The following is a 110,137-nucleotide window of genomic DNA, read 5'->3' on the forward strand; positions in this document are numbered from 1 at the left end:
GCCGCGCGAGGAGCCCATCTGCTCGGCAAACCAGCCCAGGCCCAGGGCCAGCAGCATCAGTGCGCGCGTCCGCCGGTAGCCCAGCAGCCGGGTGGCCGACCAGGCGCAGACCCAGAACATCACGGCGCACGAAACCACCAGGGCCAGGGTGAGGCCGGGGTAGTGCCAGGCGGTCCAGATCAGCAGCAGCGCCGTGCCAGCGGCCGCCGCCTGGAACACGGCGCGGTCAAGAACAGATGGGGCGGAGGAAGTGAGGGCAAAAGAAGGGGCCACAGCCAACGGCTTTCATTGCTTGGACACTCCCCTGGGCCGGCATTGTGACCGCAAGCACGGCGCGATACCCGCGCGGGTTCCCCCGCCCCGCACGCAGGCGCCGTCAGCGTGGCACGAGGAAGGTGGTCTTCTCGTCCAGCCGGATCGCCTCGTCGGTGCTCGACTGCAGCCGGAACACGATGGGGTGCGAGCCGCTCGCGGCGCCCGGGGGCACCTGCACCCGCACGGCCAGCGTGCGCACCTCGGTCGGCAGCACATCCACCACCGGCTCCGAGGCGAGCGCGATGCCCTCCATGCCCTCCACCGCCAGCCGGATCAGCTGCCGCTCCTCGGTGGCGTTCATGATCTGCAGGCGGTAGACGTTCTCGATCCGCCCCTGGTCGACCATGCGGGCGAGCGCGCCACGGTCGCGGATCACGTCCACCTTCATCGGCACGCGCAGGTACAGGCTCACGCCCACCGCCACCGCAATGGCGGCCAGGATGGTCGAGTACACCAGCACGCGCGGGCGCAGCGCGCGGCGGATCGTCTGTGCCTTGTCCCAGCCGCCGGTCATGGCGTTCTGGGTCGAGTACTTGACCAGGCCGCGGGCGTAGCCGAACTTGTCCATCACCTCGTCGCACACGTCGGCGCAGGCGCCGCAGCCGATGCACTCGTACTGCAGGCCCTTGCGGATGTCGATGCCGGTGGGGCAGACCTGCACGCACAGCGTGCAGTCCACACACGAACCCAGGCCCTTTTCCTTCGGATCGACCTTCTTGCCGCGCGAGCCGCGCGGTTCGCCGCGGGCGGCGTCGTAGGTCACGATCAAGGTGTCCTTGTCGAACATCGCGCTCTGGAAGCGGGCATAGGGGCACATGTACTTGCAGACCTGCTCGCGCATGAAGCCCGCGTTGCCGTAGGTGGCGAAGCCGTAGAAGAAGATCCAGAAGGTCTGCCAGGCACCCATGGTGCCCGCCAGCACCTCGGCGGTCTGGGCGCGGATCGGCGTGAAGTAGCCGACGAAGGTGAAACCGGTCCACAGCGCGAACAGCACCCAGGCCAGGTGCTTGGCACCACGGCGCGCGAACTTGGCGCCGCTCATGGGCGCGTCGTCCAGCCGGATGCGGGCCGCGCGGTCGCCCTCGATCTTCTTCTCGATCCACATGAAGATCTCGGTGTAGACCGTCTGCGGGCAGGCGTAGCCGCACCACAGGCGCCCGGCCACCGCGGTGAACAGGAACAGCGACAGCGCCGACATCACCAGCAGGCCGGTGAGGTAGATGAAGTCCTGCGGGTACAGCACCAGACCACCCAGGTAGAAGCGGCGCGAGAGCAGGTCGAACAGCACCGCCTGGCGCCCGTTCCAGTTGAACCAGGGCAGCGCATAGAACAGGATCTGGGTGAACCAGACCGCGGCCCAGCGCAGGTGGGTGAAGGTGCCGCTGACCGAACGTGTCTGGATCTTCCGGCGCGACTCGTACAGGGAGATTTCAACGGCGTCCGGCTCGGGACTGGCCGCCGGTGCGGCGGTGGCTGCAGTGGTGGTGGACATGGTGAGGGTGGGGGAAAGTCTGCCGATGCCTGCCACTTTCCAAGAACCGTGCCAGACAAAAAATTCTTTGAATTCAGGCACTTGCCATCGGCCAAGTCTCTGCGAAACACTGCCACTCCGCCAATGGCTGCCAATATGGCAGATCATCTGGCAGCCTGGAATTTCCGGGGACGCACTTGAAATGGGCAGGACCGGCCCTTATGATTAGCACTCGCTGGAGTTGAGTGCTAACACCCGACTCCCAGTCGATCCGCGGGGCCCAGCCCCATGGCCAGTGGCCCCGCCCATCTGACCCCCAACATTTGATCCATTTCAGGAGATGCAATGAACCTTCGTCCTCTCGCCGATCGCGTGATCGTCAAGCGCATTGACAGCGAAACCAAGACCGCCTCCGGCATCGTCATCCCCGACGCCGCCGCAGAGAAGCCCGATCAGGGCGAAGTCCTGGCCGTCGGTCCCGGCAAGAAAAACGACAAGGGCGAACTGTCCGCCATGAACGTCAAGGTCGGTGACCGCGTTCTGTTCGGCAAGTACAGCGGCCAGACCGTCAAGGTCGATGGCAACGAACTGCTGGTCATGAAGGAAGACGACCTGTTCGCGGTCGTCGAGAAGTAATTCGCCCCTCATCCATCCCCATTTACTGAATCCGGAGAAATCAACATGGCAGCAAAAGACGTCATTTTCGGCGGCGAAGCCCGCGCCCGCATGGTTGAAGGCGTGAACGTCCTGGCCAACGCGGTCAAGACCACCCTGGGCCCCAAGGGTCGCAACGTGGTGCTCGAGCGCTCCTTCGGCGCCCCCACCGTGACCAAGGACGGCGTGTCCGTGGCCAAGGAAATCGAACTCAAGGACAAGCTCCAGAACATGGGCGCCCAGATGGTCAAGGAAGTTGCTTCCAAGACTTCGGACAACGCTGGTGACGGCACCACCACCGCCACCGTGCTGGCCCAGGCCATCGTGCGCGAAGGCATGAAGTACGTGGCCGCCGGCATGAACCCGATGGACCTCAAGCGCGGTATCGACCGTGCCGTCGAGTCCCTGATCGCCGAGCTGAAGAAGGCCTCCAAGCCCACCACCACCAGCAAGGAAATCGCCCAGGTCGGCTCCATCTCCGCCAACAGCGACACCTCCATCGGCGAGATCATCGCCAACGCGATGGACAAGGTCGGCAAGGAAGGCGTGATCACCGTGGAAGACGGCAAGTCCCTGCAGAACGAGCTGGATGTCGTGGAAGGCATGCAGTTCGACCGCGGCTACCTGTCGCCCTACTTCATCAACAACCCCGAGAAGCAGGCCGCCCTGCTGGACAACCCGTTTGTCCTGCTGTTCGACAAGAAGATCAGCAACATCCGTGACCTGCTGCCCACGCTGGAAGCCGTGGCCAAGGCCGGCCGTCCGCTGCTGATCATTGCCGAAGACGTCGAAGGCGAAGCCCTGGCGACCCTGGTGGTCAACACCATCCGCGGCATCCTGAAGGTTGTGGCTGTGAAGGCTCCTGGCTTCGGCGACCGCCGCAAGGCCATGCTGGAAGACATCGCCATCCTGACGGGCGGCAAGGTCATCGCCGAAGAAGTCGGCCTGACCCTCGAGAAGGTGACCCTGGCCGATCTGGGCCAGGCCAAGCGCATCGAAGTGGGCAAGGAAAACACCACCATCATCGACGGCGCCGGCGCTGCCGCTGACATCGAAGCCCGCGTGAAGCAAATCCGCGTGCAGATCGAAGAAGCCACCAGCGACTACGACCGCGAGAAGCTGCAAGAGCGCGTGGCCAAGCTGGCCGGCGGCGTGGCCGTCATCAAGGTCGGTGCCGCCACCGAAGTCGAGATGAAGGAAAAGAAGGCCCGCGTGGAAGACGCCCTGCACGCCACCCGCGCTGCCGTGGAAGAAGGCATCGTCGCCGGTGGTGGCGTGGCCCTGCTGCGCGCCAAGCAAGCCGCTGGCGCCATCAAGGGTGACAACGCCGACCAGGACGCTGGCATCAAGCTGGTCCTCAAGGCCATCGAAGCCCCGCTGCGCGAAATCGTGGCCAACGCCGGTGGCGAGCCCTCCGTCGTGATCAACAAGGTGTTGGAAGGCAAGGGCAACTTCGGTTTCAACGCCGCCAACGACACCTACGGCGACATGATCGAAATGGGTATCCTGGACCCGACCAAGGTGACCCGCACCGCGCTGCAGAACGCCGCCTCCGTGGCGTCCCTGATGCTGACGACCGAGTGCATGGTTGCCGAGTCCCCCAAGGACGACGCACCCGCCATGCCCGGTGGCGGCATGGGCGACATGGGCGGCATGGGCATGGGCATGTAATGCACTGACCCGGCCCGGGGGCTTCGGCCCCCTGCCCAACAAAAGCCCCGCAAGGCGACTTGCGGGGCTTTTTTGTTGGGCCCCGCCGTGGGGTCGGCAGCGTTCAGGCCACCCGCTGCGGACCGGCCAGCGCATCGCGCATCGCCAGTGGCCGGAACAGGCGCCACCACGCCAGGCTGATGCCGATGGTGCCCAGCCCGCCCAGCACCACCGAGCCCACCGGACCGAAGGCCGCGGCCGTCACGCCCGACTCGAACTCGCCGAGCTGGTTGCTGGCGCCGATGAAGAGCGTGTTGACGGCCGCCACGCGGCCCCGCATCTGGTCCGGCGTTTCCAGCTGCACCAGAGTCTGGCGGATGACCACGCTGACCATGTCGGCCGCGCCGGACACCGCCAGCGCCAGCAGCGACAGCCAGAACGAGGTGGACAGACCGAACACCACCATGCACAGGCCGAACACGGCCACCGACACCAGCAGCTTGCGGCCGACGCGCCGTTCCAGCGCGACGTGCGAGAGCACCAGCCCGGCCGCCAGCGCGCCCACCGCCGGCGCCGAACGCAGCAGGCCCAGACCTTCGGGGCCGACGTGCAGGATCTCCTTGGCGAAGATCGGCAGCAGCGCGGTCGCCCCGCCCAGCAGCACCGCGAACAGGTCCAGCGACACCGCCCCGAGCAGCACCGGGTGGCCCCAGACATAGCGCACCCCGGCCAGCAGCGTCTGCGCATTGACCGGCTCGCGCGGCACCGGCTGGCGCTCGTAGCGCACCCACAGGCAGGCCAGCGCCGCGCCGAGGAACAGCACGGTGCAGACGATGTAGACCGCGTTCAGGTTCACCGCAAAGATCAGCCCACCCAGGGCCGGCCCGCCGATGACGGCCGCCTGCGTGCCGGTGGACGTGACCGCAGTGGCACGCGCCAGCAGCGGCGCCGGCACCAGGGACGGCAGCAGCGCCTGCTGGGCCGACATCTGGAACGGGCGGATCGCCCCAAGCAGGGCTGACAGTGCCAGCAGCCACTCGCGCGAGACCGCGTGCGCCAGCGTACCGGCCACCAGCAGCAGCGCAACCATGGCCTGTGCGGACAGGCACAGCGCCACGATGCGGGCGCGGTGGTGGCGGTCGGCGGTATGGCCGGCGGGCAGCGTCATGGCCAGCGCGGGAGCGAACTGGAACAGCCCGACCAGCCCGAGGTCCCAGGCGCTGGCCGTCAGCTCGTACATGTGCCAGCCGATGGTCAGCATCAGCATCTGGGTGCCGGCCACCGCCGCCACACGGGCACACCAGAAGCGGACGAAGGACGGATGGGACAGCAGGTCGGACATGGGGCGCAGGCTAGCACGCCCCCCGAGGCGGCACCGGGGGCCGCAGGCTCAGTCGCGGACCACCGGTTCCCAGCGCCCGCTGCGCTCGGACTGCCACAGCGCGTCGATCACCCGGGCCTGGGCGACCGCCTCGTCGAGACCGGACGCGTCGGGCGGAGTGCCGGCGCGCACGCGGCGCGAAAACGCCTCCACCTCCAGCCGGTACTGCTCGGCCGCGGGCAGGGTCTCCAACGTCACGCCGCTGCCGTCCAGCGCACCGCCCTCGTCCAGCGCCAGCGTCATCTGGCCGCCGCGCGCGGCGTTGAAGGGGATGAAGAGTTCGATGCGGCCATGCGTGCCCACCACCTGCACCCGCTGGAAGGGCACGCTCTGGGTCGACACGGTGAAGCCGACCTGCCGCCCGGCGCCGAAGTCCAGCAGCGCGCTGGTGAGACGGTCGACGCCCATCGCCGGGTCGCGGTCGACCAGCGAGACCGCGCGCAGCGGCTCGGCCTCGAACAGGTAGCGACCGGCCAGCACCGCGTAGCAGCCGATGTCGTACAGCGCGCCACCACCGATGGCCGCCTGGTTGCGGATGTTGGCACCGTCGTCGTTGAAGTAGGAGAAGAACACCTGCACCGCGCGCGGCGTGCCGATGCGACCGGCGCGCACCAGTTCGCGGGCGCGCTGCCACTGCGGGTGGTGGCGCACCATGAAGGCTTCTTCGATGTGCACGGTGGCCGCGGCGGCGCGCACGCTCAGCGCCTCGTCGGCGCTGAGGGCGAACGGTTTCTCGCACAGCACGTGCTTGCCGGCCGCGGCCGCCTGCAGGGTCAGCGGCACGTGCAGGTGGTTGGGCAGCGGGTTGTAGATGGCCTCGATGGCCGGGTCGGCCAGCAGCTCCTCGTAGCTGCCGTAGGCCTGCGGGATGCCCAGCCGCTGCGCCGCCGCCTGCGCGGACGGCAGGCTGCGCGAAGCGATCGCGCGCAGTTCCACCAGCGGGCTGGCGAGCATCTCGGGGATCACCTTCTCGGTGCCGATCTTCGCCGTGCTCAGCACGCCCCACACCACAGGTTTCATGCGCGCTCCCGGTTCAGTTCAATGCTCAGATGTAGCGGTTGAGCAGGTTCTCCAGCAGCTCCTGCCGCCCGGAAACCGGCCGCGTGTCCTGGTTGCGCTCCAGCACCCGTTCGGCCACCTGATCCAGGCCCAGACGACCCGCCATCAGGTCTTGCCCAAAGGGGGTGTTCCAGCCGGCGTAGCGGGCCTCGACGTGCCGCGCCAGCTCGCCGTCGTTGATCATCTGCTCGGCGATCAGCAGCGCGCGCGCCGACACGTCCATGCCGCCGATGTGGCCGTGGAACATGTCCTCGGCGTCGATGGACTGGCGGCGCACCTTGGCGTCGAAGTTCAGGCCGCCGGTGGTGAAGCCGCCGCCCTGCAGGATCAGGTACATCGCCAGCGCGGTCTCGGGGATGTTGTTGGGGAACTGGTCGGTGTCCCAGCCGCACTGCATGTCGCCGCGGTTCATGTCGATGGAGCCGAAGATGCCCAGATCAATGGCGGTGGCGATCTCGTGCTCGAAGCTGTGGCCCGAGAGCGTGGCGTGGTTGGCCTCGATGTTGACCTTGATCTCCTTCTCCAGCCCGTGGCGCTGCAGGAAGCCGTAGACCGTGGCGGTGTCGAAGTCGTACTGGTGCTTGGACGGCTCGCGCGGCTTGGGCTCGATCAGGATCGTGCCCTTGAAGCCGATCTTGTGCTTGTAGTCCACCACCATGTTCAGGAAGCGGCCCATCTGGTCCAGCTCCTGGCCGACGCGGGTGTTCAGCAGGGTCTCGTAGCCTTCGCGGCCGCCCCAGAGCACGTAGTTCTCGCCGCCGAGTTTCAGCGTGGCGTCCATCGCCTCCTTCACCTGCAACGCGGCCAGCGCGAAGATCTCGGGGTCGGGGTTGGTGGACGCACCCGACATGAAGCGCCGGTGGCTGAACAGGTTGGCCGTGCCCCAGAGCAGCTTCATGCCGGTCTGCGCCTGCTTGGCCTGCAGCACCTCGACCATTTCGTGCAGGTGGTTCACGCTCTCGCGCGGCGTGCTGCCCTCGGGCGCCACGTCGCGGTCGTGGAAGCAGTAGTAGGGTGCGCCCAGGCGCGAGAAGAAATCGAACGCAGCGTCGGCCTTCATGCGCGCCGCCGCCATCGGGTCGGCCACGCGCTGCCAGGGGCGCTCGAAGGTGCCGTCGTAGCCGAAGGGGTCGAAGCCGTTCCAGCAGAAGCTGTGCCAGTAGCAGACGGCAAAACGCAGGTGGTCCTCCATGCGCTTGCCCAGCACCAGGCGGTCCTTGTCGTACCACTTGAAGGCCAGCGGGTTGGTCGATTGCGGGCCTTCGTAGGCGATGGCGGGAATGTCGGAGAAGTAGGTGCTCATGGTGGTCTCGGTCTCGGGTGAAGTCGTTCGTTGGAAGTCGTCAGGGCCTGCGGTACAGGCTGCGGAACAGGTCGTGGCGCGGCGCCAGCAGCGCGCGCTCGGCGGGGTCGGGGCGGTAGACGGTGTCGACCGGCGGCGGCAGGCAGACCGAGGCCATCGGCGCGCCCACGGCGAGCGCACCCAGGCGGGCCGCCCCCAGCGCACCGCCAACGGCCGAGCCGCCGTGGGTGACGATGTCGACGTCCAGCGCGCTGGCCAGCATCTGGGCCCAGAAGCCGCTGCGCGCGCCCCCGCCGACCAGCGACAGGCGCGAGACGGTGCTGCCGGCGGCGTGCAGCGCGGCCAGACCGTCCAGCAGGCCAAAGCTCACGCCTTCCATCACCGCGTAGCCCAGGCGCGCGGCGTTGGTGTCGAAGTCCAGGCCGTGGAAGCTGCCACGCACTTTCGCGTCGTTGTGCGGCGTGCGCTCGCCGCTCAGGTAGGGCAGGAACAGCGGGGACGCGGCGCGGTCGCTGGCGCTCAGGGCGGCGGCGCGCGTGGCCACCTCGCCCGCGTTGGCGGCGCCCAGCAGGTGGGACACCCACTGCAGCGCGCTGGCAGCCGAGAGCATCACGCTCATCTGGTGCCAGCGGCCCGGCACCGCGTGGCAGAAGGCGTGCGTGGCGCTGGCCGCGTTGGGCTGGTAGTCGGGCGTCACCACGAACAGCACGCCGCTGGTGCCCAGCGAGAGAAAGCCCTGGCCGGCCTCGACCGCGCCCATGCCCACGGCGCTGGCCGCGTTGTCGCCCGCGCCGCCGGCCACCACCGTGTCCGGCCGCAGGCCCAGCGCCTGCGCCACATCGGCCTTGAGCCGGCCGCCGGCCTGGCTGCCTTCGACCAGGCGCGGCATGTGGGCGCGCGTCAGCCCCGTGAGGGCCAGCAGCTCGTCGGACCAGTCGCGCCGCCGCACGTCCAGCCAGAGCGTGCCGCTGGCGTCCGACAGGTCGCTCACGTGTTCGCCGGTCAGCATCAGGCGCACATGGTCCTTGGGCAGCAGCACCTTGCTCACTTGCCGGAACACCTCGGGCTCGTGGCGCGCCACCCAGCGCAGCTTGGGCGCGGTGAAGCCGGGCATGGCCAGGCTGCCGCCCAGGTCGCTGAGCGCCGGCAGATCGGCCATCATCTCGGCGCACTCGGTCCCGCTGCGGGTGTCGTTCCAGAGGATGGCCGGGCGCAGCACGCGGTCCTGCGCGCCCAGCAGCACCGCGCCGTGCATCTGGCCGGACAGGCCGATGGCCTCGGTCGCGGCGTATTCGGCCGGGTGCGCAGCCCGCAGCGCGGCCAGCGCGGCCTGGGTGGCGGTCCACCAGTCGGCCGGGTCCTGTTCGCTGTGGCCCGGGTGGGGCCGCGACACGCTGAGCGCAGAACCGGCCGAGCCGATGACGCGCTGGTCTGGGCCCAGCAGCAGGGCCTTCACCTCGGAGGTGCCGATGTCGATGCCGATGTACATGTGTGTGAAGCTCAGTGAATGAGGGAGGGGGCGTGCATGGGTCGCAGCTCGTGGTGCAGCACCAGGGCGGCGGCGCCGACGGCCGAGGCCAGCAGACCGTAGCGCGCCGGCCGCACCGGCGGCGGTGCCACGCCCGCGCTGGTGGCGTAGGCGTCGAGCGTGTCGCGCGCGGTGCGCACGATGTCCGGGTGCCGTTCGCAGGACGGTCCGCCGACCACCAGGGCCCCCGGGTTGAAGGTGGTCCAGAGGTTCTGCAGCACCACGCCCAGGAACACGCCGCCACGCGCCGGGTCGGGCAGCTGGCCCAGGGCCCGCGCGCCGAAAAAGGTTTCGGCGCAGCCCCGGCGGCCGCAGGAACAGGCCGGGCCGTCGATCTGCAGGATGCTGTGGCCGATTTCGCCGGCCATGCCCTGCAGGCCGGTGAACAGGCGGTCGTTGAGCACGATGCCGGCGCCCACGCCGACGCCGCAGGTGACGAAGATCAGCGAGTCCTTCGCGTCACCGTCGGTGAACTCGTATTCGCTGAGCGCGGCGGTGTCGGCCTCGTTCTGCACATGCACCGCCACCGGCGGGCAGCCCGCCTCGGCCAGGGCGCGCGTGATCAGCGGCAGGAAGGACACGTTGCGCCAGCCCAGGTTGGGCGCGAAGCGCACGGTGCCGCTGGCTTCGTCGAAGGCGCCGGGCAGGCCGATGCCCACGCCCGAGACCAGCACCGGCCGCGCCGCCAGCGCGGCGTGCGCGCGCACCACCAGCTGCGCCACCTGGCGGCACACCGCCGCCGGCTCGTGCTCGGCCAGCGCTTCTTCGACGGACCACAGCACCTCGCCGGTGAGCGACACGCCCACCACGCGCAGCGACTCGACCGCGATTTCCACACCGATCATGGCGCGGCGGCTGCCGTCCAGCTGCAGCGGTGTCGACGGCCGGCCCAGGCCATGCGCGGCGGCCGGGCCGGTCTCGGTGACCCAGCCCTCGTCGATCAGCTCGCGCACCAGCAGGCTGACCGTCGACTTGGTCAGGCCGCTCTCCTGCGCGAGCTGGGCGCGTGAAAGGCCGCTGCGCCGCCGCAGCAGCCTCAGCAGCACGCTGCGGTTGATGCGTTTGACAAGTTGCTGGTCGCCGGTGGTTTTCATTCGGTGTGCGGGAGCGCGCAGGCCTCAGAGGCTGTGGGTCTGCGCCTTTCCTTCAGGTTGTTTGCCCGCGATGATCATGCCCAACACCTCGTCCTCATTGACGTCGGCGGTGCGGTAGGCACCCACCAGGCGGCCGTTCTTCATCACCGCCAGCCGGTCGCTGAGGCCGAACACGTCGGGCATGTCGTGGGTGATCAGGAAGATGCCCACGCCCTCGGCCTTGAGCTGGCGCACCAGGTTGCCGACCATCGCGGTCTCCTCCGGCCCGAGCGCCGCGGTGGGCTCGTCCATGATCAGGATGCGGGCGTTGAAGTAGATCGCGCGCGAGATCGCCACCACCTGGCGCTGCCCGCCCGAGAGGCGGCGCACCGGCGTGCGCACGTTCTTGAAGTTCTTGTTGAGGCGGTGGAACACCTTGCGCGCCTCGGCGTCCATGCGGTGGTCGTCCAGGGTGTTCCAGCGCGTGAGCAGCTCGCGGCCGAGGAACAGGTTGGCCACGGCGTCGAGGTTGTCGGCCAGGGCCAGGGTCTGGTAGATCGACTCGATGCCGCAGCGCTGCGCGTCGACCGGTGTGCGGATGTGGGCCTTCTCGCCGTTGATCCGCACTTCGCCGCTGTCGATCGGGTAGGCCCCGGCCAGCATCTTCATCAGCGTGGACTTGCCGGCGCCGTTGTGACCGAGCAGGGCCACGACCTCGCCCGGGTAGAGGTTCAGGCTCACATCGTCGACCGCGCGCACGCCGCCAAACGACTTGCCGATCTGGCGCATTTCAACCAGTGGCGCGTTCATGACAGGTCTCCGGTGAGGCGGCGGTAGACCACGTCGAACACCACGGCGGCGATCAGCACCTGGCCGATGATCACGTAGCGCAGGCCTATGGAGATGTCCAGCAGCAGCAGGCCACTGTCGATGCTCTGCATGATCAGCGCGCCCAGCACCGAGCCTAGGATGGAACCGCTGCCGCCGGCCAGCGCCGTGCCGCCGATGACCGCCGCGGCGATCACGTACAGCTCCATGCCGGTGCCCAGCGAGTTGGTGCCGGCGTTCAGGCGTGCGATGGAGACCATCGCCGCGATGGTGATCAGCACGCCCAGCAGGGCGAACACCATCAGCGTGACGCGGCGCACCGGGATGCCCACCAGCGCCGCCGCCTCGGGGTTGCCGCCCATGGCGAACACGTAGCGGCCGAAGCGCGTGCGGTGCACGATGAAGGACAGCACCAGCGCCACGCTGCCCCAGATCAGCACCGGGATCGGCACACCCTGCGGCGCGTCCTTGGTCGGGATCTGGTAGGCGTTCATGGTGGCCACGAAGCCGACCACGATCAGCGCCGGCACCGCCGCCACCAGGGCGTCCAGCCACAGCGGCGGATTGGGCACGTCGTAGGCGGCCTTGGCGCGGCGGCGCAGCGCCGTCTGCAGGACCAGCGCCGCCACCAGCACGGCCGCCAGCACCCAGCTGGCCTGCACGCCGATGGCGCCGTCAAAGCCGCCACCCAGGCGCTGGAAGAAGAGGTCGTTGACCGGCTGCGTCTTGCCATCGGCCACCAGGAAGGCCGCGCCGCGGAAGGACATCAGCCCGCCCAGCGTGACCACGAAGGACGGCACGCCCAGCATGGCCGTCAGCGCGCCCTGGTAGAGCGACACCGCAATCGCCACCGCCAGCCCGGCCAGCGAGGCCTCGACCCAGTGCCAGCCGGCGGTGTACATCAGCGTCGCGATCAGCACGCCGACAAAGCCCATCACCGAACCCACCGAGAGATCGATGTGGCGCGCCACGATCACCAGCACCACAACCGTGGCGACGATGCCGACCACCGCCGTCTGCTGGGCGATGTTGTAGAGGTTCTCGGGCGAGAGGAACAGGCCGCCCGAGAGGATGTTGAACACGATGGCGGTGGCCACCAGGACCGCCCCCATCAGCACCAGCCGCCAGTCGATGGCCAGTTGCCTGAGGACATTGGGAACAGGACTCACAGACGCACTCCGCCGAAAAAAAAGGACCGCGGGCTGAACCCAGCCCGCGGTCCGAGGGCCTCCATCCATCAGGAGAAACGCAAATTCAAATGCCGGGTCATTTGCAGGCGGCCGGACCCTTGGCCATGTCTACGCCCTTGCACAGGTCTTCCTTCTTGATCCAGCCGGCCTTGACCACCAGGTCCAGATTCTTGGCCGTGATCGGCACCGGCTTGAGGAACTGCGCCTGCAGCGACACCTTCTTCTCGCCACCGGCCCAGGCCGCGGCGCCCGCGACCTTCTGGCCCTTGGCCAGGGAGACGGCGGCGGTGGCGGCGTCGCGGCCGAGGTCGCGTGCGTCCTTCCACACCGACACCGTCTGCGAGCCCATGGCCACGCGGTTGAGCGCGGCATGGTCGCCGTCCTGCCCCGACACCGGAATGCCCTTGATGCCCTTGGCGGTCAGCGCCGCGACCACACCGCCGGCGGTGCCGTCGTTGGAGGCAACCACGGCGTCGATCTTGCCGCCGGTCTTGGTGATGATCTGCTCCATGTTCTTCTGCGCCACTTCCGGCTTCCAGCCGTCGGTGTACTCCTCGCCCACGATCTTGATGTCGCCCTTCTTGATCGCCGCGTCCAGCACCTCCTGCTGGCCGCCGCGCAGGAAGTTGGCGTTCGGGTCGGTGGGCGAGCCCTTGATCATCACGTAGTTGCCCTTGGGCTGGGCCTCGAAGACCGCGCGCGCCTGCATGCGGCCGACCTCGACGTTGTCGAAGGTGATGTAGAACACACCGGGCGCCTCGATCAGGCGGTCGTAGGCCACCACCGGGATCTTCTGCTGCGCGGCCTTGTTGACGGCGGGCAGGATGGCGTCCTTGTCCATCGCCAGCACGATCAGCACCTTGGCGCCCTTGGCGATCAGGGAGTCCACGTCGGACAGCTGCTTCTCGGGCGAGCCGCCCGCGTCGGCGCTGATGTAGCTGGCGCCCAGCTTGGCCAGCTGGTCCTTGATCGCCTTCTCGTCGGTCTTCCAGCGCTCTTCCTGGAAGTTGGACCAGCTCACACCCACCACCTGGGCGAACGCACCGGCGCTGGCCAGACCGAGCGCCAAAGCGGTCAACGTTGTCTTCAGTTTCATCCTTGTCTCCAGTGAACGGCCTGCTTTCGGGCCGCGGTTATTGAACGGATTGCTTGGACACATCGTGCGCTGGCGCCCTCGCCGGCAGCCATTTAGTACGAACGACAAACTAATTATTTGCCACCCCTTGTGTTGGCTCCTATTGGGACAAACCCGACATAGTTTGATGATTGAACTTAATAAGATGAACCATGACCTTCCCAATGACAGCAAGCGCGGGGCGCATTCACTGGCTCGACGACGGCCGCCAGCGCCTGGGCCTGGTGCCCGGCTTCGGCGGCAGCGCCGCCTCGTGGCTGCTGCACCCGCAGGCCGGTGCGGCGCCGCGCCAGCCCGAGGTGCCATTCCACCTCTGGCGCCCCTGGTTTGGCGACCCCGACCCGTTCAGCGTGGCCTCGCTGCCCCTGGTGCCCTGGTCCAACCGCATCAGCGGTGGCGGTTTCGAGCAGGACGGCGTGTTCCACCCGCTGGCGCCCAACCGCGCCGGGGAAGCCTGCCCCATCCACGGCGAGGGCTGGCTGCAGGCCTGGGACGTCGTCGCCCACGACGAGCGTCAGATCGAACTGCGGCTGGCCTCGCGCCGCTTCATGGGCAGCCCCTACGACTACGTCGCCACCCAGCACTACCGGCTGCTGCCCGACGGCATCGAACAGACCCTGTCGGTGACCCACCGGGGCGAGCGCCCCCTGCCCTACGGCCTCGGCCAGCACCCCTGGCTGCTGCGCACGCCGGGCACGCGGGTACGGGCGGGGGTGAACGGCGTCTGGCTCAGCCACCCCGACCGGCTGCCACTGGCGCACACCGCCGTGCCACCGGACTGGGACCTGTGTGCGGGCATCGGAGCCCATGGATCGCTGATCGACAACGCCTTCACCGGCTGGGACGGCACGGCCCGCATCGAGTGGCCGGAAAGTGGCTGGGTCCTGACCGTGGAAGACACCGCGGCGACCGGCGACGGCTGCCTGCTGCTGTTCCGGCCCGAGGCCGGGCCGAGCTTCTGCGTGGAACCGGTCAGCCACCCGGTCGACGCGGTGCACCTGCCGGGCCGGCCGGGGCTGCACCTCCTCGGGCCGGGCGGGTCGATGACCCAGCGCCTGCGGTGGCGCTTCCACCGGCTCGGCGGGCCTGCGCTCAGCGCATCATCGCTTCGAGCTTGATCGTGTCGGCCACGAAGGCGCGGATGCCTTCGGCCAGCTTCTCGGTGGCCATCGCGTCCTCGTTCAGCGCGAAACGGAAGGTGGCCTCGTCGTACTGCACGAACGGGATGTCCATGGCCTGGGCCGCGGCAGCGTCCAGGGCCTTGGCCAGCGGCGCCTCGCTGGCCTGCAGCTGCGCCAGCAGGTCGGGGCTGATGGTCAGCAGGTCGCAGCCGGCCAGCGCGGTGATCTGGCCCACGTTGCGGAAGCTCGCGCCCATCACCTCGGTGGCGATGCCGTGCTTCTTGTAGAAGTTGTAGATCGCGCGCACCGACTGCACGCCCGGGTCGTTGGCGCCGGCCATCGCGGCCTCGTCCCACTTCGCGCCGGCCTGCTTCTTGTACCAGTCGTAGATGCGGCCGACGAACGGGGAGATCAGCTGCACCTTGGCCTGGCCACAGGCCACCGCCTGGCAGAAGGAGAACAGCAGCGTGAGGTTGGTGTGGATACCGTCGCGCTCCAGCCGCGCCGCGGCCTGGATGCCCTCCCAGGTCGAGGCGATCTTGATCAGGATGCGGTCCACGTGCACGCCCTCGCCCTGGTAGAGGTCGATGATGCGGCGCGCGCGCGTCACGGTGGCCTCGGTGTCGAAGCTCAGTCGGGCGTCCACTTCAGTGGACACGCGGCCCGGCACATGCTTGAGGATCTCGATGCCGAAGCGCACCAGCAGGCGGTTCATCACCTCGTCCGTTCCATGCTGCCCGTACTTCGCCACGGTTTCCTGCAGCAGGTGCGCGTACTCGGGTTTCTGCACGGCCTTGAGGATCAGCGACGGGTTGGTCGTCGCGTCGCGCGGTGAATAGGCGGCGATCTGGTTGAAGTCACCGGTGTCGGCGACCACGGTGGTGAGCTGCTTGAGGGCATCGAGCTGGTTCATCGGTCTCTCTCAGGGTTGTCGAGGTTTCACAGAAAGATGTAACTGGGTTACCATTTTCGCATGCTTGACCGAATCAGAGCCTCCATGCCCTCACTGGCGCCCGCGGAACAGCGCGTGGGCAAACTCGTGCTGCTCGACCCGCGCAGCTTCGCCAGCCTGCCCGTGTCCGAACTGGCCGACCGCGCCCATGTGAGCAAGCCGACTGTGGTGCGCTTCTGCCGCAGCATGGGCTACGACGGCCTGTCCGACTTCAAGCTGAAGCTGGCCGGCACCGTGAGCGAAGGCGTGCCCTTCATTCATCGCAGCGTCGACGTGGACGACAAGGTCAGCGACGTGCTGGTCAAGGTGATCGACAACACGGTCGCGGCCTTCCTCAAGTACCGCAACGACGCCTCGACGCACTCGATCGAGAAGGCGGTCGACGCGCTGCTGACCACCTACAAGAACAAGGGCCGCATCGAGTTCTACGGCGCGGGCAATTCCGGCATCGTGGCGCAGGACGCGCAGCACAAGTTCTTCCGCCTGGGCATCAACGCCATCGCCTACAGCGACGGCCACATGCAGGTGATGAGCGCCTCGCTGCTGGGCCCGGGCGACTGCCTGGTGATCGTCTCCAACTCGGGCCGCACGCGCGACCTGATGGACGCGGCCGACATTGCGCGCAAGCACGGCGCCACGGTCATCACCGTCACCGCCAGCGGCTCGCCCCTGGCCACCGCCGGCCACATCCACCTGGCCGCCGACCACCCCGAAGGCTACGACCGCTACAGCCCCATGACCTCGCGCCTGATGCACCTGATGGTGATCGACGTGGTCGCCACCTGCCTGGCTCTGCGCATCGGCGGCAACAAGCTGCAGCCGTTGCTCAAGGAAATGAAGAACAACCTGCGCAGCAAGCGCTACGCCTGAGCCCAGCCCGTCAGGGTGCCGGCTTGTGCGACTTCAGCTCCGTCAAGGTGCTGGTGTTCAGGCTGCTGTTGCGGTAGTCCTTGTAGTCGGACTTGACCGCGCGCCCAATGGAAGGTGCGAACCAGATGGTCTGGGACACGCGGATTGCACCTTGCCAGCTGACTCCATTGATCCAGCCGTTCGACTCGATGCGAAAGGCATCGAACTCTCCACCGGGCGTCGCGACTTTCTCCTGCGCCACCACCTTGACTTCCAGTTCGGAGCGGGAGCGGCTTCCTGTCAGTCCCACCGCCTCAGAGCGGGTCCTCCAGGAATCGCCCACCTTCAAGGGAAACCGGTAGATTTCGATGGCCGGCTCGAACTTGGTTCCGGAAGCGCCTGAGACCAGCGGATTCAGATCGAGGTTGGTCACACCTTCGAGCTCCGGAGGATTGCGGTCCGGACGAACATGCTTCGTCTTGATCTGCCCTCCCTCCACCGAGGTGACCGTGACCGTCTCTTCCGACTGCTTGTTGTCGCTGCGGTTGTTGACCATGTAAACCGAGACATCGCCCACTTTGACCGAGGGCCTGGCGTTGCCGTCCGCCTGCGCCAGAACCACCACGGGCCAGGCCAGGAATCCAAACAGAAGATGTCTCAGCAGCATGGGACCTCCTGATCAAGAACGCGTGGCCCACTGTAGGACAAAGCCCCCGGCGGCTCAAGCCCTAGCCTGAAATCCGCCCCTCTTCCACCGCGTGGCAGGCCACACGGGCACCACCGAAGTCCAGCAGCACCGGCCGCTCGACCCGGCAGCGCTCGTTCGCATGCGGACAGCGCGGGTTGAACGCGCAACCGGCCGGCGGGTCCAGCGGATTCGGCACCTCGCCCTGCACCGGCGTGCGCGCCCGGCCGGTGTCGTGGATCTTCGGGATCGCGTCCAGCAGCATGCGCGTGTACGGATGCCGCGGGCTGTCGAACAGCGTGTGCTTGTCGGCCAGTTCCACCAGCCGCCCGAGGTACATCACCCCCACCTGGTCGCTCACATGCCGCACCACCGCTAGGTTGTGGCTGATGAACAGGTAGGTCAGGCCCTGCTGCCGCTGCAGGTCCTTCATGATGTTGAGCACCTGCGCCTGCACGCTCACGTCCAGCGCCGAGGTCGGCTCGTCGCAGACCAGGAACTCCGGGTGCGTGGCCAGCGCTCGCGCGATGGAAATGCGCTGGCGCTGGCCACCCGAGAACTGGTGCGGGAACTTGGCCGCGTCCAGCGGCGAAAGGCCCACCGACTGCAGCAGCTCGCCCACCCGCTCGCGCAATTCGCCGCCCCCCGAGAGCAGACCATGCTCAACCAGCGGTTCGGCCACGATGTCCTGCACCCGCCAGCGCGGGTTCAGGCTGGCATACGGGTCCTGGAAGATCATCTGGATGCGGCGGCGCAGCTGGCGCCCCTGCGGCGTCCTGAACGCCGCGTGCGCGTCCTGTCCGTCGAACTGGAAGCCCCCGCGCGTCGGCGCGTACAGGCCCACCAGCAGGCGGGCGACGGTGCTCTTGCCGCAGCCTGATTCGCCCACCAGCGCCAGCGTCTGGCCGCGCTGGATGTCGAAGCTCACCCCGTCCACCGCGCGCAGCAGCTGGCGCGGGCGCCGCTCCAGCACGCGGTTGAGCCAGGGTGCCGAGACATCGAAGGTCTTGGCCAGGTCGATGGCGCGCACCAGGGCTTGTGCAGAGGTGGTGTCGCTCACGACGCGCCTCCCGTCGTGCCGGCGTGCAGCCAGCAGGCAGCCCGCGTCGTCCCGGCCGGCATCAGGTCGGGCCGCTGCGCGTGGCAGCGGTCGAACGCGCGGTCGCAGCGCGGATGGAAGGCACAGCCCGCCGGAATGGCATTGAGCCGCGGCATGGCGCCGTCGATCTGGTGCAGGCGCTCGCGGTCCTGGGTCATGTCGGGAATACAGGCCATCAGGCCCGCGGTGTAAGGGTGCGCCGGCCGGTGGATCACGTCGTGCACCGGCCCGATCTCGGCCACGCGGCCGGCGTACATCACCGCCACCCGGTCGCAGGTCTCAGCGATCACGCCCATGTCGTGCGTGATCAGCATCACCGCCGCGCCGCGCTCGCGGCAGATGCGTTTGAGCAGGGTGATGATCTGCGCCTGGATCGACACGTCCAGCGCAGTCGTCGGTTCGTCGGCCACGATGAGCTTGGGCTCGGCGGCCAGCGCGAGCGCAATCACGACTCGCTGGCGCATGCCGCCGGAAAACTGGTGCGGGTGGTGGTCGATGCGCTGCTCGGCGGCCGGGATGCCGGTGTCGCGCAACAGCTGGATCGCCCGCTCGCGCGCCTCGGCCTGGCCCACGGGCAGGTGGGTGCGGATGGTTTCGGTCAGCTGACGGCCCACGGTGTACAGCGGATTCAGCGAGGTCAGCGGGTCCTGGAAAATGGCCCCGATCTGCCGCCCGCGCACCTTGCGCAGTTCGGCGAAGGGCAGGTCGTCGATGCGTCGGCCCTCCAGCAGGATCTCGCCGCCCGCGATGCGCCCCGGCGGCTCCAGCAGACCGATGATGGACGCGCCCGTGAGCGACTTGCCCGCGCCCGATTCGCCCACCACACCCAGGATCTCGCCGGGCGCGATGTCGAACGACACGTCGTCGAGTGCCCGCAGCGTGCCGCGGCGGCCCGGGAACTCGACGACCAGGTTCTTGACTTGCAGCAGGCTCATCGCAGTTTGGGGTTGAGGGCGTCGCGCAGCCAGTCGCCCAGCAGGTTCACCGAGAGCGCGATCAGCACCAGCATGGCGCCGGGGAACACGGTGATCCACCACTCGCCCGAGAACAGGTAGTCGTTGCCGACGCGGATCAGCGTGCCCAGAGAGGGCGCGGTGATGGGTGCGCCGACGCCGAGGAAGGACAGCGTGGCCTCGATGATGATGGCGGTTGCCACCTGGATGGTCGCCAACACCAGCACCGGCCCCATCACATTGGGCAGCACGTGCCGGCGCATGATGCGCAGCGGCGGCACGCCCGTGACCCGCGCGGCCTGCACGTACTCCTTGTTGCGCTCGACCAGGGTGGAACCTCGCACCGTGCGCGCGTACTGCACCCAGCCCGTCAGCGTGATGGCCAGCACCAGCACACCGAACGCGAGCTCGTCCTGCGAGTTGGGAAACAGCGCGCGGCCCACGCCCGCGATGAGCAGCGCCACCAGGATCGGCGGGAACGAGAGCATCACGTCGCACAGGCGCATCAGGAAGGCGTCCACCCAGCCCCCCAGAAAACCGGCCAGCAGGCCCAGCACCACCCCGATCAGCACCGACAGCGCGACCGAGGTCAGTCCCACCGCCAGCGAGATGCGCGCGCCGTACATCAGCGCGGACAGGATGTCGCGCCCCTGGTCCTCCGTGCCCAGCAGGAAGGCGGGATTGCCGCCCTCCATCCAGGCCGGCGGCAGGCGCGCGTCGCTCAGCTCCAGCGTCGCCAGGTCGAACGGGTTGTGCGGCGCCACCCAGGGGGCGAACGCCGCACAGAACACGCAGGCGAAGGCGATCAGCGCCGCCACCATGGCGGTGGGCGACGAGCGGAAACTGTGGCCGACGTCGCCGTCGAGCCAGCGTCGAAGGGCGGCGATCAAGGCTCAGCCGATCACTTCACCGACATGAAGCGAAACGGCATGAAGTTGTCCGCCAGCTGGACCAGCTGCACGTTGCTGGCCACGCCCCAGGCCAGGGCCTGCTGGTGCAGCGGCAGATGGCCGACATCGTCGGCGTGCAGCTTGAAGGCCTCCTTGATCATCGCGTCGCGCTTGGGCTTGTCGGTCTCCGACTGGATCTTCAACGTCAGCTCGTCCACCTTCGGGTTGCAGTAGGAGCCAAGGTTGAACTGGCCACTGCCCTTGTCGTCGACGCAGCGCATCAGCGCGTTCAGCGCGTTGTGCGAGTCGTAGGTGCCCGGCGTCCAGCCCAGCAGATAGAAGCTGGTGTCGCGCTTGAGGATCTTGGGGAAGTAGGTGCCCTTGGTCTCGGCCTGCAGGTTCACCTTCACGCCGATCTTCGCGAGGTTCGCGGCCACCGCCTGGCAGATGTCGCCGTCGTTCACATAGCGGTCGTTCGGGCAGTTCATGCCCACCTCGAAGCCGTTGGGGTAGCCGGCGTCGGCCAGCAGCTTCCTGGCGGCGTCGGGGTCGTAGGGCAGGCGGGTGTTCATCGCGGCGTCAAAGCCGTTGATGCCGGGGCCGACCATCAGCGCCGTGGGCTTGGAGGCGCCCCGCATCACCACGCGCTGGATGGTGTTGATGTCGATGGCCTGGTAGAAAGCCTGGCGCACGCGCTTGTCCTTGAACGGGTTCTTGCCTTTGACGTTCGAGTACAGCAGCTCGTCGCGCTTCTGGTCCATGCCCAGAAAGATGGTGCGCAGCTCAGGCCCCTGCAGCACCTTGGACTTGCCGCTGGCGTTGATGCGCGCCACGTCCTGCAGCGGCACCGGCTCGATCACGTCCACCTGCCCGGACAGCAGGGCGGCCACGCGGGTGGCGTCGTTGCCGATCGGCGTGTACTCCACGTTCACCACGTTACCTTCGATCTTGCCCCAGTAGCTGCCGTTGCGGACGAAGCTGGTCTTGACGTTGGGCTGGCGCTCGCGCAGGCGGTACGGGCCGGTGCCGTTGGAGCGGAAGGAGGCCGCGTTCTCGATGCCCTTGCGCCGGTCCACCGGCCGGGTGGCCTGGTTCTCCTCGGCCCACGGCTTGCTCATGATGTAGACCAGCGCCAGCAGGTCGGGCAGGATGGGGAACGGCGTCTTCGTCTCGATCTCGATCGCGGAATCGCCCACCTTGCGCACTTGCTTGAAGTCGTTGGTGTAGCTCTGCATGTCCGAGCCTTCGCCCGCTGCGCGGGCAAAGGAGAACAGCACATCGTCGGCCGTGAACGGCTTGCCGTCATGGAACTTGACGCCCTTGCGCAGTTCGAAGCGCCACACCGTCGGCGAGGTCTGCTTCCAGCTGGTGGCCAGCGCCGGCACCAGCCTGAGGTCCTTGTCGCGGGCCACGAGCCCTTCGTAGACATTGCCCGTGACGCTCAGTTGCAGGGACTCGTTGAGCGAGTGCGGGTCCATCGACAAGGCGTCGCCCTGGTTGCCAATGCGCACCGTCTGCGCCACCGCCGTGCCCGCGATGGCGGCCAGAGCGATGGAGGTGATCAGCGAATGCTTGAAGTTCATGGTTTCTCCTGGTCGGTTGGATGAAAGCTCAGGGGGACTCTTCGGACAGGGGCATGCCCTGTTCGATCAGGCTGGCGTGCAGGGCCGCACCCAGCGGCAGCACCTCGTCGTTGAAATCGTAGCGGCTGTTGTGCAGGAAGCAGCTGCCCTCCCCGCCCTGCCCCAGCCGCAGGTAGGCGCCCGGTTTGACCTGCAGCATGAAGGAGAAGTCCTCGGCGCCCATGCTCGGGTCCATTTCCGCGTCCACGTGCTCATCACCCACCAGATCGCGCGCCACGCGGGTGGCGAACCGGGCCTCGTCGGGCGTATTGATGGTGGCGGGATAGATGCGCTCGTAGCGGACATGCGCCGAAGCGCCCAGACCCAGCGCCACCCCGGAACACACCTCGTTCAGCCGCCGCTCGACCAGCGACTGGATCTCGGGGCTGAAGGTGCGGACCGTGCCGACCATCGTCGCCTTTCCCGGCACCACGCTGAAGGCCCCGGGATCGCCCGCCTGCATGGAGCACAGGCTGATGACCGCGTTGTCGATGGCCCTCACGTTGCGCGAGACGATGCTCTGCACGGCCGTGATGATGTGGGCCGACACCAGCACCGGGTCCACCGTGAGGTAGGGGTGCGCACCGTGTCCGCCCTTGCCGGTGACTTCGATGGTGATGCGGTCGGCCGCGGCCATCATCGGCCCTGGGTTCACGCCCACAGTGCCGGGCCGCATCTGCGGCCAGTTGTGCATGGCATAGGCCGACTGCACCGGGAAGCGCTCGAACAGTCCGTCTTCGATCATGGCCTTTGCGCCAGCGAAGCCTTCTTCGCCCGGTTGGAAGATCAGGACCGCCGTGCCGTTGAAGCGCCGGGTCTCGGCCAGGTAGCGCGCTGCACCGATCAGCATGGCGGTGTGCCCGTCGTGCCCGCAGCCGTGCATCAAGCCTGCCCGGGTCGACTTCCAGGCGAAATCGTTGAGTTCGGTCATCGGCAACGCGTCCATGTCGGCGCGCAATCCGATCATCCGACCGCTGTCCCGGCGGCTTCCGTGGATCAACGCCACCACGCCGGTCTTGCCGATCTGTGTGTGGATCTCGTCCACGCCGCAGATCTTGAGGGACTCGACCACCCGCCGGGCGGTGTAGTGCTCCTCGAAACCGAGTTCCGGGTGGGCGTGCAGCTCGCGGCGCAGCGCCGTCAGTTCAGGGTGCAGGGCAGCGATGTGGGCGAACGCGCGGCCATGGGCACGGATGCGGGAGGTGTGGGGCATCATCAGTGGGCTCCGGCCCTTTCAATGCGCAAACGGGGATCGACTGCGAAATAGAGCAGGTCGACCACCAGGTTGATCACGACAAAGATCAATGCAATCAGACAGAGATAGGCCGCCATCACGGGGACGTCGGCGAAGGTCACGGCCTGGATGAACAGCAACCCCATGCCCGGCCACTGGAACACCGTTTCGGTGATGATGGCAAAGGCAATCAGCCCCCCGAGTTGCAGGCCGGTGATGGTCATCACGGGCACCAGCGTGTTCTTCAACGCGTGGCCGAAGTGCACCGCCCGGTTGGTCAGTCCGCGGGCACGGGCGAACTTGATGTAGTCGGTGCGCAGCACCTCCAGCATCTCCGCCCGGACCAGCCGCATGATCAGCGTGAGCTGGAAGATCGCCAGGGTCAGTGCCGGCAGGACGATGTGGTGCCATCCTTTGGCGGTGAGCAGCCCGCTGCTCCACCATCCGAGCTGGACCACATCACCACGGCCAAAGCTCGGAAACCAGCCCAGGTTCACAGCGAACACCAGGATCAGCAGGATGCCGATCAGGAACGTTGGCAGGGACACCCCGAGCAGCGAGACGGTCATGAGCAGCTGGCTCACAAAGGTGCCGCGCTTCAGGGCCGCATACACACCCATCGGGATGCCCAGCAGCAAGGCGAGCACGGCGGCCACCATCGCCAGTTCCACCGTGGCAGGCAGGCGCTCGGCGATCAGGCGCGAGACCTTGGCCCCCTGGCGCAGGCTGATGCCAAATTCACCCTGCGCCGCGTTGACCAGAAAGTGCCAGAACTGCACCACCACGGGCTGGTCCAGCCCGAGATCGGCGCGGAGGTTCCTGATCTGCTCCGGCGTGGCGTCCTGGCCCAGCAGAAACACCACCGGATCACCCACGTACTGAAACAGCATGAAGGCGATGAACGCCACGCTGACCATGACGAGCACCGCCTGGGCCATGCGTCGTAAAACAAATGCAAGCATGAATGACGATCTGAGACGCTCGGCTGGGACATTGGCCGCACCCACAAAGGGCAGCCGCAGAACGCACGAAGACTTTGCAACAACTGTTCCAGCCACCCAAGCGTGCTAACCCTATGGAGCGCCTGAGCAGGATGCCACAAGACTCAGCGAGCGGTGAGGGTCATGCGGCCATACCAGGCACGCAAGCTGGACTGGGTGTTGTCGGTGTCGGTCATGATGGCAACCGCCCGCAAAGGTCCAGGCTCCTCTCCAAAGGCCCGGAAAAAATCTGCTCGGATGTTTCTTTGATAGTCCCGCCAGTGGCCCACCTGCTGCGCACCGCTCTCCACCACCACCTTGCGGATACGGTCAGTTCGTGCGTTGACGATGACCGTCTCTGGGGCATCGTGGTTCGCCCAGACGTACATCAGCGTGGCATAGGGCAACTCTTCCCCCGTGAGCAGACGACTCATTTCGGAAATGCGATGGTTGCGCCCTGTCCACTTGCTGCGGTCGCCGTCGAATGACAGCAGAATCCGGACAGGCGCATCGTCCTTGCCCGCCTCGCCCAGGCGCGCCTTGTCGGGGAGACCATCGACCTTCCATGAAAACGCAATCCGGTCGACCTCGGGCAACGCTTTGTCGAAGCGCTTGCGCAGAATGCTGACAGAACCGTCGGCACTCACCGACAGCGCTGCGCTCCCTGCTTGCCCGGCCACCTCAAAAGCGGCAAAACGCTTCCCCGGTAACAGAAAGGGCTGCCAGGCATCTCCACCGGGCGGGGTTTTCAGCAGCTCATCGACAGTGGCCCGCCACTCAGCCTGCTGATGCAATCCCACATCAGGCTTTAACCCACCGGTAGAAGCTTCGCCCGTCTCTTCGAGCTGTGGCGCCTTCGCAGCGCAGGCAGCAAGCACCAAGGCAGTCGCGGCCGGCAATGCCCTGATCAGCATGTTTTTCACTAAGCCGCCCATCCATACCCCGCAGACGTTGATTCTTGCGACAAAAAGTAGCTAGTTTGCAGTCTATCGTTTCTGACCTGCGCGTACCCCTCTCTGGGGAAGTCAAAAACCAGGGCATTCGATACATTTTTCGCCGTGGATCCGCCAATGCGCCCACGTTCACCGCTGTCACTTTCACTTTTCAGGAGGAACCCATGTACAAAAAGCTGTTGTCCCTATTCATCGCGGCGTTCACAGCCACATCGTTCGCAGCCGTGGACGTCAACACCGCCAATCCTGCCGATTTGGACAGCATCAAGGGCATCGGCCCAGGCACCTCGACCAAGATTCTCGAAGTCCGCAAGAACGGCAAGTTCAAGGACTGGGCGGACTTGATCGAACGCATGCCTGGCATCGGTGAGAAACGCGCAGCCAAGCTGTCCGCAGAAGGTCTCACGGTGAACGGCGAGGCCTTCAAACCCGTCGCAGCAACCGACAAATCCGTCAAGCCCGGAACGACGCCTGCGTCCACTTCCAAGCAATAAACAACCAAGAACAAAAAAGCCACTTGGCAATGCCAAGTGGCTTTTCAACTTTCGGAATCAAGCGGCCGAGGCCGCCGTCATCAGAAGGTGTGCTTCAGACCAAAGCCGTAGCGGGTGTCGGGACCGGTGTTCTTCGTGTCCAGGAAACCGCCGTAAACGGTGGTGCGCTTGGACAGCGAGTAGGCAACGCCCAGACCCAGGCCGGACAGGCGCTCAGCACCGTCGGTCTTGGAGGAAGCGTAACCAGCAGACAGCACCAGATTGGCACCCAGCGGCACGTCGGCGCCGAAGGACAGGTCGGTGGTCTTGACGCTACCGGCCTTCACGTTGCCGTAGCCAGCCAGCAGCTTGGCAGCGCCCAGATCATAGGAGCCGTTCACGCGGGTGAACTTGGTGTCGCCAGCGGCGGTCTTGTCCACTTGGTAAGCGACGCCAGCGTACACCGGGCCACCTTCGTACTTGACGTGGAAAGCGTTGGACTGGTTGTCCGAACCTTCCTTCAGGTTGGTGCTGAAAGCACCGCTGACGCCGCCCATTGCCGGCGTAGCGTAGTAAATACCGTTGGACGGATTGGCAGCGTAGCCAACGCTGGCCCACACAGAGTTGTTGGGCGACAGAACGGAGTCGAACACCGGATTGGTGGCGCCAGAGATGTCGTCATAGGCGGTCCAGATGCGGCCCAGCTTGAACTCACCGAAGCCACCGGACAGGCCAACATAGGCTTGACGGTTGAACGAAGAACCTTCTTCGCCTTGCTTGCCGGTGTCGATCTTGAAGCCGTGCTCCAGCAGGAAGTTGGCCTTCAGGCCACCACCCAGGTCTTCCGTGCCCTTGAAGCCCAGACGGCTACCGCTCACACCACCCGAGGTCAGAGCAGCGGACGCATCCTTGTCCTTGTGCAGCACAGCGTCGGCAATGCCGTAAACGCTGACGGAGGACTGGGCCTGGGCCACGCCGGCCACCGAACCCAGAACGGCGAGAGCAATCAGAGATTTCTTCATATCAACATCCTTTAATGCTGGGCTTTACAGCCCGGTTGAGAAACTGACACTTCATGGTAGCGCGAGCCATCCCGCAGTTCGAGGGAAAACCCGTAAAAAGATAGCATGCCGTTGGATTTTGGCGACACGCCGACATCCCCATACCGAAGGTCGCGGGTAGGAGCAAAAAAAGCCTGTCTTGTTCCCAAGACAGGCTTTGATTTTCCGTACATCAACCGGCTTTCGCCGGCAGATGATCAGAAATTGTGGTGCAGAGTGAAGTCGGCGCCGCCCACGTTCTTGCCGGTGGCGGTCTTGGCCTTGCTGTCACGACCGTAGGTGAATTCAAGCGCGGTGCGCTTGCTCAGAGGGTAGTAGTAACCCAGGCCAACCTTCTGGTTGGTGGTGGTATCGGTGGTTTTGTTCTTGGCTTGAGCAACACCGACCAGCACCTTGCCAGGACCCGCAGGGATCGTGGCACCGAACAGCAGGCCTTCGGTCTTCACGCCAGCGGCGGTCTTCTTGTTGCCCAGGCCGAACGCCAACTTGGCAACGCCCAGATCATAAGTGGCATAGGCGTTGGTCACATCGCTGCCAGCATCCTTGTCGGCACCGACGCCCACGTCCAGAGGACCATTGGCGTATCCGACGGCAAAGCTGTTGTGGGCCTTGGCTGCGCCTTCCTTCAGACCGGTCGACACGGCGACGTTCACACCACTGAAGCTGCCACTGTAGTGGATGATGTTGGCGGTACGGACGTGGGTCGTCTGCATACCGATACCACGCAGTGCACCGGCGCCATCACCACCGAAGGGGTCGGGCTTGTTGTTGGCGCCCAGGAAGTTCGCGCTGTAGTAGCGGCCCAGACGGATTTCACCGAAGGAACCGGCCAGACCAACCGTGGACATACCGTTCCAGAAAGTCGACGAAGCGGGAGTCACGACACCGGTCGCGGGATTGGTGCCACCCGGGCTGTAAGTTGCATCCATGCCCGTGTCGGGGCTGAAACGGTGCTCAATCTGGAACTTGGCTTGCAGACCGCCGCCGAGGTCTTCAGCACCGCGGAAACCCAGACGCGAGCCGTGGATGTTGGTCATCTTCAGCGAGTCGCCGTTCATCTTCTGCAGACCGGCTTCCACCTTGCCGTAAATCGTCACGGAGGACTGAGCGAATGCAACGCCGGTGGCAGCCACAGCGGCCAGAGCAATCAGGGTCTTTTTCATTGAGGGTATCTCCAAGGTTGATGAATGGGCCGGCGGTCTGAGCCTCCGAGCCAACCTCCGTTACTGGAAGTGTCTTCATTGCACCAGAAGGGCTCGGGGGGTGCAAAGCTTTCAGGGGTGTTTGTCGTTCATGGACAACAAGGAAAAGCCCTTCCTCGGGTGACTACCTAGAACAATAGTAATCACCGCCTTTAATGCATCGAGCGACAATCAATTTGCCATTTTTCATGACTGCCAAATCCATGGACTCTCTTCTGGTTGCTGCCGACACTGCTTTGAGAACCCTTTTTGCCAGGCCGCGCGCGACTCGACCTTGCAACACTGTGGCTGAATCTCCGAACACCCACCTGAGTGCGGAGGACAAGGCGACATCTGGCGCGCTGATGCGCGTGAATCACGTCGGCGAGGTCTGCGCCCAAGCGCTTTACACCGCTCAGGCCATGGCTGCGCGCAGCAGCACCCATCCGCAACGAGAACGGCTGGCGCAACAGCTGGAAGCAGCAGGACGGGAGGAGACCGACCACCTGGCTTGGACCCGGGACCGACTGGATGAACTGGGCGCCCACCCGTCTATCCTCAACCCCCTGTGGTATGCAGGAGCGTTCGGAATCGGTCTGCTCGCTGGACGGATGGGTGCCGGCGTCAGCCTTGGGTTTGTGGTCGAAACCGAGCGGCAGGTCGAGGATCACCTGGCCTCTCACATGGACCGGCTGCCCATCTCGGACCACGCATCAAGAGCCATCGTGGCCCAGATGCAGGCCGATGAAGCCAGGCATGCCCGGGAAGCACAGCATGCCGGCGCCGTGGAACTTCCCTTGCCTGTCAAGCTGCTCATGAAGACTGCAGCGAAGGTGATGACCACCGTGGCTCACCGGTTCTGAGCCTAAAGAGAGGGTACTCAGGCTTCCAGCAGATCGAAGCTGGTGCTGATCTCCGCTGTCTTGCCCAACATGATGCTGGCAGAGCAATACTTCTCGTGGCTCATCGCGATGGCACGTTCCACGGCAGCGGGAGGAATCGCCCGACCGGTCACAGTGAAATGCATGTGGATTCGCGTGAACACCTTCGGATCGGTCGGCGCGCGCTCGGACGTGAGCTTCACACTGCAGCCCCGCACATCATGGCGACCGCGCTTGAGGATCAGGACTACATCGTAGGCCGTGCACCCACCCGTACCGGCCAGTACGGTTTCCATGGGCCTGGGCGCCAGATTCGCGCCCCCGTTTTCCGGCTTGGCCGCATCCGGGGCGCCGTCCATGGCCAAAATGTGACCACTGCCTGTTTCAGCGACAAATCCCATGTGGGAGCGGGTACCGGCGGCGCCGGTCCAAGTCACGGTGCATTCCATAGCTGTGTCGGTTGTGAAAAATCTGACAGTTCGAGAGTCAGCTCCCTAAAAGGTAGCAAAAACACTTTCAACCGTGTTGCGCCGCAGCATTTCTCGATACAATGGCGGCATTGTATTGAAGGTTGTCTCCTCTGCCCTCTACGGGTGGATTCAAACCCGGACCGGTTCCACCAGTCCGGGTTTTTTTTCGCGACCTCGGCTCGCTATCATCGTTGGACAGGACAAACAATGACCACACGATCCAACAGCAAGAGGGCCGCGGCACCGGCGCCTCGCACCAGCGCCCCGCTCAGTCCGTCGGACTACCTCACCAGAATCCTGAATGCGCGCGTCTACGACGTCGCAGTGGAGTCTGCACTGGAACCGGCCCGCAACCTCAGTCGCCGCCTTCACAACAAGGTACTCCTCAAGCGCGAGGACCAACAGCCGGTATTCAGTTTCAAGCTGAGAGGCGCCTACAACAAGATGGCGCATCTGACCCCCGACCAACTTCGCAAGGGCGTGATCTGCGCTTCGGCCGGCAACCACGCGCAAGGCGTTGCCCTGGGCGCCCACAAGCTGGGCACTCGAGCCGTGATCGTCATGCCCACCACCACACCCCAGGTGAAGGTGGATGCAGTCCGCTCCTTTGGCGGAGAGGTGGTGCTCCACGGCGACAGCTATTCCGATGCCTACGGACATGCGGTTCACATCCAAAAGAAGGAAGGGCTTACGTTCGTTCACCCTTTTGACGATCCGGACGTGATCGCGGGACAGGGCACGATCGCCATGGAAATCCTGCGCCAGTTGCAAAGCCTCGGATCGGACCATCTGGACGCGGTGTTCGTTGCCATTGGCGGAGGAGGTCTGATCTCCGGCGTGGCCAACTACATCAAGGCCGTGCGCCCCGAGATCAAGGTGATCGGCGTTCAGACGGTCGACTCGGACGCCATGCTGAAGTCCGTCCAGGCGGGAGAGCGGGTCACCCTGGGAGACGTCGGTCTCTTTGCAGACGGCACCGCGGTCAAGCTGGTGGGGGAAGAAACCTTCCGGATTGCCAGCGGTCTTGTGGACGAGTTCGTGGTGGTGGACACCGACGCGGTCTGTGCGGCCATCAAGGACGTCTTCGTGGACACCCGCAGCATCGTCGAGCCGTCGGGCGCCATGGCCGTGGCGGCCATGAAGCAGTACGTGGCGAAGCACAAGACCAAGGGCGAGACCTACGCCGCCATCCTGTGCGGTGCCAACATGAACTTCGACCGCCTGCGTTTTGTCGCCGAGCGGGCGGAAGTCGGCGAAGAGCGCGAGGCGCTGTTCGCAGTCACCATTCCTGAAGAGCGAGGCAGCTTCAAGCGCTTCCTCGAGTCGTTCGACTCACTGCCCGGAGGCCCGCGCAACATCACCGAGTTCAACTACCGCATTGGTGACGCGAAGGTGGCCCATGTGTTTGTTGGTCTCACCACGCAGGGGCCTGGCGAGTCGACCAAGATCGCCAGCAACTTCCGCAAACGGGGTTTCGAGTCGCTGGACCTCACGCACGACGACCTGGCCAAGGAACACATCCGGCACATGGTGGGCGGCCACTCGCCACTGGCCCAGGATGAACGCCTGCTGCGCTTCGTGTTTCCGGAGCGACCCGGCGCGCTGCTGAAGTTCCTGAGTCTGATGCGTCCAAGCTGGAACATCAGTCTGTTCCACTACCGCAACCAGGGTGCCGACTACGGCCGGATCCTGGTCGGGCTGCAGGTGCCGCCCAAGGACGACAAGGCGTTTGCAAAGTTTCTGGGAACCCTGGGTTACCCCTATGTGGAAGAAACCCACAACCCGGTGTATCGACTGTTCCTCAAAAGCTGAGCAAGCCCATGAATCAACGGCCCAGGTCCCTTCCTGACCTGTCGACGGACAGGGATGACCGGGCATTGCCACCATGGCCTGAGGTGTCACCGACGGCGAACGCCCAACTCGGCCTGATGGTGCAGAACCGTCTGCGCGGCACCCATGGAGAGGAGCCGCCTCTTGGGCGTCTTGAGGGATTGGCCATGCAGTTGGCCCGCATTCAGCACCCCTCAGGGCACGGATTGGAGGAACTTCGGTTCGAGTCTCCCCAGCTGGTGGTATTTGCTTCCGACCACGGCATCGCGGATGAGGGTGTGTCCAAATCGCCGCAGGACCTGACCCACCAAAGCGCCTGCGAGCTGCTCGCGGGCAAGAGCCCTGCCAGTGCGCTGGCCGGGCACCATGGCTTCGATGTGACCCTCGTGGACGCCGGTGTCGCCCACCATATTCAGCTGCCCGAGGGCACCGAGACCGCCGCCACCCTCCTTCGGCGCAAGATAGGCTACGGCACACGCAACGCGGCGCTGGCGCCGGCCATGTCGCAGGCACAGGCGCGCTCTGCCATCCAGGCAGGCATGGATGTGGTGCGGCACCTGCCCGGCAATGTGGTGGCGCTGGGCAGCATCGGCGTTGCGGGTGAGGCCTCGGCGGCCTTGCTGTTGTCCCGCCTGTGCGGGGTTCCGCTGTCCGATGCCTGTGGCAAGGATCAGGAAGCAGACGAGGTGTTCGGGCAGCGCAAGCTGGAGCGGCTGTTCGCTGCCGCCAGCAGGCACCGCCGCGCCACCTCGGCGCAGGCGGCTCTGGCCGCCATGGGAGGTTTCGAGATTGCCATGCTGTGCGGCGCGATGATCCAGGCCGCCAGCGAGCGACGGGTGGTGCTGGTCGACGGCTTCGTGGCCGGAACAGCCGCGCTGGTGGCCCGCGCCCTGGTCCCGGCCGTGGCCGACTATCTGGTGTATGCCCACCGCGCGGCCGAGCCAGGGCACCGGCTCCTGCTGATCCACCTCCAGGCCAACCCACTGCTGGACATGGAGCTTCGCAGCGCAGAAGGCATCGGAGCCCTGCTGGCCTGGCCGCTGCTGCAAGCGGCACAGCAACTGCTACAGCGTTGACCCGCGGCCCAGTCCGCCCTCAGCGCCCGGCTAGCCAGCGCCGGCGTCCAGCCAGTCGCACGGCATCGCGCCAGCGGCCACCCTCCGGCGCGATGCGAGGCCACAACCGTAGCAACAGCTCGGCCGTGGCCAGCGTGTCGGCGGACGCTTGGTGCCGGGCCGGGCACAGGATGCCGAAATGCGCCATCCAGTCGTCCAGCGACCGGGCCCGCACCTCCTCATGGGTCACGGCACAGAGATGGGCCAGGTCCAGCCAAGGGTTGACCAGCCGGCGTCCCAGGTGCCGCCGGCAATGCCGGTCGATCAGGGTTTCGTCGAAGGCGCTGTGAAAGGCCAGCAGCGGCGCCTCGCCAATGAAGTCCACAAAGGCCTGCAGCGCCGTCGCAGGCTCCACGCCGTCCCGCTGACGCTGCTCACCGATGCCGTGCAGGAGGATGTTGTCGCGATCAGACACCGCCTCCTGACGCAGCACCACCTCGAAGCTGTCGCCCAGCACAATCTCCGGCCGCGATGCCGGCGCAGGACCAACCCTGAGACCGATGGCTGCAATGGCCAGGAGCCGGTCATTCTTTGCGTCCAGTCCACTGGTCTCAACGTCGACGACCACCCAGCGTTCGGCGTCGGAAGAAGCTACCGGGTCCTGGAGCCCCCACCATGACCGCACCGACGCCAGCAGCGTTGCAATCATCGCTGGTAGTCGAGCTGCACACGCTGCTGCAGGCTGCGCACCACCCGCAGCGTCTCCCGCAGGATGCGGCGGTCGATGTCGTTGAGTGCGCCCACCGCGATGCGGTTGGGGTTGTCGCCCACCGAGGCGCCATCGAGCTGGGCACGCAGACGGAGCATCTGCAGAAACTCGAACCCGGCCACCCAGGCCTGGTGTTCGCGGGCAGGGACGCCGAGCTTCGGACCCGCGGTTTCGAACCGCTCCCGGGTCGAGGTGGCTGCGATGCCGTTGGCCAGCGCGTACAGCCGGGCCACATCGACCAAGATGGCCGTACCCTGCAGCTTGAGATCCAGCGTGTCGAGACCATCCACCGGCTTGGTGTCGATCTGGCCACGCCAGTTCAACGGTGGTGCCTGCAACAGGCCATTGACTGCCAGCTGGCGGACAAACCGCGGGTTGGCCGACGCGCGCTGGGTCACGAAACCGCGCAGACTGGCGGCCATACCGGCCTGCCCGGTCAGGGCGCGAAAGTCGAAGTAGATGCTGGCGTTGAGCAGATCCTTGGGTGCGCCCTGCTCGATCCACTGCACGAAACGCTGCTGCCACTGGGACAGCGTCAGGCAGCAATCGGGGTTGCCCGCCATGATGTTGCCCCTGCACAGCGGATAGCCACAGGCGTCCAGGGCGTGGTTGATGTCCTGTGCCATGTGCAGCAAGGCGTCCCGCTCGCCGGGGTTCACGTCGTCGGCGAGTATCAGCGCATTGTCCTGGTCGGTGGCGATGGTCTGCTCGCCCCGCCCCTCGGACCCCAGGGCGATCCAGCAGAAGCACTGCAGGTCAAGACCGTGTTCGCCGGCCTTCAACGCCACCAGCCGGGTCGTCAGCAGGTCGTTGAGGTGGCTGATCAGCTGTGTCAGCTGCAGCGCCTGCACACCCTGGCCGAGCAAGTGGCGCGCAAACTCGCGGATGTCATGGGCCGCGGCCTGCAGGTCGGGAATGCCTGTCGCATGGCGAATGCGCTCGCTCACCTGGTTGAGGCTCATGCGCTGAAGGGCATAGAGGTCGCGCTCGGACACGATGCCCACCAGCCGCCCCTGCTGCGTCACGGGCACGTGGCGAATGCCCTTGGCCGACATCAGCAGCGCCGCGTCCTGGGCGCTGCGGTCGGACTCCAGCGTGTGCACCGGCCCCACCATGACCGCCGACATCGGCACGTCCAGCGACACACCGGCCAGCGCGACGCGGTCCAGCACGTCGTAGCGGGTGAGGATGCCGACCGGGCGCTGCCCTTCGTCCACCACCAGCATCGACCCGATGCGCAACCGGTGCATGTCCTCCAGCGCCTGGCGCAGCGGCGTGCCGGGCGCGCAGCTGACGGGCGCGTGGCGGCACAGACGCTCCAGCGGTGTTTCCATCGACTGCTCGGCCAGGACCCTCGATGCGTAGGCTGCCTGCAGCGCCGCGCGTGAAAGCTCCAGGAACCGCAGCACACGCCGGTTCAGGAAGTCCCCGAACACCGGACTGAGCTGCGCCAGCGCCTGCATCCGCTCGGCTGGCAGGCGCAGCACGAAGGTGTCTTCGGTGGCCAGGTAGGCGGTGCTGGTGGCGCGCTGGGCGAGCACCGCACTGATCGGGAACAGGTCACCGGCCTCGTACTCGAACGCCCCGCCTGCGACATCAGAAAGCCCCCGCTTGCCCACCACCGCGCCGCGACGGATGAAAAACAGTTCGCTGGCGGGCCCATCCTCTGGCCGAACCAGTGCCTCGCCGGGAGCGAAGTACGCCTGCCGCGACGCCTCCACGAAGGCCCGGACGTGGCCCGCATCCATCTCGTCAAATGGGGGAAACCGGCCCAGCTCCGCCGCCAGCTGGTCCAGCAGCGAGGCGGACGGGCTGGGGGCAGATGGTGCCAGGCTCACCGAGACTCCACGGGCTCCGGGAGATTGAGCTCCAGTGCTGATGGGTCTCCAGCGGTGGTGCCCAGGCGAGCCACTTTGGGCCCGACCGAGAGCAGTCGCAATTCGCCGTCGACCACACCCCCCACCACCACGGGGCGCGGCGGCTGTCCATCGACGGCGATCAGCGCAGCACCGCTCTGGCCTGGCTGGCTTGCCAGCCCCAGAAGCCTGAAACGGGACGACAGAGGAGCCGTCGCCGGAGCGGTCGCCTGCGCCTCGGGCACGGCACCGAGCACGCGGGCGACGCCCGCTGCGTCCGACTGGATCGGCGGGGTTCCAAGGGCACCCACCGGAACCAGTGGTTCCCGGCCCCACAGCTGCAACATCCAGTAACCCGAAAGCAGCGCCACCACCAGCCAGAGCAGGCCGGCCGCGAGGCTTGCAAGGGAAGGTGTCTTGAGCATGAACACATTATCATCCACCTTCTCTGGCGCACCGCGCCGCGTGCTTCCGGGAGCCTGTCTTGAAATTCGCATCTGTCACTTCGATGTCCACCCCTGGTCCCTCGTCTGCGCACGGTCGGCGTCAGCGCGGTTTCACGCTGATCGAGCTGATGGTGGTGCTGGTCATCATTGGTGTGCTGGCGGCCCTCATCGTGCCCAACGTGCTGAACCGCGCCGACGATGCGCGCGTAACCGCCGCCAGAACGGACGTCAACAACCTCATGCAGGCGCTCAAGCTGTACAAGCTGGACAACCAGCGCTTTCCCACCGGCGCGCAAGGCCTGACCGCACTGGTGGCCCGGCCCACCGCTGCACCGGTGCCGCCCAACTGGCGCCCCTACCTCGACAAGCTGCCGGCCGACCCCTGGAACCAGCCCTACCAGTACGTGAACCCCGGTGTGCACGGCGAGGTGGACGTGCTGTCGCTGGGAGCCGATGGTCAACCCGGCGGAGAGGGCAAGGACGCCGACATCGGCAGCTGGCAGTGAACACCCGCACACGCGGCTTCACACTGCTGGAGCTGCTGGTGGTGGTGTCCATCATCGCGCTGGCCACCGCTGGCGTGAGTCTTTCCTTGCGGGACAGCGATTCCACGGCGCTGGAGAACGAGTCCCTCCGGCTGGCCGCACTGCTCGAGTCGGCGCGGGCGCAGTCGCGAGCCAGCGGCGTGCCGGTGCGCTGGAAACCCAATGGAGAGGGTTTCGAGTTCCAGGGCATCACATCGCGCTCCAAGTCGGCGGACTCACTGACCAGACCCCGCAGCTGGCTCCACCCGGAAACACGGGTGCGCGTGGTCCAGCCGCCAGGCACCTCGGAGCTGCTGCTCGGGCCGGAACCGCTGATCGCGGCCCAGCGCATCGAACTGGCCCGAGGCGAGCAACGCCTGGTACTGGGCACAGACGGCCTCGCTCCCTTTGCCGTGATCGCAGAACCGGCCACACCATGAACCGGCACAGCCGCGGCTTCACGCTGATCGAGATCCTCGTGGCCCTGGCCGTGGTGGCCGTGGCGCTGGCCGCCGGTTCCCAGGCCACCTCGGCACTCACACGCGCCGCCGCGCGCCAGAGCGACCAGTGGCTGGCGCAGCTGTGCGCCGAAAACGAACTGATCCGGTTGCGCCTGCTGCGACAGTTGCCGGGCACCGGTGAGAGCACCAGCGAGTGCCAGCAGGCGGGCCGCACACTCAAAGTGAGGCTGTCGGTGCAGCCCACCCCCAACCCGAACTTCCAGCGCGTCGACGCGATCGTGGAGGGCGCGGTTGATGGCAACGAAGTCCGGCTGCTGAGCCTGTCGACCGTGATGGGACGGTACTGATGCGCACGGGTGACCCGACCCCACTGCGACGCGAACGGGGCTTCACCCTGGTCGAACTGCTGGTGGCGCTGGCGGTGATGTCCATGCTGGCCATGCTGAGCTGGCGTTCCATCGATGCCATGCAGCGGACCCAGACCCTGACCCAGGAGCGGGCCGACGAGCTGCTGCGGTTGCAGGCGGCGCTGGGACAGTGGGCCGCCGACCTGGACGCGCTGGTGGACACCAAGGAGCTCAGCCCGCTGGCGTTCGACGGCCGGGTGTTGCGCCTGACCCGGCGGGATGCCGCGGAAAGCGCGCTGCGCAGCGACGGCATCCGAGTGGTGGCCTGGACACGCATGCAGTCCGGCAGTGCGGGCGCCCAGTGGATGCGCTGGCAGTCCGGCCCGATCAAGCGCCGGGACGAACTGGCCGATGCCTGGGCCAGGGCCGCGGCATGGATCGAATCGCCCGCGGAGATCGACGGCCGAGACACCCAGGTCGCGCTGGCGGCGATCGACCAGTGGCAGCTGTTCTATCACCGTGGTGAAACCTGGGGGAACCCGCAATCCTCCGTCGGAAACGAAAACGCAGGCGTCACCCTGGGGGGCGGCGACGCGATCCCCAACGGCGTGCGTCTGGTGCTGACCCTGTCGGCGGGAAGAGGCCTCTCCGGAACGCTGACCAGCGACTGGGTGCGCCCGTCCCTGCTGGCCGCACGCTGATGAAGAAGATGCGCGCTTCATCCAAAGAACGTGGTGCCGCCCTGCTGCTGGCCATGCTCACGGTGACCCTGGTGGCGACCCTGGCCTCCGCGGCCCTCTGGCAGCAGTGGCGGTCCTCCGAAGTCGAGGCCGCCGAGCGGCAGCGCCTTCAGGCCGGCTGGATCCTGGTGGGCGCCCTGGACTGGGCGCGGCTCATCCTGCGCGAAGACGGGCGCAGCAACCGCACCAGCGGGGCCGCCGACCACCTGGGCGAGCCGTGGGCGACGCCTCTGGAAGAAGCCCGGTTGTCCTCCTTCCTGGCCGCCGACAAGAACAACAGCGCGGACGACCTGATGCCCGCGTTTCTGTCCGGCGAAATCAAGGACGCCCAATCCCGGCTGAACTTCGGCAACCTCGTCAGGGTCAGCCAGACGGGTTCTCAATCGAAGGTCGAGCTGTCGTCCGCCGACCTTGCCATGTTCGAGCGGCTGTTCGCCCTGCTGAACCTGCCCAAGCCCGAACTGGAAGCGGCGTCTGCCAACCTGCTCAAAACCACCGAACGGGCCCTCAACGACCCGGAACCGTCCACCTCGCCGCTGACGCCCCAGCGCTTCGCCCAGCTGGCCTGGCTGGGCCTGAGTCCGAGCACCCTGCAGGCCCTGCGGCCCCATGTGACGGTCCTGCCCGAACGCACCCTGCTCAACCTGAACACCGTCACACCCGAGGTGCTCAGCGCCAGCGTGCCGGGCCTGGACCTGGCGCTGGCCCAGCAGGTGGTGGCTGCGCGGGACACCATGCCCTTCACCAAACTGGAGGATGCCATCCAGCGCATCCCTGGCGCCAGCCAGCAATCGGTCAGCAGCCAGCGCCATGATGTGCGCAGCCGGTTTTTTGAGGTGTACATCCGTCTTCGACTGGACGACACCGTGATCGAAGAACGCTCGCTGGTCCAGCGCGATGGCTTGAGAACCCGGGTGCACTGGCGCGAACGGGTGGCGCCATCATGAACATCAGCTTCATCCGCTGGCCCCGCCTCGTCCCTAAAATAGCCCTCCGCCCAGTACCCACGGGGCATTGCAGCCCCTCTATCACGTGCTGATCCTCACTCCGACCAACTTCAGCGCCGCCATGCCCACATCGACCTCGGTGCTGGACTGGGTGCTTTCTTCCAACGGACGGGTCGCGTCGGACCACGGGGGCTGCGCACTGTCGTTGCTGCCCGCCGACGACGATGTCGTGCTGGTGTTGCCGCCCCGCCTCGTGTCCTGGCACCGGGTGGCGCTGCCCAAGGTGGCGAGCGCCCGCGTGAGGGCTGCCCTGGACGGGATGCTGGAGGACCGGCTGCTGGATGATCCGGCGGAGCTTCACCTGGCCCTCGAACCGGGCAGCCGTCCCGGGCAGACGCTCTGGGTGGCCGCCTGCAACAAGGCCTGGCTCCAGGCCTGGCTCCAGACCCTCGAGGCCGCCGGACGGCCCGCCACCCGCATCGTGCCGGCCCTCTGGCCCACCTCGGCGGTCGGTTCGGAACACGGCGAAACCGTGCACTGGGCGCACGACGAAGGCAACCGCGTCTGGCTGTCCACCGCCAGCCCGCTGGGGGTGCGCAGCATTCCCCTGCGCGAAAACGGTTCAAGCACCTACGGCGCCACCAGCAGGCTCGGCGCCGACAGCTCCTTTGGTCCGGCCAGCACCTTCGGCGACTCCAGCTTCGGCAGTCTCGGATCGTCAACCGGCCGGGGCCCCGAGTACACCCTGACCGCAGCGTCCGACCCGGCCACCACGAGCTGGTTCGCGGACCCGTCGATCACCGGTCTGGCCGAACAGGTGTGCAACCAGCGCTTCGACCTCATGCCGACAGCCGACTGGCTGCTGCGCTGCGCGCAGTCCGACTGGAACCTCGCCCAGTTCGATCTCCGGCTGTCCAGCGGAGCGCGGCGCACGCAGCGCATGCGGCAGGGATGGCGCCACTTTGCCAGCGCCGCACCATGGAAGCCGGCGCGCTGGGCCCTGGTGGCGCTTGTGCTGACCGTCCTTGGCGGCGTGAACGCGATGGCCTGGAAAGAACGTTCGGCCCTCCAGGCCAAGCAACAGGCCATCCGGCAGACCTTGCAGAGCACCTTCCCCGAGGTCGGTCTCGTGCTGGACGCCCCGGTGCAGATGCAGCGCGAACTCACCCGGCTGCAGCAGGCCAGCGGCACCCTGTCGGCACAGGATCTCGAAGGCATGCTCGCCTTCATTGCGGCGACCGAGCCTGGCGCGTCTCTCAGCAGCATCGACTTCCTGAGCGGCGAAGCAAGACTGGGCATCGGGGGGCTGCCCGACGACCGCCTGTTGGCACTGCAACAGGCCATGGCCTCGCGGGGCTGGCAGGTCAGCTCGGATTCGGGCATGTTGAATGTCCAGGCAAAGGCCCCCTGATGTCTGCCAAACGATCTATCCCAGTTTCTTCGGCCTTCGCCCGGGTGGGCCAGCGCCTCGGTGCCTCCTTGCAAGGCCTGCCCGCCCGCCAGCAGAAGGCCCTGCGCCTTGCGGCCTGGGTGGTGGGTGTGGCCCTCTTGTGGTGGGTGGCACTGGCGCCGGCCGTGTCCACCCTGCGGCAGGCGCGCACACAGCACATCGAGCTGGACAAGTCCTTGGGGCGCATGCAGGAGATGGCGGCCAGCGCCGAAATCATCCGCACCCAGAATGCTGCCCCCGTGCCCGCACCCGAAGTGGCCAGGCAGGCGCTGGAGCAGGCCACCAGCGGACTGGGCGCCGGCGCGCAGCTCGCGCAGCAGGGCGACCGCGTCACCGTCACCCTGCGGGAGATTCCGGCCGCGACCCTGGCGCAGTGGCTGCAGCAGGTGCGCGTGAACGCCCGCGTGGTGCCGGTGCAAGTGCAGCTCCAGCGCAGCGGCAACAACCCCTCATGGACAGGACAGGTGGTGCTGGGCGGTCCGGGACTGGGGGGCCAATGACGGAACACCGCAAACCCGCACGCTGGGCCTGGCTGGGGGCCATCCTCGGCACGCTGCTCGCCCTGATCGCGTTTGCGCCCGCGTTGTGGGTGGGTGCCCTGCTCTCGCACTACACCAGCGGCAAGGTGCAATTGCTCAACACCGGGGGCACGGTTTGGAGCGGACATGGCGATGTGCTTCTGAGCGGCGGCGAGGGCAGCCGTAGTCAGACGGCGCTGCCACAGGGACTTCGCTGGAAGCTGCGTCCCGGCTGGTCCCAGGGCCCGGTGCTGCGCATGAGCCTGTCCTCGCCCTGCTGCACCGAACAACCGATGTCCATTGCCTTGCGCCCCAGCTTCGGCGGTGCACAGGTGCGTGTCGACGCCTTCAGCAGCCGCTGGCCGGCCGCCATGCTGGTCGGCCTGGGCACGCCGTGGAACACCCTGCGCATGGACGGGCAACTGCTGGTGCAGTCGCCCGGTTTCTCCCTGGCCCTGAATGGCGGGCGTCCCCGCCTGGACGGGCAGCTGGTGGTGGAGGCCCACGACCTCGCCACGCGCGTGTCCACCCTGCGCCCTCTGGGCAGCTACCGGGTCGAGTTCCGCTCGGCGGGGGATGGCGACAACGCCGCATTGAAGCTGGCCACGCTCAAAGGCGGCCTGCTGCTCGATGGCGATGGTCAGTGGTCGGGCGGGCGCCTGCGTTTCCGGGGTGTGGCATCGGCTGCGCCCGGCCAGGAGTCGGCCCTGGCCAACCTCCTGAGCATCATTGGCCGCCGCGATGGCGCCCGTACCCTGTTGACGTTTGGTTAACAGCCAGAGCGAGACTTCGCGATAGGATCAACAGATGAAATCGACCCATTCCCCTGCCGTGCTGGCACTGGCGCTCGCCGTGCTGACCGGCACCCTGGGTGCCCCGACCGCATGGGCCCAGTCCAAGAACGCTGCCGAGCCGGTCGTGCTCAACTTCGTCGGCGCCGAGATTGAAGCCGTGGCCCGCACCATGGCCACCATCACCGGCCGCAATGTGGTGGTGGACCCGCGGGTCAAGGGCACCGTCAACCTGTCGACCGACAGGCCGGTGGCCCCCATCGTGGCTCTCAACCAGTTTGCCGCCGCACTGCGCCTGCAGGGCTTCTCGCTGATCGAAACCGGCGGCCTGTACAAGATCGTGCCCGAGGCCGACGCCAAGCTCCAGAGCAACACCGTCAGTGCCGGCCCGGTCAGCCAGCTGCCCGCCAGCAACCAGATCGTCACCCAGATCTTCCGGCTCAACCACGAATCCGCCAACAATCTGGTGCCCGTGCTGCGCCCGCTGATCGGGCCCAACAACACCATCAACGTCAACCCGGGCAACAACTCGCTGGTCATCACCGACTACGCCGACAACCTGCAGCGCATCGGTCGCATCATCGCGTCGCTGGACGTCTCCGGCGCCACCGATGTGGAAGTGATCCCGCTGCAGCACGCCGTGGCCGCCGACCTGGCCCCCATGGTGCTCAAGCTGATCGAGCCGGGCAGCACGGGCGTGGCCGCCGCCGGACAGGCGGGGGACACCTCGTACAAGACCACCCTGATCGCCGAACCCCGCAGCAACAGCCTCGTGTTGCGGGCCGCAAATCCCGCGCGCCTGGCCCTGGCCCGATCCCTGGTGGCCCAGCTGGACCGCCCGAGCAGCGTCGATGCGGCCGGCAACATCCATGTGGTCTACCTGAAGAACGCCGATGCGGTCAACCTCGCGGCCACGCTGCGGGCCGCCATGGCCGGCGAAGGCAGCGGCGGAGCGGCCGGGGCGACCGGCGTCACGACGGTGCGCAGCAGCACCGGCGGCATGTCCCAGACGCCCAGCACCGCCGCCAACCCCGCCACCACGCCGGTGACGGCGAGCGCCGGCCCGTCCACCGGCGGCCAGATCCAGGCCGACCCGGCGACCAACGCCCTGATCATCACTGCGCCCGAGCCGCAGTACCGCCAATTGCGCGCCGTGATCGACCAGCTGGATTCGCGCCGTGCGCAGGTCTATGTGGAGAGCCTGATCGCCGAAGTCAATGCCGACAAGGCCGCCGAGTTCGGCATCCAGTGGCAGGGCCCACTGGGCAACCTCGGCGAGAACACCGTGGGGCTGCTGGGCACCAACTTCGGCACCGGTGGCAACAACATCCTGACCAACCTGCTGCCCATCGCCCAGGCCGACACCGCCAAGATCCAGGCGCCCGGCACGGGCCTGAACTTCGGTATGGCCTCGCGCCGCAACGGCATCTACCTGCTGGGCTTCCTGGCGCGCTTCCTGCAGCAGAACGGCGACGGCAACATCCTGTCCACGCCCAACCTGCTGACGCTGGACAACGAGGAAGCCAAGATCGTGATCGGCCAGAACGTGCCGTTCGTGACCGGGCAATTCACCAACACCGGCGCCGGCAACGGCAACAACGGCTCGGTCAACCCGTTCCAGACCATCGAGCGCAAGGACGTGGGCCTGACGCTGCGCGTCAAGCCGCAGATCAGCGAGAACGGCACCATCAAAATGACCATCTTCCAGGAGGTCAGCAGCGTGCAGGCTTCGTCGGTCAACTCGACCACCGGCCTCATCACCAACAAGCGCACCATCGAATCGACCGTGCTGGTCGATGACGGCGGCATCGTGGTGCTGGGCGGCCTGCTGCAGGACGAATACTCCGGCAACCAGGAGAAGGTGCCCGGCCTGGGCGACATCCCGCTGTTTGGCAACCTCTTCAAGAGCGAGAGCCGCAACCGCAAGAAAACCAACCTGATGGTGTTCCTGCGGCCGGTGGTGTTGCGCGACGCCCGCGCCACCAACAGCTTCTCGCTCGACCGCTACGAACTGATGCGGTCGGCGCAGAAGGACGCGCAGCCTTCCTCCAGCGCTGTGGTTCCCGTGAATGTGGGTCCGGTCATGCCGCCGCAGCGTGCCCCCGAAAGCACACCCCCGGCCGCGCCTGCAGCCACTCCGGCATCGCCGGCTGCGCCGTCGAACTGACAGAGCCCCGATGAAACACCCGCTGCCCTATGCCTTCGCGCGCGAGAACCTCTGGCTGCTGGAAGAGGAGGACGGGCGGCTGACCCTGCGGGGCAGCTCCAGCGCCGCCGAAGACGAAGATGCGCAGACGCGCCGGCTGTCGGCGCTGTCGGAAATCCTCCGCTGCCACGACGTGGAGGAACTGCAGTGGGAGCCGGGCGAGCTGCTGGCCCAGCGCATCAGCGCGGCCTACGCACAGGGCGAGTCCAGCGCCGCGGCGGTGGTCAGCGAGGTGCAGAGCGACGCCGACCTCAGCCGTATGATGCAGGAACTGCCGGCCATCGAAGACCTGCTGGAGACCGCCGACGACGCGCCCATCATCCGCATGCTCAACGCCCTGCTGACGCAGGCCGCGCGCGACGGGGCCAGCGACATCCACATCGAACCCTTCGAGCGCCATTCGAGCGTGCGCTTCCGCGTCGACGGCACGCTGCGCGAGGTGGTACAGCCCAACCGGGCGCTGCACGCTGCACTCATCTCGCGCCTGAAGATCATGGCCGAACTGGACATCTCCGAGAAGCGCCTGCCGCAGGACGGCCGCATCTCGCTGCGCATCGGCACCCGCGCGGTGGATGTGCGCGTCTCCACCCTGCCCAGCGCCCACGGCGAGCGCGCGGTGCTGCGCCTGCTGGACAAGAGCGAGAGCCGCCTCAACCTGGAAGCGGTCGGCATGCAGGGCGATGTGCTGGAGCGCTTCGAGAAGCTGATCCACCAACCGCACGGCATCATCCTCGTGACAGGGCCGACCGGCTCGGGCAAGACCACCACGCTGTACGCCTCGCTGCAGCGGCTGGACGCGACGCAGCAGAACATCATGACGGTCGAGGACCCGATCGAGTACGAGCTGCCCGGCATCGGCCAGACCCAGGTTAACGCCAAGATCGACCTCGACTTCGCCCGCGCCCTGCGCGCCATCCTGCGCCAGGACCCGGACGTGGTCATGATCGGCGAGATCCGCGACTTCGAGACCGCGCAGATCGCCATCCAGGCCTCCCTCACCGGTCACCTGGTGCTGGCCACGCTGCACACCAACGATTCGGTCAGCGCCGTCACGCGCCTGATCGACATGGGCGTCGAGCCCTTCCTGCTCAGCAGCTCGCTGCTGGGCGTGCTGGCGCAGCGCCTGGTGCGTAAGCTCTGCCAGAAGTGCAAGCGCCAGGATGCCAACGGCCGCTGGCACCCGGTGGGCTGCGCGCACTGCAACCAGACCGGCTACAAGGGCCGCACCGGCATCTACGAGCTGCTGGTGACCGGTGACAAGATCCGCTCGCTCATCCACAACCGCGCCGCCGAAAGCAAGATTTTTGTGGCCGCCGAAGCCGCCGGCCTGCGCACCATGCGCGCCGACGGTCAGCGGCTGATCGACGAAGGCATCACTTCGGAAGCCGAAGTCCTGAGCGTGACGAGAGACTGAGCGTTCTCATGCCCGCCTATTCCTTCGAAGCGCTGAACGCGCAGGGCGCGACGCAGAAAGGCCTGATCGACGCCGACACCGCCAAGGCGGCGCGCAGCATGCTGCGGGGCCGGGGCCTGGTGCCGCTGGCGGTCGAGCCGGCGGTGTCATCCAACAGTGGTGGCCGTGGCAGCGGCCTGAACATGACGCTATGGGGCGGCCGTGTCTTCAACGCCACCACACTGGCGGTCTGGACCCGGCAGCTCGCCGGCCTAGTGTCCTCGGGCCTGCCACTGGAACGTGCGCTCTCGGCCCTGGCCGAGGAAGCCGAAAAAGACGAGCAGCGCCGCCTGGTCGCCAGCCTGCGGGCCGAGGTCAACGCCGGGGCGTCGTTCGCCACCGCGCTTGGCCAGCACCCGCGCGAGTTCTCGCCCATCTACACCGGCGTCATCGCGGCCGGCGAGCAGAGCGGGCAGCTGGGCACGGTGCTGGAAAGCCTGGCCGACGACCTCGAAACCCGCGAGGCCCTCAAGAACAAGCTGATCGGCGCCTCGCTCTACCCGGCCATCGTCACCGTGGTGGCGATCGTGATCGTGGTGTTCCTGGTCAGCTACGTGGTGCCGCAGGTGGCGGGCGTGTTCGCGGGCAGCAAACGCGCCCTGCCCTTCCTCACCGTCGTGATGCTGGCCATCAGCGACTTCGTGCGCAGCTACGGCTGGCTGATGCTGGGCCTGCTGGTGTTGGCCGGTGTGGGGCTGGCCCTGGCCCGTCGCAACGACGCCCTGCGGCTGCGCATGGACGCGGCCTGGCTGCGCCTGCCCCTGGTGGGGCGCTTGGCGCGCGGCTACAACGCGGCCCGCTTCGCCGCCACGCTGGCCATGCTGGCCGCGGCGGGGGTGCCGATCCTGCGGGCGCTGCAGACCGCCGCCGAGACCCTGTCCAACCGCTCGATGCGCGCCGACGCACTGGACGCACTGGTGCTGGTGCGCGAGGGCGCGCCACTGGCGTCCGCGCTGGCCAGCAAGAAGCGTTTTCCACCGCTGGTGGCCATGTTCGCGCGGCTGGGCGAGCAGACCGGCCAGCTGCCGGTGATGCTGCAGCGCGCCGCCGTGCAACTGGGCGCCGAGGTGCAGCGCCGCGCCATGCACCTGGCGACCATCCTGGAACCGCTGCTGATCGTGGCCATGGGCGTGGTCGTGATGCTGATCGTGCTGGCGGTGCTGATGCCCATCATCCAGCTCAACCAACTCGTCAAGTAAACATGCCGGTCACCCTGGACGGACAGCTCGTCGTCGCCATTTCCTCGCGCGCCCTGTTCGACTTCGAGGAAGAGAACCGCGTTTTCGAAACCGGTGACGACCGGGCCTACATGAAGCTGCAGCTGGACCGGCTGGAGCAGCCCGCCCAGCCGGGCGTGGCCTTCTCGCTGGTGAAGAAGCTGCTGGCCTTCAACGACCCGCAGGCCCAGCGGGTCGAGGTGGTGATCCTCTCGCGCAACGACCCGGTCTCGGGCATGCGGGTGTTCCGCTCGGCCCAGCACTACGGCCTTCCCATTCAGCGCGGCAGCTTCACGCGCGGCCAGCCGCCCTGGCGCTACCTGCGGCCGCTGCGCGCCAACCTGTTCCTCTCGACCCACCTGGCCGATGTGCGCGCCGCGCTCGACGCCGGCGTGCCGGCCGCGCAGGTCTACCCGCAGTCGGTGCGCGCCAGCGACGCCCACCCGAACGAGGTGCGCATCGCCTTCGACGGCGACGCGGTGCTGTTCTCCGACGAGGCCGAGCGCGTGTTCCAGGCACAAGGCCTCAACGCCTTCCAGCAGCACGAGCGCGACAAGGCCGCACAGCCGCTGGCCGGCGGACCGTTCAAGCCCCTGCTCGAAGCCCTGCACCGACTGCAGGCCGAAGGCACGAACGCCATGCGCATCCGCACCGCGCTGGTCACGGCGCGCTCGGCGCCGGCCCACGAACGTGCCATCCGCACCCTGATGGACTGGGGCATCGACGTGGACGAGGCCATGTTCCTCGGCGGCCTGCCCAAAGGGCCGTTTCTGCGCGAGTTCGAACCCGACTTCTTCTTCGACGACCAGACCGGCCACATCGAATCGGCCTCGCTCCATGTGCCGGCCGGGCATGTGGCCAGTGGCATTTCGAACAACTGACCATGAACAAATTCCAGAGCTTTCGCGCCTTCGCGCGCAAGGTGCTTGCGCTCGCCGTGCCCTACTTCAACTCGGAAGAAAAGTGGCGGGCGCGCGGCCTGCTGGCGGCGATCATCGTGCTGAACCTGGCCGCGGTGTACATGCTGGTGCTGCTCAACGAGTGGAACCGCGTCTTCTACGACGCGCTGCAGAACAAGGACCAGGTCACCTTCTGGCGCGAGCTGGGCCGCTTCACCTACCTGGCCTTCGGCTTCATCATCATCGCGGTCTACCGCTTCTACCTGCGCCAGGTGCTGGAGATGCGCTGGCGCACCTGGATGACCAAGCACTACCTCGACCGCTGGCTCGCCAACAAGGCCTTCTACCAGCTCGAACTGCACCGCTTCGCCAAGGGCACCGAGGCTCCGCCGGACAACCCGGACCAGCGGATCGCCGAGGACCTGAACCTGTTCACCAGCTCGACGCTGGGCCTGTCCATGGGCCTGCTGAGTTCGGTGATCACGCTGGTGAGCTTCGTCGGCATCCTCTGGACGCTCTCGGGCAGCTTCTCGTTCGATTTCAACGGCGGCTCCTACACCATCCCGGGCTTCATGGTGTGGATGGCGGTGCTGTACTGCGCGGTCGGCAGCGTGCTGGCGCACTACATCGGCCGGCCGCAGATCAAACTCAACTTCCAGCAGCAGCGCGTGGAGGCCGACTTCCGGGTGCATCTGGTGCGCGTGCGCGAGTACAGCGAGTCGATCGCGCTCGACCGCGGCGAGCCGGTGGAGCGCGGGTACCTGGGCGACCGCTTCGGTGCGGTGCTGGACAACTACTGGAAGCTCATCAAGGCGCAGAAGCGCCTGATCTGGTTCACCAACGGCTTCGGCCAGGCCGCCGTGGTGTTTCCCTTCATCGTGGCGGCGCCCCGCTTTTTCAGCGGGGCGATCCAACTGGGCGAGCTGATGCAGATTTCCTCGGCTTTCGGCCGGGTGCAGGACTCGCTGTCCTGGTTCGTCGACAACTACGATGCCCTGGCCGCCTGGCGCGCCACCACCGACCGGATCACCAGCTTCGAGGAGAGCTTCCAGGCCCTGCAGGCGGCGCCCCTGCAGTCGGTGCCGGCCACCGAGGCCGACACGCTGCAGATCGACGCACTCGACCTGGCGCTGCCGGGCGGTGTCGCGCTGATGTCGGCCGGCGGGCTGAGCCTGAAGGCCGGAGACAGTCTGCTGGTCAAGGGCCCTTCGGGCAGCGGCAAGTCGACCCTGTTCCGGGCCCTGGCCGGCATCTGGCCCTGGGCGAAGGGCAAGCTGCAAAAGCCGGCTGACTTCGAACAGCGAGTGATGTTCCTGCCGCAGCGGCCCTACTTCCCCGTGGGCAGCCTGCGCAAGGCGCTGGCCTACCCCGAACCGGCCGACCGCTACGGCGACGAGCAGCTGCGGCAGGCGCTGCACGACGCCCTGCTGCCGCACCTGGCCGACCGGCTGGACGAAGAGGACAGCTGGGGCCAGAAGCTCTCGGGTGGCGAGCAGCAGCGGCTGGCCGTCGCGCGCGCCCTGCTCAAGCAGCCGCGCTGGCTGTTCGTGGACGAAGCAACCAGCGCGCTGGACGAGACGGCCGAACACCAGGTGTACGAACGGCTGCAGGCGCTGGTCCGGGCCCAGAACGGTGCCCTGGTGTCCATCGCCCACCGGCCCACGGTCGCGGCCTTCCATGCCCGGCGCTGGGAACTGGAACCCGGCACCGCGGAGGGGGCCCGCTTCGTCCTGGCAGCGCGCTGAGCGACGCCTGGTAACACTCTCGGCCCGCCATGGCCTTGCGCAGCCGGTTGCGCCGCCGTAGGCTGGGTGTTTTCTGTGGTGGAGACACGCCGTGGGCACACACCCGCCGTCGGCGGCCAGGCGCCTGTCGGCGGCCCGTCGCCAGGCCCTGCAGCAGTACAGGGCCCGGGCCGACCGGTACGACAGCGAACTGGAACCGTTCGAACCCCTGCGCCGGGAGGCGATACAGCGCCTGGACCTGCGACCCGGCGAGACCGTGCTCGACGTGGGCTGTGGCACCGGCCTGAGCTTCGGGCCGCTGCTCGACCAACTCGGCCCCCGCGGCCACATCGTCGGCATCGAACAATGCCCCGAAATGATGGCCCAGGCTCGCCTGCGCTTTTCCGACCTGCGCGCACAACAGCTGCGGCTGGTGCAGGCACCGGTGGAAGAGGCGCAGTGGCCGGGCCTGGCCCACGCCGCCCTGTTCCACTTCACGCACGACATCCTGCGCAGCCCGCGCGCACTCGACAACGTGCTGGCGCACCTCGCGCCAGGCGCGCGCGTGGTCGCCACCGGACTTCAATGGGCCGCACCCTGGGTCTGGCCGGTCAACCTGTTCGTGCTCGGTGCGGCGCTGTACTCGGTGAGTTCGCTGGACGGTCTGGCGCAGCCCTGGAGCGAACTGGCACCAAGGCTCGAAGGCTTTGAGGTGCACCCCACCTGGATGGGCGGCATCTTCATGGCCACCGGTGTCTGGCCGGGCCGGGCGCCCTGAACCCGGGGCGCTGGGCCAGAGGCGGGCTCAGGGCACCTCCGCTGCGTGGCAGGCCACGCAGAGCTTGTTGCCCTCGGTGTCGCGGAAGTAGGCCCCGTAGTAGTTCGAGTGGTATTCGGGCCGCAGGCCCGGCGGCCCTTCGCAGCGACCGCCATGGGCCAGTGCGGCCGCGTGGGCGAGGTCGACCATGGCGCGGCTACTGGCCATGAAGGCCGTCATCGCCCCGTTGCCCGGCGTGTGCGGCTGGCCATCGAAGGGGGTGCCGATCAGCAGCAGCGGGCGCGGGTCGGGCGACGACTGCCAGCCGGCCCAAGGGCGCCCGGGTTCGCAGAAGCGCTCCTGCACACCGAGCACCGGCATCAAGGCGCGGTAGAACGCCAGTGCCCGCGGGAAGTCCGACACGCCGATGAAGATGTGGGAAAACATGCGATGCGCCCTCCTTGGAACAGGCTTCAGACCCGTGTCCGCAGTTCCTGCATCGTCGTCACGAGCAGGCGCAGCCCGAAGGCGCCGACCAGGCCGGCCGCCCCGCGGTTGAACACCGTGCGCCCGCGCTGGTAGGCGGACTGGACGCGGCCGTGCGAGAACGCGAGCGCGAGAAACACGTGCCAGACCACCGCGTTGAACCAGCACAGCAGCACCGCGCCGGCCAGCACCGCAGGCCCCGGCGAGGGCGGCAGCGCGGTGGCGAACACGCTGCCGAAGAACAGCGCCGTCTTGGGGTTGAAGACGTTGGTGACGAAGCCCATGCGGAACGCCGCCGCGCGGCTCGTCGTCACGGCCTTCACCTCGGTGGCGACCGCCGCTGGCGACTGCCACAGTTTCCACGCGACGTAGCACAGGTAGGCGCCCCCGGCGATCTGGAACGCCTGGCGCAGCGCCGGGTGGGCGGAAAACGCCGCCCCCATGCCCAGGATCGCCAGCAGGGCCCAGAGAAAGGTCACGGTGGTGATGCCCGCCGCCGCCGACAGCGACACGCTGCGCGGACTGCCCGCCGCCAGTTGCAGGATCAGCACGAAGTTCACGCCCGGCGTGACCAGGGCGACCCAGTGCAGCACGGCGATGGTGAGGAAGGTGGTGAGCATGACGGGAATGTCCGAATTCAGTGGCCAGGAACCCAACCAGGAAGCAGACCCGCCTGGTTTTCAGCCGCCTCGCGAAACGATGCCCACGGACACGAGGCGGCGAACGCCAGCAACACCTGCACCGCCTCTTCTGTCTGTCCTGCGAGCATCAGATCGTCGGCCCGGATGATCGCCGACATGGTGGCCCGGTTCCAGTCGCTCTCGTTGGCGCGCAGGTCGAGTACCGTTTCGGCAAACTGCGCGGGCGTCCTGATTCCGGGCAGTTCGGCACCGTCCAGACAGAGCGCCACATGGGCCTGAAGCCGGGCCAGGTTTTCTGGCGAGAAGCGGACAGCGATCTGGTCTGACCCGAGTTCGGCCAGCTGGTGAAACCAGTCGATCGACGCCATGCGAAGGGCATCGCGGTCCTCAGTGCTCACCACACCAGCTCCGCTGCCGCCACCACCCGGTTCCTGCGCCCTGGGTACGACAGCCAGGGCAGCACCGCGTTGAACTCGCGCACGATGGCATCGGCTTCGACCACGGTGCCCTCGCCGGTGTCGAGGCGTTTGGCGATATGGCCGTCGCCGATCAGCGTGAGGTCGTAGCCGCGTTCCAGTGCGGCGTAGGCGGTGGCGCGGATGCACCAGCCGGTGACGGCCCCGCACAGCACGATGTGGGCGACCCCGCGCGCCGCCAGCTCGGCCTCCAGCGTGGTCTGTTCGAACGATGAGTTGTGCTGCTTGTAGACGCGGATGTCGTCCACCTGCGGCGCCAGCACCGGCACCCACTGCCATTCGGCGCTGCCCCGGGGCAACTCCTCGTCGTCGTGCTGCACCCAGATGATGGGCACACCCGCATCGCGGGCCCTGCGCACCGCGAACGTGATGTGGTCGAGCTGTCGGGATATGTCGCCCGCGGCGGCGACGACGCCGACCTGCACGTCGACGATGAGCAATGCGGACCGGTTGCCCGTTCGAATGGTGGCCATGCGCTGGATCTCCCCAAGGTGGGCCACAGTCTAAAGGCGGCACCGGCCCGCGGACCGTCCGCGCCTCACCCCAGCGGGTTGATCACCCCGGCGGCCGGTATGTTGCCCTGCCCCTTCATGCTCTCGACGAACTTGAACAGGTCGGTCATGGTGAAGTGGGTTCCCGCCTTCGGCAGGTCGCGCGGTGTGCCGGCGTTGAGCACGCTTTCCGGATCGTCCTTGATCAGGCCCACGATCACTTCGGCCACGATGGCACCGCCGATCGGCCCCAGGTGCTGCCCCTCTCCCAGCACCTCGGCCTCCTTGAGGATGTAGAACCACAGCGGCGTCTGGTGGGTCAGCTGGTGCTTCTGGACCACGGCACCCGCGGTGCCAGACTGCAGCTGCGCCGCCGTCAGCGGCGCGATGCCCATGCGCGCGGCCACGGCCTGTCCGGACGGCAGCTTGTAGTGTTTTGCGCCACGCAGCAGGTTCAGCTGCGCCAGGAACGGCGAGTCGGGTGCGTTGCCGATGCGCAGCCGGTCGGTGAGCGCGGCGTCGATGGCGAAGGCGCGCTGCGCCGTGGCGCCCAGCCCGTCGAACATCTGCCGCCAGTCGAGCAGCCAGTTGGTGGGATAGCGTGTGCCACCGAGGAAGCCGCCGTCGCCCGTGAAGGTGAAGGCCAGGCGGAAGTCCGCGAGCTGCGGACCCGCCGCGAAGTTGAACACCTTGTTGAAGTTGTAGGCCGGGCGCACCATGCTGTGACCGAACCGGTAGGCCGCGCCCGAAAACTCCAGCGGCATGTAGGGCGAACTCGCCAGATAGCCCGGGCCGATCAGGTAGTACTTCAGCTCCTTGAGCGCGTTCTCCGCCGCCTTGGTACCCGCCACCGCCGGCAGGAATTCGTGCAGCACGATCTGCTGGTAGTGGTGGGTCACCACCTTGCGCACATCGGCGAACGACAGCTCGGGAAAGTGCAGGCTGACCGCGTTGTGGAAGTGCAGCATGGTGCGGTGCAGCTGCGCCACGATGAGGTTCTCGTCGTTGCGCTTGTCGCCCAGCACCGCCGTGCGCTCGGGCAGGCCGTCGGCCACCCGCGGCAGGTCATAGAGCGCACCGTCCAGCGCCTGCACCTGCGCGTCGCCCCCTCCTGGCGCGGCCGCGGGCACGCTCTGCGCCGGCCCCACCAGCATCTGTGCCGAGGCGGTGGTGGTGTTGCGCTGGTACAGATAGGGCTGGTCGCGCGGGCCGGAGCCGTACACGCTGTCCAGGTCGAGCGCGGGGGTGCGGAAGTTGACCAGGTCGTCTACGTCCACCGCGTTCTCGCCCAGACTGGTGGGGTCGAAGGTCATGTCGTGGTCGACAAACTGGCCGAAGTAGGTGAAGCCGGCGGGAATGACGCCGTCCTTGCGTTCGGCCACGTGCATGGCCTCGCCCAGTTCGCGCAGGATGACCTCGTCCCGGGCGAGATCGCCGGTGGTCCAGGGCACGGCGGCGAGTTCGGGGAAGAGCAGGCCGAAGCGGCCCGGCTTCTGGAGGTTGCTGCGGGTGGGGTTGGCGTTGTCGGTGCTGTACCCGTGGCTGCGGGCGTGGGGTTTCTGATCCATCGTGACACTCCTGAAAGGCGCGGACATGGTCCGCTCAGACATGGATGACAGATTCACGTGGGCGAAGGCTGCTCCCCAGAGCTTGTACTTCTGCAGCGCTGCTCTCGATGATCCGCCGCGGTGCCGGACGGGCGCCATCGTGCGGCGCGGTTCCAGCGGCGGCGATGCTATGCCCGCCCCCCCGCGGACGAATCCACCACCCGAGGGATCACCAGGAACGGGTTGTTTCAGGCGCGTAACAGCGTGACATGGCCTTGTGCCGCGACGCCCGCGCATCGGCGGTCAGCACCGTTTGGGTGCCGATACAAACACACACAAAAAAGCCGGCTCGCGGGGCTGCGGAACCGACCGTGGCCATCACGCCGCGCGGTACCCCGCCCACCCCCGCGCCCGCAGCTCGCACGCCGGGCAGGCGCCGCAACCGTAGCCCCAGTCGTGCCGGTGTTCGCGGTCGCCGAGGTAGCAGGTGTGGGTGTGTTCGACGATCAGGTCGACCAGTGCGTTGCCGCCATCGGCAACACCCGTGCCATCGCCCAGGTCGTGTGCGAGCTGCCAGGTCTGGGCCTTGTCGATCCACATCAGCGGCGTGTCGATGAGGAAGCGGTGGTCCATGCCCAGGGACAGCGCCACCTGCAGCGCCTTCATGGTGTCGTCGCGGCAGTCGGGGTAGCCGCTGAAGTCGGTTTCGCAGACGCCGGTGACGATGACCTGGATGTCGCGCCGGTAGGCCAGCGCCGCGGCCAGGGTGAGGAAGAGCAGGTTGCGGCCGGGCACGAAGGTGTTGGGCAGGCCGCTGGCCTCCATCTTGAAGGCCATGTCGCGGGTGAGCGAGGTCTCGCTGACCTTGCCCAGCACGGCCAGGTCCAGCAGGTGGTCTTCGCCCAGGCGCCCGGCCCAGGCCGGGAACTGTTCACGGATTTTCTGCAGCACCACGGTGCGCGCCTGCAGCTCGACGCTGTGGCGCTGGCCGTAGTCGAAGCCGAGGGTTTCGACGCGCGGATAGCGCGCCAGGGCATGGGCCAGGCAGGTGGTGGAGTCCTGTCCGCCGGAGAACAGGACGAGGGCGCTGGTGTGGTGGGCGGTGCGGGTCTGCGCGTTCATCCGCGCATGGTAGCGGTCACGGGTTCAGACGCCCCTCAGGGGTGCCTTGGGTTCGGGCGCCAGCCCGTGGTCCCGGCTGGTGGCCAGCATGCGCAGCAGCCCGCGGTTGGCGTGTTCGAGCGAGACCTCGTGTTGCCCGCAGATGCCCGGCAGCCGGTCGATGCGGTCGGCGTCGCCCTGCGCGCGCGCGATGTCCAGCAGCGGGTAGTACGGCCCGGTACGGCTGAGCAGGGCGTCGGACACGCGCGGCGACAGCGGCAGATGCCCGATCAGCTGGGCCAGCGGCTCGCGCAGCAGCCGGTCGAGCTGGCCGAAGATGGCGGTGGTGTAGACCTCGGCGCGCAGCGCCTCGTCGGACCCGGGGTCGAGCAGGTGCTGGGCCAGCCGCGCCTGCATCACATGGCCGTAGCGCACCGGGTGCAGGGCCATGTCCTCGTCGGCACCGGCCTGCTGCTCGACCAGCCAGCGGTCCAGCGCCGAGAAGCCCAGCATCATGATGGCGTGGCGCAGCGCGCCGATCTCGTGCCGGCCGCCGTACAGCGCGGAGTTCACGCGCAGCAGCAGGCGGTAGGCCAGCACCGGGTCCTGGCGCACGTAGCGCTCCACCCGTTCGATGGAAGCGTCCTTTTCGAGCGCCTGGCGGATCAGGGCGATGGCCACGGGGTCGCAGCCGGGGGCGCGGTGGCGGGTGGTGTGCAGCACGTCGTCGTCGGGCCAGCCCAGCACGCCCCAGGCGCCCGCCTCGTCGAGGCAGTGTTCCGCCAGCGCGCGGTTGCAGACGTTGCGGTAGATCTGTCCGGGCCGGATCGGGCTGGGCCGGGGGGGCACGGGCACGGCCTCTGTGGGCCGGCTCTGCAGGGCCTCCAGGGCGTCGGCCGCGTCCAGGTGCAGCAGGCTGCGCACGTCCAGCGGAACGGCGTATTCGTGGCGCACCTCGGCAAAGTCGGCGCGGCGGATGAGCTGGTGGCCATGGTGCACGGCCTGCGACAGCAGGGCCAGGCTTTCCGGACGGCCGAACAGCGCCGCCGGCACTTCGAGGCAGGTGTTGGGCACCGGCGCGCAGCGCAGGGCCTGGTGCAGCAGCGAGGGCGATTCCAGCGCGAGGATGAGCGTGGGCGCGGCGACCGGCCAGTCGTCGCCCAGCACCTGCATCAGGTGGGCGGCGTCGACCGAGGCGGGGTCGGTCGGCAGCACCGTCAGGCGCACCGCCGCGAGCAGCCGGTGCCGGTTCCAGACCGGCTGGTAGGCCATCGCGACGCTGTCAAGGACGGTGTGGCTCATGCGGCGTGTCCGGTGTCGGCTACAGGTACTGGAACAGCGAGAGCTTCTGGATCGAGGCGTAGGACTGGAGCGCCGCCTGGGCCCCCACTTCCATGGTCTTGAATTCCGAATAGGCCTTGACCAGGTCGATGTCGACCAGCCGGGAGTTCTCGATGGTGTGGTCGGCCTCCCGGTCGCCCAGCAGGTTGTCCATCGATTCGGCGCGGTTGAGCCACTCACCGGCCTGCGCGCGGGCCATCAGCATGCGCTCGTGTCCGGCGTCGAGTTCGCCCAGGGCGCGGCCAAGGTTGTGGGTGCGCAGGGCGGCGTCGCCGCTGCCGCCGTTGTCCAGGCGCAGGGTGTCGATGGCGTCCTGCATCACGCGGAACATGTCGGTCGGCGCGTTGGACGGCGTGATGTCCAGCTGGTCGCCGGCCCGCGGCTCGCCGTTGAGCCGGAAGGACATGCCGTCGAATTCGATCTGCGATCCGCTGCTGTAGGGCAGACCGGTCTGGCCGGGCACGGGTGTGCCGGTGGTCACGTCGACCACGCTGTACTGCATGGCGCCGGCGGTGCCGCTGAAGTCGATGCGGTAGTCGTGGCCGGTGAGCGCCGAGGGATCGCTCACCTGGCCGGTGTCGGCGCGCAGGCTGCCGGTGTTGCCGGCGGCCAGGTCGATGGAGAAGGTGCCGTTGCCGGCCGGAATGCGCATCCAGATGGCCTCGCCGTCCATGGCGTTGGGCAGCTGGTTGTCCCCGGCGGCCTTCTGGCCACGCTGACCGTCGAAGCGCACCTCGTTGCTGCCGCTGCCGAACTCCTGCACGAAGGGTGTGGGCGAGCCACCGAGCCCGCCGAAAAGGCTCTGCCCGCTGCTGTTCTGGCGGTTCACCACCGCGAACAGCTGATCGCGCAGTCCCTCGATTTCCTTGGCCAGCGCCTGGCGCTCGGTGGGTCCGTAGCCGGCGTTGCCGCCGGCAATGACCAGCTCGCGCACGCGCTGCACCAGGTCGCCGGCTTCGCCCAGCGCGCTCTCGGCCTGCTGGATGCTGGTGCGCGAGGACTCCAGCGCGCGCTGGTCGGTCTGCACGCGCGAGAGCCGGGTCTGCACCGCTTCGGACAGGGCGGCGGCCACCGGGTCGTCGCTGGCGCGCAGGACCTGCTTGCCGCTGGCGATGCGCTCCTGCTGTGCGGCCATCTCCGCCTGGCGCTTGGTGAGCTGGGCGATGGTGGTGTCGTAGGTGTGGGCGGTGGCGACTCTCATGTCGGGGCTCCGGTGGATCAGCGCATGGTCTGCAGCAGCGTGTCGAACGTGCCCTGGGCGATCTGCATGAACTTGGCGGCGGCCTGGTAGGCCTGCTGGTACTGCAGCAGGCGCGCGGCCTCCTCGTCCAGGTTGACGCCCGAGACCGCGGCGCGCGCGGCTTCGTTGCTGGCGGCCACCTGGCCGGAGTAGCTGGCGGCGAACTGCGCACCCTGCACCCGCGTGCCGATGTCGGAGAGCACCGCGCTGTAGCCGTTGGAGAGCGAGACGCCGTCGAAGGTGGCGAGGTCGCGCAGCGCGAGCATGCCGCCGGCGTTGCCGCCGTTCTGCCCGTAGTTGGTGGTGGGCGCGGCGGTGATGGCGAAGCTGTCGCCGGCGGACGGGTTGCCGCGCAGCGTGAGGCTCCAGCCGTTGAACTGCAGCGGCTGCCCGGGCGTGTAGTTGTAGCTCGGCGGCGGGCCCGCGTTGTCCGGCGGCGGGTTGCCCGGGCCCAGGCCGGTGGCGGTGAAGCTGCCGTCGGCCAGGAAGGTCAGGGTCACCGGGTCGGTGAGGTTGGCCGAGGGCTCCACGGGATACAGGCTGACGATGCCCATGCCGCTGGTGTTGCCGCTGCCCGGCGTGACCATCACCGGGCTGGCCGCGGCCAGGCGGTCGGCAGCGCTGACGGCCATCTGCATGTTGCGGGCAACCGCCGCGAACGGCCGCACGAGGAAGCCGTCGCCTGTGGCGGCGGCGCCGCTGTCGATCTGGAAGCTCAGGCCGTCGAGCTCGGCGGGCAGACCGGCGAAGGAACTGATCTGGCCGTCGGAGAGGCGCACGATGTCGACGCCGGTGGCCGTGAAGTTGACCTGGTAGTCCGAGGGCTTGAGGGCCGTGGGGTCGCTGACCTCGGCGTGCATCGCCGCGTTGCCCGTGTTGGTGGGCACGGGCAGGCCGGCCACATCGGCCGGGGGCACGAAGAAGGGCTCACCGGTACCGCCTTGCAGGTTCACGCCGAGCGCGTGCTGGGTGTTCACCGTCGTGGCCAGCGCCAGCGCCATGCGCCCGATCTGGTTGGTGACGTCCTTCAGGTCTTCGTCGATGAACTGCACGACGCCGCCCAGCTTGCCGCCCAGTGCGCTGCCGCTGAGCTCCATCGTGGAGCTGCCCTGCTGGAACTGGATGCGCTGCTGCGAACCGTCGATGCTGTCGGGCACCACGGCCAGGCGGGCAGCGCCGCTGCCCAGCACCAGCGGCTGGCTGCCGGCGACGAACACGTGGACCCGGCCGTCGTCGGCGTTCACCGTGCTCACCTGCACCAGCTTGCTGAGCTCGCCGATGAGCTGGTCGCGCTGGTCCAGCAGGTCGTTGGGTTCGCCGGCGTTGCCCTGGTTCTCCAGGATCTTCTGGTTGATCTTGGCGATGTCCTCGGCCAGCCGGTTGATGTTGTTCACCGTGTCGCCCACCTGCTGGCGTGCGCTGGTGGTGAGGATGTCCAGCTGGCCGGCGGTGTCGCGCAGTCGCGAAGCAATCTCCTCGCCGCGCCCGAGCACCACCGAGCGCGCGGCCATGTTGGTGGGCGACGAGGCCACGTCGGACCAGGCGTTGAGCAGGTCGTTCATCGCCGCGCCCAGGCCGCTCTCCCCGGTCGGGAAGATGTTTTCCAGCTGCGCCAGCCGCGCCATGCGTTCGCTGTCGGCAGAGGCCACCGAGCTGGAGAGCTGGGCCTCGCGCGTGAGGTAGGCGTCGTGCATGCGCGCCACGGTGCCCAGCTCGACGCCCTTGCCGAGGTAGAAGCCGCCCATCGACTGGTAGCCTGCGCTGCGCATCTCCACCGTCTGGCGCGAATAGCCGGCGGTGTTGACGTTGGCAATGTTGTGCCCGATGACCTGCAGGGCCGACAGGTTGGCATTGAGGGCCTGGCTGCCGATGTTGAGTGCGGATGACATGGTGGTGTTCCTGCGCTCAGTTCTGCGCCGAGATCTGGGAGCGTTGCAGGCTGAGCGTCATGTTGATCGCCCGGCTGAGCTTGGCCGCGTACTGCGGGTCGGTGGCGTAGCCGGCGCGCTGCAGGCTGCTGGCGAAGCCGTTCACCGAGCCGATCTGGTCCATGGCCTTGTCGTAGCGCGGGCTGCGCGTGATCAGGCGTGCGTAGTCGCGGAAGGAGTCGGCGTAGGAGTCGTAGGCTCGGAAGCGCGCGGTGGTCTTGCGCGGCACGCCGTTGATGTATTCGGTGGTCGTCACCTCGGCCACCTTCCCCTTCCACGAGGACGTGGCCTTGATGCCGAACAGGTTGTGGGACGGCGTGCCGTCGCGCATGCGGATCTCGCTCTTGCCCCAGCCGGTTTCGTGGCCGGCCTGGCCGATCATGTAGCCGGCCGGAATGCCCGATTCGCGCGCCACGGTGGCGGCGGCCTGGTGGTGCTGCTGCACGAAGGCGGCGTGGCGCTGGCTGGGCGAGAGGGCACGCCGCGCGGCGGCCGAGGTCTGGTCGGTGGCCGCGGATGCCTGGGCGCCGGTCGCGGGGGCGGCCGGTGCGTACTTGAGCAGGTTGCGCAGGTCCGAGCGCTTGAGCGGCTTGAACTCCGGCGCACTGCCTGTGCTGGCCGTGCTGGTCGTGTTGGCGGACGAGGCGCCGGCCGCGGAATTGCCCGAGCCGTCGGCGGCCGTGCCGGCCTTGGCCTGCGCCGCGTTCATCTGGCGGCTGAGCTGGCGCTCGATGGATTCGCTCAAGCCCCCGGGCAGGCCGGAGAGCTGCACCGCCAGCTGCTGGTCGAGCAGGTCGGTGCCCAGGTCGCTGCCCTGGCCTTCGAGCAGGCCGGACTTCTGGGTCGCGTCGCGCATGCTCTTGATGAGCTCGCGCATGAACAGGGACTCGAACTGCTTGGCCGCTTCCTTGAGCGCGCCCTTGCCACCGTCGCCCTCGCGCGCCGCACCATATTTCAGTGCGTTGAGCGCGCCCGGGTCGGCGGCCAGGCCTTGGGTGGTGGGCTGCAGCGAAGACATGGCGTCAGATCACTTCGAGTTCGGCGTTCATGGCGCCGGCGGCCTTGATCGCCTGCAGGATCGCGAGCAGGTCCTGCGGCGTGGCGCCCAGGCCGTTGAGCATGCGCACCAGGTCGGCCAGCTGCGGCGCGGCGTCCATCTTGATGAGTGCGCCGCTGTCTTGGGTAATGCGGATGTCGGTCTTCTCGGCCACCACGGTCTGTCCCGGCGACAGCGGGTTGGGCTGGCTCACCACCGGCGTCGCGCTGATGCTGACCGAGAGGTTGCCGTGCGCCACCGCAACGGGGCCGAGCGTGACGGCCTGGTTCATCACGATGGAGCCGGTGCGGGTGTTGATGATCACCTTGGCCACCGGCACCGTGGCCTCCAGCGGGATCTCCTCGATCTCGGCCATGAAGCTCACGCGCGCGTCGGGGTTGGCCGGTGCGCGCAGGCGCACCAGGCGGCCGTCCAGCGCGCTGGCCACGCCGGCGCCCATGCGCTCGTTGATCGCCTGCGCCACGCGGCGCGCGGTCTGGAAGTCGGCCGAGTTCAGGCCCAGGTCGATGGTGTCGCCGAAGGCAAACGCCGTGGGCACGGCGCGTTCGACCTGCGCGCCCGAGGGAATGCGACCGGCGCTCAGGTGGTTGATCTGCACCTTGCTGCCGCCGCCCGAGGCGCCGGCGCCGCCCACCAGCAGGTTGCCCTGGGCCAGCGCATAGATCTCGCCGTCCGCGCCCTTGAGCGGCGTGGTGATGAGGGTGCCGCCGCGCAGCGACTTGGCGTTGCCCATGGACGAGACGGTCACGTCGATCATCTGCCCCGGCTGGGCAAACGGCGGCAGCTGCGCGGTCACCATCACCGCCGCCACGTTCTTCATCTGCACCTTGGCGTCGGCCGGCAGGGTCAGGCCCAGCTGCTGCAGGTAGTTGTTCATGCCCTGCGAGGTGTAGGGCATCTGGGTGGTCTGGTCGCCCGTGCCGTCCAGGCCCACCACCAGACCGAAGCCGGTGAGCTGGTTGGTGCGCACGCCCTGCACCGCCGCGATCTCCTTGATGCGCATGGCGTTGGCCGGCAGCGGCCAGCCCGTGCCGACCAGCAGGCCGATGGCCAGCGCGGACCAGGCCAGCAGGCGGCGCAGGCCGACGTCGGGGGAAAGGGTGCGGTGCTGCGGGTTCATGAGGGCAATGCTAGGCAGGCTCAGAACGGGAAAACATTCAAAAAGAACCGTCCCAACCAGCCTATTGAGAGCGCTTCGTCCACGGCGCCTCGTCCTCGCGACTCGATGCGCGCATTGGCGACCTGGGTCGAGGCGATGGTGTTGCCCGGGCGGATGTGGCGCGGATCGATGGTGCCGGAGAACTTGAGCACGTCGACGTTGCTGTTGATGCCGATCTGCTTCTCGCCGGCCACCAGCAGGTGGCCGTTGGGCAGCACCTCCTGCACGGTGACGGTGATGACGCCCGAGAAGTCGTTCTTGTTGGCGTTGTCGCCCTGGCCGGCGAACTCGTTGCCCGACTCGCCGCCGAGGTTGAAGTTGCGGTCGCGCGTGAGCTCCTTGGCGACGATGCCGGGAATGGCGGTGATCGAGCCCGAGGCGCTGCCGGTGCGGTTGATGTTGGCCGAGGACGACTGGCTGGCGTTGACCTTCTCGGTGATCTGGATGGTCAGCGTGTCGCCGGGCATGCGGGCGCGCGGGTCCTCGAACGCGGGCCGGTAGCGCGCCGCCGAGAACAGGCTGCCGCCGGTCTGAGCCGGCGCTGTGGTCTGCACATAGTTGATGGGCCGCACCGGCACCACGTCGACCGGCTTGGTCATGCAGCCGCTGAGCGCGACCGCGGCGAGCAGCAGGAGGTGTTTCATGGTCATGCTCACAGCTGACCCAGGCGCTGCAACATCTGGTCGGACGTCTGGATCGCCTTGGAATTCATCTCGTAGGCGCGCTGGGTCTGGATCATGGTCACCAGCTCCTGCACCACGTTGACGTTGGAAGTCTCGACATAGCCCTGCATCAGCGTGCCCATGCCGGCGGTGCCGGGCGCGCCGGTCACCGGGTTGCCCGAGGCCACGGTCTCGGTGTAGAGGTTCTGGCCCCGGGGCTCCAGGCCGGCCGGGTTGATGAAGGTGGCCAGCTCGATATTGCCCAGCTGCTGCGGCTGGGCGTTGCCCGGCACCTTGGCGGTGACCACGCCGTCGCTGCCGATGGTCACGCTCTGCGCTTCGGCCGGCACCGTGATGTCGCCCGCGATCGCCAGGCCGCTGGAGGTCACCAGCCGGCCCTGCGAATCCACCTGCAGGCTGCCGTCGCGGGTGTAGCCGGTGGTGCCGTCGGGCAGCGCCACCTGCAGGAAGCCCTGGCCATTGACGGCGATGTCCAGCTGGTTGCCCGACTGCTGCAGGCTGCCCTGGCTGAACTGGCGCGAGGTGGCCACGGTGCGCACGCCCAGGCCGACCTGCAGGCCGGTGGGCAGGTTGTTCTGCTCGGTGTCGGCCGCGCCGACCTGGCGCAGGTTCTGGTACATCAGGTCCTCGAACACGGCGCTGGCGCGCTTGAAGCCGTTCGTGGACACGTTGGCCATGTTGTTCGAGATCACGTCCAGCTGCGTCTGCTGGGCCTGCATGCCGGTCTTGGAAATCCAGAGGGAATTGATCATGGTGTGCTCCTATCAGCCGTTCATGTTGAGCAGCCGCGACGCGGTCTGGTCGTTCTTTTCACCGTTCTGCAGCATGCGCATCTGCGTCTCGAACTGGCGCGAGACCGCGATCATTCCGACCATGGCCTCGATGGGGTTCACGTTGCTGCCTTCCAGCGCCCCGCCCTGCACGCGGGCGTTGGCATCGGCGTCCAGCGCCTCGCCCACCACCGGACGGAACAGGCCGTCCTCGCTGCGGCGCAGGCGGTTCTCGTCGTTGGGGGTGACCAGCTTGAGCTTGGCCACGCGCTGCGGCGCCTGGTCGCCGACGCGCGCGGTCAGCGTGCCGTCGGCACCGAAGGTGAGCTGGGCGTTGGCCGGCACGCTGATGGGCGAGCCGCCGTCGTCGAGCACGGGCAGACCGTGGGCGTTGACCAGGGCGCCGTCGGCGCTGACTTCAAACGCACCACCGCGGGTGTAGGCCTCGGTGCCGTCCAGGCCCTGCACCGCGAACCAGGCGTTGCCGCGCGCGGCCACGTCCAGGCTGCGGCCGGTCGGGTTGATCGGGCCGGAGACCTCGGAGTGGCCGGCGCTGGCTTCGAGTGCGAACACGCGCGAGCTGGTGCCGTCGCCACGCACCGGCACCGCGCGGAAGGTCGCCAGCTCGGCGCGGAAGCCCGGCGTGGACGCATTGGCCAGGTTGTTCGCCAGCAGCTGCTGCCGGTGGGCGGCGGCGTTGGCGCCGGTCATGGCGGTGTAGATCATGCGGTCCATACAGGGCTCCTAGAGAGGTCGCGTCAGACGATCAGCGCATGTTCAGCAGGGTCGACAGGACCTGGTCCTGCGTCTTGATGGTCTGCGCGTTGGCCTGGTAGGCGCGCTGCGCGGTCATCATGTTCACCAGCTCGGCCGTGAGGTCGACGTTGGAGTCTTCCACCGCGCCGGAGCGCAGCAGACCCATGTTGCCTTCGCCCGGTGCGCCGCGCACCGGCTCGCCCGAGGCGAAGGTCTGCGTCCAGTTGCCGCCGCCGTTGGGCTGCAGGCCCTGCACGTTGCGGAAATTGACCAGCGCGATCTGGCCGGCCGCCTGCGACTGGCCGTTGGAGTACTGGGCCATGATCACGCCGTCGTCGCTGATGTTGAGGCTGGTGAGTTCACCGGGGCGGTAGCCGTCCTGCGTGAGGTTGTTGACCGCGAAGTCGACACCGAACTGGGTGGTGTCGCCGAAGTCGAGGTCGACCATGAAGGTCTGCGCCGGGTCGTTGGGCGAAGCCAGCTGCAGCTGCGGAATCACCGTGGCCGGGTCCAGGCTGCCGTCGGGCAGGAAGTTCAGCGCAAACGGCACCGAGGCCGCCGGGTCGGCGCCGTTGACGCCGGTGTAGACGTTCCACTGGTTGTTGGCCGTCTTTTCAAACACCAGGCTGACCGGAATCTCCAGGCCCTGCTGGTCGTAGGCAATGAGGGAAGTGCCATAGGTGCCGAACGGCGTGGGGGGCACGGCGGCCGCGGCGATGGGCGCGCGCGCATCCAGGTTCACCTCGGCCCCCATCGCCGTGGTCGCTCGCGCCGGGATCGGGCCACCTGTGGGCAGCGTCAGCGGCACCGACTCGAAACCCTGGCGCACGCCGGCGGCATCGGTGGGATATCCCATGAGCTGGCCACCGAGGTTGTTCACGATCTCGCCGTCGCGGTTGAGCTTGAACATGCCGGCGCGCGAGTAGGCCAGCGAGCCGTCGGGCATGGTGAGCTCGAAGAAGCCGTTGCCGTTGATGGCCACGTCCAGGGAGTTGCCGGTGACGGAGATGTTGCCCTGCGTGAACTGCTGCGCCACGGCGGACACCTGCACGCCGATGCCGGCGTTGGTGCTGCCGGCGGCGTTGATGGAGCTGGCATAGATCTCGCCGAATTCGGCGCGGGAGGCCTTCATGCCGACAGTGTTGGCGTTGGCGATGTTGTGGCCGATCACGTCCAGGTTGCGGCTGGCGGAATTCAGGCCGGAGAGTCCTTGCTGGAATGCCATGGTGGTGTCCTTCGGGGGGGGTGGGAATCGGATGCGGGTGTGGCTTACATGAAGCCGCGCACCTGGTCGTACGCCAGGGTGCGGCCGTTGCTCAGCTGGATGCTCATGGCGCCGTTGGACAGGCCCACGGAGGCGATGCGCACGCGCTGCAGTTCGGTGTCGGTGACGGGGGTGCCGCCGTTGCTGGCGCGCACGGTGAACTTGGCCACCTGGTTCGGGTCGATCGCGCCGGCGGGCCATTCGAAGCCGTGCTGGCCGGCTTCGCGCGCGCCCAGGTCGAGGGTCTGCAGGGTCTCGCCGTTCTTGCCGATGATGTCGACCTTGACGCTGGTGGCGGCGCCGTCGAGCGTGAAGGCGCCTTTGCCGGTGCTGCCGTCGAAGGCCAGGGCGTCGCCCTCGACCAGCGCGTCCTTGCCGATCAGCGTGGTGCCCTGCATCGCCTGCGACGAGGCCATCTGGTCGGCCATGCCCTTGAGCGTCTGGTTGAGCTGCTGGATGCCGCTGACCGTGTTGATCTGCGCCATCTGCGTGGTCATCTGGGCGTTGTCCATCGGGTTGAGCGGGTCCTGGTTGTTGATCTGCGCGACCAGCAACTTCAGGAAACGGTCCTGCATGGCCTGCGGATCGTTGGTTGTGTTGCCACCGGCACCCGTGGTGCTGCCCACGGTGGTGCCGAGGTTGGAGAGGTCCAGGGGAGACATCAGGCTCATGGTGGGTGCTCTCTGTTTACTGGCCCATCTGCAGCGTCTTGAGCAGCAGCGACTTGGCCGTGTTCATGACCTCGACGTTGTTCTGGTAGGCGCGCGAGGCCGAGATCATGTTGACCATCTCCTCCACCGGGTTCACGTTGGAGTGGGTCACGTAGCCCTCGGCGTCGGCGCTGGGGTGGTGCGGGTTGTGCACGCGGCGGCCCGGGGCCTCGCTTTCGGTGATGTTCTGCACCTTGACGCCGGCCGTGGCCTGGTCGCCCATGGGCACGGTCTGGAACACCACCTGGCGCGCCTTGTAGCTCTGGCCGTCGGGGCCGGCCACGGCGTCGGCGTTGGCCAGGTTGCTGGCCACCACGTTGAGGCGCTGGGCCTGCGAGCTGATCGCACTGCCGGAGACGCCGAAGATCGAGAACATGGACATGAGGCTCTCCTTACTGGCCGGTGATGGCGGACAGCATGGTCTTCACGTTGGAGTTGATGAAGCGCAGCGTCGACTCGTAGCGGATGGTGTTGTCGACGAAGTTGGCGCGCTCGCGGTCGAGGTCGACCGAGTTGCCGTCCTGGCTGGGCTGGGTCTGCACGGCGTAGCCCATCTTGGGGTCGCCCGGCTGCGGACCCGACAGGCGCATGTGGCCGGCCGCGGTTTGGGCCAGGCCCTGGCGGTTCGTGCCCCCGCTGGCGTCCTTGAGCGCGGCGGCGAAATCGAAGTCGCGCGCAACGTAGCCCGGGGTGTCGGCGTTGGCGATGTTGCTGGCGATCACCTGCTGGCGGTGCGAACGCAGCACCAGCGACTGGCCATAGGCGTCGAGCCGGGCGGTCATCTGTTCGAGCATGTCGTTCTCCTGCAGGGTGGACGGAAGGCGGCGCCACGGGGAAAGGCACCGGGTTGCGGACAAGTGTGCGAAAACTTGAGGGGCGGCAGCGCCGAAAGAAAGCGCAGGTTTGACCCGCATTTCGATCCTTTGCGAGCCCTGCCCCCGACCTACAGTGGCCCTATGCGAACTTGTCTTCACCCCCTGCGCCGCCTCCGGCGTCTCCCCCCTGCAGGGGGGCCAAGCCTTCGGCCCGGCAAAGCCGGTTCCGTGGCTTGTGCTGGTCTGTTGACACTGCTTCTCTTGTTCACCGGCCTGGCGCGCGCGCAGGTGGTGGCCTCGCAGAGCGAATTTGCGCAGTTCGAACAGATGGCACGCGACTGGGTGCAGCCCGCGCTGGCCTCGGTCACCGGGCCGGACGGCGGCGGCGCGCTGCGCCCCGAGATCCTGTTCGGCTCGCTGGACTCGCGCCTGAAGCTCACGCCCTGCACCCACATCGAGCCCTACCTGCCGCCCGGCACCCGCCTGTGGGGCCGCAGCCGGATCGGCCTGCGCTGCCTGGACGGCCCGGTGCGCTGGAACGTCTTCTTGCCGGTCACCGTCAAGGCCTGGGGCCCGGGCTGGGTGCTCAAGCGCCCGGTGCCGGCCGGCACGGTGCTGGTTCAGGACGACGCGGAGATGGCCGATATGGACTGGGCGGAGCAGCCCTACGCGGTGCTGGCCAACCCGGAGCGCTGGGTCGGCCAGCAGGCGGCCTACGCGTTGCAGCCTGGCCAGGCCATCCGCCAGAATATGGTGCGGCCGGTGCCCGCCTTCGGGCCGGGCGCCCAGGTGCGGGTCAGCAGCGTCGGCCCCGGCTTCCAGGTCGTCGTCAGTGGCGAGGCCCTGACCGCAGGCATTCCGGGTCAGAGCGTGCGGGTGCGGCTGAACGGTGGCCGCATCGTGACGGGTACCGTGCGCGACGGCCAGACGGTCGACGTGCGTTTGTGAAACCTTTTTTATCCAGATTCGGCGGGACTTTTGTGATGCATTCCACAAAAAAGGGCTCAAGTCCCCCCGCTTTTGAGCCGATAGTCATTCCACAACGCCCCAAATGCGGGGCCTGGAGAGTGAAATGAAAGTCGAATCTTCTGCACCGGACTCCTACATCGGCTCCGTGGCAGGCGGCCCCCAGAAGGCCGCCGAGAAGCCGAACGCAGGCGCCGAAGCCGCTGCGGCCGGCGGCCTGGCAGCCGCGACGGCCCAGCCCCAGGCCGGCGTGACCGTGACCCTGTCGTCGTCCGCCTCGCAGGCCCTGTCCAGCGGCGGTGGCAGCGATGTGTTCAACGCCGAGAAGGTGGAGGCCATGAAACAGGCCATCGCCGACGGCAGCTTCAAAGTCAACGCCGAGGCCATCGCCGACAAGATGTTGTCCAACGCCGCCGAAATGCTCAGCGCCAACACCGGCGCACAGCGCGGCTGATCTTTCTCCCCCAGGAGCAAGCCATGACCCAGCGCACCTCGCCCCACCCCTGGATTGCCGCCCTGCAGGTCGGCCTGGACGGGCTGGAAAAGGCGCTGCTGCAAGGCGATGCCCCGGCCGTCGAACGCGCCAGCCAGCACGTGCAGGAGGTGCTGAAAAAAGCCCCGCGCACCGCCGATTTCGGCGTGCCCGGCAGCCGCCTGCGCGACGACATGCAGCAGGCCGCCCACAGCTTCGGTCTGCTGCGCCAGGCCGTGCTGCGCGCCCAGGCCCAGAGCCAGCGCGCGGTGCAGAGCCTGCTGCCCCAGCAGGCCACCGGCACCTACGGCCGCCTCGCCGGCCAGAACTCCTCCACCGGCGGCGCAGGCCACGGCTACCTGTCGGCCTGAGCGCAGACCCCGTTTCCTTTCACGCTCCCCAACAAAAAACCGGCCGAGGCCGGTTTTTTGTTGGGCACCCCGCGCCGGCGGGCGGCAGGGCTCACGCCTTCTCGGACGGCGCGTGCATGTGCGTGCCGAAGTAGTTGCTCATGCGGAACAAGGTCTCGGTGCGCTTGTAGAAGATGATGTACTTCTTGCGCGGGCCGCCGCGCGTGAGGCCGATTTCGGGCGTGCGGAAATCGACGAAACAGCCGTGGTCGGCCGCCACCTTGATCAGCGACAGCGGCGTCCAGTAGGCCACGTGACCGGGCACGAAGGGGTACTGGTGCAGGGCGATGTTGCTGCCGTCGTAGATGTTGGAGCTGCAGATCAGGACGCCGTCGTCCTTGAGCAGGCGCAGCAACGACTCGAAGTGCGCCACCGGCTCGGTGAAGTGCTCGATCACCTCGGAGGCGATGACCACGTCCGACGGCGTGGCCTCGGCGATGGTCTCGAAGTTCTCGGCCTCCTGCATGTTCTCCAGGTCGACCAGCTTGGTCTGCACCTCGGGGTAGGCGCGCTTGAGCCAGAGGTGGTCGGTGTTCAGGCCCGAGCCGAAGAAGCTGACGCTGGCGTTGTGCTTGCTCACGATCTCCATGCCCATCTCGGCCATGTAGAACTCACGGCCCGGGCGCTCGTCGTTGGCGTTGCGCAGTTCGCGCAGCTCAGCCTCGGACGACTGACGGGCAATGATCTTGACGTAGTTGCCCAGGTTCTCGGGGTAGCGGATCAGGCCGCAGGAGCGGCACTGGTGGCCGCGCATGGTCTTGCCCTGGTACGGCTTGACGCGGCAGGTGTGGGCGACGATGTCTTCTTCACCGCCACAGACGGGGCATTGGCTCATGGGGTTCTCCACGGTACGGAATGAATGGTTGTGGTGTCAGACGCGGGCGATCACGCCCGTGTCGCTGGAACTGAGCAGCTTGGCCGAGGCCAGCGCCACTTCGTAGGGACTGAGCAGGGTGCGCTGGTCCTCGCCGGCGAAGTTGCTGCGGCGCATGCCGGTGTCGGTGCGGCCGGGCACGATGCAGTTGACGCGGATGCCGTCGTCCTTCCATTCGTCCGACAGCGCCTGCGTCAGGTTGACGATGGCCGCCTTGCAGGCCGAGTAGGCCGAGTAGTCGGCGCGGCCGCGGGTGAACGAGGACGAGGAGAACTGCAGCAGCATGCCCTGCGACTCCTTGAGCGGCGCGTGCGCGCACTGCGCGACGTTGAGCGAGCCGAGCAGGTTCACCGACACCTGCTGGGCCACGTCGGCGGGCGACTGCTGCTCCAGCGGGCTCTTGATCAGCAGGCCCGCGGCGTTGACCACGTGGTCGATGCGGCCCCACTCGTTCATCAGGCGTTCGAAGGTGTCCTCGACCTGGTCGTGGTCGGCGATGTCGCAGCCGGTGCGGCGCGAGACGCTGTGCACCGTGCTGCCGGCCTCTTCAAGGATCTGCACGATGGCCTTGCCGATGCCGGCGCTGCCACCGAACACCACGGAATGTTTGCCCTTGAGGTCCAGGCCGTTGAGGTTGGGCGCGAGCTGCTGCTGGCGGATGCGGAACAGCTCGTCGGCCAGCACCAGGTCCACCGAGTCGGTGATCTTGATGTTCTCGGAGCTGCCCTTGACGATGCGCACCTGGCCCATCGGGTGGCAGGCCATGTAGATGCCGCAGTCGTCGGTGAACTCGCCCATCTTTTCGGGGCCGATCTCCTCGTAGCTCTTGACCAGGGCGCCGTAGCGGAAGCCCTGCGGCGTCTGGCCGCGGTAGATGTGGTCGCGCCTGGGGATGTTCTGGATGAAGCCGTCGCGCTCGACAATGATGGTGTCGCTGGTCTTGATGGCCACATCCACCGCCTCGTGCGATTCGAGCGCATCGACCACGTCGTGGATGATCTGGTGGCTCAGGAAGGGCCGCGCCGAGTCGTGCAGGATGACGTTCTTCGGCGGATCGGCGCGCAGGTACTTCAGCGCCGCCCAGGCCGAGGCCTGGCGCGATGAACCACCGACGATGACCTCGGCCCTGGTGCCGCTGAACAGCTTGCGCGCCATCTCCAGCGCGTCGGCCGGCACGGTGATCACGATGCGCGCCTCGGGCGCGTAGCTGTGCAGGGCGTCGAAGCTGTGCTCCACGATGGTCTTGCCGGCCACGCGGATGAACTGCTTGGGAATCGGGGAATCGAGCCGGGTGCCGCTGCCACCGGCGAGCAGGACAAAAGCGAAATCGTTCATCACGCCACCTCTGCAACGGTTCGTTGGTCGTAGGCCGTCTGGAGCAGTTCCAGGGTGTGCGCCGACATGCCGCCGGGGCGGTCCTGGTGCTCGGTCATGATCTGGATCACGCGCGAGAGCTTCTCGAGCTTGCCCTCGTTGATCGCCTCCAGCGCGCGGATGCGGCCGACGATCTGGAACACCTTGCCACCGACATCGACGGTCGAGGGCGACTGCAGGTGCGAGATGTAGTCGGGGTCCGACTGGCGCCAGTTGCCGAAGTTCTCGGCCAGGTTGCGCTCGATGTCGTCGGGCACGTAGAACTCGATGCCCAGGAAGCCGGTCTTGTGCAGACCGAAGGGCGTGAAGGCGAATTTCTGCAGGTAGCCGAAGTCGGACTGGACACCCGTCACCAGCTTCCCGCCCTCCTCGTGGTAGACGAAGATGTCGATGCACACCCCGGTCCCGATGTGGCGCACCGGAATGTGGTAGGTCTTGCGGCCGTGCAGGCGCCTCAGGTCCATGCCGAACTGGCCGCTCTGCAGCAGCGCGTTGACCACCTCGTACTGGTCTTCCCAGCCGATGATGCCGACGTCGATGTCCTTGTCGTGCGCCAGCAGACCGCCTTCGCGGTGAAACCCCAACAGCGTGCCCGACACCAGAAAGGCCTTCTTGCCGACGGGTTCCAGCGCATTCTGCAAGGCCACCAGTGCCCTGGAGGCCTGCTGCGGATCGAAGGTTCGCGACCTTTTGGCCGATGGGGATGCTTTGCCGGTGCGGATCGGGTGTTCCGGCTGGGAGGTCTGGGCCAGACCCTGCGGTGCACAGATCAGCTCAACCACCCGGTCCAGCCAGACCAGTGCCTGGTCCAGGTCACCCAGGAAGCAGTGCGAGCGCGAGATGTCGAAGGCGGCGTGGATGCGCTGTTTCTCCGCCGTCACGAGTTGGGCCGCCTCGATGGCAGCGGAGTAGTTGCCCGCCTTGAAGTGGCATTGGCTGACGTACAGCGCCAGACGGCTGCGCACCTTGTCGACCGCGGGCTGGCGAGCGATCAGGTGGTCGCGGATGCAGCTGTAGGCGCGGCCCAGGGCGCCAGTGTCGGCGGTCTGGGGAATGTGGTTGTGCCGTGCGATGAGCACCTGGGTGAAGCGCAGCCAGTCCTGCACGCCGGGCTTGCGGCGCACCAGCTCGCGCACGATCTGCTCCACCAGATCCAGGCGCAGCTGGTCGATGGCCAGTTCGGCGGCGTGGCACCAGTCTTCCAGGAGCCCGTGGCCTTTTTTCAGCGCGGCGGCATCGATCGCGGTCTTGCGGACCACCGCTTCGGCGATCAGGCGCAGCGGATGGCGACCGGGCAGCGCGCCGAGCTCGGCGGTGGGCTCACCGCGCACGATGGACTGGTACACCGCCAGCCAGGCCTGGAAGCGGAAGGGTTTGGGCAGGTTCTCGACCGCCAGCGAGGCCAGGAAGACGACGGTGGCGTTCTGGCGCAGCACGCGGGCGGCGTCCAGCGTCGGCTCGCTCAGCAGGCCTTTGGGCATCTCTTCGATGACCAGGGTCTCCAGGGCGGCGTGATCGCGGCTCTGGAGCAGCTGCTCGATGCGGTTCAGGCGGGGGAATTCGGCGTCGAACATGGGGGGTCCTTGGCGGTGGCGACCGGTCGGCTCAGTGCTCGCGCAGCTTGGTGCGCAGGCGGGCGATGGACTGGCTGTGCAGCTGGCAGATGCGCGACTCGGTGACCCCCAGCACGGCCGCGATCTCCTTGAGGTTCATGTCGTGCTCGTAGTACATGGACATGATGTGCTGCTCGCGTTCGGGCAGGTTCTTGATCGCCTCCACCAGGGCCATGCGCATGCGCTGGTCCTGCAGCAGGCTCGACGGGTCGGCCTCATCGTCGCCCATGTGGCGGTCCAGGAAGCCTTCGTCGTCGTCGTCCCGGCCGCTGATGTCTTCCAGGTAGACCAGCTGGGTGCCGCGCACCTTGGCCAGCATGTGCTGGTAGTCGGCCAGGCTCATGCCCAGCTCCGCGGCGATCTCGCTCTCCATCGGCGCGCGGTGCAGCTTCTGCTGCAGGCGGTGCACGGCGTGCTCGATGTCCTTCTGGCTCTTGCGCGAGCCGCGGCTCATCCAGTCGCCCTCGCGCAGCTCGTCGAGCATGGCGCCGCGGATGCGCTGGCTGGCAAAGGTCTCGAACTGCACGCCCTGCGAGGGCTCGAAGCGCGCGATGGCTTCGGTCAGACCGATCATGCCGACCTGGATCAGGTCGTCGACCTCCACGCTCGGCGGCAGCTTGGCGATCATGTGATGGGCCAGGCGGCGCACCAGCGGGCTGTACTTGCGCAACTGGTCGTCCCGGTTGAGGGTGCCTTTGGCGGTGTACATGTCGTTCAACTCCAGAGTGAGGGCATCGCGCCCACAGGGGACGGCCCGGTGGCGGCAAACCGGTTGTCGCGCAGACCGTGGAAGGTGTCCAGCCGCTGGGGCCGGGTCAGGGCGTGTTCCTGCGCGCAGGCGGCCCACACGGGCTCGCTCCAGCGCTCCAGGTCCAGGCCGAGGTGCCGGTCCGCGCAGTCGCAGACCGTGGCCAGCACGGTGTCCGGCGCCTGACCGGGGTCGGCGCTGGCCATGGGCGCGAGCACCGGGCGGGCACCGGCCATGTGCAGCAGCTTGACCGCGCCGTAGGCGTCGATGGCCGCCTGGGGATGGGGCAGCACCGGCACCACCACACGCGCCTGCAGGTCGCTGCACAGCGGCGAGAGCTCGTGGGCGGGGGCGAAGAACAGCAGCAGGGTGCCGCTGGTGAAGGGGGCCAGCAGGCGCGAAAGCGCCACGGTGCCGCCAGCGGTCAGCGCGGTGCGCTGCAGCGCCCGCAGGCCCTGGGCGGCGGGCATCACCAGCCACTCATGGCCGTCGGCCGCATGGCCCAGCCCGGAGATCGCGGGGTCGTTCAGCGCGTGCAGCAGGCCCGGGTGGCTGCCGTCGCCGCTGCGGCGCTCGGCGGTTTCGGTGGCGGTGCCGTCCAGGATCACCGGCAGGCGGCCCTGTGCCTTGAGCTGCGCCGAGAGGTGGCACAGCAGTTCGTAGGCGAGGGCGGGCTGGGCCGGGCTGGCCACCGCCAGCAGGGCCGGACCCTGGCGCAGCGTGTGGGCGCGCAGGCCGGCCGCCTGGTCGAGGCCGGCTTCAAACATGGCCAGCCCCCAGCTGGATGCCGCGCGAGGAGGCCTGAGAGAAGTAGAAGCCCATGTCGGTGGCGACCGGGTCGTAGGCCGATTTGCCCTCGGTGCCCATGGCCACCCGCACCAGGGTGGCGGCGTCGGGGTTCTGCCAGTCCTCGGGCACGCGCTGACCGTTGGCCACGCCGCGCAGCACCACCTGGTGGCGGACCAGGGCGTCGATGGCCGGGCCGAGCTTGACGGCCTCGTCGACCTTGGAGAGCACCACGCCGTGCAGACCGCTGGACTTGAACGAGGTCAGCACATCGTCCAGCGTGTCGCCGTGGGAGCCGGCGTTGAGCACCAGCACCTTCTTGACCGAGGGCATGTCCAGCACGTCCAGCATTTCCTGGATGCGCTGGTCGCGCTGGCCCAGGCCGGCGGTGTCGATGATGACCATGCGCTTGTTCGACAGCAGGTCCAGCAGGTCCTTGAGCGCGGCGCGGTCGTGCGCCAGGTGGGCGACGACACCCAGCATGCGGCCGTAGGCGCGCAGTTGCTCGTAGCCCGAGACGCGGTAGGTGTCCAGGGTGATCAGGCCGACGCTGGCGGCGCCGTGCTGGCGCACGCACTGGGCGGCGAGCTTGGCGGCGGTGGTGGTCTTGCCGACGCCGGTGGCGCCGATCAGGGCGACCACGCCGCCCTCGTCGCACAGGCCGCTGCCCGGTGTGGCGGTGCGCAGGTTGCGCGTGAGCGTGTCCATCACCCAGCGCACGGCCTGGCTGGCACCGGTGTCGGCCGGCATGCGTTCGAGCACGGCGCGGGCGATCGCGGGCGAGTAGCCGGCGCGGATGAGCTTGAGCATCATCGTGGACTGGATCGGGTTCTGCTTGGACGAACCGAGCCAGGCCAGGGTGTTGAAGCGCTCCTCGATCATGTCCTTGAGCGCCGACAGCTCCACCGCCATGCGGCCTTCGCTGGCCGACGCGGCGCGCTGCTGCAGGTCCTCGCTGTCGGACCAGGCCGGGGCCGGTGCGGCGGGACGGGTGCGGATCGGGGCCGGCTCGGGCGTGGCCATCGGGGCCTGCGGCATGGCCAGGCGGACCGGCGCGGGGCGCTCGGCCGGGGCCTGCACACGGGCGGCGGGGGCGCGGGGCGCGGCGCTCTCGCGGGCGGCCGGTGCGCTGTCCCCGGCACCCTCGCCGTCCATGGCGGCGCGGCGCTTGCGCAGCATGCGCTCGCGCACGTACTCCTGGAACGAGAGCGTGCTCATGGCCATCTGCTCGGTGTCTTCCTGCACCGAGTCGCGGAAGGCGGGCGGATCGGCGCGGCGGGTGCGGATGGCCGGCATGCGCTCCTCGGCGCGGCTGGCCAGCGAACCGGGCTGGGCCACGGGCGCCAGGCTTTCTTCGGCGGCGGCCATCACTTCAAACCCCCCGTCGGTGGCGCGGCTGGAGAGGATGACGGCGCTGTCGCCAAAGGCCTGGCGGGCCTTGGCCATGGCTTCGCGCGAGGTCGGGGCGGTGAATCGCTGGATGTTCATGCTGCAAGCTCCCCAAGAATCGGGCCGATACGGATAAGGTGGGTTTCAGGAATCTCGCTGTGGGCGAGCACCTGCAGGCGCGGCGCGGCGCGGCGCAGCAGGCGGGCCATCGCGGTGCGGATGGCGTCGGGCACCAGCAGGCAGGCGGGCACGCCCCGCTCTTCCTGCCGGTTGGCGATTTCGGCGGCGGACTTGCTCAGCGTCTCGGCCACACCGGGGTCCAGCGCGCCGGCGCCGTTGCCGGTCAGGGCCTGCATCAGCAGGCGCTCCAGGCCGGGTTCGATCGCGATGACCTCAAGTTCCTTGACCGAACCGCCGTAAATCTGCTGGACGATGGCCGGCGACAGCGCGGTGCGCACACGGCGGGCCAGCTCGACGGGGTCGGAGGTGCTGCCGGCGTGTTCGGCCAGGGATTCGATGATGGTGCGGATGTCGCGCACGTGCACCGACTCTTCCAGCAGCAGCTGCAGCACTTTCTGGAAGGTGGCGACGGGAACCATTTTTGGCACGACCTCTTCGATCAGTTTCGGGGCCAGGCGGGTCACGTGTTCGACCAGGTCCTGGGTCTCCGTCCGGCTCAGCAACTTGGCGGCCTGGACTTGCATCAAGTGTGAAAGATGGGTCGCCAGCACGGTCTCGGAATCAACCACCGTAAAACCGGCCATTTGCGCGTTCTCTTTCTGCTTCTCGTCGATCCAATGCGCGGGCAGGCCAAAAGCGGGGTCCTTGGTGGGGGTGCCGATCAGCGGCGTGCCCACGCCACCCGGGTCGATGGCCAGGAACATGCCGGGGAAGACCTCGCCCTCGCCCACCACCACGCCGCGCAGGGTGATGCGGTAGCCGCTGGGGCGCAGTTCGAGGTTGTCGCGCACGTGCACGGCCGGCGGCAGGAAGCCCACCTCCTGCGCGAACTTCTTGCGCACGCCCTTGATGCGGGTGAGCAGGTCGCCCTGGCGGTTCTTGTCGACCATGGCGATCAGGCGGTAGCCCAGCTCCAGGCCCAGCAGGTCGACCGGCTGCAGGTCGTCCCAGGTGGCTTCGCCGTCGCTGGGCGGTGCGGCCGGCTGCTCGGTGGGCTTGGGCCGGCGCTCTTCCTGCAGCCGCCACCAGGCCAGGCCGCCGATGGCCGCGGCGAAGGCCAGGAACACGAGGTGCGGCATGCCGGGAACGACGCCCAGCAGGAACAGCACGCCCGCGGTGATGCCCAGCACGCGCGAGGACATGAACATCTGCTCGACCATCTGCACGCCCAGGTCCTGTTCCTTGCCCACGCGCGAGACCACCATGGCGGCGGCCACCGAGATCAGCAGGCCAGGAATTTGCGCCACCAGCGCATCGCCGACGGCCAGCAGGATGTAGCTGTCGGCCGCCTCGCCGGCCGACAGGCCGTGCTGGACCATGCCGATGATCAGGCCGCCGATGATGTTGATGAACAGGATCAGGATGCCGGCGATGGCGTCGCCGCGCACGAACTTGGAGGCACCGTCCATGGAACCGAAGAACTCGGCCTCCTCGCCCACCTCGGCGCGGCGGCGCTTGGCCTCCTGCTCGTTGATCAGGCCGGCGCCCAGGTCGGCGTCGATGGCCATCTGCTTGCCGGGCATGGCGTCCAGGGTGAAGCGGGCCGAGACCTCGGCGATGCGCTCCGAGCCCTTGGTGATCACCACGAAGTTGATCACCACCAGGATGGCGAACACGATGAAACCGACCGCGAAGTTGCCGCCGATCAGGAAGTGGCCGAAGGCTTCGATCACCGCGCCGGCGGCGCCGGGGCCGGTGTGGCCCTCCATCAGCACCACGCGGGTGGAAGCGACGTTCAGCGACAGGCGCAGCAGCGTGGTCAGCAGCAGCACGGTGGGGAAGACCGAGAAGTCCAGCGGCGCGCGCATGTAGGCCGCCACCATCATCACCACCAGCGCGATCGCGATGTTCAGCGTGAAGAAGGTGTCCAGCACCCAGGGGGCCAGGGGCAGCACCATCATGGCCAGCACCAGCACCACCAGCATCGGGGCGGCCAGGCCCTGGGCCAGCGCAGCGTGGCGACCGAACCACTGTTGCAGGAATTTCATTTGGGCGTTCATTCAGCGGCTCCCCGGGTCGGCGGTTGCTTCCAGTGCGGATCGAGTTCGGGTGGCACCTGCGGATCGGGCGCGGCGCCGGGCATGGCGCCACGCCCGGCGAGCGCGGCCTTGAGCTGGTAGACGTAGGCCAGCACCTGGGCCACCGCGGTGTAGAGGGCGGAAGGGATTTCCTGGTCGAGTTCGGCGTGGGCGTAGAGCGCGCGCGCCAGCATGGGCGACTGCAGCACCGGCACCTTGTGATCCTTGGCCACATCGCGGATGCGCAGGGCCAGCAGGTCGGCGCCCTTGGCGATCACGCGCGGCGCGCTCATGGTGGCGTCGTCGTACTGGATCGCCACCGCATAGTGGGTCGGGTTCATCACCACCAGGTCGGCCTTGGGCACGGCGCCGATGCTCATGCGGTGCGCCAGCTCGCGCTGGCGGCGGCGGCGCTGGCCCTTGACATGCGGATCGCCTTCGTTCTGCTTGTGTTCCTGCTTGACCTCTTCGCGCGACATGCGCAGCCGCTGGGCGTGCAGGAACTTCTGCATCGGAAAGTCGATGAGCGCGAACAGCGTCACCACCCCCAGCAGAATGCCCACGCCGGTGCGCATCCACTGCGCCAGCTGGCCCAGGCCGCCCTCCAGCGGCTGCAGCAGCAGGCTGGCGAAGCCTGCGATGTGCGAAGAGAGGAACTTCCAGCCGACGAAGCCGACGATGACGGTCATCACCGCCAGCTTGGCGGTCTCGAACAGCTGCTGCTTGGAGAACAGGCGCCCCAGCCCGGCGAGGGGGCTGAGCCGGGTCAGGTCCGGGGCCATGGTGTGGGTGGTCAGCGTCCAGCTGCCCGAGGCGAAGGCAGCGAACACCGCCAGCGCCAGGGTGGCCACGCCCAGCGGCAGGAACACCACCAGACCCAGGCCCAGGCTGTCGTGCAGGCGCTCGACCAGCAGCTGGGGCTGCAGCAGGGCACCGTGGTCAAAGCGCAGCTGCGAGGCCAGCGCCGCCTGCAGACGGGAAAAACCCATCGGCAGCAGCAGCATCAGCAGCACCGCGCCCCCGCCCAGCACCGCGAGGTTGGACAGCTCCTTCGAACGCGGCAGCTGGCCCTCCTCGCGCGCCTTCTTCAGGCGGTGCGCGGTGGCCGGCAGGTTCTTGTCTTGGGAGGAGGACATCGGTCTGACTCAGGAAAACTTGAGTCAGATTGTGGAAGTCGGCCCCCGAAATGAATGCGTGAAAAGGCGGTGAAGCACCGCCCTATTCCCCCAGCGCGAAAACTGAAAACTCAGAATCCGAGGGAAGCCAGCAGATCGTCGACGTCCTTCTGGTCGGCCACCACGTCGGTGCGGCCTTCGGGGTCGACCACCGGCCCCTGCAGGGCGCTCATGTCGTAGGCCTTGTCCTGGCCCGGGGCGCCAGCGGGCGCCGACTGCAGCAGCAAGGCCAGCAGCTGTTCCTCGATGGTGGCGGCCAGCTGCACCACCCGGTTGATCACCTGGCCGGTGAGGTCGTGGAAGTCCTGCGCCATCATGATCTCGGTCAGGCGCGCGTCGCTCTTCTCGCTGAGCTCGACCACGTCCCTGGACCAGCTCAGCAGCTCGGGCATGGCCCTGGCCAGACCCGGCACCGCGGCAATGGTGGAGGTCAGCTGGCGCCCGCGTTCGGCGATGGCCTCCTGCTCGGACTTGGCGCCGTCCACGTGGTTGAGCACCTTCTCGGCCGCCTCGCCGGTGAGGCGGGCGATGTAGGAGAGCCGGCTCTGGGCGTCGGGCAGCTGGTCGACCGTGCCCTTGAGCTTGTCGGCATACCCCAGTTCCTTCAGGGCGTCGTGCAGCTGGCGCGTGATGGAGCCCAGTTGCTGGAACATTTCCGGATTGCCCGGGCTGTTGCTGGTGGACATGGGAACTCCCGCTGGGCTCAGAGGCCGAGTTTCTTGAAGATGTTGGCGAGCTTGTCTTCCAGCGTGGCCTTGGTGAACGGCTTGACGATGTAGCCCGCCGCGCCACCCTGTGCGGCCATCACGATGTCTTCCTTGCGCGCCTCGGCCGTCACCATCAGGACCGGCAGGTGCTTGAGCGCCTCGTCCTTCTTGATCTCGGCCAGCAGCTGGAAGCCGTTCATGTTGGGCATGTTGATGTCGCTGACGACAAAGTTGAAGGACCCGTTCCTCAGCTTGTTGAGCGCGATCACCCCGTCTTCCGCCTCGTCGGCGTCGGCGTGACCGATCTCCTTGAGCAGGTTGCGCACGATGCGGCGCATGGTGGAGAAGTCGTCAACGATCAGGAATTTCATCGGGGTGGACATGGTGGGGTCTCCTGTCAGGAAACAGTGGCGGTTAGCGGGGCTTGACTGGCCCAGCCTCTTCCCGGGGTTTCGGCACTTCTGCCAGTTTCTGAAGATCGGGCAGGCCCAGCGGCATCTGGCGCACCGGCGCGACGAGGGGTTCGGCCTGGGGAACGGCCGTTTCTGCACCGGCCGGTGGCGCCGGCACGGCCCCTGCGGCAGGCCCGGCGGGCGCCTCGGTGGCGGGCGGGCGCAGCGCGGTGCCGTCGCCGATGGGTGCCATGCGCTCCTCGGCCTCGCGGGTCATGACCAGGATGCTGATGCGCCGGTTCATCGGTGCGTCGGGCTGGTTGACGTCCAGCAGCCGGCTGGAGGCCAGGCCCTCGACACGAGCGAGCTTGTTGTCGGGCAGGCCGCCGGCCACCAGCTCGCGGCGCGAGGCGTTGGCGCGGTCGGCCGACAGCTCCCAGTTGCTGTAGCCGCGGTCGCCGCTGCCGTAGGGCGTGGCGTCGGTGTGGCCCGAGAGCGCGAGCCGGTTGTCGATGTCGCCGATGGCCCCGCCGATCTCGCGCAGGATCTGGCGCATATAGGGTTTGACCATGGCGCTGCCGACGTCGAACATGGGGCGGTTCTGGTCGTCGACGATCTGGATCTGCAGCCCGTCGGCGGTCTTCTCCATGCGGATCTGCGACTTGAACTCGGACAGCGCGGGGTTGTTCTCGACCAACTCGTTGAGCTTGGTCTGCAGGGCGTCGAGGCGCAGGGCGTCCCGGCGGGCGAGTTCGGCCCGAGCCATCTGCGCGCCCATGAGCTTGGCCGCGCGTTCGGCGTCGCCGGTGTCGACCTGGCCTTGCCGGCGCGAGAGGTCCTGGCCACCGCCGGGCAGCACGGAGTCGCTGTTGCCGGTGCCGCTGCCGCCCAGCAGCGTGACCTTGACCGGGTTGGAGAAATAGTCGGCGATGCCCTTGAGGTCGCCGGAGGAGGTGGACCCCAGCAGCCACATCAGCAGGAAGAAGGCCATCATGGCCGTCACGAAGTCGGCGTAGGCGATCTTCCACGCCCCACCATGGGCCGCATGACCGCCCTTCTTGACGCGCTTGACGATGATGGGCTGAAGCTTCTTGCCGTCGGCCATCACTTCTTCCCTTTGACGTGGTTCTCGAGCTCAGAGAACGAAGGGCGCACATCGGAGAACAGCACCTTGCGGCCGAACTCGATCGCCGTCGAGGGCGCATAGCCCTGCATCGAGGCCAGCAGCGTGGTCTTGACGCAGGCGAATTCCTTGGAGGCCTCTTCGGTCTTCTGCTCCAGCAGGCCGCCCAGCGGTTCGAACACACCGTAGGCCAGCAGGATGCCCAGGAAGGTGCCGACCAGGGCCGAGCCGATCATGCCGCCCAGCACCGCCGGCGGCTGGCCCACCGAACCCATGGTGTTCACCACACCCAGCACCGCGGCCACGATGCCGAAGGCCGGCAGCGCACCGGCCAGGCGGGCGATGGCCGCCACCGGGGCGTGCGCCTCCTGGTGGTGGGTCTCGATCTCGGCGTCCATCAGCGACTCGATCTCGTGGGCGTTCAGGTTGCCCGAGACCATCATGCGCAGGTAGTCGGTGATGAACTCGACCAGGTGGTGGTCGGCCGAGATCACGGGGTACTTCTTGAACAGCGGCGACTGCTCGGGGTTGTCCACGTCCTGCTCGATGGCCATCAGGCCTTCCTTGCGCGCCTTCTGCAGGATGTCGAACTGCAGCGCCAGCAGCTCCATGTAGCGCGCCTTGGTGAAACGGCTGCCCTTGAAGCACTGGCCGAAGCCCTTGAGCGTGGCCTTGACCACCTTCATCTGGTTGTTGATGAGGAAGGCGCCGATGGCGGCGCCGAAGATGGTGATCAGCTCGAACGGCAGCGCCGTGAGCACGACGCCGATGTTGCCCCCGTGCATGATGAACACGCCGAAGATGCAGACCATCGAGATCACGAAGCCGATGATGACGAACATGGACCGAACCCTGAGTTGAAGCGGAACCTGGAGCAGACGGCCCCAACGACTGTCTTTCCTATCGGTCCAACTCTAGGGGCGATTGAGGTCCGCCAGAAACGCAAAAAGGACCCGCAGACGGGTCCTTTTCAGGGTTTGAACGGAGAGCCCGTTCAGTGCAGGCGCAAGCCGCCCGAGGCGCTGCCCTTGCCGGCGCGGGCCGGCGGCTCGCACAGGCCGCAGACAAAGCTCTTGGCGTTCTCGTAGGGTTCGGTCACGAAGTGGCCGCCGCAGCAGGAGCACTTGGTCAGGGTCAGCATGCCGCTGTCGACGAACTTCACCAGACGCCAGGCGCGGGTGACGGACAGCAGGGGCTCGATGGCGCTGGCCTGCATCTGTTCGCTGTAGAGGCGGAAGGCCTTGATCACGGTGTCGATCTCCTCCAGCTCGCTGGTCTTGGAGAGGTACTCGTGGATGTTCAAGAACAGCGAGGCGTGGATGTTGGGCTGCCAGGTCAGGAACCAGTCGGTCGAGAAGGGCAGCTGGCCCTTGGACGGGCTCTTGCCGGCCACTTCCTTGTACAAGCGCAGCAGGCGCTCGTACGACAGGCTGGTTTCGTACTCCAGCACCTGCAGGCGGGCACCGAGCTGGATCAGGGCCACGGCACGGGCGATGTCGCGCGACTCGTTGAGGATGCTTTTTGCGGTGGCCATGGTGCGTGCTCAGTCCGGTGGGATCAGTGGGCCGACGTGGCCATCGACTCGGCGAACTTGCCGGCCATCAGGATCGAGGCGTGCAGCTGGGTCGTGGTGGCGTTGTCGACCTTCTTCACGTTGTGGCTGGTCAGCAGGTTCCACACCAGGTCGTCGTCCACGCGGAAGCGGCACAGCAGCATGTTGGTGGAGGCGATCTTGAGCAGCTGGGCGGTCGAGAGCATGCCCAGCAGGTCGGCGGCCTCTTCGGTCAGACCCAGGCGGAACAGCGCTTCGGCGCGGTCCTTGCGGATCAGGTTCTGGGCCAGCATCAGGTAGGTCAGATTGGCTTCGCGGATTTCGGCCAAGAGTTGTTCGCTGTCCATGTGTTTCTCCTAGAGATCGGTCGGCGGTGCTGGCGGGCTGCTACATCTGCTGACTTGATGTGAGTAATTGTGTCTGCCGGTAAAAAAACTTGAATCAGGAAACGGCTGTTCGCACTGTCGGCGCACACCCGACACCGTGTCGGATTTTTTCCTACAACCCAAGTACTCATTTTGGTGTCGGGCGAGCACCCGCCAGCGCGCACCTCTGCGGCCGGGGCAGCGGCACTAAGGCCGGAACAGGGACGTGCATCCCTTGCTTATTTCACCGATCCGGTATGGGGCGGGGCTAAAGAATATGTCAGGGCCACCGAAAAGCATCTCAACGAACTTCTAAAAGGTTCGTCGTCCGGCAAGCAACGCGGCGAGACGGTCAGCGGCCCGAGGGCCAACCGGCTGGCAGCGACGAGCACCGGTCATGGCGGCCCGTCGAAAGACGGGCGTTGAGATTGGCAGCGATGCCGGATTACCTTAGTCCAACTTTAGGAGTTAACGATGAGCACCATCAACACCAACGTGCAGTCCCTGAACGCACAACGCAACCTGGCCCAGTCCACCGGTTCGCTGTCCACCTCGATGCAGCGCCTGTCTTCCGGCCTGCGTGTGAACACCGCCAAGGACGATGCCGCTGGTCTGGCCATTGCCGAGCGCATGAACGCGCAGGTCAAGGGCATGAACGTGGCGATCCGCAACGCCAACGACGGCATCTCCCTGGCGCAGACCGCTGAAGGCGCGCTGGGCAAGATCGGCGACGCGCTGCAGCGCATGCGCGAACTGGCCGTGCAGTCGGCCAACGGTTCGAACTCCGACGACGACCGCGCCAACCTCGACGAGGAATACCAGGAACTGGCCGCGGAAGTGACCCGAGTGCTCACAGGCACCAAGTTCAACGGCACCAACCTGCTGAACACCTCGGCCTCCCTGACCTTCCAGGTCGGCGCCGACAACGTGACCACCGACCAGATCGACATCGACACGACCGACCTGACCGCCGGTTCGGGCGTGACGGCCGTCGTGGGCGGCGCCATCGCCACCAGCTCCGGCGCGCTGGCCGCCATGGACGACCTGGACAACGCCATCGACGAAATCACGACCGCCCGCGCCACCTTCGGTGCCAAGCAGAACCGCTTCGACTCGGTGATCGCCAGCCTGCAGATCTCGTCCGAGAACCTCGCGGCCTCCCGCGGCCGCATCATGGACGCGAACTTCGCGGTGGAAACCTCGAACCTCTCGCGTGGCCAGATCCTGCAACAGGCCGGCACCGCCATGGTCGCCCAGGCCAACCAGCTGCCCCAGGGCGTGCTGTCCCTGCTGCGCTGATTCACGACACCGTTTCGCCACACCTGCGGGTGTGGCGACCGGCGACGGCGGCACCCCGGTGCCCCCGTCGCGTCGTCTTTCGGGGCATGCACCGATCGCATGCAGACCGCGTGCGATGGGTACATCCCGTCGGGGATGACAAGGAGCGTCCATGGCCACCATCTCGTCACCAGGCATCGGCAGCGGCCTGGACATCCAGAGCATCGTCTCGCAACTCGTCGCCCTGGAGAAGGCGCCCCTGACCCAGCTGAAGACGCAGGCCACGTCCCTGCAGACCAAGCTCTCGACCATGGGCACCATCAAGTCCCAGGTGTCGGCGCTGGGCGATGCCGCGGCCAACCTGTCCAAGGCCTCGGGCTGGGACCCGGTCAAGGCCACCTCGTCCAACCCGTCCGCCATCGGCGTGACGGTCAAGGCCGGCGCGCCCGCCACCTCGATCACCATGGAGGTGCAGAACCTGGCCAAGGCCCAGTCCACCGCTTCGGCCGCCGTGACCGCGGGCACCGCCATGGGCACCGGCAGCATGACCATCGAACTCGGCCAGTGGAGTGGCAGCAGCTTCACCGCCGGCAGCGGCACGCCGGTCACCATCGACATCGACGCCGGCAAGGACTCGCTGTCCAGCATCGCGTCCAAGATCAACGACTCCGACGCCGGCGTGAGCGCCACCGTGCTGCGCGACGCCTCGGGCGAACGCCTGCTGGTGCGCTCCAAGGCCACCGGTGAGGAGAACGCCTTCCGCATCACGGTCGCCGACGACGACGGCGACGACACGGACGCCGCCGGCCTCTCGCGCCTGGCCTTCAGCGTCGGCAATGCCAACGGCATGTCGCGCTCGCAGAACGCCGAGAACGCGCAGGCCACGATCAACGGCGTGCCCGTCACCTCGGCCAGCAACACGCTCAGCGGCACCCTCACCGGGATGACGATCCAGCTCAGCCAGGAGACCACCGCGCCGGTGACCATCGATGTCACCAACGACACCGAGGCCATCCGCAGCAACGTCAAGGCCTTCGTCGATGCGTACAACACGCTCAACTCCACGCTGACCAGCGCCCTGCGCTACGACGAGGCCACCAAGACCGCCGGCCCGCTGCAGGGCGACGCCACCACGGTGGGCCTGCAGAACGCCCTGCGCGGCATGATGCGATCGGTGTCTGCGAGCACGCCCTACAGCCGACTCTCGGACGTCGGCATCGAGCTCAAATCCGGCGGCAAGCTGGAGATCAACGCGACCAAGATGGACGCCGCGCTGGACAACCTGGACGACCTCAAGGCCCTGTTCACGTCCACCAGCAGCGACCCCACGGCGACCGGCTTCGGCTGGAAGATCAAGAACTTCGCAGAGGGCCTGATCGACGCCGACGGCACGGTCTCCAACAAGACCGATGCCCTGAAGGCCTCGATCAAGCGCAACTCCCTGGACCAGGACCGCGTCAACGACAAGGCTGCGCGCACCGAGAAGCGCCTGCTGGCCCAGTACAACGCCATGGACGCCGCCGTGGGCTCGCTCAATGGCCTGAGCGCCTTCGTCAGCCAGCAGATCATTTTGTGGAACAAGAGCTGACGCAAATGAACACTTCCGTGACTACAGTCCCGGTTGCCGATGCCGATAAAAAAAGGCATCAGCAACAAGGAACCGACACCATGTTCACTTCTGCCACCCACCGCGCCGCCTCTGCCTACAAACGCGTTGCCGTCGAAACCAGCGTACAGGGCGCCGACCCCCACACCCTGGTGGGTCTGCTGTTCGACGCGCTGCTGCAGTCGATCGCCGAAGCCCGCGGCGCCATGGTGCGCGGCGACACCGCCGTCAAGGGTGCTGCGCTCGGCAAGGCGGTGCGCATTCTGGAAGAGGGCCTCAAGGCGGGCCTGAACCTGCGCGAAGGGGGCGAGATCGCCGCCAACCTGCGCGATCTCTACGGCTACAGCACGCTGCGGCTGACCCAGGCCAACCTGCGCAACGACCCCGCGGCGCTGGAAGAAGTGAGCAAGCTCATCGAGCCCGTGGCGCAGTCGTGGAAACTCATCGGGGGCCCCGGCCCCGCCTACCTGCAGCCCGTTGCGGGCCGTGGAGCCTGATCATGGAGCACAGCTTGCTGGACTACTACAAAGCCATCGAATCCGCCAGCCAGCGCATGCTGGAGGCTGCCCGGGTGGAAGACTGGGACCAGATCGTGCATCTGGAGGGCACCTGCGCGGTGCTGATCGCCCAGCTGCGCCACAAGTCGCGCAACCTGCGGCTGGCACCGGACGAGCGCAAGGAAAAGGCCCGGATCATGCAGCGCATCCTGCGCGCCGACGCCGAGATCCGCTGCCTGGCCGAACCCTGGCTGGGCGACCTCGAGCAATTGATGGACGCAAAGCAAGTCCATTGATCAACGAAGGGAAGTTCGTCGAGGATGCGGCGGAACCGGCTTCGCCGGGCCGCTCGCATCGCCCCCTGGGGGGTGACGCCGCAGGCGGCGCGGGGGGGTCAAACGCTCATATTCATGATGTCGGTGTAGGCCTGGACCATGCGGTTTCTGACGTGCATGGTGGCCTGAAAGCCGATCTGGGCCTTCTGCATCGCGAGCATGGTCTCTTCCAGGCTCACGTTGGGGTTGCCCTTCTGCACTTCGTTCTGCAGCTGGGAAGCCTCGTTCTGGGCCTTGCTCACCGATTGAAGGGCGGTCTTGAAGTTGTCGGCAAAGCCGCTGCCGACACCGCCCACGCCGGCCGGCGCGCCGCCGCGCGCAGCCGCAGGGCGGCCGATGCCGTTGACGGCCTGGCTGTTCAGGGCATTGATTCGCAGGTCCATGGCGGTGTCCTTTCACTCTGACGGGTGCAGGACTGGATGCTAGTGAGCGGGCCCCTTCCGCGCGCCGGGAATAGGGGGTCAAAGGCAGCCTTTTTCATGGCTATGCCGGGGTGAGCGGGACCGGATACTCGGTCGCAACAGGGGAGATTCCCCCATTTGCCGACCCACTTCGAAGCCCCCGCCATGAGCACTGCCGTCGCCGAAATGGACCTTGCGCCAGAGAACCGCAACGCGCTGAGCGCCGGACTCTCACGTCTGGACCGCGCGCAGAAGATCAAGATGGGCCTGGGCGCCTTCGGCCTGCTGGCGATCGCCATCGCCCTGTTCTTCATGGGCCGCCAGCCCGACTGGAAGGTGCTCTACAACAACCTGGGCGACAAGGACGGCGGAGCCATCATCGCGCAGCTGACGACGATGAACGTGCCCTACAAGTACACCGAGGGTGGCGGCGCCATCATGGTGCCGGCCGACAAGGTGCACGACACCCGCCTGCGCCTGGCCTCGCAGGGCCTGCCCAAGGGCACGGTCAGCGGTTTCGAGCTGATGGAGGCCAACCGCTTCGGCATGACGCAGTTCCAGGAGCGCCTGACCTTCCAGCGCGGCCTGGAAGGTGAACTCACCCGCTCGATCCAGTCGCTTTCCTCGGTGCAGGCCGCGCGTGTGCACCTGGCCCTGCCGAACCAGAACGGCTTTTTCCGCGAGCAGCAGAAGCCCAGCGCCTCGGTGCTGCTGACCCTGCACCCCGGCCGCACCCTGGACAAGGCGCAGATCGCCGGGATCGTGCATCTGGTCGCCTCCAGCGTGCCCGAGATGAACCCCAAGGCCGTCAGCGTCGTGGACGACGCCGGGACCCTGCTCTCGGCCACGCCCGACGGCATGGCCCAGGGCGCCGACACCCAGAAGCTGCAGTACACCCAGCAGGTGGAACAGCTCTACACCCGCCGCATCCTGGACATGATCGAGCCCCTGGTGGGCGCCGGCAACGTCAGGGCCCAGGTCAGCGCCGACATCGACTTCTCGCTGGCCGAGTCCACCTCCGAGCAGCACCGGCCCAACCAGGGCGGCGAGCCCGGCGCTGTGCGCAGCCAGCAGATCGTCGAGGACGGCACCCCCGCCCAGGCCCAGCCCGCGGGCGTGCCCGGCGCCACCACCAACCAGCCGCCGGCCACCGGCACCGCCCCCATCAACGGCGCCGCCGCGCCGCTGGGTGTGGCCAGCAACGCCGACAAGGCCGGCACGCAGCGCCGCGAATCGGTCATCAACTACGAGATCGACAAGACCGTGCGCACCGTGCGCGAGGCCAGCGGCACCGTCAAGCGCCTGACCGCCGCCGTGGTGGTGAACCACCGCAGCGTCACCGACAAGACGGGCAAGCTCGTCACCACCGCCATTCCGCCCGAGCAGCTGGAGCAGATGACCGCCCTGGTGCGCGAGACCATCGGCTTCAAGCAGGAACGGGGCGACTCGGTCAACGTGGTCAACGCCGTGTTCAACGTTCCCCAGCCGGTCGAGGACGTGGCGGTGGCCTGGTGGAAGCAGCCCGAGAACATGGAACTGGCCCGCAGCCTGGCCTGGCCCGTTGGCGCGCTGGGCGTGGCGCTGCTGATCCTCATGGGCATGGTGCGCCCGGGCATGAAGATGATGCGCGCCCCGGCGGCACCACGCATCGAGGACAAGGCCAAGGCCAAGGCACCCCAGCTCGACGCGGTGCTCGACGAGACACCCGAGCGCCCGGGCCTGCCCATGCCGGTCGAGAACCAGCGCCTGGTCGACGCGAAGCGGCTGGCGCTGGAGAACCCGATGGCGGTGGCGAACATCGTCAAGAGCTGGGTCAACGGCGAAGCGCCGGCGTAAGCCGGCCAAGGAAAGACGATCATGGAAGAACAGGGAATCCAGGACGCCGCGATCTTCCTCATGACACTGGGCGAGGAAGAAGCCGCAGAGGTGTTCAAGCACCTGAGCCCCAAGGAAGTGCAGAAGCTGGGCGAGGCCATCGCCAAGACCCGCGCCGTGTCCCACGAGCGGGTCGACCAGGTGATGCAGAAGTTCACCTCCGTGGCCTCCTCGCAGAGCCTGCTGGTGTCCGACACCGACAACTACGTGCGCGCCGTGCTGCGGCGCGCCCTGGGCGATGACAAGGCCTCGCTGCTGATCGACCGCATCCTGCAGGGCGGCGATGTCTCCGGCATCGAGAGCCTGAAGTGGATGGACCCGCTGTCCATCGCCGAGCTGCTGCGCAACGAGCACCCGCAGATCGTCGCGGCCATCCTGGTGCACCTCGAAGCGGACCAGACCGCCGACGTGTTGAAGAACTTCACCGAGCGCACCCGCAACGAGGTGATGCTGCGCATCGCCACGCTCGAAGGCATCCAGCCCACCGCGCTCAAGGACCTCAACGAGGTTCTCTACAAGGTGCTGGCCGGCGGCGACAAGATCCGCAAGACCTCGATGGGCGGCATCAAGACCGCGGCCGAGATCATCAACATGATGGGCAACCAGATCGAGACCTCGGTCATCGAGGCGATCCGCAACTTCGACGCCGACCTGGCGCAGAAGATCATGGACAAGATGTTCACCTTCGAGGACCTGATCAAGCTCGACGGCAAGTCGATCCAGCTGGTGCTCAAGGAGGTGGCCTCGGAGTCGCTGGTGATCGCGCTCAAGGGCGCGTCCTCGGAACTGCGCGAACTGGTCTTCGCCAACATGTCCTCGCGCGCCGCCGAGGGCCTGCGCGACGACCTCGAATCGCGCGGACCGGTCCGGCTGTCCGAGGTGGAGAACCAGCAGAAAGACATCCTGAAGATAGTCCGGCGCCTGTCCGAAGAGGGCCAGATCGCGATCGGAGGAGGCGACGATGAAGGCTTCGTCTAAGCCCAGCACGCACACCCGCTTCATCCCGCGGGAAGAAATCGACGGCGTGTCGGCCTGGCACTTTTCGTCGATGGACGGCAGCGACACGCTCCCGGTCGCGGCGGCGGTGGAGGCCGAGCCCGAACCCGACAAGGCCCTGGAGGAAGCGCTGCAAGAGGCCCGCCAGCAGGCCTACGCCGACGGCTTCGCCCACGGGCACGACACCGGCAGCAAGGAGGTGCGCGACGCGCTCGAAGCCGCCATGCGCCGCACCATCGAGGAAACCGGGGTGCGCATGGGCCAGATGCTGCACGGCATGGCCGAACAGCTGATCGCGGCCGAGCAGAAGATCGGCCGCCAGATCCTGGACCTGGCCTGCGACATCGCGCGCCAGGTGGTGCGGCAGGAGCTGCAGAGCAACACCGTCCACCTGCGCGCCGTGATCGGCGAGGCGCTGGAGCAGATCGTCGAGGACGGCCTGCCCGCCACCGTGCGCATGCACCCCGACGACCTCGCACTGATGCGCGGCGCGCTGATGGAGACCCTGGGCGAGAACGCCCCCGACTTCGTGGCGGACGTCACCATCACCCCGGGAGGCTGCCTGCTGCAGACCCCCGGCGCAACGGTCGACGCCACCATCGAAAAGCGCTGGACACGGGCCCTGGGCAACCTCGGCATGGACGCGCCCTGGAACCCGGAGGCGGGCGATGTCTGAACCCGACGGCCGCTGGGCCCAGTACATGGACGACCTGCGCATCGGCGCCAACGTGCACACGCCGCTGGAGACGCGCGGCACGCTGACCCGCCTGGCCGGCCTGGTGCTCGAAGCCGTGGGCCTGCGTGTGCCGGTGGGTTCGCAGTGTCTGATCGCCAACGGCAAGCGCGAGCCGGTGCTGGCCGAGGTGGTGGGCTTCGCCAACAACCGCGCCTTCCTGATGCCCGCGGGCGACACCCGCGGCCTGGCCAGCGGCGCCAGCGTGACGCCGCTGGCGCCCTACCGCCCGGTGCCGCGCATGGGCCAGGTCAACAAGCCACCATCGGCCGGTGACCGCGGGCTGCTGCGCCTGCCGCTGGGCCGCGGCCTGCTGGGCCGCGTGGTCGACTCGCACGGCCACCCCATGGACCACATGGGGCCGATCACCGAGGTCGACATCGAGCCCATGAACCAGGCGCCGCTGAACGCGATGGACCGCGACCCGGTGCGCGAACCGCTGGACACCGGCGTGCGCGCCATCAACGCCCTGCTCACGGTCGGCCGTGGCCAGCGCCTGGGCCTGTTCGCCGGCTCCGGCGTCGGCAAGTCGGTGCTGCTGGGCATGATGGCCCGCTACACCAAGGCGGACGTGATCGTGGTCGGCCTGATCGGCGAACGCGGCCGTGAGGTCAAGGAGTTCATCGAGGACATCCTGGGCGAGGACGGCCGCAAGCGCTCGGTCGTGGTGGCCGCGCCGGCCGACGCGCCGCCGCTGGTGCGCATGCAGGGCGCGGCCTACGCCACCGCCATTGCCGAGCGCTTCCGCGACGACGGCCTGCACGTGCTGCTGCTGATGGACTCGCTCACGCGCTACGCCATGGCGCAGCGCGAGATCGCGCTGGCCATCGGCGAGCCGCCGGCCACCAAGGGCTACCCGCCCTCATGCTTCGCCAAGCTGCCGCAGCTGGTGGAGCGCAGCGGCAACGGCCTCAACGGCGTCGGCTCGATCACCGCTTTCTACACCGTGCTGTCCGAAGGCGACGACCAGCAGGACCCGATCGCCGACGCGGCGCGCGCCATCCTGGACGGTCACATCGTGCTCTCTCGCGCGCTGGCCGAGTCGGGCCACTACCCTGCCATCGACGTCGAGGCCTCGGCCTCGCGCGTGATGCACAACGTGGCCACGCCGCAGCACCTGGAGCTGGCGCGCAAGTTCCGCAACTACTACTCGCGCTACATGAAGAGCCGCGACCTGATCCAGCTGGGCGCCTACGCCGCCGGCAGCGACCCGGAGACCGACCGCGCCATCGTGCTCTACCCGGGCCTGCAGCGTTTCCTGATGCAGGACATGCGCGAAGCCGCGACCATGGAGCACAGCCTGCAGCAGCTGGCCGTGGCGCTGCAGGAGGACAAGCCCACACGCGACGGCCGCGGTGCGCGCGGGCACGCCAACCACAACCTGTATGAAGGAACCCACGCATGAGCAACCTGCAGACCCTGCACAAGGTGGTGGACCTGGCCACCCGGCGCCGCGACGACGCGCTCACCGCGCTCGGCCAGGCCCAGCGTGAACTGCAGGCGGCGCAGGCCCAGATGAACCAGCTGCGCAACTACGCCGACGAGGCGCTGCAGCGCTGGGCGCAGCGCAGCACCACGGGCGGCGTGGACGCCAACCTGCTGCACCACCACCGCCTGTTCATGGAGAAGATCACCCACGCCATCGAGTTCCAGCAGGCGGTGCAGCGCGGCCGGGAAGAGGTGGTCGAACGCGCCCAGGCCCAGGTCTATGCCGCCGAACGCGACGTCGCCGGCCTGCGCAAGTACGCCGAGCGCAAGCAGCAGGCGATCGAACACCGCGCCATGCGCCAGGAACAGAAAGCCACCGACGAGATGGCGCTGACCATCCACCTGCGACAGGCCCTGTCGGCCGCCCACGGAGCCCGTTCATGAGCAGCACCGCCCCCTCTGCCTCGCACCACTCGTCCAACGGCCCGACCCAGGCGGCACAGGCCACCGGTCGCCACGGCGCCCAGGGCACCCGCAAACCCGGCGGCCAGGACACCGGCGCCGACCCGTTCGCCAACCTGCTGTTGCTGCTGAGCGCCAGCGACCCGCTGCCCGCAGACGGAGGCGTGGCCGCCGAGCTGGTGCAGGACACGGCCGAGACCCCTGCGGAGGAGTCCGGCGAAGCCCAGCTGGAAGCCATGATGGCCTGGGCCGCCCTGCCCTCCGCTGGCGCACCCGCCGCCCCCGGCGCCCGCGGTCTGGCAGGCACCACCCCGGACGCCGGAGCCCCCGCCCAGGCAGCGGCAGCCGACGGCGCGTCCGCAGACGCGCTGCAGGGCATGCAGGTGCTGGACCAGCCCGAGGCACTGGACGAACAGACCCAGGCCCAGCTCTCGGCGGCCAACGCCGGCCCACCGGCCGCGGGCAACAGCGCCCTGGCGTCAAACGCCCGGCCCGGCGCCTGGCGCAGCACTGCGCAGATGGCGGGCACCAGCGCGCTCCAGCAATGGCACCACACGCAGGCCCAGTCGGCCCCCGCCGCCGAGCGCACCATGGTGCGGATCGACGCCGGGCCGGCGCTGCCGCTGCACAGCACGGTCGCGCTCGACCAGCGCTTTGCGCAGGCCGTCAGCGACGACGCCTCGCTCGACACCCCGCTGGCGGCCGCAAGCCTGCAGGGCGCGGTGCCCATGGCCGGCGGCGCCGACCACACCGGCCAGCCCGGCACCGGCGGCGAGGCGGGCACCGAGGGCGGCGACCGCTCCGACACCCGCGACGAGCTGCGCAGCGACGCACGCGACGAGACCTACGACGAGGCGCTGGCGCAGGCCGATGCCGAGGCCGAAGAGCGGCTCGACAGCTTCGCCTCGCCGCACCTGCGCCAGGCCAGCCTGCGCATCGGCGAGGACGGCGAGAACGCCATCGACGTGCGGCTCTCGCTCACCGGCCAGGAACTGGACCTGAGCTTCCGCACCGACAGCGCCGAGGCGCGCGCCGAGCTGCGCCAGAGCGCCGAGGGCACGCTGGCCGACCTGCTGCAGCGCGGTGGCATCCAGCTGGGCGACGTGAGCGTCAGCGATCAGCGCGGCCAGCAGGGGCAGGACGGCCCGGCCACGCCGCCCGCCCGCCCAGGCGCGCCTTCGGCCCGTGCCGACACCGCGGCGGCACCGGCCGGCAGCGCCGTGCCGGCCACGCCACGGCCCCGCAGCGACGGCAGCCGCCCACTCGACCTGTTCGTCTGAGAACGCCAACCGGACCGCGCGGAGCCGGCGAATAGCGGGGTTTTCCGGCGCTATTCAGGGCTACGCCCGGGGGGGGTGGCTCCAATAATTCCTCCACAGCCCGCCGGTCTTTTCGGCGGGCACCGCCCCCCACGGGGCGCTCTTCCGGAGGATGTCCATGTCTGCTGTCGCTGCCGCCGCCCCCGCCAATGGCGAGGCCCCAGCCAAACCCAAGAGCAGGAAGCTGCTGTTCATCATCATCGGCGTGGTGGTGCTGGCGCTGATCGGCGCGGGCACGGCGCTCTTCCTGCTGAAGAAGGCGCAGAGCGAAGACGAGGAAGACGGCACCGAACTCACGGCCGAGGAAGAGCACGCCGCACCGCTGCGCGACCCCAAGACCCCGCCGACCTTCCTGCCGCTGGACAGCATGGTGGTCAACCTGGCCGACCCGGGCGGCAACCGCTTCGCCCAGCTGGGCATCACGCTGCAGCTGGCCGACGCCAAGACCGGCGAGGAGATGAAGACCTACATGCCCAGCATCCGCAACGGCATCCTGATCCTGGTCTCTCAGCGCACCGCCGAACAGATGCTGCGGACCGACGGCAAGCAGGCCCTGATCCAGGACATCATGGCCGAGATCTCCAACGTCATGGGCTACGACTACGAGCGCCCGGGCGCCGAACCCGCCGCCCAGGGCAAGAAGAAGAAAAAGGCCGCTCCCAGCCCGCTTGAGGGCGTGCTTTTCTCCAGTTTCATCGTGCAGTGACCCGGGGGACCTGACGCCATGGCCGATTCGTTTCTTTCCCAGGAAGAAGTCGACGCCCTTCTGGAAGGGGTCACCGGCGAGAGCCAGAAGCTCGAGAAAGAGGACACGCCCACCGACGGCGTCCGCACCTACAACCTCTCCAGTCAGGAGCGCATCGTCCGTGGGCGCATGCCCACGATGGAGATCGTCAACGAACGCTTCTCGCGCAACCTGCGCCTGGGGCTGTTCAACTTCATCCGGCGCAGCCCGGAGATCTCGGTCGGCGGTGTGCAGGTGCAGAAGTACAGCGCCTTCCTGCGCGAGCTGGCGGTGCCCACCAACTTCAACATCATGGCCGTGCGTCCGCTGCGCGGTAACGGCCTGGTGGTGTGCGAACCCAACCTGCTGTTCGGCGTGATCGACAGCCTCTACGGCGGCAACGGCAAGTTCCACACCCGCATCGAGGGGCGCGACTTCTCGCCCACCGAGCAGCGCGTCATCGACCGCCTGGTCGAGGTGGTGGCCGAGGAATACAAGAAGGCCTGGCGCGGCGTGTACCCGATCGAGCTGGCCTACCAGCGCTCGGAAATGCAGCCCCAGTTCGCCACCATCGCCACCCCCAGCGAGATCGTGGTGTCCACCAGCTTCACGCTGGAAATCGGCGACATCACCGGTTCGCTGCACATCTGCATTCCCTACGCCACGCTGGAGCCCATCCGCGACGTGCTGTATTCCAGCGTGCAGGGCGACGCCATCGAGGTCGACCGCCGCTGGGTCAAGCTGCTGGGCCAGGAGATCCAGGCCGCCGAGGTCACGATGGTGGCCGAGCTGGCCCAGACCGATGCCACCGTCGAGCAGCTGCTGGCGATGCAGGTCGGCGACTTCATCGAGCTGGACCGCAACCCGGCCATCAAGGCCCACGTCGACGGTGTGCCGCTGTTCGAGTGCCAGTACGGCACGCACAAAGGCAAGTACGCGCTGCGCATCGACCGCAAGCTGAGCAGCAGCACCGACAAGACCTGGCAAGGAGATCCCTATGTCCACTGAGAGCCCCGACACCATGAACGATTCCGTCGCCGACGACTGGGCCCAGGCCCTCGAAGAACAGGCCGTGGCCAGCGCCGGCAGCGGCGCCCACGACGGCGCACCCGCCTTCGACGACCACCCCTCGACGCCTGCCACCGCCGCGGGCAACGTCATGCAGGACATCCAGATGGTGCTGGACATCCCGGTGCAGCTGACGGTGGAGCTGGGCCGGGTGAAGGTGCCGATCAAGTACATCCTGCAGCTGGCCCAGGGCTCCATCGTCGAGCTCGACGCGCTGGCCGGCGAGCCCATGGACGTGCTGGTCAACGGCTACCTCATCGCCCAGGGCGAGGTGGTGGTGGTGAACGACAAGTTCGGCATCCGCCTGACCGACATCGTCACGCCGTCCGAGCGCATGCGCCGTCTCTCCAAGGGTTGAAGGTCGTCATGCTCCAGAACGCCGCCCCGGCCATCGTGCTGCTCATCGTCATGGTGGGCATAGCCTGGCTGCTGCAACGCTACCGCCGCCACCTGCCGGGCGCCGCCCACCGCGCCGGCCCGCACCTGCAGGTGCTCGGCGGCGTCGCGCTCGGCCCGCAGCAGCGCGTGGTCACGCTGCAGGTCGGCCAGGGCGAACAGGCGGTCTGCCTGGTGCTCGGTGTCTCGCCGGGCAGCGTCACCGCACTGCACCAGATGCCGCTGCCGCCCGAGGCCACCGAAGCGCCCGCCGCCCCGGGCCACACCCCCGCCCCCGCCGGTTTCGCCGCGCGGCTGGCCCTGTTCCGCAAGGACGGTGATGCGAACCGCTGAACACCCCCGCCGCGCCCGCCTGCTGGGCCTGGCGCTCCTGCTGCTGGCCGCCGCGCCCGCCTGGGCGCAGCAGACCGGCAACGCCGCGCTGCCCATCGTGGTCGGCCAGGGCGCGGGCGGCACCAGCTACTCGGTGCCGATCCAGACCCTGCTGTTCTTCACCGCGCTGAGCTTCCTGCCCGCGGTGCTGCTGCTGATGACGGGCTTCACCCGCATCGTCATCGTGCTCTCGCTGCTGCGCCAGGCCCTGGGTACGCAGTCCGCCCCGCCCAACCAGGTGATCATCGGCCTCTCGCTGTTCCTCACCCTGTTCGTCATGGGGCCGACGCTGGACAAGGTCTACAACGAGGCCTACCAGCCCTACACCAGCAACCAGATCCCGTTCGACCAGGCGCTGGACCGCGCGCAGGGCCCGATGCGCGAGTTCATGCTCAAGCAGACCCGCCAGAGCGACTTCGAACTCTTCGCCCGCCTGGCCAAGCTGCCCGAAGACGTGAAGGCCGAAACCGCGCCATTCCGCGTCATCGTGCCGGCCTTCGTCACCAGCGAGCTCAAGACCGCGTTCCAGATCGGCTTCATGATCTTCATCCCCTTCCTGGTGATCGACATGGTGGTCGCCAGCGTGCTGATGTCGCTGGGGATGATGATGCTCTCGCCGGTGCTGGTCGCCCTGCCCTTCAAGCTGATGCTGTTCGTGCTGGCCGACGGCTGGAACCTGCTGCTCGGCTCGCTTGCCGCTTCCTTTGCCACCTAGACAGGACCAACCCATGGACCCCCAAGCCGCCCTCACGATGGGCCAGAACGCCCTCTTCATGGTGCTCATGGTGGCCGCGCCCGTGCTGGCCGTGGTGCTCGGCGTGGGCCTGCTGGTGAGCCTGTTCCAGGCCATCACCCAGATCCACGAAGCCACCCTCTCCTTCGTGCCCAAGCTGATCGCGGCCATCGCCGTGTTCGCGATCGCCGGCCCGTGGATGATGACCACGCTGGTCGAGTTCATCCGCAACACGATTCTGGCCATTCCGAACCACGCGATCTGAACGCTCGCGCGGCGCCATGTTCACCTTCAGCGAAGCCGACATCATGGCGCTGGTGGCGCCGGTGTTCTGGCCCTTCCTGCGCATCCTGGCGGTGTTCTCCAGCGCGCCCATCTTCTCGGCGCGCTCGGTGCCCATGCGCGCCCGCGTCGCGCTGGCCATGCTGGTGGCCATCTGCGCCCAGGCGGCGCTGGCCGACCAGCCGGTGATCGGCCTGACCGACCCACAGGCCATGGGCGTGGTGGTGCAGCAGGTGGTGATCGGCCTGGCCATCGGCCTGGCGGTGCGCATCGTCTTCGCGGCGGTGGAACTGGCGGGCGAAATCATCGGCCTGCAGATGGGCCTGAACTTCGCCGGCTTCTTCGACCCCACCACCAACCAGCAGACCAGCGCCGTCGGCCGCTTCTACGGCAACAGCACCATGCTGCTCTTTGTGGTCCTCAACGGCCACCTCATGGTGCTGCAGGCCGTGGTGGCCAGCTTCGAGACCTTTCCGATCGGCACCGGCGCGTTCGAGGCCATCGAACGCATGCGCCTGCACGAACTCGGCTCGGTCGTGTTCCGCTACGGCCTGTGGATCGCACTGCCCATGATCGGCATGCTGCTGTTCGTCAACATCGTGCTGGGTTTCATCTCGCGCGTGGCGCCGCAGATGAACGCCTTCGCCATCGGCTTCCCGCTCACCCTCACCACCGGCCTGCTGGGCATCGCCGTCACCCTGCCCATGCTCGAAGGCCCGGTGGTGGCGCTGATGAAGCTCGCCACCGGCATGTTCACCGGAAGCTGAGCCCGCGGCTCACTCCCAGCGCAGGTCGCGCAGCTTCCAGTCCGAACCATCCAGCGCCCACTGCAGCTGCACCGAGTAGGGCGAGGCGCGTTCGGGAATCAGTCCCTGAGCACCGGTGAACAGCACCTGCGCCTCGGTGATGCCGATGCTCGAACCCGGCGGGTCGATGCGGCTGCTGCGCGTGACCGCGATCACCTTCACATTGGCATAGCGCAGGAACATCAGCGCCATGGTCTTGCGCGCCCACTCGGCGTCGTACTCGTCCTGCGCTCTGAACCGCGCATCCAGCATCGCCAGCACGGCCTTGCTGTCCTTGGCTTCGAGATGGTCCTGCAACTGCTGCACCGCGGCTTCAAGCGCGGTCTGCGGGTCGGGTTTGCTGCAGGCGGTGAACAGGCTGGCGGCGGTGGCGAGCAGTGTGAGGGAGGCGGTTCGGCGGTGCATGCACAGATTGTCAACGTGTCTGCACGACCCACACCGGAGAACGAGTTGTCGCGTGTGATTGAACGGGCCGGCGATGCGGATACCGTTAGTCGCCCAACCGGAGCTGGGTCAGATTTATCGTTGACTTAACGCTTCATCTACTTACACTGAATAAATAACCCGTTCGTATCAGTCCAGCTTTCCTGAGGGCACAGATGAACACGTCGAAAGTGGTGATTTTCTGCCCACCCAAATGGGCAACCCACTTCGGACTTTTGTTGCTCTCGTGACATGCGAGTAAGGCAATGAAGCGGAATACAACCTGGAGCTAGAAATATCCGGAAACTGTGAAAATTCACAAAATCCAGATTGCCAAAAACATTTGAATGAGCGTCAAAAAATGAAAAGTGCTGTCTTTCTCCTGTTTATGGTAGGCCTCCTATTTCCATCAGCTTCCTGGGCAGAAGACGAGGTGGACAAGGTACGAAACAGATGCCAGGGAGACAAATACCGAAGCATCGCATATGATTGCGATTGCATAACCTCCACATTCAAAGATGCATTCAGTGACAACCCCTCCCACCCCCCATTGCAAGTGTATAGCCGTGTCATGATGAATGAGGCCGCCAGATGCTTGCAGCCGGAGAAAATCCATGCAAACTCGCTAGGCAATTGCGGAGGAGTCTATTCACAGCATCAGAAGTTTGACAACGGCAATTTGGGAAAGACAAAATTCTGTCACTGTGTGGCGGATGAAACTGTCAAATCACTGAAAGGGATGAATCATTTTAATGTCGCCAATCTGGTCAGACCCAATCTGTATGCATTTGACATCTGTGGCTTGAAAAAAGAATACGCAACCCCTACCGAAAGCTCATTACCCAAGAAACAACAAGCTGCAATAGAAACACTTCCTGCAGGGAGGAAAATCAGCACCACGGACGACGCCATCTACCTCATCATTCTGAACAAGAATTTCGACCTTGATCAGCTCGACCCGGTACGCTTTGCCATGAGTGCAACTTATAAGCCACACCGCAACAATAGATACGTCACCCCAAAAGACTACGCGACGACAACCCTTCCCAAGGCACTCATAAAACGCGGCGCGGTGCCTCCAGGAAAAATCACCCTCCGCGCCATTGAAGAAGTACCGACCGTGGCGAATATCTACAATCAAGCGATCTTGGTAAAGGGCCCCGGGTTAAAGGCGGTGATGCATGAGATCAAACGGGTACGGACAGTGACTTCAGTCGATTATTACGTGTTTGCCGGAGAAGAAATCTATCTGGTGCCCGATATCGCCTCTCACCTACAGAAATAGGCATCAGTATTTGATGGGCAACTTTTTGGACCGATGAGCAGCTGCTTGGGATTGCCTTCCCGTTTGAAGGAGCAAGCGGTGTTTCTATTTCAAGACCACCCACGCAGACTTGATACGCCTGCTCACAACTCAGTGATCCGGAATTTTGGCCAATAACTCGGCCAGCAACGCTCTTACCTGCAGGGCATGTGCGTCAATTGCGCTCCGCGCCATAGGGCAACTCAGGAAGCGCAGTCTCTTTGTCGTCGGAACTCACCACCTCACACCAGACTGTTCCGAATCGCATACACCGTCAACTCCGCGTTGTTCGACAGGTGCAGTTTCTCCAGCACTCGCGCGCGGTAGACGCTCACGGTCTTGGGGCTGAGCATCAGCTCTTCGGCGATCTCCGAAAGCTTCTTGCCCGAGGCGATCTTCTGCAGGGTCTGCAGCTCGCGCTCGGACAGGCTGGCGTGCAGCTCTTCGGTTTCGGGGGCGTTCAGGTTGTCCACCAGCATCTGCGCCACCTCGGGCGTGACGTACTTGCGGCCCTGGTTCACCGTGCGGATGGCGGCGATCATCTCGGCCGGCTCGCCCGCCTTGTTCAGGTAGCCGCGCGCGCCGGCGCGCAGGCAGCGGATGGCGTACTGGTCTTCCGGGTACATCGAGACCACCAGCGTCTTGACCGGCGAGCCCTCCTCGCGCAGCGCGGCCAGCACCTCCAGCCCGCCGCGGCCGGGCATGTTGAGGTCCAGCACCAGCACGTCGCACTCGGTCTTGCGCATCTGCTCGCGCAGCTCGGGGTAGCTGCCGGCCTCGCCGACGACCTGGATGTCGACCGCTTCCGAGATGGTGTCGCGGATGCCGCGCCGGACGACCGCGTGGTCGTCGCACAAGATGACCTTGATCATTGTTCTTCGTCCCTGTGGTGGTGGTTCCCGTCATCGTCATCGAGCGGCACCGAGAGGATCACGGAGGTGCCCCGCGATGAGCTGCTGATGTCCAGCCAGCCGCCGACCTTGGCGGCGCGTTCCTTGAGCCCGAGCAGGCCGAAGGACTTGGCCTTGCGCAGCGCCTCGGCGCTCAGGCCCTGCCCGTTGTCGCTGACTTCGAGGGTGAGCACGCCCTCGCGGTCGCTCAGGTCGATGTCCACCGCGCTGGCCCGGGCGTGTTTGGCCACGTTGGTCAGCGCCTCCTGCGCGGTGCGGTAGGCCACGAGCTGCACCGCGTGCGGCACATCGATGTGATCGGACGAACGGCGCACGGTGACACGGGTGCCGTTGCGTTTCTCGAAGCCGGTGGCCATCCACTGCACCGCCGCCACCAGCCCCTGGTCGAGGATGGGCGGGCGCAGGTTCATCATGATGCGCTGGCTGGCGCCCAGGGCATGCTGCAGCATCTCCAGCGCGGTGTCCATGTGCTGGCGCACCTCGGGGTCGAGCGCCGGGCGGCGGGCGATCCAGGCCAAGTCGAGCTTGACGGCGGCCAGCGAACCGCCGATGTCGTCGTGGATTTCGCGCGCGATGTCGGCGCGTTCCTGCTCGATGCTGGTCTGCAGGTGTTCGGCCAGTTCGGCCAGGCGGCGCTGGGAGTCGGCCAGTTCGGCGTCGGCCCGGGCCTTGGCTCGGCGGGTTTCGGACACCTCGATGGCGCGCTGGATGACGTGCGCCACCCGGTTCATGCTGTCCTTGAGCAGGTAGTCGCTCACGCCGCGGTGCATGGCCTCGACCGCCGCGGCCTCGCCGATGGCGCCCGAGAGGATGACGAACGGCAGGTCCAGTCCGATCTCCCGCAGCCGGTCCCACGCGTCCAGCCCGGAGAAACCGGGCAGGTGGTAGTCGGCCAGCACGATGTCGTAGCGATTCTCGCGCAGCTCGCGCTCGAAGTCGTCGAGGGTGTCGACCAGCAGGATGTCGTGGTTCAGCCCGCTTTTCTGCAGCGCGAACTTGACCAGGGCGTGGTCGACGCGGGAATCCTCCAGGTGGAGGATGCGGACCGGACGGGATGCGGTGGTATCGGGCATGCGGCTCGCAGTGGTCGAAATGGCGCTGAATTCGGGCCGTTTTCTGCCGATACAGCCTGTCACAGTTCCCGAAAATTGTACTGCCCCAACTCCCTGGAGCGGCCTCGAGAACAACCCTCAAGCCCGACCACAAGGACCCGCCGATGACGCCCCAGACCTTGCCATCCGTCAATCTGCCAGTGAACCTGGTCGCCGATCTCCAGGACTCCCTGCTCATGGCGATGACCGACCTCAAGCGTCTGGAGGGTCTGCTGGACCACGCCACCGACAACCTGATGGAGCGGTTTTCCACCGCCAACCACGCCCTGGCCCACCTGGACGGCAACGAGAACGACGACCTGCTGAGCATCCGCCGCAGCCTGCACCAGGCCGTGACCGAACTCCAGTTCCACGACATGGCCACGCAGCTGATCGTGCACACCGGCAAGGTGCTGCAGGGCTGCGCCTGGAAGCTGGCCGAGGAGGCCATGGAGCCGGAAGAGGACGAACTGCCGATCTGCGTGGACCCGACCCCCGATCGCCCCAGTCCGGTCACCCAGAACGAGATGGACGCCGGTTCCATCGACCTGTTCTAAAGACACGCACCTGTTTGCCGATATCCGAACGAACCACGGAGAACCCCCATGCAATCCATTCTTGCCGTCGACGACTCGGCCTCCATGCGAAAGATGGTGTCTTTCACCCTCACTGGCGCAGGCTTTCATGTCGTGGAGGCAGTCGATGGACAGGATGCGCTTGAAAAGGCGCAGTCCCACCACATCGATCTGGTGCTGACCGACCAGAACATGCCCCGTCTGGACGGTCTGGGCCTGACCAAGAAGCTGCGCGAGAGCGCCAAGTTCAAGGCCACACCGATCCTGATCCTGACCACCGAGTCCAGCGACCAGATGAAGCAGGCCGGCCGCGCCGCGGGCGCGACGGGCTGGCTGGTCAAACCCTTCGATCCGGGCCGCCTGATCGAGGTCATCCAGAAAGTGATCCGCTGAGGAGCGCCCCATGGCAGAAGCAACCCACGAAAACTCCTCCGCCGGTGGCAACATCGACCTGAGCCAGTTCTATCAGATCTTCTTCGAGGAAGCCGGCGAAAACCTGGACCAGATGGAGCAGATGCTGCTCGCGTTGGACCTGGAACACGCCGACGACGAGGAGCTCAACGCCATCTTCCGCTGCGCGCACTCGATCAAGGGCGGCGCCGCCACCTTCGGTTTTGCCGACGTGGCCGAGCTGACCCACCAGATGGAGTCGCTGCTGGACAAGCTGCGCCGCCACGAGCTGCAGCCCACGCCGCCCATGGTGGACGTGCTGCTGGAATCGTCCGACGCGCTCAAGCTGCTGCTGGCCCGCCACCAGGGCCAGGGCGTGGAGCCGCCGCCCACGGGCGAGCTGGTGGCGCGCATCAGTGCGCTGGCCCATGGCACCGCGGTGGCCGCCCCGGCGCCGGCGCCGGTCGCCGCCGCTGCAGCCCCGGTGCAGGCACCGACCCCTGCGCCCGCCGCGGCACTGGCCGAAGGCGAGCGCAAGCTGACCATCCGCATCGGCCCGCTGGACCAGCTGGCCCAGGCCGACGGCATCGGTGAGCTGTTCCGCGACATCGCCGGTCTGGGACGCATCGAATCGACGCGCGACGACGGCCAGTTCCGTTCGCTCGAGGTGTTCACCCGCTCCAGCGACAGCGACCTGCTGGACCTGTTCACCTTCCACGTGAGCAAGGAGCAGATCCAGATTTCCGAAGCCGGCGCGCCAACGACCGGTGAAGGCAGGGACTTCGGCTTTTTCGACGACGCGCCGGGCACGCCTGCGGCCCCCGCAGCGGTCGCGCCGGCCGTGCCGGTGGCACAAGCCGCTCCGGCGGCCAAGCCTGCGCCGCGCGCCGAGGCCCGTCCGGCCGCCGCCGGTGGTCTGGAGTCGAGCACGCTGCGCGTGTCCGTGAGCAAGGTCGACCAGCTGATCAATCTGGTGGGCGAGCTCGTCATCACCCAGGCCATGCTGGCGCAGAAGAGCCGCGAGCTCGACAGCACCGCCAACCAGCAGTTGCTGGCCGGCCTGGTCGACCTGGACCGCAACACCCGCGACCTGCAGGAAGCGGTGATGTCGATCCGCATGATCCCGATGTCGGTGGTGTTCAACCGCTTCCCGCGCATGCTGCGCGACCTGGCCAGCAAGCTGGGCAAGAAGGTCGAGCTGATCACCCACGGTGAAGCCACCGAGCTGGACAAGGGCCTGATCGAGAAGATCACCGACCCGCTGACCCACCTGATCCGCAACAGCTGCGACCACGGCATCGAGATGCCGGAGGAGCGCCTGGCCAGGGGCAAGCCCGATCACGGCACCATCACGCTCTCGGCCTCGCACCAGGGCGGCAGCATCCTGATCGAGGTGCGCGACGACGGCAAGGGCCTCTCGCGCGAGAAGCTGCTCAGGAAGGCCCGAGAAAAGGGCATGGATGCGCCCGATACGATGACCGACACCGAGGTGTGGAACCTGATCATGGCGCCGGGCTTCTCCACCGCCGAGGTGGTGACCGACGTGTCCGGCCGCGGGGTCGGCATGGACGTGGTCAAGAAGAACATCCTCTCGCTGGGTGGCACGGTGGAGATCGACTCCGCCGAGGGCTACGGCATGAGCGTCAAGGTGCGCCTGCCGCTGACGCTGGCCATCATGGACGGCATGAGCGTGCGCGTCAGCGACGAGGTCTACATCCTGCCGCTGTCCTCGGTGATCGAGTCCTTCCAGATCAACCCCGGCGACATCAACACCGTGGCGCAGGGTGCGCAGCTGGTGAAGGTGCGCGAGGAGTACATGCCGGTGATCGAGCTGGAGAAGATCTTCAGCGTGCCGCGCTTCGAGTTCCACGGCGGCAGCCCGATCATGGTGGTGGTGGAGGCCGAGGGATCGCGCGTGGCCCTGATGGTGGACGAGCTGCTGGGGCAGCAGCAGGTGGTGATCAAGAACCTGGAGTCGAACTACCGCAAGGTTCCCAACGTCTCGGGCGCCACCATCCTGGGCGACGGCAAGGTCGCCCTGATCCTGGACACCTCGGGCCTGGTGCGCCGCTCGAGGCACTGATGAGTACCCCCGCCGCGCTCCGCACGCCCCCCTCCAGGGGGCAGCACCTGCAGCCCGGCAGAGCCGGTTCTGCGGTGCTTCCCGTCACGGCCCCACCCTTTGCATTGGACGAAGACGGTCCGCTGGCCCAGGGGCGCGAGTTCGTCTGGTCCGACGCCGACTTCTCGCGCATCAAGGCGCTGATCTACAAGAAGGCCGGCATCAGCCTGCACGACGGCAAGCACGCGATGGTGTACAGCCGCGTCTCGCGACGCCTGCGCGAGACCGGCCACACCAGCTTCAAGACCTACCTGGACGCGCTGGAACAGCACGACGGGCCGGAGTGGCAGGAGTTCATCAACGCCCTGACCACCAACCTGACCGCCTTTTTCCGTGAGCAGCACCACTTCGGCGTGCTGCAGGAATTGCTGGCGGCCAATCGCTCCCACAACTGGAAGATCTGGTGCTCGGCCGCGTCCACCGGCGAGGAGCCCTATTCGATCGCAATGACCGCGGCGGAGACGCTGGGCGCCTCGGGCAGCTTCCACATCGTCAACAGCGACATCGACACCAAGGTGCTGGCCACTGCGGCGCGCGGCGTCTACAAGGCCGATGGCGTCAAGGGCCTGAGCCACGAGCGCCTGCAGCGCCACTTCATGCGCGGCAAGGGTGCGAACGCCGGTCTGATGCGCGTCAAGCCCGAACTCCAGAAACACATGGAGTTCATGACCGTCAACCTGATCCACGATCTGCCGTTCCGCGAGCCCTTCGACATCGTGTTCTGCCGCAACGTGATGATCTATTTCGATGCGGCCACCCAGCGCCAGGTGCTCGAACGCATCCACCGGGTGATGAAGCCCGGCGGCATGCTGTTCGTCGGTCACGCCGAAAACTTCAGCGACGCGCGCAGCCTCTTCACGCTGCGGGGAAAGACCGTCTATGAAAGGCTTTGAAAGCCCCACTGCGGCGCTTCGCGCCTTCCCCCCGGGGGGACTTCAGGCCGCAGGCAGTTCGGGCCAGCGGCCAGTCCTTCCGCCAGCCGCCACACCGCCCAGGTCCACACTGGATGCGCTGAAGACCCGGGCGCCCAGGCCGGGCGAGGCCTCCTTCTTCTACCGCGACCACCACTTCAACATCGACACCGTCAAGGTGCTGCCGGGTGAGTACTACGTGACCACCGACGACATGATGGTCATGACGGTTCTGGGCTCGTGCATCGCAGCCTGCATCTGGGACCCCAAGGTCCGCGTGGGGGGCATGAACCACTTCATGCTGCCCGAAGGCGCGGGCGACACCTCGGGCCGCTACGGCTCGTTTGCGATGGAACTGCTGATCAACGAGATGATCAAGCTCGGCGCCCGGCGCGAGAGCATGCAGGCCAAGGTGTTCGGCGGCGGCCAGGTGATGCACAGCTTCACCACCATGAACGTGGGCGAGCGCAACACCGCCTTCGTGCTCGATTACCTGCAGACCGAACGCATCGCCGTGATCTCCAAGGACGTCCTGGACATCCATCCGCGCAAGGTCTGCTACTTCCCGGCGACGGGCAAGGCCATGGTCAAGCGCCTGGCCCACTCGCATCCGGAGACGCTGGAAACGCAGGAACGCAAGGGCAATGCTGCGGTGGTCGCCAAGACCAACGCCGGCGGCTCGGTGGACCTGTTCTGAACCGCAGAAAGAACAGCCATGGCCAAGATCAGAGTGGTGGTGGTCGACGACTCGGCGCTGGTGCGCAGCCTGCTCACCGAAATCATCAACCGGCAGCCCGACATGCAGTGCGTGGGTGCCGCGAGCGACCCGCTGGTGGCGCGCGAGATGATCCGCGAGCTCAACCCGGACGTCATCACGCTGGACGTCGAGATGCCGCGCATGGACGGTCTGGAATTCCTCTCTCGCCTGATGCGGCTGCGTCCGATGCCGGTGGTGATGGTGTCCACGCTGACCGAACAGGGTGCCGACATCACGCTGCGTGCGCTGGAGATGGGCGCGGTCGACTATGTGGCCAAGCCCCGCATCGGTATCACCAGCGGGCTCAACGAGCTGGCCGGTGACATCGTCGACAAGATTCGCATCGCCGCGGCCGCGCATGTCCGGCGCCTGGCCCCGGCGCCTTCCGCAACCGGCACCATCACCCAGGCCACACCTGCCGCGGCCGAGGCGCCGCGGGCGCCGCTGCCGCGCCTGTCGACCACCGAAAAGGTCATCTGCATTGGCGCCTCCACCGGCGGCACCGAGGCCATCCGCGAGGTGCTGACGCCACTGCCGGCCGACTCGCCCGCGATCGTGATCACCCAGCACATGCCCCCTGGCTTCACCACCAGTTTCGCGGCCCGGCTGGACTCGCTGTGCAAGATCCGTGTCGCCGAAGCCCGCGACGGCCAGCGCATCCTGCCCGGCCACGCCTACATCGCACCCGGCGGGCGTCACCTGCGCATCGACCGCAGCGGCTCGAACTACGTGGCTGTGGTCGAGGACACCGAACCGGTGAACCGCCACCGCCCCTCGGTGGAGGTGCTGTTCAAGTCGGCCGCGCGCGTGCTCGGCCCCAACGCGCTGGGCATCATGCTCACCGGCATGGGGGCCGACGGCGCCCTGGCCATGCGCGAGATGAAGGACGCCGGCAGCTACAACTACGTGCAGGACGAAGCCAGCTGCGTGGTCTTCGGCATGCCCCGCATGGCCATCCAGGCCGGCGCCGCCCACGAGGTCCTGCCCCTCAAGCAGATCGCCCCAGCCCTGCTCAACCGCCTGGCCAGCAACCCCGCCCTGGTGCGGCACCGCATCTGAGCCCCTGCCCACACACCCGCGCGATCCGCGGAGTCCTTCCATGAAAAACCGCCGCCTCTTCACGGCCAGCGCCCTGCTCTGCGCGCTGGCCCTCTCCAGCGCCGCCCTGGCACTGGACGCCCCCAAGGAACGCCCCATCCTCGTCATCAGCGGCAAGATCGCCACGAAGAACGCCGGCGAGGTGGCGCGCTTCGACATGAAGATGATCGAGGCCCTGCCCCAGCACAGCTTCACCACCAGCACCCCCTGGTTCGACAGGCCGGTGAAGTTCACCGGCCCGCTGCTGGCCGACGTGCTGGCCGCCGTCAAGGCCAGCGGCAGCAACGTGGGCGCGGTGGCCATCAACGACTACAGGATCACCATTCCCGTGGCCGACGCCGCGAAGTTCCAGGTGATCGTCGCCCGCCTGATCGACGACAAGCCGATCCCGGTGCGCGAGAAGGGCCCGCTGTTTGTGGTGTATCCGTTCGACAGCAGCGCCGAGCTGCGCACCTCGACGTACTACGAGCGGTCCATCTGGCAACTCAAGGCCCTGGACATCCAATGACACTCGCGCTGCCAAATCTGGCCCGCTGGCAACGTCGGCAGTGGGCCCTGGCCATCTCGCTGCTGCTGGCCATCACCCTGACGCCACTGGGCTGGATCCAGTGGCGCCAGTACCGCATGCTCGACGATGTGTCGACCAACCAGGTCGACTCGATCATGTGGCAGGCCTACCAGCTCGAACGCGAGCTGGGCCGGCTCGAACACTCGATCATGGACGCCCTCCAGGCGCCCGGCACGATCGACGGCAACCAGCTCCTTGAGCGCTACGAGGTCTACCTCAGCCGCATCGACCTGCTGACCAGGATACCGCGCCGCGACCTGCTCGAAGCCTCCTTCGAATACACCGCAACCATGGCCAGGGTCAAGGACTTCAACAAGATCGCCGACCCGCTGTTCGCCGATCCGCAGGCGCTGGCGGCCAGCCCCAGGAAGCTGGCCCTGCTGGACCGCGCCATCGAGGACCTCAAGCCGCTGATGGGCGAACTCACGCGCGAGGCCAACCGCGCCGTGGCCCGTTTCGTCGACGAACGCAACGCCCAGCTGCGCCACCAGGGCCTGCTGGTGATCGGCCTGGCGGCGGCGCAGATCGCGGTGATGCTGATCTTCGTCGGCCTGCTGGTGCAGCACATCCGCAAGCAACAGCGCCAGTACGCCAGGCTGCAGAAGCTCAGTGACGAACTGGCCGAGGCCCGCGACCAGGCCGAGGCCGCCAACCATGGCAAGAGCATCTTCCTGGCCAACATGAGCCACGAGATCCGCACCCCGTTCCAGGGCCTGCTCGGCATGCTCAACCTGCTGGACGACGCCTCGCTGACCAACCAGCAGCGCGACTACCTGGGCACCGCGCGCGATTCCGCGATGCACCTGCTGGGCGTGCTCAACGACATCCTGGACGTCTCGACCATGGAGTCGGGCACGCTCAAGCTCTCGGTGGTGCCGATCCACCTGCCCAGCGTGGTGCACGAGGTCGACGGTCTGATGCAGGTGGCCGCCCGCGACAAGGGGCTGGAGCTGAACATCTACGCTGCGGCCGACCTGCCCGGCTGGGTGGAGGCCGACGCCACGCGCCTGCGCCAGATCATGTTCAACCTGATCAACAACGCCATCAAGTTCACCAGCGAAGGCAGCGTGATCGCCGAGCTGACCCGTGCGCCCGCGGGCAAGACCGGTGTGGTGCTCACCGTGCGCGACACCGGCATGGGCATGGACGAGGAAACGGTCTCCCGGCTGTTCACCCGGTTCTACCAGGCCGACAACTCGCTGCGCCGCCGCATCGGCGGCACCGGGCTGGGACTGGAGATCTCGCGCAACCTGGCCCGCATGATGGGCGGCGACATCGAGGTCAGCAGCCAGCTGGGCGTGGGCTCGGTGTTCACCGTGCACCTGGACCTGCCCGAGACCAAGGCCCCGGTGGAGGAAGAGCCGATCTCGGTGATCGGTAGCATCCAGCGCAAGCTCAGGGTGCTGGTGGCCGAGGACCACCCGATCAACCTCAAGTACATGAGCATCCTGCTGGAGAAGATGGGCCACGAGGCCACCTTCTGCGAGAACGGGCAGGAGGCGCTGCAGCTGCTGGCGCACGACCTCTTCGACGTGGTGCTGCTGGACTACCACATGCCGGTGCTGGACGGCCTGGCCACCACCGAGGCGATCCGCCGGCTCGACGGCCCGGTGTCGGAGATCAAGGTGATCCTGGTGACCGCCGATGTCGTCAACGACACGCGCAAACGGGCGCTGGAAGTCGGCGTGAACGAGTTCACCAGCAAGCCGCTGCAGGCCGAAGACCTCAAGCGGGCGCTGCGCCGCTGCGGCCTGCTGGACGACCCCGGCATGACGGTGGAAGAACTGGGCCCGACCGAGCTGCTAGCCTCCAGCCCCTTCCCGCTGTCTTCCTACGAAATGCCTGTGCGCCTGCCCGACCGGAGCCACGCAGCGGTGCGTCTGGTCGACACCGACTCCTACCGGGAGATCCAGGACATGATGCCGCAGGAGTCGCTGGAGGAACTGCTCAAGACCCTGTTCGAATCACCCGAGGGCACGGTGCATGTGCTGGGGCAGGCCCTGCGCGCCGGCGACCGCCAGGCCATCGGCTACAACGCCCACAAGCTCAAAGGTTCGGCCATGCTGATGGGCTTCCGCGCCCTGGTGAGGACATCGGCCCAGATCGAGCACATCACCACCCAGACCGACGACCCGGTACCGGCCGAACTGGGTCGGCAGCTGTTGCGCGAAGCCAACCTCACCCGTCAGGCCCTGCGCGACTTCGAGCCGGTGCAGGCGGCCTGAGCCCTGTTGCCGGGCTCAGACCCGGCGGCTGAGCAGGCTGCCGGTTTCCAGGGACTGCCAGGTGCTGGCGCCCTGCTCGGTGTAGGCCACCGGCGCCTGTTCCCGGCGCAGCGCGGCAGGAACGGCCTCGATGCCCGGCAGATCCACCTGGGCATCGTTGGCGACGGGTCGCTGGTTCGCGGCCCCGCTGTCCCGCGCCCCGCTGGCTGCGGCGGCATCGACCGCGTCCGCCGCCTGCTCTCGGCCCAGCACCACCTCGACCACGGCGGCGCTGGCCTTCCACACGGAGGCCAGCACCTCTTGCAACTGGGGCTTCTGCTCCGCCTGCTCACGGGCCTTTTGTTCTTCTTCCTGGCGCTGCTCGGCACGCAGCCTGGCATCGGCCAGGTTGTCGGCGGGCGAGGTTCGTTCGCTGCCCTTGGGACCGTTGGGCAGGATGGGCGCCGGCTGGGCCGTGGACACACCAGCACCCGGCTCCTGGTCGCCGCGGACCGGTGACGGAACACCGCCGCGCGCACCTTGGCCACCGCGGCCCGAATCGGCCTGCGGATCGCGGGCGGACGGCTGCGCAGCCCCGACCGAGGCCACGGCAGGCACCGGCGCCACGGTCACGGGCGCCGCGGTCGGCCAGCTCACGGGCTGGCTGGTACTGATGTTCAGCATGGAAAACCCCCTTTTCAACGGGTCAGCGGCCATGACAATTCCGCTGGTCTTCCGGGTTTTCGACCACCTAAACCGGAACTTGAGGGGTTTTCACCCCCCAATTTCAGCTGGCGGCCAGTTCTTTTTCGTGCATCCAGGCGGCGTGCTTGGGCGCGCGCTTGGTCTGGGACCATTCATTGAGCATGTCCCACTTCACGTC

General features: G+C 67.4%; 114 protein-coding genes (2 of these 114 running past the window's edge). 51 read left to right on the plus strand and 63 right to left on the minus strand.

What is annotated here, in order from left to right; all coding sequences use genetic code 11:
- Together HPF_RS20025 and ccoG are read right to left on the minus strand one after the other, a co-directional pair.
- Positions 1-219, minus strand: partial view of a carotenoid biosynthesis protein gene (locus HPF_RS20025; protein WP_133157627.1) — the beginning only. The gene continues 1,983 nt to the left of window position 1, outside the view; only the first 219 of its 2,202 coding nucleotides appear in the window; the start codon lies at positions 217-219; its stop codon lies beyond the left edge, outside the window.
- Positions 220-376: 157 nt separating this feature from the next.
- Positions 377-1,807, minus strand: coding sequence for a cytochrome c oxidase accessory protein CcoG (ccoG, locus tag HPF_RS20030; RefSeq protein WP_133157628.1), 1,431 nt, complete (start codon positions 1,805-1,807; stop codon positions 377-379).
- Positions 1,808-2,131: 324 nt separating this feature from the next.
- On the opposite strand from ccoG, the gene groES reads away from it, so the two are divergent.
- Both groES and groL read left to right on the plus strand, forming a co-directional pair.
- Positions 2,132-2,422 (plus strand): co-chaperone GroES, encoded by a 291-nt coding sequence (gene groES, locus HPF_RS20035; RefSeq protein ID WP_066152738.1) that lies wholly within the window; start codon positions 2,132-2,134, stop codon positions 2,420-2,422.
- Positions 2,423-2,467: 45 nt separating this feature from the next.
- Positions 2,468-4,111 carry a chaperonin GroEL gene (groL, locus tag HPF_RS20040; protein ID WP_066152735.1) on the plus strand — a complete coding sequence of 548 codons (1,644 nt, stop codon included), beginning with the start codon at positions 2,468-2,470 and terminating at the stop codon, positions 4,109-4,111.
- A 103-nt stretch (positions 4,112-4,214) separates the two neighbouring features.
- Here the strand turns inward: groL and HPF_RS20045 are convergent, their stop codons facing one another.
- From HPF_RS20045 to xylF, 8 genes are all read right to left on the minus strand, one after another.
- Positions 4,215-5,432 (minus strand): MFS transporter, encoded by a 1,218-nt coding sequence (locus HPF_RS20045; protein ID WP_133157629.1) that lies wholly within the window; start codon positions 5,430-5,432, stop codon positions 4,215-4,217.
- 48 nt (positions 5,433-5,480) lie between these two features.
- Positions 5,481-6,491 carry a Gfo/Idh/MocA family protein gene (locus HPF_RS20050; protein WP_133157630.1) on the minus strand — a complete coding sequence of 337 codons (1,011 nt, stop codon included), beginning with the start codon at positions 6,489-6,491 and terminating at the stop codon, positions 5,481-5,483.
- A gap of 25 nt (positions 6,492-6,516) precedes the next feature.
- Positions 6,517-7,833 (minus strand): xylose isomerase, encoded by a 1,317-nt coding sequence (xylA, locus tag HPF_RS20055; protein ID WP_133157631.1) that lies wholly within the window; start codon positions 7,831-7,833, stop codon positions 6,517-6,519.
- A gap of 40 nt (positions 7,834-7,873) precedes the next feature.
- A complete protein-coding gene (gene xylB / locus HPF_RS20060) occupies positions 7,874-9,322 on the minus strand; it encodes a xylulokinase (protein WP_133157632.1) in 1,449 nt (482 codons plus the stop codon).
- Positions 9,323-9,333: 11 nt separating this feature from the next.
- The gene (locus HPF_RS20065; RefSeq protein WP_066152719.1) at positions 9,334-10,455 is read right to left on the minus strand and encodes an ROK family transcriptional regulator; all 1,122 of its coding nucleotides are present in this window, start codon (positions 10,453-10,455) and stop codon (positions 9,334-9,336) included.
- Between the two features lie 24 nt (positions 10,456-10,479).
- The gene (locus HPF_RS20070; protein ID WP_079366745.1) at positions 10,480-11,244 is read right to left on the minus strand and encodes an ATP-binding cassette domain-containing protein; all 765 of its coding nucleotides are present in this window, start codon (positions 11,242-11,244) and stop codon (positions 10,480-10,482) included.
- Positions 11,241-12,374 carry a sugar ABC transporter permease gene (locus HPF_RS20075; RefSeq protein ID WP_079366839.1) on the minus strand — a complete coding sequence of 378 codons (1,134 nt, stop codon included), beginning with the start codon at positions 12,372-12,374 and terminating at the stop codon, positions 11,241-11,243. Before HPF_RS20075 ends, HPF_RS20070 begins: the two co-directional genes overlap by 4 nt.
- A 154-nt stretch (positions 12,375-12,528) precedes the next feature.
- Positions 12,529-13,548, minus strand: a complete 1,020-nt coding sequence (xylF, locus tag HPF_RS20080) for a D-xylose ABC transporter substrate-binding protein (protein ID WP_079366744.1) — start codon at positions 13,546-13,548, stop codon at positions 12,529-12,531.
- Between the two features lie 191 nt (positions 13,549-13,739).
- Here xylF and HPF_RS20085 point away from each other — a divergent pair, with 191 nt between their 5' ends.
- Positions 13,740-14,705: an aldose 1-epimerase gene (locus HPF_RS20085; RefSeq protein ID WP_243721625.1), complete on the plus strand. Its 966-nt coding sequence runs from the start codon at positions 13,740-13,742 to the stop codon at positions 14,703-14,705.
- On the opposite strand, the gene tal is transcribed toward HPF_RS20085, so the two are convergent.
- Positions 14,680-15,621: a transaldolase gene (gene tal, locus HPF_RS20090; protein WP_079366742.1), complete on the minus strand. Its 942-nt coding sequence runs from the start codon at positions 15,619-15,621 to the stop codon at positions 14,680-14,682. The two genes, HPF_RS20085 and tal, sit on opposite strands and share 26 nt — an antisense overlap.
- Before the next feature lie 60 nt (positions 15,622-15,681).
- On the opposite strand from tal, the gene HPF_RS20095 reads away from it, so the two are divergent.
- Positions 15,682-16,530 carry a MurR/RpiR family transcriptional regulator gene (locus HPF_RS20095; protein WP_066152707.1) on the plus strand — a complete coding sequence of 283 codons (849 nt, stop codon included), beginning with the start codon at positions 15,682-15,684 and terminating at the stop codon, positions 16,528-16,530.
- Between the two features lie 10 nt (positions 16,531-16,540).
- On the opposite strand, the gene HPF_RS20100 is transcribed toward HPF_RS20095, so the two are convergent.
- The 8 genes from HPF_RS20100 to HPF_RS20135 form a co-directional block, all read right to left on the minus strand.
- Complete coding sequence (locus HPF_RS20100; RefSeq protein ID WP_133157633.1) at positions 16,541-17,176, minus strand: hypothetical protein; 636 nt, start codon at positions 17,174-17,176, stop codon at positions 16,541-16,543.
- 61 nt (positions 17,177-17,237) lie between these two features.
- Positions 17,238-18,254, minus strand: coding sequence for an ABC transporter ATP-binding protein (locus tag HPF_RS20105; RefSeq protein ID WP_133157634.1), 1,017 nt, complete (start codon positions 18,252-18,254; stop codon positions 17,238-17,240).
- Positions 18,251-19,228 (minus strand): ABC transporter ATP-binding protein, encoded by a 978-nt coding sequence (locus HPF_RS20110; protein ID WP_133157635.1) that lies wholly within the window; start codon positions 19,226-19,228, stop codon positions 18,251-18,253. Before HPF_RS20110 ends, HPF_RS20105 begins: the two co-directional genes overlap by 4 nt.
- Complete coding sequence (locus HPF_RS20115) at positions 19,225-20,133, minus strand: ABC transporter permease (RefSeq protein WP_424955203.1); 909 nt, start codon at positions 20,131-20,133, stop codon at positions 19,225-19,227. The genes HPF_RS20110 and HPF_RS20115 overlap by 4 nt, the downstream gene beginning before the upstream one ends.
- Before the next feature lie 14 nt (positions 20,134-20,147).
- A complete protein-coding gene (locus HPF_RS20120; RefSeq protein ID WP_133157637.1) occupies positions 20,148-21,719 on the minus strand; it encodes an ABC transporter substrate-binding protein in 1,572 nt (523 codons plus the stop codon).
- 28 nt (positions 21,720-21,747) lie between these two features.
- On the minus strand, positions 21,748-22,974 hold the full coding sequence (locus HPF_RS20125; protein WP_133157638.1) for a M20 aminoacylase family protein: 1,227 nt from the start codon (positions 22,972-22,974) through the stop codon (positions 21,748-21,750).
- Positions 22,974-23,954 carry an ABC transporter permease gene (locus HPF_RS20130; RefSeq protein ID WP_079366738.1) on the minus strand — a complete coding sequence of 327 codons (981 nt, stop codon included), beginning with the start codon at positions 23,952-23,954 and terminating at the stop codon, positions 22,974-22,976. The genes HPF_RS20125 and HPF_RS20130 overlap by 1 nt, the downstream gene beginning before the upstream one ends.
- Before the next feature lie 143 nt (positions 23,955-24,097).
- Positions 24,098-24,886: a DUF3047 domain-containing protein gene (locus tag HPF_RS20135; RefSeq protein ID WP_133158182.1), complete on the minus strand. Its 789-nt coding sequence runs from the start codon at positions 24,884-24,886 to the stop codon at positions 24,098-24,100.
- 203 nt (positions 24,887-25,089) lie between these two features.
- Here HPF_RS20135 and HPF_RS20140 point away from each other — a divergent pair, with 203 nt between their 5' ends.
- Entirely contained in the window at positions 25,090-25,419 is a 330-nt protein-coding gene (locus HPF_RS20140) for a ComEA family DNA-binding protein (protein WP_066152681.1), read from the plus strand.
- A gap of 80 nt (positions 25,420-25,499) precedes the next feature.
- On the opposite strand, the gene HPF_RS20145 is transcribed toward HPF_RS20140, so the two are convergent.
- Entirely contained in the window at positions 25,500-26,420 is a 921-nt protein-coding gene (locus HPF_RS20145) for a porin (protein WP_066152678.1), read from the minus strand.
- Positions 26,421-26,656: 236 nt separating this feature from the next.
- A complete protein-coding gene (locus HPF_RS20150; RefSeq protein WP_133157639.1) occupies positions 26,657-27,622 on the minus strand; it encodes a porin in 966 nt (321 codons plus the stop codon).
- 227 nt (positions 27,623-27,849) lie between these two features.
- Between HPF_RS20150 and coq7 the strand changes: the two genes are divergently transcribed.
- A complete protein-coding gene (gene coq7, locus HPF_RS20155) occupies positions 27,850-28,503 on the plus strand; it encodes a 2-polyprenyl-3-methyl-6-methoxy-1,4-benzoquinone monooxygenase (RefSeq protein WP_133157640.1) in 654 nt (217 codons plus the stop codon).
- A gap of 17 nt (positions 28,504-28,520) precedes the next feature.
- On the opposite strand, the gene HPF_RS20160 is transcribed toward coq7, so the two are convergent.
- Positions 28,521-28,970 (minus strand): OsmC family protein, encoded by a 450-nt coding sequence (locus tag HPF_RS20160; protein ID WP_066152668.1) that lies wholly within the window; start codon positions 28,968-28,970, stop codon positions 28,521-28,523.
- 228 nt (positions 28,971-29,198) lie between these two features.
- Between HPF_RS20160 and ilvA the strand changes: the two genes are divergently transcribed.
- On the plus strand, positions 29,199-30,803 hold the full coding sequence (gene ilvA, locus HPF_RS20165; RefSeq protein WP_133157641.1) for a threonine ammonia-lyase, biosynthetic: 1,605 nt from the start codon (positions 29,199-29,201) through the stop codon (positions 30,801-30,803).
- Positions 30,804-30,886: 83 nt separating this feature from the next.
- Positions 30,887-31,897, plus strand: coding sequence for a nicotinate-nucleotide--dimethylbenzimidazole phosphoribosyltransferase (locus HPF_RS20170; protein WP_481808304.1), 1,011 nt, complete (start codon positions 30,887-30,889; stop codon positions 31,895-31,897).
- Positions 31,898-31,916: 19 nt separating this feature from the next.
- Here HPF_RS20170 and HPF_RS20175 read toward each other — a convergent pair whose 3' ends face one another.
- From HPF_RS20175 to HPF_RS20185, 3 genes are read right to left on the minus strand one after another with little or no spacing between them, the layout of a single operon-like run.
- The gene (locus tag HPF_RS20175) at positions 31,917-32,585 is read right to left on the minus strand and encodes a 3'-5' exonuclease (RefSeq protein WP_127804360.1); all 669 of its coding nucleotides are present in this window, start codon (positions 32,583-32,585) and stop codon (positions 31,917-31,919) included.
- A complete protein-coding gene (locus HPF_RS20180; RefSeq protein ID WP_243721626.1) occupies positions 32,582-34,483 on the minus strand; it encodes a DUF294 nucleotidyltransferase-like domain-containing protein in 1,902 nt (633 codons plus the stop codon). The genes HPF_RS20175 and HPF_RS20180 overlap by 4 nt, the downstream gene beginning before the upstream one ends.
- Positions 34,480-34,926, minus strand: coding sequence for a general secretion pathway protein C (locus tag HPF_RS20185; RefSeq protein WP_127804358.1), 447 nt, complete (start codon positions 34,924-34,926; stop codon positions 34,480-34,482). Before HPF_RS20185 ends, HPF_RS20180 begins: the two co-directional genes overlap by 4 nt.
- Positions 34,927-35,009: 83 nt before the next feature.
- On the opposite strand from HPF_RS20185, the gene gspG reads away from it, so the two are divergent.
- From gspG to HPF_RS20255, 14 genes are all read left to right on the plus strand, one after another.
- On the plus strand, positions 35,010-35,453 hold the full coding sequence (gspG, locus tag HPF_RS20190) for a type II secretion system major pseudopilin GspG (RefSeq protein ID WP_066152656.1): 444 nt from the start codon (positions 35,010-35,012) through the stop codon (positions 35,451-35,453).
- Positions 35,450-35,911 (plus strand): prepilin-type N-terminal cleavage/methylation domain-containing protein, encoded by a 462-nt coding sequence (locus tag HPF_RS20195; protein WP_241559688.1) that lies wholly within the window; start codon positions 35,450-35,452, stop codon positions 35,909-35,911. Before gspG ends, HPF_RS20195 begins: the two co-directional genes overlap by 4 nt.
- The gene (gspI, locus tag HPF_RS20200; protein ID WP_127804356.1) at positions 35,908-36,279 is read left to right on the plus strand and encodes a type II secretion system minor pseudopilin GspI; all 372 of its coding nucleotides are present in this window, start codon (positions 35,908-35,910) and stop codon (positions 36,277-36,279) included. Before HPF_RS20195 ends, gspI begins: the two co-directional genes overlap by 4 nt.
- Positions 36,279-36,980, plus strand: coding sequence for a PulJ/GspJ family protein (locus HPF_RS20205; protein ID WP_133157643.1), 702 nt, complete (start codon positions 36,279-36,281; stop codon positions 36,978-36,980). Before gspI ends, HPF_RS20205 begins: the two co-directional genes overlap by 1 nt.
- A gap of 8 nt (positions 36,981-36,988) precedes the next feature.
- Entirely contained in the window at positions 36,989-37,966 is a 978-nt protein-coding gene (gene gspK, locus HPF_RS20210) for a type II secretion system minor pseudopilin GspK (RefSeq protein ID WP_066153381.1), read from the plus strand.
- An 85-nt stretch (positions 37,967-38,051) separates the two neighbouring features.
- Positions 38,052-39,377, plus strand: coding sequence for a type II secretion system protein GspL (gene gspL, locus HPF_RS20215; protein ID WP_133157644.1), 1,326 nt, complete (start codon positions 38,052-38,054; stop codon positions 39,375-39,377).
- On the plus strand, positions 39,377-39,916 hold the full coding sequence (gspM, locus tag HPF_RS20220) for a type II secretion system protein GspM (RefSeq protein ID WP_133157645.1): 540 nt from the start codon (positions 39,377-39,379) through the stop codon (positions 39,914-39,916). Before gspL ends, gspM begins: the two co-directional genes overlap by 1 nt.
- The gene (gene gspN / locus HPF_RS20225; RefSeq protein ID WP_133157646.1) at positions 39,913-40,707 is read left to right on the plus strand and encodes a type II secretion system protein N; all 795 of its coding nucleotides are present in this window, start codon (positions 39,913-39,915) and stop codon (positions 40,705-40,707) included. The genes gspM and gspN overlap by 4 nt, the downstream gene beginning before the upstream one ends.
- Positions 40,708-40,741: 34 nt before the next feature.
- A complete protein-coding gene (gspD, locus tag HPF_RS20230) occupies positions 40,742-42,892 on the plus strand; it encodes a type II secretion system secretin GspD (RefSeq protein ID WP_133157647.1) in 2,151 nt (716 codons plus the stop codon).
- A gap of 10 nt (positions 42,893-42,902) precedes the next feature.
- The gene (gspE, locus tag HPF_RS20235) at positions 42,903-44,345 is read left to right on the plus strand and encodes a type II secretion system ATPase GspE (protein ID WP_133157648.1); all 1,443 of its coding nucleotides are present in this window, start codon (positions 42,903-42,905) and stop codon (positions 44,343-44,345) included.
- A gap of 8 nt (positions 44,346-44,353) precedes the next feature.
- Entirely contained in the window at positions 44,354-45,583 is a 1,230-nt protein-coding gene (gene gspF / locus HPF_RS20240) for a type II secretion system inner membrane protein GspF (protein WP_133157649.1), read from the plus strand.
- Between the two features lie 2 nt (positions 45,584-45,585).
- A complete protein-coding gene (locus tag HPF_RS20245) occupies positions 45,586-46,482 on the plus strand; it encodes a 5'-nucleotidase (RefSeq protein ID WP_127804343.1) in 897 nt (298 codons plus the stop codon).
- Positions 46,483-46,484: 2 nt separating this feature from the next.
- Positions 46,485-48,245 carry an ABC transporter ATP-binding protein/permease gene (locus tag HPF_RS20250; protein WP_133157650.1) on the plus strand — a complete coding sequence of 587 codons (1,761 nt, stop codon included), beginning with the start codon at positions 46,485-46,487 and terminating at the stop codon, positions 48,243-48,245.
- Between the two features lie 91 nt (positions 48,246-48,336).
- A complete protein-coding gene (locus tag HPF_RS20255; RefSeq protein ID WP_243721627.1) occupies positions 48,337-49,002 on the plus strand; it encodes a class I SAM-dependent DNA methyltransferase in 666 nt (221 codons plus the stop codon).
- Positions 49,003-49,029: 27 nt separating this feature from the next.
- On the opposite strand, the gene HPF_RS20260 is transcribed toward HPF_RS20255, so the two are convergent.
- The 18 genes from HPF_RS20260 to flgB form a co-directional block, all read right to left on the minus strand.
- Entirely contained in the window at positions 49,030-49,428 is a 399-nt protein-coding gene (locus HPF_RS20260; RefSeq protein ID WP_066152625.1) for a VOC family protein, read from the minus strand.
- Positions 49,429-49,454: 26 nt separating this feature from the next.
- Positions 49,455-50,087, minus strand: a complete 633-nt coding sequence (locus HPF_RS20265) for a LysE family translocator (protein ID WP_079366724.1) — start codon at positions 50,085-50,087, stop codon at positions 49,455-49,457.
- Between the two features lie 17 nt (positions 50,088-50,104).
- The gene (locus HPF_RS20270; protein ID WP_133157651.1) at positions 50,105-50,506 is read right to left on the minus strand and encodes a hypothetical protein; all 402 of its coding nucleotides are present in this window, start codon (positions 50,504-50,506) and stop codon (positions 50,105-50,107) included.
- A complete protein-coding gene (locus HPF_RS20275; RefSeq protein WP_133157652.1) occupies positions 50,503-51,057 on the minus strand; it encodes an isochorismatase family protein in 555 nt (184 codons plus the stop codon). The genes HPF_RS20270 and HPF_RS20275 overlap by 4 nt, the downstream gene beginning before the upstream one ends.
- 65 nt (positions 51,058-51,122) lie before the next feature.
- Positions 51,123-52,643: a peroxidase family protein gene (locus tag HPF_RS20280; protein ID WP_165961750.1), complete on the minus strand. Its 1,521-nt coding sequence runs from the start codon at positions 52,641-52,643 to the stop codon at positions 51,123-51,125.
- Between the two features lie 357 nt (positions 52,644-53,000).
- On the minus strand, positions 53,001-53,744 hold the full coding sequence (gene queC, locus HPF_RS20285; RefSeq protein ID WP_133157654.1) for a 7-cyano-7-deazaguanine synthase QueC: 744 nt from the start codon (positions 53,742-53,744) through the stop codon (positions 53,001-53,003).
- Positions 53,745-53,768: 24 nt separating this feature from the next.
- Positions 53,769-55,025 carry an HDOD domain-containing protein gene (locus HPF_RS20290; protein WP_133157655.1) on the minus strand — a complete coding sequence of 419 codons (1,257 nt, stop codon included), beginning with the start codon at positions 55,023-55,025 and terminating at the stop codon, positions 53,769-53,771.
- A gap of 19 nt (positions 55,026-55,044) precedes the next feature.
- A complete protein-coding gene (gene flgL, locus HPF_RS20295; protein ID WP_079366719.1) occupies positions 55,045-56,265 on the minus strand; it encodes a flagellar hook-associated protein FlgL in 1,221 nt (406 codons plus the stop codon).
- 17 nt (positions 56,266-56,282) lie between these two features.
- Entirely contained in the window at positions 56,283-58,193 is a 1,911-nt protein-coding gene (gene flgK, locus HPF_RS20300; RefSeq protein WP_133157656.1) for a flagellar hook-associated protein FlgK, read from the minus strand.
- A 16-nt stretch (positions 58,194-58,209) separates the two neighbouring features.
- Positions 58,210-59,250 (minus strand): flagellar assembly peptidoglycan hydrolase FlgJ, encoded by a 1,041-nt coding sequence (gene flgJ, locus HPF_RS20305; RefSeq protein ID WP_133157657.1) that lies wholly within the window; start codon positions 59,248-59,250, stop codon positions 58,210-58,212.
- Positions 59,251-59,254: 4 nt separating this feature from the next.
- On the minus strand, positions 59,255-60,409 hold the full coding sequence (locus HPF_RS20310; protein ID WP_133157658.1) for a flagellar basal body P-ring protein FlgI: 1,155 nt from the start codon (positions 60,407-60,409) through the stop codon (positions 59,255-59,257).
- A 20-nt stretch (positions 60,410-60,429) separates the two neighbouring features.
- Positions 60,430-61,092, minus strand: a complete 663-nt coding sequence (locus tag HPF_RS20315) for a flagellar basal body L-ring protein FlgH (RefSeq protein WP_243721628.1) — start codon at positions 61,090-61,092, stop codon at positions 60,430-60,432.
- Between the two features lie 8 nt (positions 61,093-61,100).
- Positions 61,101-61,883: a flagellar basal-body rod protein FlgG gene (gene flgG / locus HPF_RS20320; RefSeq protein ID WP_079366714.1), complete on the minus strand. Its 783-nt coding sequence runs from the start codon at positions 61,881-61,883 to the stop codon at positions 61,101-61,103.
- Positions 61,884-61,895: 12 nt separating this feature from the next.
- Positions 61,896-62,636 carry a flagellar basal-body rod protein FlgF gene (gene flgF / locus HPF_RS20325; RefSeq protein WP_133157660.1) on the minus strand — a complete coding sequence of 247 codons (741 nt, stop codon included), beginning with the start codon at positions 62,634-62,636 and terminating at the stop codon, positions 61,896-61,898.
- A gap of 31 nt (positions 62,637-62,667) precedes the next feature.
- Entirely contained in the window at positions 62,668-63,882 is a 1,215-nt protein-coding gene (flgE, locus tag HPF_RS20330; protein ID WP_133157661.1) for a flagellar hook protein FlgE, read from the minus strand.
- Between the two features lie 44 nt (positions 63,883-63,926).
- The gene (locus HPF_RS20335; protein ID WP_133157662.1) at positions 63,927-64,583 is read right to left on the minus strand and encodes a flagellar hook assembly protein FlgD; all 657 of its coding nucleotides are present in this window, start codon (positions 64,581-64,583) and stop codon (positions 63,927-63,929) included.
- 25 nt (positions 64,584-64,608) lie between these two features.
- Positions 64,609-65,013, minus strand: coding sequence for a flagellar basal body rod protein FlgC (flgC, locus tag HPF_RS20340; RefSeq protein ID WP_066154802.1), 405 nt, complete (start codon positions 65,011-65,013; stop codon positions 64,609-64,611).
- Positions 65,014-65,023: 10 nt separating this feature from the next.
- Positions 65,024-65,425, minus strand: coding sequence for a flagellar basal body rod protein FlgB (gene flgB / locus HPF_RS20345; RefSeq protein ID WP_079366712.1), 402 nt, complete (start codon positions 65,423-65,425; stop codon positions 65,024-65,026).
- Between the two features lie 282 nt (positions 65,426-65,707).
- On the opposite strand from flgB, the gene flgA reads away from it, so the two are divergent.
- From flgA to HPF_RS20360, 3 genes are all read left to right on the plus strand, one after another.
- Positions 65,708-66,394, plus strand: coding sequence for a flagellar basal body P-ring formation chaperone FlgA (flgA, locus tag HPF_RS20350; protein WP_243721629.1), 687 nt, complete (start codon positions 65,708-65,710; stop codon positions 66,392-66,394).
- 124 nt (positions 66,395-66,518) lie between these two features.
- On the plus strand, positions 66,519-66,866 hold the full coding sequence (gene flgM / locus HPF_RS20355; protein ID WP_066154812.1) for a flagellar biosynthesis anti-sigma factor FlgM: 348 nt from the start codon (positions 66,519-66,521) through the stop codon (positions 66,864-66,866).
- Positions 66,867-66,889: 23 nt separating this feature from the next.
- Entirely contained in the window at positions 66,890-67,255 is a 366-nt protein-coding gene (locus HPF_RS20360) for a hypothetical protein (RefSeq protein ID WP_133157664.1), read from the plus strand.
- A gap of 91 nt (positions 67,256-67,346) precedes the next feature.
- Here HPF_RS20360 and HPF_RS20365 read toward each other — a convergent pair whose 3' ends face one another.
- The 14 genes from HPF_RS20365 to flhD form a co-directional block, all read right to left on the minus strand.
- Positions 67,347-68,129 carry a class I SAM-dependent methyltransferase gene (locus tag HPF_RS20365; protein ID WP_079366709.1) on the minus strand — a complete coding sequence of 261 codons (783 nt, stop codon included), beginning with the start codon at positions 68,127-68,129 and terminating at the stop codon, positions 67,347-67,349.
- A gap of 36 nt (positions 68,130-68,165) precedes the next feature.
- Positions 68,166-69,503, minus strand: a complete 1,338-nt coding sequence (locus HPF_RS20370) for a bifunctional cytidylyltransferase/SDR family oxidoreductase (RefSeq protein ID WP_133157665.1) — start codon at positions 69,501-69,503, stop codon at positions 68,166-68,168.
- The gene (locus HPF_RS20375) at positions 69,503-71,116 is read right to left on the minus strand and encodes a hypothetical protein (RefSeq protein WP_133157666.1); all 1,614 of its coding nucleotides are present in this window, start codon (positions 71,114-71,116) and stop codon (positions 69,503-69,505) included. The genes HPF_RS20370 and HPF_RS20375 overlap by 1 nt, the downstream gene beginning before the upstream one ends.
- A gap of 31 nt (positions 71,117-71,147) precedes the next feature.
- The gene (locus HPF_RS20380) at positions 71,148-71,864 is read right to left on the minus strand and encodes an RNA polymerase sigma factor FliA (protein WP_133157667.1); all 717 of its coding nucleotides are present in this window, start codon (positions 71,862-71,864) and stop codon (positions 71,148-71,150) included.
- 5 nt (positions 71,865-71,869) lie between these two features.
- Positions 71,870-72,670, minus strand: coding sequence for a P-loop NTPase family protein (locus HPF_RS20385; RefSeq protein WP_133157668.1), 801 nt, complete (start codon positions 72,668-72,670; stop codon positions 71,870-71,872).
- Entirely contained in the window at positions 72,663-74,177 is a 1,515-nt protein-coding gene (gene flhF / locus HPF_RS20390; RefSeq protein WP_066154832.1) for a flagellar biosynthesis GTPase FlhF, read from the minus strand. The genes HPF_RS20385 and flhF overlap by 8 nt, the downstream gene beginning before the upstream one ends.
- A complete protein-coding gene (gene flhA, locus HPF_RS20395; protein ID WP_371836594.1) occupies positions 74,174-76,246 on the minus strand; it encodes a flagellar biosynthesis protein FlhA in 2,073 nt (690 codons plus the stop codon). Before flhA ends, flhF begins: the two co-directional genes overlap by 4 nt.
- 8 nt (positions 76,247-76,254) lie before the next feature.
- Positions 76,255-77,412 carry an EscU/YscU/HrcU family type III secretion system export apparatus switch protein gene (locus HPF_RS20400; RefSeq protein WP_127804298.1) on the minus strand — a complete coding sequence of 386 codons (1,158 nt, stop codon included), beginning with the start codon at positions 77,410-77,412 and terminating at the stop codon, positions 76,255-76,257.
- A 110-nt stretch (positions 77,413-77,522) separates the two neighbouring features.
- Positions 77,523-78,137 (minus strand): protein phosphatase CheZ, encoded by a 615-nt coding sequence (locus HPF_RS20405; RefSeq protein ID WP_133157669.1) that lies wholly within the window; start codon positions 78,135-78,137, stop codon positions 77,523-77,525.
- A 17-nt stretch (positions 78,138-78,154) separates the two neighbouring features.
- Positions 78,155-78,541, minus strand: coding sequence for a chemotaxis response regulator CheY (gene cheY / locus HPF_RS20410; RefSeq protein ID WP_066154845.1), 387 nt, complete (start codon positions 78,539-78,541; stop codon positions 78,155-78,157).
- Positions 78,542-78,572: 31 nt separating this feature from the next.
- Positions 78,573-79,655 (minus strand): flagellar motor protein MotB, encoded by a 1,083-nt coding sequence (motB, locus tag HPF_RS20415; RefSeq protein ID WP_133157670.1) that lies wholly within the window; start codon positions 79,653-79,655, stop codon positions 78,573-78,575.
- A complete protein-coding gene (gene motA, locus HPF_RS20420) occupies positions 79,655-80,515 on the minus strand; it encodes a flagellar motor stator protein MotA (protein WP_127804292.1) in 861 nt (286 codons plus the stop codon). The genes motB and motA overlap by 1 nt, the downstream gene beginning before the upstream one ends.
- A gap of 152 nt (positions 80,516-80,667) precedes the next feature.
- Positions 80,668-81,207 (minus strand): flagellar transcriptional regulator FlhC, encoded by a 540-nt coding sequence (flhC, locus tag HPF_RS20425; protein ID WP_066154851.1) that lies wholly within the window; start codon positions 81,205-81,207, stop codon positions 80,668-80,670.
- A 23-nt stretch (positions 81,208-81,230) separates the two neighbouring features.
- Complete coding sequence (flhD, locus tag HPF_RS20430; RefSeq protein ID WP_066154856.1) at positions 81,231-81,572, minus strand: flagellar transcriptional regulator FlhD; 342 nt, start codon at positions 81,570-81,572, stop codon at positions 81,231-81,233.
- Between the two features lie 492 nt (positions 81,573-82,064).
- Between flhD and HPF_RS20435 the strand changes: the two genes are divergently transcribed.
- From HPF_RS20435 to HPF_RS20450, 4 genes are all read left to right on the plus strand, one after another.
- Positions 82,065-82,889 (plus strand): flagellin N-terminal helical domain-containing protein, encoded by an 825-nt coding sequence (locus tag HPF_RS20435; RefSeq protein ID WP_066154859.1) that lies wholly within the window; start codon positions 82,065-82,067, stop codon positions 82,887-82,889.
- 151 nt (positions 82,890-83,040) lie between these two features.
- Entirely contained in the window at positions 83,041-84,456 is a 1,416-nt protein-coding gene (fliD, locus tag HPF_RS20440) for a flagellar filament capping protein FliD (protein WP_133157671.1), read from the plus strand.
- A gap of 80 nt (positions 84,457-84,536) precedes the next feature.
- Positions 84,537-84,971: a flagellar export chaperone FliS gene (gene fliS / locus HPF_RS20445; RefSeq protein WP_133157672.1), complete on the plus strand. Its 435-nt coding sequence runs from the start codon at positions 84,537-84,539 to the stop codon at positions 84,969-84,971.
- 2 nt (positions 84,972-84,973) lie between these two features.
- Positions 84,974-85,267 (plus strand): flagellar protein FliT, encoded by a 294-nt coding sequence (locus HPF_RS20450; RefSeq protein ID WP_066154869.1) that lies wholly within the window; start codon positions 84,974-84,976, stop codon positions 85,265-85,267.
- Positions 85,268-85,365: 98 nt separating this feature from the next.
- On the opposite strand, the gene fliE is transcribed toward HPF_RS20450, so the two are convergent.
- Positions 85,366-85,689 carry a flagellar hook-basal body complex protein FliE gene (gene fliE / locus HPF_RS20455; RefSeq protein ID WP_066154872.1) on the minus strand — a complete coding sequence of 108 codons (324 nt, stop codon included), beginning with the start codon at positions 85,687-85,689 and terminating at the stop codon, positions 85,366-85,368.
- Between the two features lie 183 nt (positions 85,690-85,872).
- On the opposite strand from fliE, the gene fliF reads away from it, so the two are divergent.
- The 13 genes from fliF (at position 85,873) to fliR (ending at position 96,862) form a co-directional block, all read left to right on the plus strand.
- Positions 85,873-87,543: a flagellar basal-body MS-ring/collar protein FliF gene (gene fliF / locus HPF_RS20460; RefSeq protein WP_133157673.1), complete on the plus strand. Its 1,671-nt coding sequence runs from the start codon at positions 85,873-85,875 to the stop codon at positions 87,541-87,543.
- A gap of 21 nt (positions 87,544-87,564) precedes the next feature.
- Positions 87,565-88,560, plus strand: a complete 996-nt coding sequence (fliG, locus tag HPF_RS20465; RefSeq protein WP_079366698.1) for a flagellar motor switch protein FliG — start codon at positions 87,565-87,567, stop codon at positions 88,558-88,560.
- On the plus strand, positions 88,544-89,254 hold the full coding sequence (locus HPF_RS20470; RefSeq protein WP_066154878.1) for a FliH/SctL family protein: 711 nt from the start codon (positions 88,544-88,546) through the stop codon (positions 89,252-89,254). Before fliG ends, HPF_RS20470 begins: the two co-directional genes overlap by 17 nt.
- Positions 89,247-90,716 carry a flagellar protein export ATPase FliI gene (gene fliI / locus HPF_RS20475; RefSeq protein ID WP_133157674.1) on the plus strand — a complete coding sequence of 490 codons (1,470 nt, stop codon included), beginning with the start codon at positions 89,247-89,249 and terminating at the stop codon, positions 90,714-90,716. The genes HPF_RS20470 and fliI overlap by 8 nt, the downstream gene beginning before the upstream one ends.
- Positions 90,713-91,183 (plus strand): flagellar export protein FliJ, encoded by a 471-nt coding sequence (gene fliJ, locus HPF_RS20480; RefSeq protein WP_066154881.1) that lies wholly within the window; start codon positions 90,713-90,715, stop codon positions 91,181-91,183. Before fliI ends, fliJ begins: the two co-directional genes overlap by 4 nt.
- A complete protein-coding gene (gene fliK / locus HPF_RS24100; protein ID WP_133157675.1) occupies positions 91,180-92,481 on the plus strand; it encodes a flagellar hook-length control protein FliK in 1,302 nt (433 codons plus the stop codon). Before fliJ ends, fliK begins: the two co-directional genes overlap by 4 nt.
- Before the next feature lie 157 nt (positions 92,482-92,638).
- A complete protein-coding gene (locus tag HPF_RS20490) occupies positions 92,639-93,226 on the plus strand; it encodes a flagellar basal body-associated FliL family protein (protein ID WP_066154886.1) in 588 nt (195 codons plus the stop codon).
- An 18-nt stretch (positions 93,227-93,244) separates the two neighbouring features.
- Positions 93,245-94,252 (plus strand): flagellar motor switch protein FliM, encoded by a 1,008-nt coding sequence (gene fliM, locus HPF_RS20495; protein ID WP_066154888.1) that lies wholly within the window; start codon positions 93,245-93,247, stop codon positions 94,250-94,252.
- Complete coding sequence (fliN, locus tag HPF_RS20500; RefSeq protein WP_133157676.1) at positions 94,242-94,670, plus strand: flagellar motor switch protein FliN; 429 nt, start codon at positions 94,242-94,244, stop codon at positions 94,668-94,670. The genes fliM and fliN overlap by 11 nt, the downstream gene beginning before the upstream one ends.
- An 8-nt stretch (positions 94,671-94,678) precedes the next feature.
- Positions 94,679-95,041 carry a FliO/MopB family protein gene (locus tag HPF_RS20505; protein WP_133157677.1) on the plus strand — a complete coding sequence of 121 codons (363 nt, stop codon included), beginning with the start codon at positions 94,679-94,681 and terminating at the stop codon, positions 95,039-95,041.
- A complete protein-coding gene (gene fliP, locus HPF_RS20510; RefSeq protein WP_133157678.1) occupies positions 95,028-95,795 on the plus strand; it encodes a flagellar type III secretion system pore protein FliP in 768 nt (255 codons plus the stop codon). Before HPF_RS20505 ends, fliP begins: the two co-directional genes overlap by 14 nt.
- 13 nt (positions 95,796-95,808) lie before the next feature.
- A complete protein-coding gene (fliQ, locus tag HPF_RS20515; RefSeq protein ID WP_066154898.1) occupies positions 95,809-96,078 on the plus strand; it encodes a flagellar biosynthesis protein FliQ in 270 nt (89 codons plus the stop codon).
- Between the two features lie 16 nt (positions 96,079-96,094).
- On the plus strand, positions 96,095-96,862 hold the full coding sequence (fliR, locus tag HPF_RS20520) for a flagellar biosynthetic protein FliR (RefSeq protein WP_133157679.1): 768 nt from the start codon (positions 96,095-96,097) through the stop codon (positions 96,860-96,862).
- A 9-nt stretch (positions 96,863-96,871) separates the two neighbouring features.
- Here fliR and HPF_RS20525 read toward each other — a convergent pair whose 3' ends face one another.
- Positions 96,872-97,306, minus strand: a complete 435-nt coding sequence (locus HPF_RS20525; RefSeq protein ID WP_133157680.1) for a hypothetical protein — start codon at positions 97,304-97,306, stop codon at positions 96,872-96,874.
- A 589-nt stretch (positions 97,307-97,895) separates the two neighbouring features.
- Here HPF_RS20525 and HPF_RS20530 point away from each other — a divergent pair.
- Entirely contained in the window at positions 97,896-98,609 is a 714-nt protein-coding gene (locus tag HPF_RS20530) for a hypothetical protein (protein WP_133157681.1), read from the plus strand.
- Positions 98,610-98,869: 260 nt separating this feature from the next.
- Here HPF_RS20530 and HPF_RS20535 read toward each other — a convergent pair whose 3' ends face one another.
- Together HPF_RS20535 and HPF_RS20540 are read right to left on the minus strand one after the other, a co-directional pair.
- Positions 98,870-99,499 carry a response regulator gene (locus tag HPF_RS20535; protein WP_066154911.1) on the minus strand — a complete coding sequence of 210 codons (630 nt, stop codon included), beginning with the start codon at positions 99,497-99,499 and terminating at the stop codon, positions 98,870-98,872.
- Complete coding sequence (locus tag HPF_RS20540; RefSeq protein WP_066154915.1) at positions 99,496-100,611, minus strand: hybrid sensor histidine kinase/response regulator; 1,116 nt, start codon at positions 100,609-100,611, stop codon at positions 99,496-99,498. The genes HPF_RS20535 and HPF_RS20540 overlap by 4 nt, the downstream gene beginning before the upstream one ends.
- Before the next feature lie 143 nt (positions 100,612-100,754).
- Here HPF_RS20540 and HPF_RS20545 point away from each other — a divergent pair, with 143 nt between their 5' ends.
- Genes HPF_RS20545 through HPF_RS20580 form a run of 8 tightly spaced genes read left to right on the plus strand, consistent with a single transcriptional unit; the run spans position 100,755 to position 109,275 of the window.
- On the plus strand, positions 100,755-101,186 hold the full coding sequence (locus HPF_RS20545) for a hypothetical protein (RefSeq protein ID WP_066154918.1): 432 nt from the start codon (positions 100,755-100,757) through the stop codon (positions 101,184-101,186).
- 48 nt (positions 101,187-101,234) lie between these two features.
- Positions 101,235-101,597 carry a response regulator gene (locus HPF_RS20550; RefSeq protein ID WP_066154921.1) on the plus strand — a complete coding sequence of 121 codons (363 nt, stop codon included), beginning with the start codon at positions 101,235-101,237 and terminating at the stop codon, positions 101,595-101,597.
- Positions 101,598-101,607: 10 nt separating this feature from the next.
- Positions 101,608-103,677: a chemotaxis protein CheA gene (locus HPF_RS20555; protein ID WP_066154923.1), complete on the plus strand. Its 2,070-nt coding sequence runs from the start codon at positions 101,608-101,610 to the stop codon at positions 103,675-103,677.
- A complete protein-coding gene (locus HPF_RS20560) occupies positions 103,677-104,609 on the plus strand; it encodes a CheR family methyltransferase (protein WP_133157682.1) in 933 nt (310 codons plus the stop codon). The genes HPF_RS20555 and HPF_RS20560 overlap by 1 nt, the downstream gene beginning before the upstream one ends.
- Positions 104,596-105,324 carry a chemoreceptor glutamine deamidase CheD gene (gene cheD / locus HPF_RS20565; RefSeq protein ID WP_133157683.1) on the plus strand — a complete coding sequence of 243 codons (729 nt, stop codon included), beginning with the start codon at positions 104,596-104,598 and terminating at the stop codon, positions 105,322-105,324. The genes HPF_RS20560 and cheD overlap by 14 nt, the downstream gene beginning before the upstream one ends.
- Before the next feature lie 18 nt (positions 105,325-105,342).
- A complete protein-coding gene (locus HPF_RS20570; RefSeq protein WP_133157684.1) occupies positions 105,343-106,443 on the plus strand; it encodes a protein-glutamate methylesterase/protein-glutamine glutaminase in 1,101 nt (366 codons plus the stop codon).
- A 40-nt stretch (positions 106,444-106,483) separates the two neighbouring features.
- Complete coding sequence (locus HPF_RS23975; RefSeq protein WP_133157685.1) at positions 106,484-106,990, plus strand: putative pterin-binding protein; 507 nt, start codon at positions 106,484-106,486, stop codon at positions 106,988-106,990.
- Entirely contained in the window at positions 106,987-109,275 is a 2,289-nt protein-coding gene (locus HPF_RS20580) for an ATP-binding protein (RefSeq protein ID WP_133157686.1), read from the plus strand. The genes HPF_RS23975 and HPF_RS20580 overlap by 4 nt, the downstream gene beginning before the upstream one ends.
- 15 nt (positions 109,276-109,290) lie before the next feature.
- On the opposite strand, the gene HPF_RS20585 is transcribed toward HPF_RS20580, so the two are convergent.
- Positions 109,291-109,938, minus strand: a complete 648-nt coding sequence (locus HPF_RS20585) for a hypothetical protein (protein ID WP_079366682.1) — start codon at positions 109,936-109,938, stop codon at positions 109,291-109,293.
- A gap of 103 nt (positions 109,939-110,041) precedes the next feature.
- Positions 110,042-110,137: the end of a VOC family protein gene (locus HPF_RS20590; protein ID WP_133157687.1), read on the minus strand. 444 nt of this gene lie beyond the right edge of the window; 96 of the gene's 540 nt are visible here — the last part of the coding sequence; the start codon falls outside the window, past its right edge; its stop codon occupies positions 110,042-110,044.

Source organism: Hydrogenophaga pseudoflava, assembly GCF_004353865.1.
Taxonomy (GTDB): Bacteria; Pseudomonadota; Gammaproteobacteria; order Burkholderiales; family Burkholderiaceae_C; genus Hydrogenophaga; species Hydrogenophaga pseudoflava.

What these genes read in the sequence shown, in the direction of transcription:
- HPF_RS20160 (WP_066152668.1), bottom strand. Translation starts at nt 28,970, where the DNA reads ATGGAATGCACCGTGACTTGGACCGGCGCCGCCGGTACCCGCTCCCAC.
- HPF_RS20065 (WP_066152719.1), bottom strand. Translation starts at nt 10,455, where the DNA reads ATGAAAACCACCGGCGACCAGCAACTTGTCAAACGCATCAACCGCAGC.
- flgB (WP_079366712.1), bottom strand. Translation starts at nt 65,425, where the DNA reads ATGCTCGAACAGATGACCGCCCGGCTCGACGCCTATGGCCAGTCGCTG.
- HPF_RS20385 (WP_133157668.1), bottom strand. Translation starts at nt 72,670, where the DNA reads ATGTTTGAAGCCGGCCTCGACCAGGCGGCCGGCCTGCGCGCCCACACG.
- flgM (WP_066154812.1), top strand. Translation starts at nt 66,519, where the DNA reads ATGAAAGTCGAATCTTCTGCACCGGACTCCTACATCGGCTCCGTGGCA.
- HPF_RS20075 (WP_079366839.1), bottom strand. Translation starts at nt 12,374, where the DNA reads ATGGGGGCGGTCCTGGTGGCCACCGCCATCGTGTTCAACATCCTCTCG.
- HPF_RS20315 (WP_243721628.1), bottom strand. Translation starts at nt 61,092, where the DNA reads ATGAAACACCTCCTGCTGCTCGCCGCGGTCGCGCTCAGCGGCTGCATG.
- fliK (WP_133157675.1), top strand. Translation starts at nt 91,180, where the DNA reads ATGAGCAGCACCGCCCCCTCTGCCTCGCACCACTCGTCCAACGGCCCG.
- groES (WP_066152738.1), top strand. Translation starts at nt 2,132, where the DNA reads ATGAACCTTCGTCCTCTCGCCGATCGCGTGATCGTCAAGCGCATTGAC.
- HPF_RS20175 (WP_127804360.1), bottom strand. Translation starts at nt 32,585, where the DNA reads ATGATTGCAACGCTGCTGGCGTCGGTGCGGTCATGGTGGGGGCTCCAG.
- gspD (WP_133157647.1), top strand. Translation starts at nt 40,742, where the DNA reads ATGAAATCGACCCATTCCCCTGCCGTGCTGGCACTGGCGCTCGCCGTG.
- queC (WP_133157654.1), bottom strand. Translation starts at nt 53,744, where the DNA reads ATGAACGCGCAGACCCGCACCGCCCACCACACCAGCGCCCTCGTCCTG.
- flgL (WP_079366719.1), bottom strand. Translation starts at nt 56,265, where the DNA reads ATGAGAGTCGCCACCGCCCACACCTACGACACCACCATCGCCCAGCTC.
- fliM (WP_066154888.1), top strand. Translation starts at nt 93,245, where the DNA reads ATGGCCGATTCGTTTCTTTCCCAGGAAGAAGTCGACGCCCTTCTGGAA.
- HPF_RS20260 (WP_066152625.1), bottom strand. Translation starts at nt 49,428, where the DNA reads ATGTTTTCCCACATCTTCATCGGCGTGTCGGACTTCCCGCGGGCACTG.
- HPF_RS20290 (WP_133157655.1), bottom strand. Translation starts at nt 55,025, where the DNA reads ATGAGCCACACCGTCCTTGACAGCGTCGCGATGGCCTACCAGCCGGTC.
- HPF_RS20205 (WP_133157643.1), top strand. Translation starts at nt 36,279, where the DNA reads ATGCGCACGGGTGACCCGACCCCACTGCGACGCGAACGGGGCTTCACC.
- HPF_RS20585 (WP_079366682.1), bottom strand. Translation starts at nt 109,938, where the DNA reads ATGCTGAACATCAGTACCAGCCAGCCCGTGAGCTGGCCGACCGCGGCG.
- cheY (WP_066154845.1), bottom strand. Translation starts at nt 78,541, where the DNA reads ATGTCCACCCCGATGAAATTCCTGATCGTTGACGACTTCTCCACCATG.
- HPF_RS20505 (WP_133157677.1), top strand. Translation starts at nt 94,679, where the DNA reads ATGCTCCAGAACGCCGCCCCGGCCATCGTGCTGCTCATCGTCATGGTG.
- cheD (WP_133157683.1), top strand. Translation starts at nt 104,596, where the DNA reads ATGAAAGGCTTTGAAAGCCCCACTGCGGCGCTTCGCGCCTTCCCCCCG.
- fliS (WP_133157672.1), top strand. Translation starts at nt 84,537, where the DNA reads ATGTTCACTTCTGCCACCCACCGCGCCGCCTCTGCCTACAAACGCGTT.
- HPF_RS20375 (WP_133157666.1), bottom strand. Translation starts at nt 71,116, where the DNA reads ATGTTCGACGCCGAATTCCCCCGCCTGAACCGCATCGAGCAGCTGCTC.
- HPF_RS20530 (WP_133157681.1), top strand. Translation starts at nt 97,896, where the DNA reads ATGATGAATGAGGCCGCCAGATGCTTGCAGCCGGAGAAAATCCATGCA.
- HPF_RS20245 (WP_127804343.1), top strand. Translation starts at nt 45,586, where the DNA reads ATGCCGGTCACCCTGGACGGACAGCTCGTCGTCGCCATTTCCTCGCGC.
- xylB (WP_133157632.1), bottom strand. Translation starts at nt 9,322, where the DNA reads ATGTACATCGGCATCGACATCGGCACCTCCGAGGTGAAGGCCCTGCTG.
- HPF_RS20450 (WP_066154869.1), top strand. Translation starts at nt 84,974, where the DNA reads ATGGAGCACAGCTTGCTGGACTACTACAAAGCCATCGAATCCGCCAGC.
- HPF_RS20580 (WP_133157686.1), top strand. Translation starts at nt 106,987, where the DNA reads ATGACACTCGCGCTGCCAAATCTGGCCCGCTGGCAACGTCGGCAGTGG.
- HPF_RS20435 (WP_066154859.1), top strand. Translation starts at nt 82,065, where the DNA reads ATGAGCACCATCAACACCAACGTGCAGTCCCTGAACGCACAACGCAAC.
- HPF_RS20490 (WP_066154886.1), top strand. Translation starts at nt 92,639, where the DNA reads ATGTCTGCTGTCGCTGCCGCCGCCCCCGCCAATGGCGAGGCCCCAGCC.
- flgE (WP_133157661.1), bottom strand. Translation starts at nt 63,882, where the DNA reads ATGGCATTCCAGCAAGGACTCTCCGGCCTGAATTCCGCCAGCCGCAAC.
- HPF_RS20525 (WP_133157680.1), bottom strand. Translation starts at nt 97,306, where the DNA reads ATGCACCGCCGAACCGCCTCCCTCACACTGCTCGCCACCGCCGCCAGC.
- fliN (WP_133157676.1), top strand. Translation starts at nt 94,242, where the DNA reads ATGTCCACTGAGAGCCCCGACACCATGAACGATTCCGTCGCCGACGAC.
- HPF_RS20110 (WP_133157635.1), bottom strand. Translation starts at nt 19,228, where the DNA reads ATGAGCCTGCTGCAAGTCAAGAACCTGGTCGTCGAGTTCCCGGGCCGC.
- HPF_RS23975 (WP_133157685.1), top strand. Translation starts at nt 106,484, where the DNA reads ATGAAAAACCGCCGCCTCTTCACGGCCAGCGCCCTGCTCTGCGCGCTG.
- HPF_RS20405 (WP_133157669.1), bottom strand. Translation starts at nt 78,137, where the DNA reads ATGTCCACCAGCAACAGCCCGGGCAATCCGGAAATGTTCCAGCAACTG.
- flhC (WP_066154851.1), bottom strand. Translation starts at nt 81,207, where the DNA reads ATGGCCACCGCAAAAAGCATCCTCAACGAGTCGCGCGACATCGCCCGT.
- HPF_RS20120 (WP_133157637.1), bottom strand. Translation starts at nt 21,719, where the DNA reads ATGAACTTCAAGCATTCGCTGATCACCTCCATCGCTCTGGCCGCCATC.
- HPF_RS20265 (WP_079366724.1), bottom strand. Translation starts at nt 50,087, where the DNA reads ATGCTCACCACCTTCCTCACCATCGCCGTGCTGCACTGGGTCGCCCTG.
- fliE (WP_066154872.1), bottom strand. Translation starts at nt 85,689, where the DNA reads ATGGACCTGCGAATCAATGCCCTGAACAGCCAGGCCGTCAACGGCATC.
- fliD (WP_133157671.1), top strand. Translation starts at nt 83,041, where the DNA reads ATGGCCACCATCTCGTCACCAGGCATCGGCAGCGGCCTGGACATCCAG.
- gspN (WP_133157646.1), top strand. Translation starts at nt 39,913, where the DNA reads ATGACGGAACACCGCAAACCCGCACGCTGGGCCTGGCTGGGGGCCATC.
- flhF (WP_066154832.1), bottom strand. Translation starts at nt 74,177, where the DNA reads ATGAACATCCAGCGATTCACCGCCCCGACCTCGCGCGAAGCCATGGCC.
- flgK (WP_133157656.1), bottom strand. Translation starts at nt 58,193, where the DNA reads ATGTCATCCGCACTCAACATCGGCAGCCAGGCCCTCAATGCCAACCTG.
- flgG (WP_079366714.1), bottom strand. Translation starts at nt 61,883, where the DNA reads ATGATCAATTCCCTCTGGATTTCCAAGACCGGCATGCAGGCCCAGCAG.
- HPF_RS20095 (WP_066152707.1), top strand. Translation starts at nt 15,682, where the DNA reads ATGCTTGACCGAATCAGAGCCTCCATGCCCTCACTGGCGCCCGCGGAA.
- HPF_RS20370 (WP_133157665.1), bottom strand. Translation starts at nt 69,503, where the DNA reads ATGAACGATTTCGCTTTTGTCCTGCTCGCCGGTGGCAGCGGCACCCGG.
- HPF_RS20280 (WP_165961750.1), bottom strand. Translation starts at nt 52,643, where the DNA reads ATGGATCAGAAACCCCACGCCCGCAGCCACGGGTACAGCACCGACAAC.
- HPF_RS20085 (WP_243721625.1), top strand. Translation starts at nt 13,740, where the DNA reads ATGACCTTCCCAATGACAGCAAGCGCGGGGCGCATTCACTGGCTCGAC.
- flhD (WP_066154856.1), bottom strand. Translation starts at nt 81,572, where the DNA reads ATGGACAGCGAACAACTCTTGGCCGAAATCCGCGAAGCCAATCTGACC.
- flhA (WP_371836594.1), bottom strand. Translation starts at nt 76,246, where the DNA reads ATGAAATTCCTGCAACAGTGGTTCGGTCGCCACGCTGCGCTGGCCCAG.
- HPF_RS20535 (WP_066154911.1), bottom strand. Translation starts at nt 99,499, where the DNA reads ATGATCAAGGTCATCTTGTGCGACGACCACGCGGTCGTCCGGCGCGGC.
- gspI (WP_127804356.1), top strand. Translation starts at nt 35,908, where the DNA reads ATGAACCGGCACAGCCGCGGCTTCACGCTGATCGAGATCCTCGTGGCC.
- HPF_RS20365 (WP_079366709.1), bottom strand. Translation starts at nt 68,129, where the DNA reads ATGAGCCAATGCCCCGTCTGTGGCGGTGAAGAAGACATCGTCGCCCAC.
- HPF_RS20140 (WP_066152681.1), top strand. Translation starts at nt 25,090, where the DNA reads ATGTACAAAAAGCTGTTGTCCCTATTCATCGCGGCGTTCACAGCCACA.
- fliQ (WP_066154898.1), top strand. Translation starts at nt 95,809, where the DNA reads ATGGACCCCCAAGCCGCCCTCACGATGGGCCAGAACGCCCTCTTCATG.
- HPF_RS20400 (WP_127804298.1), bottom strand. Translation starts at nt 77,412, where the DNA reads ATGTCCTCCTCCCAAGACAAGAACCTGCCGGCCACCGCGCACCGCCTG.
- fliR (WP_133157679.1), top strand. Translation starts at nt 96,095, where the DNA reads ATGTTCACCTTCAGCGAAGCCGACATCATGGCGCTGGTGGCGCCGGTG.
- gspE (WP_133157648.1), top strand. Translation starts at nt 42,903, where the DNA reads ATGAAACACCCGCTGCCCTATGCCTTCGCGCGCGAGAACCTCTGGCTG.
- motB (WP_133157670.1), bottom strand. Translation starts at nt 79,655, where the DNA reads ATGGCCGACGGCAAGAAGCTTCAGCCCATCATCGTCAAGCGCGTCAAG.
- flgC (WP_066154802.1), bottom strand. Translation starts at nt 65,013, where the DNA reads ATGTCCATGTTCTCGATCTTCGGCGTCTCCGGCAGTGCGATCAGCTCG.
- fliJ (WP_066154881.1), top strand. Translation starts at nt 90,713, where the DNA reads ATGAGCAACCTGCAGACCCTGCACAAGGTGGTGGACCTGGCCACCCGG.
- ccoG (WP_133157628.1), bottom strand. Translation starts at nt 1,807, where the DNA reads ATGTCCACCACCACTGCAGCCACCGCCGCACCGGCGGCCAGTCCCGAG.
- HPF_RS20050 (WP_133157630.1), bottom strand. Translation starts at nt 6,491, where the DNA reads ATGAAACCTGTGGTGTGGGGCGTGCTGAGCACGGCGAAGATCGGCACC.
- gspF (WP_133157649.1), top strand. Translation starts at nt 44,354, where the DNA reads ATGCCCGCCTATTCCTTCGAAGCGCTGAACGCGCAGGGCGCGACGCAG.
- HPF_RS20130 (WP_079366738.1), bottom strand. Translation starts at nt 23,954, where the DNA reads ATGCTTGCATTTGTTTTACGACGCATGGCCCAGGCGGTGCTCGTCATG.
- fliG (WP_079366698.1), top strand. Translation starts at nt 87,565, where the DNA reads ATGGAAGAACAGGGAATCCAGGACGCCGCGATCTTCCTCATGACACTG.
- HPF_RS20540 (WP_066154915.1), bottom strand. Translation starts at nt 100,611, where the DNA reads ATGCCCGATACCACCGCATCCCGTCCGGTCCGCATCCTCCACCTGGAG.
- HPF_RS20360 (WP_133157664.1), top strand. Translation starts at nt 66,890, where the DNA reads ATGACCCAGCGCACCTCGCCCCACCCCTGGATTGCCGCCCTGCAGGTC.
- HPF_RS20135 (WP_133158182.1), bottom strand. Translation starts at nt 24,886, where the DNA reads ATGCTGATCAGGGCATTGCCGGCCGCGACTGCCTTGGTGCTTGCTGCC.
- fliP (WP_133157678.1), top strand. Translation starts at nt 95,028, where the DNA reads ATGCGAACCGCTGAACACCCCCGCCGCGCCCGCCTGCTGGGCCTGGCG.
- fliI (WP_133157674.1), top strand. Translation starts at nt 89,247, where the DNA reads ATGTCTGAACCCGACGGCCGCTGGGCCCAGTACATGGACGACCTGCGC.
- HPF_RS20100 (WP_133157633.1), bottom strand. Translation starts at nt 17,176, where the DNA reads ATGCTGCTGAGACATCTTCTGTTTGGATTCCTGGCCTGGCCCGTGGTG.
- gspM (WP_133157645.1), top strand. Translation starts at nt 39,377, where the DNA reads ATGTCTGCCAAACGATCTATCCCAGTTTCTTCGGCCTTCGCCCGGGTG.
- HPF_RS20545 (WP_066154918.1), top strand. Translation starts at nt 100,755, where the DNA reads ATGACGCCCCAGACCTTGCCATCCGTCAATCTGCCAGTGAACCTGGTC.
- HPF_RS20145 (WP_066152678.1), bottom strand. Translation starts at nt 26,420, where the DNA reads ATGAAGAAATCTCTGATTGCTCTCGCCGTTCTGGGTTCGGTGGCCGGC.
- tal (WP_079366742.1), bottom strand. Translation starts at nt 15,621, where the DNA reads ATGAACCAGCTCGATGCCCTCAAGCAGCTCACCACCGTGGTCGCCGAC.
- HPF_RS20275 (WP_133157652.1), bottom strand. Translation starts at nt 51,057, where the DNA reads ATGGCCACCATTCGAACGGGCAACCGGTCCGCATTGCTCATCGTCGAC.
- HPF_RS20250 (WP_133157650.1), top strand. Translation starts at nt 46,485, where the DNA reads ATGAACAAATTCCAGAGCTTTCGCGCCTTCGCGCGCAAGGTGCTTGCG.
- xylA (WP_133157631.1), bottom strand. Translation starts at nt 7,833, where the DNA reads ATGAGCACCTACTTCTCCGACATTCCCGCCATCGCCTACGAAGGCCCG.
- HPF_RS20335 (WP_133157662.1), bottom strand. Translation starts at nt 64,583, where the DNA reads ATGTCTCCCCTGGACCTCTCCAACCTCGGCACCACCGTGGGCAGCACC.
- HPF_RS20310 (WP_133157658.1), bottom strand. Translation starts at nt 60,409, where the DNA reads ATGAACCCGCAGCACCGCACCCTTTCCCCCGACGTCGGCCTGCGCCGC.
- HPF_RS20185 (WP_127804358.1), bottom strand. Translation starts at nt 34,926, where the DNA reads ATGCTCAAGACACCTTCCCTTGCAAGCCTCGCGGCCGGCCTGCTCTGG.
- gspG (WP_066152656.1), top strand. Translation starts at nt 35,010, where the DNA reads ATGTCCACCCCTGGTCCCTCGTCTGCGCACGGTCGGCGTCAGCGCGGT.
- coq7 (WP_133157640.1), top strand. Translation starts at nt 27,850, where the DNA reads ATGACTGCCAAATCCATGGACTCTCTTCTGGTTGCTGCCGACACTGCT.
- flgJ (WP_133157657.1), bottom strand. Translation starts at nt 59,250, where the DNA reads ATGTCTTCGCTGCAGCCCACCACCCAAGGCCTGGCCGCCGACCCGGGC.
- HPF_RS20045 (WP_133157629.1), bottom strand. Translation starts at nt 5,432, where the DNA reads ATGTCCGACCTGCTGTCCCATCCGTCCTTCGTCCGCTTCTGGTGTGCC.
- xylF (WP_079366744.1), bottom strand. Translation starts at nt 13,548, where the DNA reads ATGAAACTGAAGACAACGTTGACCGCTTTGGCGCTCGGTCTGGCCAGC.
- HPF_RS20555 (WP_066154923.1), top strand. Translation starts at nt 101,608, where the DNA reads ATGGCAGAAGCAACCCACGAAAACTCCTCCGCCGGTGGCAACATCGAC.
- HPF_RS20150 (WP_133157639.1), bottom strand. Translation starts at nt 27,622, where the DNA reads ATGAAAAAGACCCTGATTGCTCTGGCCGCTGTGGCTGCCACCGGCGTT.
- HPF_RS20470 (WP_066154878.1), top strand. Translation starts at nt 88,544, where the DNA reads ATGAAGGCTTCGTCTAAGCCCAGCACGCACACCCGCTTCATCCCGCGG.
- fliF (WP_133157673.1), top strand. Translation starts at nt 85,873, where the DNA reads ATGAGCACTGCCGTCGCCGAAATGGACCTTGCGCCAGAGAACCGCAAC.
- HPF_RS20070 (WP_079366745.1), bottom strand. Translation starts at nt 11,244, where the DNA reads ATGAACGCGCCACTGGTTGAAATGCGCCAGATCGGCAAGTCGTTTGGC.
- flgF (WP_133157660.1), bottom strand. Translation starts at nt 62,636, where the DNA reads ATGGACCGCATGATCTACACCGCCATGACCGGCGCCAACGCCGCCGCC.
- HPF_RS20125 (WP_133157638.1), bottom strand. Translation starts at nt 22,974, where the DNA reads ATGATGCCCCACACCTCCCGCATCCGTGCCCATGGCCGCGCGTTCGCC.
- motA (WP_127804292.1), bottom strand. Translation starts at nt 80,515, where the DNA reads ATGTTCGTCATCATCGGCTTCGTGATCTCGATGGTCTGCATCTTCGGC.
- ilvA (WP_133157641.1), top strand. Translation starts at nt 29,199, where the DNA reads ATGACCACACGATCCAACAGCAAGAGGGCCGCGGCACCGGCGCCTCGC.
- groL (WP_066152735.1), top strand. Translation starts at nt 2,468, where the DNA reads ATGGCAGCAAAAGACGTCATTTTCGGCGGCGAAGCCCGCGCCCGCATG.
- gspK (WP_066153381.1), top strand. Translation starts at nt 36,989, where the DNA reads ATGCGCGCTTCATCCAAAGAACGTGGTGCCGCCCTGCTGCTGGCCATG.
- HPF_RS20550 (WP_066154921.1), top strand. Translation starts at nt 101,235, where the DNA reads ATGCAATCCATTCTTGCCGTCGACGACTCGGCCTCCATGCGAAAGATG.
- HPF_RS20380 (WP_133157667.1), bottom strand. Translation starts at nt 71,864, where the DNA reads ATGTACACCGCCAAAGGCACCCTCAACCGGGACGACCAGTTGCGCAAG.
- HPF_RS20560 (WP_133157682.1), top strand. Translation starts at nt 103,677, where the DNA reads ATGAGTACCCCCGCCGCGCTCCGCACGCCCCCCTCCAGGGGGCAGCAC.
- HPF_RS20570 (WP_133157684.1), top strand. Translation starts at nt 105,343, where the DNA reads ATGGCCAAGATCAGAGTGGTGGTGGTCGACGACTCGGCGCTGGTGCGC.